This is a genomic window from Acetobacter syzygii (genome assembly GCF_000964225.1).
GTDB classification, from domain to species: Bacteria; Pseudomonadota; Alphaproteobacteria; order Acetobacterales; family Acetobacteraceae; genus Acetobacter; species Acetobacter syzygii.
On record NZ_BAMZ01000027.1, the window covers coordinates 115,343 to 209,805 of the forward strand.

Genomic DNA, 94,463 nt, shown 5'->3' on the forward strand with positions numbered 1-94,463 from the left:
AGTTGCTGCCAGAGCCGCCAAAGTCGCTTTCCACATAGGCTTCAACAGTAACCCCTTTGGCGGGCTTCCCTTCAATAAGCAGGCTAAAACGGCTGAGTTGTGCAGTCGGGCGGTATTCCGAGGCATGCGCATTAGGATTGCCCGAATATGGGAAGGAACCCCATGGGGTTGCGGGGCCTGCTGTTAGGTTTTTGTCACGGTAGATATTGGACATATCCACAAATCCGCCGAGTTTGACGGAGACAGAACCAATTTTAAAAATAGGAGGCAGGCTATCCACTTCCGTCTGGGTGAGTGCCGTGGGGCTGGAAGAAGACAGATTGATACTTTTGACGGTTGATTGCCCCTGTGCCTCGGTAAGGGGGGCAGGATCGGCAGAAAATGGTGCCACAGGTTGATTATTGATGCGAATGGGGCCAGCCAGAGCATCATCTGGCTGACTGCTCAACGGGGGTGGGTTGGTCTGGCCTAGATGTGCGGTCGTGCGGTAAGGAGACCGGTTTGTGCCAGACGGCATTGTATGGGCCTGCGTTGCCCCCGATGGGTGATGTGTGTTGGTGTGACTGCTTTTTTGATTTTTTTGCAGTTCTTTGACCTGAGCTTGAAGTTGAAAAACCATGCTACGCAGCTGGGCGATCTCGGCGCTGCTGTCTGCCTGTGCGCGGTGGAGCGGGTATATGGTGCAGGCGATGGCCAGAGAAAGACCAAAATGCCAGAGTTTTTGATGATGCATGTGCGAATGTTGTTTTTTCACCCTGACCGATCCTTATGTGCCGGTCAGAGGCGACTATCATTTATTACAGTGCCTTACCGATAACGCAGGAGTGATTTAACGGGGATTGGGGTCGTATAGATATGCCAATTTTACCACCCATCCATACAGAGACAGATATGCGGATAAAGCACTGGATAGGCATGAGAGCACACCGTGGGTGACATGAGGCCAGAATATTATGTGGACGGGGGCGTTTATGTCAGTTGTAATTTGTGCATGTTGAGCTGTATCTGCCTGTGATTGAGCTTTTTAATATAACCATTGGTTTCCAGATATTTGAATATTCGACTTGTTGTTTCAAATGTCATTCCCAGGTAGTCGGCAATATCTTTTCTGCTCATGATCAGGGTTAATACTTGTGTAGATGGGTTAAAATAATTGGGGATTTTTTTGTATTCCAACAAAAAACCTATCAGCTTGCTGGTCGCTGTTGGGCAGGACATGAGGGTAATATGGGTTTTGGCAGCCATAAGAGAGGCCATTTTTTGCTGGAGCAAAAGGTTTGTTATGTTGGGGTGTTCTTGAGCAAGAACCTGAACAGAACTGAGCTTAAAACGCTTTAGGTGTACATCCACAAGGGTTGTTGCGGACCATGCGTAAGTCTCATTTTCTGCAATGCCAAAAAATCTGTCTGGCCACAAAAAATCGAGTACCAGATTACGACCATCTTCAAGCTGATAGTCCAGTTTGAGTGCGCCAGACTGAATGAAATAAAGAAAATCTGCATGTTCTCCCTGGCGGAAGATGATGCTTTTGGCGGGTTTTTTAAGGTCTGTACAGATTGTATTGAGTACAGAAAAGGTATTATCCCCCATTATCCGGGATTTTATTGGAAAAATTGCATCAGAATAACATGGAGTATGGTGGGGAATAACGTGCTGCACGTTATGGATTACCACGTAAAAAACCGGAATGCTGGCACAGATTGGTATTTATGGTGCGTGCTCCTCATGCCGGTAGACCCTTTCTTGTGTCGGCTGAGTGGATGATGACACAACAAGTAAACGAAACGGGACCGTTTCGCAATATCGATTGATGGCTATTTAACGGCAGGCTCATTCCTGCGGACATCGATCCTGCAAGAGTTTGGGTTAAAAAGATCTGAGGGCTGGCTTTACACAAAAAAGCCAGCCGACATGTATGGCCCTTATATGCGGAGATGGTTATGGAGTGGAGGAGAGCGCTTTTTCTTCCATAAGAGCGCGCTGAGTGAGGTATTTTTCGTTCTTGCGGAGGAATATACCCGACCCCACCAGGCCGATTACAGTGAGTGTGCCAATAGCAATGCCCGTTGGGCCAGACACCTCGGATATTTTGCGGCCCAACAGATAGGTACCCATTGCATAACCACCAGCCCAACAGGTACCCCCCAGTGCATTAAAGAGCATGAACCGTCTCCAGTGCATATTACAGGCACCAGCAAGCAATGCGACAAAAACACGCAGGACTGAGACAAAGCGGCCAAAAAACACAATGGCGCTACCGTGGTGGCGGAACAGATACTGCCCCAGAACAAGGCGATCGGGGGTTAGGCCGACTTTGGCTCCATGTTTTTGCAGCAGGGGCAATCCAAAATGTCTGCCAATCAGATAACCCAAATTGTCTCCAATAATTGCTCCGGCAATTGCTGCCAGAGCAACGCCCTGAATGGCCAGATGGTGGGTTTTCAGGCAATAAAGCGATGCGGTGATAATACAGGTTTCCGCAGGAACGGGCAGACCCATGCTTTCCATAAGGACAAGCAGGGTCACGATACCGTAACCGTAGTGCTGAAGCAGCGTATCCAGATGGTGTAGCAGAGGGAGCGTCCTTTTTTGATGTTCCGTTGTCTGATGCCGCCAGAGTGTTCACGCTGGGAAGAGTGTGCGTTGCATGGCTGCATTTCCGGATGAATGAAGGCATGAGCATACCTGTGCATCATGTGGTCTGTCTGTTTTTTTATAAGACTGTGCAGGTAGCGAGGACTGCTTGGAATGGCGTATTCTGTTCCGTAATGCGTGATTCTGATTTGAAAAAACATACCTTAGCATTTTATGTTAAAGAATAATTTTATAAAATTTATTAAAAATACATATATTTAAAAACAAAAGTGAAGAATATAATCATTTATTCTCTTATTTTTTATAAATTATTGAAATTTTTTTATGAGATTTTTCTATTTTTATGAGAGTTCTGTTGTCTGTTCAGGGTAGTTATGTTGCTTTGTCAGCCCTGTGTGCTGTCAGTCTGGTTTACAAAAGGAACTGGTTGCCTGTTGGGCAGCCGTGATGATGCTGTGGGTATTCTGTTGCTGACCCGGTTATTTTGGAGTGCGCGTTTGTGACGCAGGAAAGACGTAGTTTATCGGCTGGTTCTAGGGGGGCATCGCCTCATGCACTCAGATTGAGCCAGTCCATGCGGTTGATGCGTCGAGATGTCCTGCTTACCACCGGTATGAGCGCTCTGGCGGTATTGGGTGGAGGACCTGCGGTCTTTGCGCAGGGAGCAACGCCATCACCATCAGTCCCAGCGGTCGATCCGGATTTAATGCGGTTTATGGATATTTCCCATTGCCTTACAGACCGCACTGCACTGAATGCGGCAATTGGCGCGGCTTTGTATGCTGGTATTGTGCAGGCTACGCCACAGCGAAGGGGGCAAATTCAGGCTCTGTATGACCTTAAAGCACGTGAACGGCTGATTACGGCATCTGAACTGGCCAAAGCGGCGGAGAAGGCGGACAAAACCTTAAAAGACGCGGTGCATGATATTATGATTGCTTGGTACCGTGGCGTAGCTGGCGGAAAGGTTGTTGTGTACCGCTCCGCCCTGATGTTCGACATCACCAAGGATGCGATCTACCCCAAGACTTATGCCGCAGGTGGCCCGTTTTACTGGACCACAAAGCCGCCTGAAGTCGCGCGTCCGACTGGTCTGCCAGCACTTTCGCCCTCGCCTTTCGTCGTGGAACCTACCTGAACAACCGAAGCGGTCCAATCATGCCTTCTGACCAAAATCTTTCTGCCGATGTTGTTATTGTCGGCTCCGGTGTTGCCGGGAGTTCCATTGCCAACGAACTGGCCCGTGCTGGTATATCCGTTATTGTGCTGGAAGCTGGCCCCCGTGTGGATCGGCAACATTTTGTGGAGAATTTTCGCAATCTGGAGAACAAGCCTTCTTATCAGGGGCCATTTCCCAGCACACCGTGGGCACCACATCCACCTAATCAGAGATCACCTAATAAGTACCTGCATACCTCTGGCCCGGATGCGGAAGCATACCAGCAGGCTTACCTGCGGGTTATGGGGGGAACAACCTGGCACTGGGCCGGGTGTGCATGGCGCTACCTGCCGTCTGATTTTGAACTGAAAACCCGGTACGGGCAGGGGCGGGACTGGGCATTGAAGTATGATGACCTTGAGCCATTTTACTATCAGGCCGAGGTCATGATGGGCGTTTGTGGTCCTGATCCTGGTGTGGAGGATCTTGGGTCTCCCCGTAAACAGCCTTATCCGATGGAGGCTCTGCCACTCTCCTACGCGGGGCAGGAGTTCCGCAAACTGATTGCCGAAAAAACACCGTGGCGTATTGTGCACGAACCACAGGCACGCAACACCCGACCGTATGATGGCCGCCCAACGTGCGAGGGGCATAATAACTGTATGCCAATATGCCCGATTGGCGCCATGTATAACGGAAGTTACTCCGTTTACCATGCGGAAGCAGCCGGTGCGACGTTTATCCCCAATGCGGTGGTTTATAAAATTGAACGGGACGCAGCGAACAAAAAAGTTGTTGCTGTGCATTATTATGACCCGGATAAAGGATCGCACCGTGTAAGCGGAAAATACTTTGTGATCGCCGCACATTGTATTGAAACCGCCAAGCTTATGCTTCTGTCTGCTGATGAGCAGAGCCCCAATGGCGTGGCTAACAGTTCTGGTCATGTGGGCCGGAATATGATGGACCATACAGGGGTGCAGGTTACATTTATCAGCGGGGACAAGGCACTCTGGCCTGGGCGTGGTCCACTCGAAACCAATGTGATTGATAATTTCCGCGATGGTGACTGGCGGAACGAACGCGGCGCTTACCTTGTGCATATGGTGGACGACAATCAGGTCGATTTTGCTACTCAGCTTGCCATAGCCAAAGGGTTTGTCGGGCGGGAGCTGGAAGAGCAGATCCGTTATCTTGCTTCCCATACGGTAAGGCTGTTCAGCCATAACGAAGCCTTGCCCGACCCCGAAAATCGTTTGACTCTGAGCACAACGGAAAAAGATGCTTTGGGTATTCCCCACCCACAAGTCTATTATAAGCTTCCACAATATACAGTGCGTAGCTGTGACCATACGCGAAGCGTGTTCCGCCAGTTAATCCATTTGATGCACGGTACGGATGAGGAGTGGACGCCGGGTTACTTCCCACAGGATCATCCCGCAGGGAGCACCATAATGGGTGTGGACCCCAAGGATTCCGTGGTGGACGGGCATTGCAGGACCCATGACCATGAAAACCTGTTTATTGCCAGTTCATCCGTTTTTTCCACTGTAGGAACGGGGAATATTACCCTGACTGTGGCAGCCATTGCATTGCGTGTTGCCGATACGTTGAAAAAAGAACTGCTGCATGGCTGATTCCAAATATCTTGTAGGGTCCATTCTGCTCGGGAGTGCCCTGCTGAGCGGATTGTTCACTGAACAGGCCTATGCCGAGGATGCGCAACAGGCCGCCCTTATGGCGCGTGGTGCTTACCTGGCAACAGCAGGCGACTGTGTGGCCTGCCATACCAGACCGGGTGGTAAGCCATTTGCCGGAGGGCTGGAAATTGCAACGCCTAAAGGTGTTGTGGTGTCGACCAATATTACGCCAGACCCACAGAACGGGATTGGTACCTATACGCAGGAAGATTTTGAAAAAGCGCTTCGCAGGGGTCTCCGCAAGGATGGTGCCTATCTGTATCCGGTCATGCCCTATGTGTCTTACGCAGGACTGACAGATCAGGATGTCAAGGCGTTATATACGTGGTTCATGCATGGTGTGCAGCCGGTAGCCGACAAGCCGCCAGAGACACAAATGGCATTCCCGGGGAATATCCGCATGTCCATGATGGCGTGGAACATGCTGGCAGAGAGTGAAAAACCTGAAACGGGGGATTCCGCCACATACGATAAGCTGCGCCGTGGCCGCTACCTGGCAACCGCGCTGGAACATTGTGGAACATGCCACACACCGCGCAACTTTATGCTGGTGGAGCAGCAGGACCAGTATTTGGCTGGCAGTCAGTTGAATGGCTGGTTTGCACCCAATATCACGTCCAGCAGCACAGGAGGCATAGGAGACTGGAGCGAGGATGATCTGGTTGCCTATCTCAAGACCGGTCATGCCAAAGGGCGCAGTCAGGCCGCCGGGCCAATGGGAGAAGCTGTGGAGCACAGCACAAGCCATCTGACGGAGGCGGACCTTCATGCGCTTGCAGCTTTTATAAAGCAGGTGCCTGCCCATGATGATGCGGTGGAGCATCAGGCGCGCGACAGTTTTGGTCAGGCGGCAGTTGAGCCTGACCTGCGCTCGGGTGTTGTCAATCGGGTAGATAATCAGCCTGATTACAGTGGTGCTGAGCTGTACGATGCAAATTGTGCGGCCTGCCATGGTGTCAATGGAGCGGGGACCGCCGACCAGTATGTTCCTTCGCTTTTTGCCAATTCTGTTGTGGGAGCGGGGCGGTCGGATAATCTGATTATGACGATTCTGGAAGGAGTTAACCGTTCCACGCCATCGGGCCACGCCAGTATGCCCGCTTTTGGCGCTCATTCGGATGTGCAGCGACTGAGTGATAGGGATGTCGCGCGGCTGGTTAACTATCTGACCGATCGATTTGGCAGTGGTGATCATCATGTCACTGCGGAACAGGTGGGAGCCGCCCGGCCACGACCATCAACACCGGCTACACCGTCAGATGCCACAAAACCTGTATCGGCTCACGCCCCATAAGGTTGGTTATCATGGATAGCTAACCTTTTGAGGTAAAAGCGCATTTAATTGATGCGGTCAGGCCGGATTATGCCCCCGATCATGCGGATTAAGTTGACCGTATGATCGGGTTTTTGTTGTTCAGGGTCATGGCCCTTTCTGCTTGGTCTTCGTGTTTGCGGGACAGGTTATGAGCACGGTCTGGCTCGGGTGGCCTGATCACACAGATAAACCCCTCTATGCTAAAAGAGTATAAGCAGCTAATTGAGGGGCGCATGGAACGGAATGTGTTCTGTCTGGCGTTCGGTTAAGTGGTTCAAGCGGATGTGCATTCAGAAGGTTACTTGCATGTTTTAGCCTCTCTTGCTGATATGACGTGTGATTGAGGTTGGTTCGGGGGGTTGTGGAGGTGGCGGATTAACAAAGCCATCATCATGGCAGGCTGAAGCTGTTTATTGTGTGGTCAGGTCTTTAGGAGATTTCCCATGTGGGAAAACCCAAAACATATTATTGTTCCGGTGTTCTTCAATTATCGTGGCACAGCGCTTTTTCACGATGATCCGGTTATGGTGAAGGCCAACCCGAATAGCCTGCAGAAGTTTATGGGTCTGTTTAATCAAAAGTACCTGCCTACAGACGAGATTCGTTACCAGAAACATTTTTATTACGGTTTTGAGTTCAACCCGCGTGAAGTCAAAGCAACTCAGTGCCTTATGGGCGGCGTGTTTGATTTTTTTCATGCACGTGGGCTGACATTCAACTATCCGGATATTTCCAACCGCAAGGGAACGGAAATCTGGGTTGGGGAATATAAGTGCCATCTGTTCGATATTATGGCCGATATCAGGAACCAGCATTTGTGTGATTTTGGGTATTTTGATCCCAAAACAGGCAGTGTTGTGTTGGATGATAATATGCGCAGGTCTGACGGCCAGCATAAATCAACCGACATATCCCGTCGGATTGTTCGAGACAGTTTTTTGAATGGGAAAATTCTGAGCAGTTGCATTAAGATCATGGAAATGCCGCAGGAAAAAACACCCAAGCCAGAGTAATGTTTTAATCTGAATGGGAGAATACAGTGCCTGAGCACAAATGTGCTGAAGTATAGGGTCTTGGCGGTTTCTTGGTCGGCAGAATACCGCTGAATTTTCTCCTGTTATCATACTATATGAGGCAGCTTCTATAGGATGGTTGCTGCCATTTGTTATCTAGCAATGAGGTACATAAGACCCTATGCGGGTAATGAGCAATACATTCGTAAATTAAATATATTATATTTATACAATATTTTTATTGTCAGCGAAAATATTTTGAGTTTTGGAGTAGAAAGCTTCGCACATGCTGTTGTGTTGTCGTGGAATCAGATCATGACACAAATCATAAGTCTTATGGAAGGTTTTGGTCTGTTTTATGGGGAATGCAACAAAACTGGATTTATTGCAAAGGCTCTATCGTGCGCTCCTCAACACGGCGGAAGTTGTTTTGCAAGCTTCCACCGAACGCGAAATGTACGAAAAAACATGCACTAATCTGGTCGGCAGTGCGCTCTTTCAGGCTGTCTGGATTGCTCGCAAGGATGAGGCTGACAAACTGCATATTCTTTTCTGCTCAGGGAAAGGCACGCAGGGAGGCGCCAGTCTGGAATTCAGTCCTTACGAGCATAAGTCCCAGTTCCCCGTGGTGGAAGATGCGTGGGATAAGCAAACCCTTGTTTATAGTAATGACGAACTGAACGAGCAGAAAAATACGCCATGGTATGACTTTTTTTCCGGACATCAGTGGCGTTCAGTGCTTGCTGTTCCAATCTGGCGGGGTGGAGAGCGCTGGGCTGTTATGTCCTTTGTGTCCGCACGGGCAAACATGTTCGATGAGCAATGTATTGATCTGTGCCAGAAAGTCGCGGAACTGCTGGGCCATGCACTGGATAAGCTGGACGGACAGACAAGGCTGGAAAAACTCCAGAGTGAGGAGGCACAGAGGGCACGGCATGACCCGTTGACCGGTCTGCCTAATCGTCTGGCGCTTGAGGAGTATATGCCGCAGGCTATGGCGCGTGCGATGCAACAGGGCAGTTCCATTGCTGTTGGAATGCTGGATCTGGATGACTTCAAACAGGTTAATGATGGGTATGGGCATGAGGCGGGAGATCGCCTCCTGCAAGCATTTGGCCGTCGTTTACAGGACCATTTAAGGCACACAGATTACGCCGCCCGTCTGGGTGGGGATGAGTTTGTTATTGTGCTGGAAAATCTCGACCCTCTTTTGCGGGTCACTCAAGCTACAAAAATTCTGGATAATCTGCACAAAGCAGTGGAAGCACCATTTGCCATTACCCCAGATGCTTCTGCCATTGTTGGCATGACATTAGGGTTGGCACTTTACCCAGTAGATGGGGAGGACCCCGATACGTTACTGCGACGGGCAGATGCCGCCATGTATGCGTCCAAGCAGAACAAAAGCCATCGTAGGAACTGGTGGAGTATGGCAGGCAATACCCCATTGGGGTCAGTAGAAGAGGCGGTAGAACAGGTCGCCTTTGACCCATATGGCCCCGAAGCTGCGGAACTCCTAACACGTGCCAAAACATTTTTAACCCGGATACGACAAAACTTTATTGAGTGTTTTTATGCAAATCTGGCCAAAATGTCTGAAGCTAAGGCGGTTTTGTCGGTTTTAACACCAGAGCAGCTTGACCACCTTAAACATAAGCAGGCAGCACATCTGGACTTTTTGTTAGCTCCCCATACCCGGCGGCAGGATATTCTGGAACTGGCCGCTAAATTGGGCACTATTCATACCTTATGTGGTATTTCTCCTGCTCTTTTAGGAGAAGCGTATAGTATTTACAGGCGTTTGCTGATCGACAGTCTGGATAAAGCCCTGCTGCGGGCCTATGACAGGTACCATATTCTCCTCACCACCGAAATGCGTTTGCAGGATGATAAAGGAGCTCAGCTAGAAGCTGGACAGGGCGTCGAGGAAAAATATTTTTCTCTGCTCTCCACCCGTTTACCCGTTGCTGGCTGTGTATGGCCCGATGTAAGCGCGCAGGGTGTGGATGCACTGGGTAGCCTGCCAGGTATTAAGGCTGTGCTTCTGTTTCGTATGAATCCGTCTGGGGAGCTGGTGGTTGAACATAGTGGTGGCCCCATTGGCGCAGGTCTTACCGAGCAGTTAAAAAAAACAGTCAGTCAGCCAGTTGTGAGTGCACAATCGGTTTTTGGGAATTCAGTTACAGGGCTGGCATGGCGTACGAGGCAGAAGCATTCCTGCCCATCTTATTCAACCAATCCGGGTTCGGCTCCATGGCGTGGTATGATGGAAGAGCTGGGCATATGTTCCTCCATCAGTATTCCTGTTTCCATGGAAGAAGAGCAGGTTGCTGTTGTTCTGGCACTTTTTGGAGCGTACCCCAACCAGTTTGAAACGCAGCGGATGCAGCAATTTGCACGCAGCCTGCAACACCGTTGGGAGCAGATGTGGATGCGCTGCTGCTTCCAGCGTGGCTCCGCTGTTACCGAAGAACAGTCCTGCTACCTGAGAGACCGTCTGTTTAGCGATGGATTGCGGATGTATGTGCAGCCTATTGTTAACCTGCGCACGGGGGTATTGCTGGAGGTGGAGGCTCTGGTCCGTATTCAGGATACAAACGGAACGATTATAGAACCGGGAAGCTTTTTATCTCTACTCGGACAGAACGAATTGGATAGGCTGTTCCATATGGGGCTGGAGGAATGCCTGTCTTTGTTGGAGCGTTGGCAAAAAGAGGGGCATGTCGTCAATCTGGCCATTAATATGCCGCCTACCTACCTGCTGAATGAGGATGGCCCTGCATGGGTTGAAAGCGCCTTACACAGACACAACATTCGTCCAGAGCAATTAACGGTTGAATTGCTTGAAACACAGATGATCGACCTGACCATACAGGACATAGCCATTCAGAAATTCAAGGCAATTGGTGTTAAAATTGCTATTGATGATCTGGGGTCGGGTTATAGTAACCTTTTGCGTCTCTCTTCTCTTCCTTTTGATATTATTAAGGTTGATCAGGGGCTTTTGCATAATATTCGTACAGCACCACTTCAGACGTTCAGTATGGTCAAATCCGTTCTGGATATGGGGAGTGATTTCCATGAGTTGGTGATTGTAGAAGGGTTGGAAGATTCAGATATTCTCGAAGCCATTTATCATCTTGGCTGTCGTTATGGTCAGGGGTACGGCATTTCCCCACCCATGCCGTCGGAGTGTTTTACCGATTGGTATGCAGCGTATCGTTTAAAGGCGGACGCGCGCCAATATAACACCGCTTTGGTGAGTGACCTTGGGGTGCTGGCATATCACTGGATGTCCACCCATGGAGGACAAAGTACCAGCAAACATCCTTTGCACACCTGCCTTATAACACATTGGCTGGCAGTGCAGGGGCTGGAGGGGACTGAGGTCGCGCAATGGCATGAGCAATGCCACAATGGGAATGATCCGGCTGCTGCATCCCGTAAATTTGTTGACTGGCTGGTAAAGCGTATTGTTACAGCTAAGGAAGCTTCTGCTTTGGTAGGTCATCATCCTGAAAAAATATAAATTATTCAGTATAAGAATAGAGTTTTTTGAAAAATCTGTTCTTGACGATTTGATGCTATTCCAACCGTCAAGAACAGTATTGTGTTATGGATAACGGATTAACCCATTGCCGGGTCCGTGCGGCTGGGTTCGCCTGTTTCGATATGACCAGCAAAAACATACAGAAACTCTGGGTCTACGGGTGTTGTAATGGTTACATCGTACCATTGATCGGTGTGGGATGTCTCTATTTCCAATCTTCCATGCGTATGGGGTGGAATATGGAGGGTCTTGTTATGTCCGGATGATGCGCAAACAATATCGATTGCCTTGTTGGATGTATTCAGGAATTTTAGAATAATGCCATGGTGCGGCAAAGGTTGATATTCACATGCTACCTGTAATGTGCTGCCGTTAGTATGCCCTTTAAATCGACGGTAAAAGCCATTAGGCGCATGAACAGAGATATCATAAATATTATTATTAAATAAACTAGTTTCAAAATTTGTCTTTAATAAATCTCCTGCTGCAACTGCATAAGTGCCAACCAGCATTCCATCAGTTTGCTGTGTGCCATGGCAATAAATATTAAAGGGAGCACCAGCAGAGCGTGAGCCATGCAAAGCTTTTCCGGCTTTCAATTCAATAACGACTGTTTTGCGGTCGGTTCCCAGACCACCATTGCAATAGAGTTCATATGGAAGTGCGCAGGCCGGTCGGGTTCCGGGTTCCTGTTTGGCATACTGGCGTAACTGTTTAGGGTTGGCCGTCAAATTTTCTATTTCAGAACTGTCTAGAACTTTGAAACCGCCAGGGAATGGACGATTTTTGGCATCTTCAATAGTTTCAAGATGCTTGTTGCGTTCAAGAAAAGGGAGGTGTGGCACACTACCATCATAAGGCCGGAAGCAGGATGACAGGTCACCACTAATGGCCCGACGCCATGGAGATATATTGGTTTCCTTTATGCTTTTACCAAATTTCCCTTCAATGAAGGTTTCAAGGAAGCGTAGTGTGGAGCTATGTTCAAACAGTTGGGAATTCACCCACCCACCGCGGCTCCATGGGGACGCGACAACCATGGGAACCCTAAAACCAAAACCGATAGGACCACTGCGTGCGAGATGATGAGGCACACCGAGTGCTTCTTCATCTTTGGCATATGTATATTCCAGACCATCAGCGCCGATACTGGCAGAAGAACGTCCTGTTTCGGGCCGTAAGGGATCTGGTGCTGCGTAAGAACAGCAGTGATCAAAATATCCGTCATTTTCATCATAGGTAATAATGAAAATGGTTTTTTTCCATACTTCTGGATTTTCGGTCAGAATATCCATGATTTCAGAGACATACCATGCACCATACCATGGTGATGTAGGATGGTCAGAAAAATGTTCTGGTGCTGCAAGCCACGATACTGTGGGAAGCTGACCTTTGTGTACATCCTGCCGGAACTGGTACAGTACATCCCCCTTTGGGGCATACATACTGCGTGTATCAGGATCATCAGAAAAAGAAATTTTTTCCAGACTTCTATAATCTGCATTATCTTTATTTGTTACAAAAGCTTTTTCAAACAAGCTCCGTTCTTCTGCGGAGAGCTGGTTTAAGCTGCGCGTGGCATTGTTCTTCCGGCGTTGTAAAACAGCCAGAAGAGACCGGGCTTCCTTGAGCTGCTCTTCCTTTTTTTCAGAAACCAGCATTTCCTGTTTGGAAAGTCGATCAATATGCTTGGAGCATTCCGTTATGCGTGCATCGATCCAGTCCTGGAATCCCGGATTGGCAGAAACATTATATTGGTCAAAACATTCCAGAACATTACAGCTAAAATTGGCAAGCCAGGAACGTTCAAGGCCGCTCATATTGGCCGTTTGTTCTATTTCATTCTGATAAAATTTCCAGGAAACACCTGCATGTTCAAGGCGTTCTGGAAAAGTTGTCCATGTCATCCCACCTTCAAGAATTTCCGGGTTGCGCATATAAACGGTAGAATCCGGTTTCTGCTTATCTCGCACTGTGCCAGTCCAGAACACCAGTCTGTTTGGGGTCGTGCTGGACATAACGCCGCAGTAGTTTTGGTCGCATACTGTAAAGGCATCAGCCAAGGCGTAATAGAAAGGTAGGTCTTCGCGTGTATAGTATCCCATGGTCATGGGGTATTGGTCATAACCTTTGTGATGTGATTTTTTTACGTCAATCCAGCGGTTATGGTAGCCTCCATTCCACGCATCAACCTGACTGTCGCGGGAGTGTGGGATGGAACCCATCCAGGTAATACGTGTGTCATGGATATTCAGTCGCCACGGCAGATAGGTTTCCCCCTTGCTGTTGGACTGAAGGAAAACAGGTTCTCCATTAGGTTGGCGTATGCCGCGCGGATCATTAAAACCGCGGACACCCTGCAATGAGCCAAACATATGGTCAAACGAGCGGTTTTCCTGCATCAGAATAACCACATGTTCAGCATCTAGATAGGTTGTGCCCGGATCCGGCGCAATGGCTAGGGCGCGGCGTATGGAGGCTGGTACCATACCTGCGGAACCAACAGCACCAGAAAGAAGTGCGTATTTGAGGAAATTCCTGCGCGTAGCCATTTTTATACCTTTGATCTTATCAACTCGTCACATCAAAACGATTCTTGGGCAGCTTCATGTTCAATAGTACAGGTTGCATTGTCCACAGGCATTGCCTTCAGGCGTGCTGCCTGCAATTCCTTGTGGATAGAAACCATTTTCTCTGCAAACCAAGGTTGTTCCTGTAGAGCCGCAAACATGGCACCACCATTCATGTAGCCTGCCTGCACATCGCTTTTCCAATGCACACCACAAACAATGCGGCTTTCGCCAAAAATGCGTCCACGCTGCATGATTTGCGTAGAGCGTTCTGGTAATGCGCTGCTCAGAATGGAAGCGACCAACCAGCCCCATGTGGTATGACCGGAAGGATAGGAAAAACTCGCAGATAGTTTGTCAGCATCTGGTGTGCAGATCGCTTGGTTTTTGCCAACAAAAGGTCTCATCCTTTGCCAGTTCTTTTTTTCCTCTGTGATACGCTGCTCCAGTGGCTTTTCAAGCGTATTTAGAACAGTAATAAGCGTAGGCACTTCGCTTGGTGAGATCTGGAAACCTACGGCGCAGGAAAAATCATGAATGATATGATCTGGCTTGAGGTCTGCATCATTTGTAGCCAGTTTCCAGCGACGACTGTTTTGTAAACTCCTGGAGTTCTCGAAAGCTTGTATATCGGCTTCCTGAGCGTGGGAGTTCGTCGCAGGTGGTGGTGGCAGAAAAGCGCGTCCATCAGGCAGCTGTAGCTGTTCAGCATGGACAATTTGAGGCGGAATAAACACGTCAGCGCAAATGAGTATTGTAAGAAGGGGCAAAGCGCGACGGGGCATTTGGAGGAGCCTCATATACGTTATAACAAGGCGGGTTTAATACGTCAGTCAAACATATTTGAGCGTGACATTTTAATGAAAAATCCTAAGCATTATCCTGTGGGTGCCAGAATAGGGTTATCTGCCGTAGCGTCATCGTGTCAGAATTGCATAATCGTTACAGTAAAAATTTTATTTCATTATTATGCCAATTTATGAGTGAATAAGTTAAAATATAGGGGTGAAAATTCAAGCCTATCTTGTTACTTGAATTGAATTTAATGATCATAATAGTATTCTCATAAAGCACTAATTACTTTTAACCCAGCCAGAATAGCATTGGGAATAACTGATGTTTCTCCAGGACGCATCATATATTCAAATTCAGGAGTAATGACTAATCCGGGTAGGACTGGAATACCATAGTATGCTTCCAGAATGGCCGAATGGGTTTGAGGAGCGTTAACATATGCCCCCATGGACATGCCAGCTAACTGACGTAATCGCTGACCATATGTTGTACGTGGGCTGAGTTGGTAATATGAATACATTACGCCAAAGCGATCAAACGGTCGCCCGGGAATAATGCCCAGTAAAGAAGCACCAACATAAAATTCGTTGGAGAATGTTGAATTGCTGGGGGTGTTATGCACAAATCCAGCCAATACATAGCCACCGGCCATTTGATGCTGACCATGACTGCGATAGACCATCTGATCTGTTTCAATATAAAAACTATCTCTGGGTTTTTCTTTATGTTTGTGTATGGAATCAGAAAAAGCAGGCGGTATGACGCCTATCATATCCGCATAAGGAGACGTGTCATGAGCATACCCTATTTTATAATGACCGGGTAATTTTCTCTCTCCTAAAAATGGTTCCCATGTGAGTTCTATTGGTGTTTGAATGCCCGTGTAAGGCTCGCTCCCCCATGCCCATCCGGTATTGTCAACGGCCTTTGGGCCAATACGGTAGACCCCTGTTCTTAAGATCAAATCGCGTGTTGGTCGTATTCTGAATGTGCCACCCCATGATGTTTTGGGGTAAACGCTCCAGCCTGCCGGTTCGCGGATAGCCATGGGTGCTGAGCACATTGTCATAAATGTACAAAGCAGCACAGAAGTGGAGTAAGTGTGTGTAAGCGCAATGCGACCAAGGTTAATATTGATTCTATTGTTTAAAAATGACTTTTCTATATAAAGATCAGCCAAACGTGCTGCCGCTGGGCCGTGAATACTCCAGACTTCCGTGAGCAGAACATTGCGTTCTCCTACGTGATCCCAACCGACCTGACGCCCTTCACGATTCATAACAATACCATGGAGAAACCATCCGTTCAGTGGTTCCCATTGTGTTAACTTGCCCAGATCAAACAGCATGGCGACACGGATTTCGTGCGTATAATCGACGCCTTTTGAGAGGCCACCGCCAACATTCCCCATAGCTTCACCTTTATAGGTTAATTCAAAGCTAAAACCATGGTTGGCAAGGCGTTCTCGTAAAGGCTTGAGGGAAGGAGCCAGATTACCAAATGCCTGCTCGGCAACATAATATCCAGCACTAACGTCCCCACGCCGTAATGCGTCATCATTATGATTAAGTAGAGAGGAGATGCTTTCCGTATCAAAAAGGGTTTCGAGGCGTTCTTCCGCAATGGGGCGTTTACGTTTTTTTAGCGGTGGAACGGATGCGAAACGGGAGGCACTAATGCTTCTAGATGGAGGAAATGCTCCAGAATTCTCCTTGGTGCTTTGTGCTTGAGCATGATAAGAAAAACAAACAAAGCATAATGCAGTAAATATCTGGATTAGTGATGGTTTTTTTAGTGAATATGCGGAATTACAAGAAAAAATTTTGGGAATGGACATGGATGTTATCCAATAAAAAACATTCTCATCTCAATAAAATTGAGATGAAGTTCCAAAATATCTGATTTTATAGCATCAGAAAGGCGCTAAATTCCGCAATTTACAGAAATAGCGTGTCTGATTTTTCTGGATTTTGGAGACCCAGATAAACTGCTCTGCGGGGATTTTATAAACATTTTTCTTTTTCTTATGTTTGTTTTTTAAAAAGTAAAATGGTTTAAAAATATTTTCAATTCACATTTTTGTCGGCATTTTGTAATAACAGACTGAATGTAGCGATATATAATCATAGTAAATAATTTTGAATTAAATATACAGCCTTTCTAAGATGAAAAATGTTTATTTATTCAAAGTATGGTCGAATCGTTGAGTGGGTTCTCCTCTCTCCCGATAGACTTGAACATCGTTCTAATCAATTTTTTCACGCCTATCGGAAGGCTCTAATGACCGTGGATTGGTCAGGCAAGTCATTGAATTTTACATATAGTATTAATGTGTTGTGACATTTTTATGTTGTTATAATGAATTGTCATAACAAGTCTTGAGTAGGGAAAACTTTTCTAGGATTAGGAAGCCGACTTTCGGTTCATTGGGGTGGGCTACCATGAAAAGATTTTTGTTTATCACGACGTGTTGGTTATGTTTTGAACAGGTTGCAGTTGCAGCAACAGTGCAGAACAATGGAAATAACGATTCTTCGCATAAAAAAATATCTGGTAACCAGAAAAAAAATCTGTTCAGTCCAAAAACAACGGTGAAAACATCGATGTTACTGAGCGTCGTAAAGCCGCTGGTGGCGGTATGATGGTTAGGCAGACTGCTGCCAGAACCATTAGCTCTCTGTCTCATAACTATATCGCAATGCAGTCACCGACATCCACAATAGAGTCTTTGATTTCTACATTGCCCGGTGTTGTGTCTGCGAGTGAAGGGCCCCTGACCACGTCTTTTTCAACCTTGCATATTCGTGGCATGGCGCAGGCTGAAATTGGTGTGACCTTTGAAGGTATGCCGGCCGCAAACCCATTTACATACAGCACTTACACGCCTTCTTTGGTGGATAGCCAAAATATGGGGCAGGTCAATGTTATGCAGGGTGCTGTTGATATTAACTCTACCACGTATAATGCTACGGGGGCTGAAATTTCAGCCAGTATCCGTGGGCCTTCAGAGCATCAGCATTTTCATATTGCCGGGTCTGGTGGTTCTTATGGTACCAATAAAGATTTTATTCGGTATGATACGGGAGAAATTGGTCATACTGGCATTAAAGCCTTTGCCTCCGGTTCGTATTCCCGGGGTGATATGTGGCGTGGTGTTGGTGATATTGAAAGGTGGCATGTTGACGCTGCTCTGACCAAACAATGGAATAAAGGCAGCGATTCAAAAATAATTTTCGGTTGGACCAAGGCTGCGCAAGGAGAATGGTTGTATCCATCACTTGCCAACTGGAATAAATATGGCATGAAATATGGCCTGGATAGCCAGTATAGCCCGGGTGACACGCATTATGTTGGCTTGAATGGTAAAAATACCGGTGCTGTTTATGGCACATTAAAAAACCATTTTAGTTTTGGTCATGGTTTAAGCCTTGATGCGCAAGCTTATTCGGTCGAATTCCATGGTCCTTATTATTATGGAGAAACATTGCCCGTCAAAAATGGATTTGTAGGGGCAGAAAGCTATAGTGCTCTGGATAATTATCAAAATCTTCCCGGGTACGATTCAAAAAATAAAAACCTGACTGCGGCTGAAGTATCAGATTGGTATACTATATCTTCTGGGTTGATGTTGACGGGGCATTGGAAACATAAATTCAATACCTTAAGCCTGACGTATTGGTATTCTTATGCGCAGGAAGCTGCTCAGATGCGGTTCTATCCAGTTAATGGGAAGGGCCAGTGGAATACAAGCACACCATTAACTGCTAATGGCGGTGTTCCGTTGAGTGAAGATAATGAAAATGGATTACAACAGCTAAATAGCTTTGCTGTTGATGATAAAATGTCTTTCCTGCATGATCGTCTGACGATTGATGCCGGTATTAGAATGGCTATGGTAAACCGGCAATACACGCAGGACCTGCCCGGGGTTGTGGGCAGTAATTATAAATCGATCAAAAATGTATTCGTGCCTTCACCACAGGTGCTCATTAATTATAGCTTTAATCCGCACCATCAGATTTATGTTAACGGGACCACCGGATATCATCTTCCTGGCTCATTGAGTTCTCAGTTGGCTTCGTATAGCCGCACGACTGGTAAAGCGCAGTCAGCACCAATGGCAGATTACAAACCTGAGTATATGATTACGGAAGAGGTTGGTTATCGGTATAGTGGCTTTGTAATGGCTAACTTGGCTGGTTTCCATTACAATGTAACAAATCATCAGGTCTCGGCACAAAGCTATGTAGATGGATCTACTTCAACCATTACACAGCTGATTAACGCTGGTGGTATGGAAGCCTATGGTGTTCAGGCAGAAATTGCGACACGTCCTTGGCACCATGTCAGTGCGTACGCCTCTGGTCAGTATATGCATACCAAAAACAGTAGCAATATTGCGTATAGTGGTGATTACTTGCGCACTAAAGGGAAGCAGGAGGTTGGGGCTCCGCAATTCTCAGGTTCTTTGGGGCTGACGTATAACGATGGCACATGGTTTGGTAACTTTACCCTGTCATACACTGGCTCCCAGTATGCAACGCTTGTGAATGACCAGAAAATTCCAGGATACATTACCGCCAATCTTGGTGTTGGTAGGAATTTGCCAAAAATTGGAAGAGTAACACCAAAAATCAAGCTTAATCTCGTTAATTTGGGAGATGAGCATTATTTGTCTTCTATGTATGGTTATACGGCGGCAGCTACAACACAGAAGGGCATATTGGGGACAACAATAAAAGGTTCCAGCCCAACTTATGTTATTGGATCTCCATTTGTTGCAATGGGCACTATCTCAGCTGATTTTTGATAACAAGATGGCCCAAGTTTATGATGCAAGAACTTGGGCCAAATTTATAAAGTTATTTCAATATTCGGTTCAGGATTGGTTTCTTGAGATAGAAAATAAAGACGGCTCATAAAAGTGTAATCGTTGTCTGTCAGATGCAGGCGAATGGAACGACTCTGAGTATCCTGTAAGGTATGGAGCTTTCAGTTCAGACCGCCTTTTATTCGGTTGGATATGGTAGGGAACAACTTTTTTAAGCAGCGGTGGCGTCGTTTTGTTGGTCTCGAGATGCGTCGTATCAATCATCAGGCGTTTTGAACGGACTGCTTGTTCTATCAGTGTGATTAATCTTCGATCAAAGACATTCAGCCGGTACCATGTGTGATAGTGGGAAAACGGTTTAATCCGTTCTATCTGTCACATAGACAGTAAAAATATATCATTCACAGAGGTCTACTCCCTACCTGTAAGTCTGTGAATTACAATAAGTTTCTCAGTTCAATCCCTGCATGGGTTCTGAACCTAGTGCTTGCAGGTAAGAGTGCTTCCCCAAGAAATGTTGATGTCCAATGCAGTTTGGTAATTCGGAAAGCAGCATGAGGGTTGGGGAGGCAAAATACGGGAGGAAGCCAACTGCTGCTCCATTTTTTACAAGGTTGGTAACAAAACCATTTACAGCGGGGAATACGTCATAGGAAATCCAATAATTATAGAGAGTTAAAGGGTATTATTGCTCTTTTCGATCGGTTGCAAATTTCGATATTAATTTTGTTTTTATATCAATAAAATTTTTTCTAAAAGATTTTCGAATAAAAAATTTCTAGCGTCAGGCCAATCCCAACCATAAGCCATTGAGAACTGGGAAGGCATGAATGCTATCGTTATAACCGCATTGAAACGACCCTATACGTTTGTGGTTCTTTCTTTGCTTATTCTCGCGTTTGGTGTGCTGTCCGTCTTGCGTGCGCCAACCGATGTGTTTCCCAATATCAAGCTGCCTGTTGTGTCCGTTGTGTGGACATATGGTGGTATGTTGCCAGAGGAATTTGCAGGACGCATAACCTATAATTATGAACTGGCCGTAACCTCCACTGTGGAGGGTATCGAGCATATGGAAAGCAGCTCGTATTATGGGCGCAGCATCGTCAATATCTACTTCCAGCCTGGAACGGATATTGGTGAGGCAGAAGCCGAAGTTACGGCTATTTCACAGACGGTTATCAAACAACTCCCAGAAAATATTCCAGCGCCTATGGTCATGCGTCTGGATGCATCTTCTGTACCGGTTCTGGCTTTGCAGGTCACCTCGGACAAGCAAACTCCGTCAGATCTGTTCAAAATTGCAATGACACGTATCCGACCTATCCTTGTTACCGTGCCCGGCTCTGTTCTGCCGCAGGCTTACGGTGGCATGGACAGTTTTATTATGGTCGCATTGAACCAGACGCAGCTTCAGGCCCATCATCTTTCTGCCATGGATGTGCAGAACGCTCTGCGCAAGCAGAATATCGTTCTACCTGCAGGAGATCAGAAAATAGACCGTACAGACTGGATGGTTCAGACGAATGCCACTCCACGGTCCATGCAGGAATTAGGTGATATCCCTGTCAAACGCGTGGGTAATTCCGTTATTTATGTGCATGATGTGGCCAACGTTTACCGTGGAGGGCATCCGCAAACCAACCTTGTGCTTGTAAAGGGCAAGCAGGGGGTAGAAGTCATAGTGATGAAAAGCGGGGATGCTTCGACCCTTGAGGTTGTCTCCAGAACCAAGGAACTGCTGCCACGTATTCAGCAGCTTGTGCCACCGGATGTGCATATTGCGATTATGAGCGATGCTTCGGTATTCGTTAAAGACGCCATTCGTGATGTAGTGCGCGAAATGCTGACGGCCGCCGTATTAACGGGTTTGGTGGTGTTGCTGTTCCTTGGTTCATGGCGCTCGACCATTATCATCGCCACTTCTATTCCTCTGTGTATTCTGGCCGCCATTATCTGCCTTTTGTGGTCTGGTCAGACGATCAATGTGATGACACTGGGTGGTTTGGCGCTGGCGGTTGGTATTCTGGTGGATGACGCAACCGTCATGATTGAGAATATCGATACCCACCTTGAGATGGGCAAGGATCTGGAAACGGCTATCATAGATGCGGCCAATCAGATTGTTATTCCCACACTGGTGTCCACCTTGTGTATTTGTATTGTGTGGACCCCTCTGTTCCGTTTGAGTGGTGTGGCTGGCTGGCTGTTCATGCCTATGGCGGAAGCCATTGTTTACGCCATGCTGGCTTCGTTCATCCTATCCCGCACGCTGGTGCCAACCATGGCTAAGTACCTGCTGGCAGGGCAGGTGCACCCCGGTTTGCATGGTGATGAGCATGAGGCCTTGCCCAAAGGATACTTTGGCAGATTTCAAAACAGGTTTGAGCACGCTTTTCATGCCTTTAAGCTCCGGTATGGGCGGGTGCTTGAGCGGGCAGTCAACCAACGGCGCAGGTTTGTTCCGGTGTTCCTTGGACTGTCCGTGCTCTCGCTGATTTTGTTTGTTGTGGTCGGACAGGACTTTTTCCCCGAGGTCAAGTCAGGTGCATTGCAAATGCACATGCGTGTTCCCCTAGGTACCCGTATTGAAACAACGGGTCGCATTGCCAGTCTGGTGGATGACCGCATTGCGCAGATTCTGTCTGATAAAGTGGATGGGATTATCAACAACTGTGGTCTGCCTGAAGGCCCGCATAATCAGGCCTTTATTCCCACACCTACAATTGGTACGCAGGATTGCGACCTGAGCATCACTCTTAAGGATGATGTCTCTCCTGTGTGGGATTATCGTGCCCTGTTGCGTCGTAAACTGTCGGCCAGTTTTCCCGGCACGGTCTTTACATTCCAGCCTGCGGACCTGACGGAGAAGATTCTCAATTTTGGTTCTCCCGCACCGGTTGATATTCAGATATCAGGGCCAGATATTCGCGATAATTACCGTTATGCCCGTTTGTTGGTAAACCGTCTGCGCAGTATCCCTGGGGCGGTGGATACAGTCATCCAGCAGACCATGCGTACTCCAACACTGTTCGTGCAGGGCAATCGTACTTTTGGTCAGGCTACAGGTATGACTGAAGGCGATATTGCCAGTAATGAACTGATGACCCTTTCGGGCAGCCAGACGGTGGACCCCCAATATTGGTTGGACCCCAAGACCGGCATTACTTTCCCGTTGAATGTTTATGTCTCGCAGGATCAGTTGACGCACTATCACAACCTGCTGACCATCCCTGTTGATAAAGGCGATAATGATCCGGAAGGCAAGGACATGCAGCTTCTGGGGAGTATCAGCACCATTACGCCGGTTGGTACACCGGGGCAGGTCTCTCATTATAACTCCATGCCCGATATTGATATTTATGTGTCCACGGAGTTCACGGACCTTGGGTCGGTTCTGGCACAGGTCAAGCGTGACGTGGCTGCAACACAAAGCGATTTGCCGCGGGGTGTTGCGGTGGATATCCGGGGGCAAGCTACCACCATGCACAGTGCTTATGTGGAACTGATTGCTGGTCTCGTGGTGTCGGTTGTGCTGATTTACATGCTGATTGTTGTTAACTTCCAGTCATGGATTGACCCTTTCATTATTATTTCTGCGCTTCCCGGCGCATTGGCGGGTATTGCGTGGAGTCTGTTCCTGACCCAGACACGCCTTTCCGTTCCAGCGTTAACGGGTGCGATCATGTGTATGGGAACAGCTACAGCAAATTCCATTCTGGTCGTGTCCTTTGCCAAGGAACGTTTTGCCATACACCGGAGCGCCGTGGCAGCCGCGGTTGAGGCGGGGGTAGGGCGTATTCGTCCGGTGATCATGACAGCGTCTGCCATGATCATTGGTATGGTGCCCATGGCTATAAGCAATTCTCAGAATGCTCCGCTAGGTAAGGCCGTTATTGGTGGTTTGGTTGTGGCTACCGTTTCCACTCTTCTTTTTGTGCCATGCGTTTATGCAATTTTTCATCATCGACCGGAAAAGTCATCCAGCACGGATATGACCAACCGGCAGGAGACTGTCTGATGTTTGGTTTTAGCAAAGGCAGAATTTTCGTTTTTCTTCTTGCCACTGTTATTATGGCGGACATTACGTACCTTTTGGTGCAGCGTGCCCATAATACCGTGCGTATCCAGCAGGATGCGGCCTATGACCAGGTGCCCGATGTTGCTGTGGTGCAACCTAAGGCCGCCCCACCAACGCTTAGCATGACGTTGCCGGGCACACTGAGCGCATGGTACGAAGCACCAATTTATGCGCAGGTCTCCGGTTATGTAAAAATGTGGTACCATGATTACGGCGCAGTGGTTAAAAAAGGAGACCTGCTGGCCGAAATCAATACACCACGGCTGGATGCGGAATACGCGCAGGCGCAAGCTGATCTGAAGGTGGCGCAGGCCAAGTACGATCTGGCGGCCATAACAGCTACGCGTTGGCGAGCCATGGGGCAATCTCAGGCTGTGTCTGGTCAATCCGTTTCGGTGCAGAACGCAAACGAGCAGTCAGCCAAGGCAGAGCTGGAGGCCGCCGAACATAAGGTCGCACAGTATCAGGCCATGGTTCACTTCAAGAGTATTGAAGCGCCGTTCGATGGCGTGGTTATCGCACGCAATATTAATGTGGGCGATTACGTGGGAGCTGGGAGCGGCAGTATGAACGCGAACGGCACGGCCAGCGAACTGTTTACCGTAGCCGATACCCATGCCATGCGTCTGTTTGTATCCGTGCCGGAAACGTTTTCTTCCATCCTTAAGTCCGGGCTGGTGGCAAAGGTTACGGTGCCACAGTTCCCCAATACCGTGTTCGACGCCAAGTTCCTGACTATCGCCAAAGGTTTTGACCCCAATACGCGTACAGTCATCACCGAATTTTCGATCGACAATATGGGACAGAAGTTGTGGCCCGGGAGTTTTGCTTCTGTCACTTTAACGGCTCCGGCTGAGAAAGGGGTTTATACCATTCCCACTGGAGCACTGGTGTTTCAGGAACATGGGATGCAGGTTGCTACAGTCGATACCCAGCAAATTACGCATTATCGTAACATTACCGTTGGTCGCATGTCGGATGCATACACGGAAGTCAGTGCTGGATTGTCACCCGATGATCGGATCATTAACAACCCGCCTGCTGATCTGATGGAAGGAGGAAAGGTCCGGACTGTGGAGCCTGCAAAAGGTTACCTGAGCACTCCGAATGCAGCCGCAGCAGAAAATGGGGATGATGACGAATGAAAAAGACATTTTCTTATTCCCGTATTCTGTCAGTTCGGTGTTTTACAGCGCGGGCTGGACTACTTCTTTCCCTGACTGCATTGAGTGCGTGTGATCTTGCGCCGCATTATGCTCCACCACATTATGTTGTACCAGTATCTTGGCATGGACAGGTCCCGTTTAAGGAGGCGAGCCCGGGTGCCGTTGCTTTAAAGACCGACTGGTGGACACTGTTTGGAGACCCCATACTGGATGGTCTGGAGCAGAAGGCTCTTGCAAATAATGCGGATCTTCAGGCTGCGGCAGAGAGATTTTTGCAGTCTCGTGCGATTGTTATGGAAGCACGGTCTGATCTGTTACCGCATTTTGGTATGGCATTTGGTGCCAGCGATAACAAAAGTTCGGCTGATCGTCTGTTTCGCTACAAAGGTCCTATCACAGCAACGGACGAGTTCTATTCTGGCCTTGCAAGCTGGGAGCCTGATATCTGGTCAGGTATCCGCAATAGGGTGCGGGTGCAGAAATATTATGCACAGGAGCAGGCGGCAGATTATGCTGCGGCACGGTTGAGCCTGGAGGCAGAACTGGCAACAGACTATTTTGCCTTGCGTGGGCTGGATGCACAACACGCCATCTATGCTCAGTCCATAACCTACTATCAGCAGGCGTTACATGTGACCCAGACACGGCTTGATAACCAGGATGCAACCGGGATTGATGTGGCACGTGCACAAAACCAGCTTTACATGACGCAGGCGCATCTGTTGGATGTACAGGCCCAGCGTGAGGTGCTGGAGCATGGGATTGCCGTGCTGGTCAATGAACAACCTTCTACCTTCCGCATTGAGCCTGTGGATAATCTGACCAATGTGGAACCCATTGTGCCTACTGGCCTGCCGTCCGAATTATTGGAACGCAGGCCCGATATTGCTGCGTCCGAGCGGCGTATGGCGCAAGCCAACCGAGCGATTGGTATTGCCCGGGCAGCGTTTTATCCGCATGTGTTTTTTAGTGCCAATGGTGGGTTTGATTCCAACGGCTTTAATCTGGCCAATTTGGCAAACAGTATGTGGTCTTATGGTGCATCGGTTTCCATGCCTTTGTTTGAGGGTGGCTTACGGCGTGCACAGTTGCAGCATTCGTGGTCTGTTTACCGTGAAACACTAGATCATTATCGTACAACGGTTCTTTCGGCATTTGGCGATGTAGAGAATGGGCTTTCACTATCCAATCGCCTGAGGGCAGAAGCAGAGCGCTTGAACCTGGCGGTTGGAACAGCGCAAAAATCCCAAACATTGACTATGACCTTATATAAAGGTGGGGCTGACAATTATTTGGATGCGTTAATTGCGCAGGTGAATACACTGGATGCACGTATTGATCATGTGCAGGTGCAGGCACGTGCTTTGCAGAGCACCGTTGGGCTAATTCGCGCTTTGGGTGGTGGCTGGCAGAAAAAAGACCTACCTGCACCGGATGCAACTATGACCTTTGGCGTGATGCAATATTCCGGCTTGCAAATACCGCAAGACACCATGCAGCAGTTGAATAAGTAATAAAATTCCTTGCTAATTTTAGATTCTAACCGAAAATATTAAGAATACGCTGCTTTAGCGATGTGTTGGATAGAGTATTTTTTAATTTGGGACGTCTGCTACATTAGGCGGCGTCCCAAGTAAGTAGTTTAGGAAATGTTTGAATTAAGAGATGACAAAAGCACCTCCTGGATTTTTCTTTGGATCTCGCCAGAAAGTGCCACCGGTTAACTTTGCAATAATATCCGGTGGAAGAATGGGTCTTCGATGAGGGACCTCTATTTTATTTTTGACTTTATGCAAGCCGGGAGAATTTAAATTTTCATCAAATTTAATAGGTTCTTCAAAATTGATGTTGTTAAAATCATAATCCCAAAATGGAAGATTGAGTTTTCTTTCCAAAATGTTCATGGTTTTCTGAGGTTGATGAACAAGGGAATCATAATCAACAACAATCAAGTTATGCGCGAAATTACTATAAAATGCTTCATTAAAAGCACGCCAGCAGAATCCTAATGCCCCTTGTGCGGAGAGAAGAGCATCTACCCGACTATGTAAATTTCCCCGTTGCTCAATGGGAATAATTTTTGAGCTTAGGAGAGGATTTTTTTGTATAATATGCTCGAATGAATCAATAATCCAAACCGGATCTCTTACACAGCAAATAATTTTGGATGATGGAAAAAGACTATTGATCAGGCCAAGTCTGGTGCACCACAGACGGCTGTTATCAATAATCATGGATGATGGATTTGTTTTGGGTGAGTCATGCTCACCATAATAATTAAAAAGCACTCCGCGTAGAATACGGCTACTGGATTCATTATTGAATTCTGTTTGATATTCGCCTTCTACCATAACAGAACTCAATTTTAACAGCATGGGTGCAACTGGAGAGATATGACCGGCTTTGAGAACCGCAGGGTTTTGTTGCAGTAATGCTGCCAGCAATGTTGACCCTGAACGCGGTAGCCCGGACATGAAGTGCACACAGGGATGGAGCATATAAATTCTGACCTTAGCAGTTTAACCAAGATCCATAGTGTAGTGCGCTATGCCATGCTAATCTTCCTACCCGAATGGGTAGTGGGTCTATTGCACTTTATTGCAATGACTAAAAGATATTTAAGGATGGATAAGGCCTAGATTGATTGCCTGTACAACGGCTTGCGTGCGATTATGCGACCCTAATTTTTGCATGATATTTTTGAGATGATACTTTACGGTATTTTCACTCATATTAAGAATAGAACCAATTTCAGTGGTATTTTTCCCCTGAGCAATCCAAAGCAGACATTCGCGCTCTTTATCTGATAGTGAAAGTTCTTCTTTGAAACTGTCAGTCGTGTTGAGCTGTAGGTAGCGTGCATGGTATTGATTTATGGATATTTGCAATATTGTTCGATCGTGAAAATTTATTTCTTTTTTGTGCGATGCCATTGCAAATAAAAGCAACATGGAAGGAGATATGTGTAATGGCACTGCATACCCGCTTTTAAAACCTATTTTCTGGAATTCCTGCATCATTTTCATTTGGCTTGCGTTGCGGATCTTTATTTCCGTCCAGTCATACGGCATAAATTTATGCCGGGCAGTGGCAATAACAGGGTCAATGTTCTGGTAGCTATTGGCTATATAGTGGTGCATCCACTGTTCTGGGTATGTCGTATCAATCAGGTAGCATTCCGTGGTGCGTGTTTTATGAATCAATGCAACTGCATGAACCAGTGAATCAAAACGTGCCAAAAAATTGCGAAAATTTTCATTTAAATGATCTGTGTTCGTTGATTTTTGCATATGTTTTGCTGAGTTAAGTACATCCTCAAAATGGCAAAACATACAGATATCTTTCGCATTGATTATTTAATGTGGGGCTATTTGTGATATTCATGTCGGTGAATATTGATGCCTCAATTAGGGTCAAAATAATCGAGATCAATTCTTTTGATTGCGATTGAACGACTTGTGCGTATGCCAACATTATGTTCGATCATAAGATCGGCAAGCATTATGCCGTCAATCAGAATAACCCGTTGGCTTAAATGGTAGATATATTCCCTGGCAGGATTACTGAATGATGAAGTCGTGACAAACACGCCTTTACTGGACCCATGTCCAACCAGACTGCCCACAAAGGACTGAACATCGGGCCGTCCCACATTAACATTTGTGGCGTAACGCTTTGCCTGCACATAAATTCTGTCCAACCCCAGACGATCTTCATTGATAACACCATCAACACCGCCGTCTCCCGTGCCACCAAGGTGCTTTGCGGCATCTTCATGGCTGCCACCGTACCCCATGGCGACCAGCAGATCGACAATCAGTTGTTCAAAGAAGGTGGGACTTTGCTGTAAAATCTGATCCAGCAGATCCGAACGTAAGTCGGACATTAACTCCGTATGGGCAGATTCGATCCGTTCTTCAGGTGTTTGTGTATCCATAGTGGAGGAGGTCATGGTTGCAGATTCTGCTGCCTGCTCTGTAGGGGTGTTTGGTGTGCTGCCAATGAAGTGGAGAAAAGATGGATATTGCTCAAGCATGGTGCGTGTGATGGCATGAGGGGCCGAGGCTAGAAGTTCTCTTCCGGCTGGTGTGATTGTGAATTGTCCACGCGCAGGTGATGTGAGCAACCCTGCCTTTAGCAGATATGTTTTGGCCCAGTGCGTGCGGTTGTGGAGCAACCGTTGTGTACCGCTAGGAAGCATGGCCGCGCGATCTTGCGCTGATAGAGCCAGTTCATCAGCAATTATTTCAGCAACTTCAGGCACACGTCGTACATCTGTTGCTGCTAAACGCAGTACCGGGAGCATGAGCGACTGGTAATTGGGAACGGCCATGGCGCTAGGGTATGCCTCATACAGGTTGGTTTATGCTGAATGGTATTTGCGCGCATTGTAATAGAGAATTCTTGAGTCTGGAAGTTCAGCCGGATAGGCACGGCTAATGCTCACTCTTGATGAGCTGGGTCTGCGGGGGAGGGCGTGTTACATCTGTTTTTATCTCGGTTGACCCTTGAGCGGGATGGGCCAGAAATTGTTCAGAATTACGTTCAGAGATTTTCCCCACGCATTGTTGGTCTGACGGGAAGCGAAGCATAAATTCTGCCGGTTATGAAAGCGTTTCATGTTTCTGCCCGTCATCGTGCCAGTGATGGCGCGGGATAATTCATTGTTCTATCTGATGGACGGTCAAAACCGCCTTGTGGGCTGGTGCCAGTCGATTCCAGCGCCCATCAGATTGCAGCCGATCTTCAACGGCTGTTGTCCTCTCTCTGATTTCAGGCTGGTTGGGTCATGGGGAAGCTGTCTTCCAGAATGAATATTTAAGCTCCCATGACTGGCGATCTCCAGATCTGCGTAAGGAATATTGGGTCATGTGGACCATTTCCTTGGGTAAAGCTGACGTCAGGGATGGTTACCATCATATCTGCAACACTCTGGCCAAAAATCACGCTTGTCTGCGCTACATGTTGTCTGGCCTACAGGGTGTGTCTGTGCGGGTGAGAGATTGGTTCCTGTTACAAGAATCTGTTCATTTTTGACGAGATTTTTGTTGGGAGAACCATTCTTTGTTGCAGCAAAAGGGGTATTGGAACAGCGAACTTTGTGTTCACCAGATGACGATATTGAAATGGTGTGGATTGATATAGGGGAGAGCCCTTTTAAGGGATGAACCACCAAAGAGTGTTCACAATTTGAGTGAAAGAAAATTTTCGGAATTGTCTTACTTAACAAAATAATGATATATGATATATCATTATTGATCGTTTTATTGATGGCATATGGTCAATTGCAATTTATGCCATTGCCATGTGGTCGTAGGGAGAAGCAGATTTTGGAACTCAATAGTTTTGCTCGTATTCCTCTTGGATTTATGCCTACCCCTATAGATGCATTGCCACGCCTGAGTGATGAACTTGGGGTACAGATTCTGGTCAAGCGAGATGATTATACGGGCTTTGGCGGCGGCGGAAACAAGGTCCGCAAGCTGGAGTATCTGATGGCTGAAGCGCTGGCTGCCAAGGCTGAGGTGCTTATTACCACAGGTGGGCATCAATCCAATCACGCCCGTATGGTGGCGGCCTGTGCCGCTAAATTTGGTATGAAAGCCATGCTGGTGCTGCGTGGGAACAAACCAGAGCATTATCAGGGTAATCTGCTCCTTGACCGTATTTTTGGAGCTTCGCTCGAGTTCCTTGACCCAGACGACTATTTCCATCTTATCGATGCACGTTTTGAAGCACTGGCCCAGTCCGTAACAGAGACAGGGGGTGTGCCCTATGTTATTCCTTTGGGTGGAGCAAACGCGACTGGAGCGTTAGGTTACGTCCGGGCGGTAAGAGAAATGGCAGAACAGTGCAAAAGCATGAACATTGCACCGCCTGATACTCTGGTTCTTCCTGTTGGTTCTGGTGGCACTATGGCGGGATTGTTGATTGGTTGCCGGATGTTCTGGCCCCAAACACGGGTGATTGGTGTGAGTGTCTCGCGCGATGCTGTCTGGTTTCAAGAACGTATTGCGCGGATTGCTAACGAATGTGCGGCGTTATTGGAAGTTGATCATACAGTTCAACCAGATGATGTGATTGTCGCAGATAACTATGTAGGTACATCTTATGGCGTGCCTAGTGCGGATGGTAATGCTGCCATAGAACGGGTGGGGAGGAGCGAGGGAATCCTGCTGGATCCAGTTTATACCGGTAAAGCCATGGCTGGCCTGTTCGGATTGGTGGCGGATGGTACGATTGCACCACATAGTCGGGTCATTTTTATTCATTGCGGTGGGTCGCCAGCACTCTTCCCATTTGCAGATAATTTTGTGAGCTAAGGGTATGTGCGGCGCGTGGCAGGATATTATTGAAGTTTCTGCCCTTCGCTCTCGTATGGAGCAAGGTGCGGTACAGGTTGTCGATGCAACATGGGCGCCTCCTTCCGCCATGCGCGATCTGGATGCTGAGTTTCAGGCAGGGCATATTCCCGGAGCTATTCGGTGTGACGTGGATATGCTGTGCCTTCCAGTTGCTACACCACCATCCCGAATGTTGCCAAATGCTCAGGATTTTGCCCGTTTGGTTGCGCAGGCGGGGTTAGATATGGCACGGCCTATCGTCGTTTATGATCGTTCCGGATTATACAGCGCAGCCCGGATCTGGTGGATGTTCAAAATACATGGTCATACTCAGATAGCGGTTTTAAATGGTGGTTACCCCGCATGGACCGCTTCTGGAGCCCCTGTAGAGCAAGGTCAGGTCTTTTTATCACATTCATCTGTTACTTATACTTTGGAACAACAGAAGAACGTAACAAAAACCTGGCAGGATGTTCTGCATAATGTGCAAAGCGGTAAAGCATTGCTTGTTGATGTGCGGCCGCCAGCTTTTTTCTCTGGTCACGCAAGTGGTGTTTATCAAGGTGTCAGGGCAGGGCATATTCCTGGAGCTATTAACGTACCGTATGCCAGTCTTCTGGATTCTAACGGACGATTGAAAAACATTCCTGATCTTGAAGATATCTTTGAAAAATCGGGAATATCTTCTCACAAGCCGATCATTGTGAGTTGTGGTTCCGGGGTTACAGCCTGCATTCTCGCATTGGCATTGAGTGTTGCGGGGTATCCTCTTCCCGCCATATATGATGGATCATGGGAAGAATGGGGAAGTCGGGAGGATTTGCCTGTTGAACGCTCTGCACAGGTTCATGATTAAGGCGATAATCTAAAGATGGTGAATAACAGTAAGATGTTACATTCTTGCTGTTATTCATAAAAATAAAATATTGGTTTTTGTTTAACTCCAGAGAGTAGTGGAACTGCACTTAGAGTTCCGTTAAGTTTGGTGTAAAGGTCTCTTGTGTTGTTCGGATTATGCGGGAGGCTAGGGCAATATCGAAAATATTAAGTCCAAAGCTAGAAAAATAAACACTTTCTCCCATATTTGGCCGCCAGTTATCGAGAATGATTGCACGGAGGTCCGCGGTAATATCCGTGCGTGCTATGTGACCTTCCCGATAGAGGCGAAACAGGCTTTTGACACTGGTTTGAGAAAAATCACCCCATAAATCCAGACATATATGGTCAAACGCTGTTACGGCATCAGAGTGAGCTTCATCATATCCTGCCTGGATCAGGAGCATGTTGGGGTGAATGTGGTGGCGGAGAATAAAAGGGTGTTCTGCGGACGTGCAGGCCAGCACAATATCGGCCTCGTGCATGGCTTCTTGTAAGTCAGGAACAACGCGAACCAATTCCCTTGGGTAGTGCGCAGCCAGTGTGTGAGCAGCTTGTTGCGTACGGTTCCACAGCATAATGGCAGACCCCGCATTGCCAAACAGTTCTACGGCCATTGCAAGATGTCTGGCAGCTATAGTTCCCGCACCCAGAATAGCAATACGTGGAGCATGGTCAAAAGGGATGCTTTGCATAACAATAGCGGATACCGCTGCGGTTCTTACGGCTGTCAGAATTTCACTGGCAACAACCCCGAGCCTGTTGCCGGTGCGCAGGCAGTTGACCAAGGTGGTAGAAACAGCGGCAGCTTCATCAGTAGGGCGGATTTGTCGATGTGCCGTCCATTTGACACCCGCAGTTTGGTAATTCCCACCCAACCATGCCGGTAGAGCATAAATTTTAGCGGAGGGGCCAGCAGTTTCAGCTAAAGGAACAGAAATTTCAGCAGGCATTCCAGCCTGCCCATCTTGCAAAAGAGCAATAGTCCTGGTCACATCCTGCATGGCCAAATGAATATTATCTCCTCCAGCTCTAAGAATGTCCTCACGATCCATTAAAAAGATCGGGGAGTGTGGTCTATCATGGAGCATGTTTTTCTATCCTGCATTTTTGGGCTGTTGCTGGTAACCAGTGCAGCATAAAGGCCAGAAAACGCTGCAACCCGCTCAGGGTCACAAACTCGTTGGCAGCATGGGCATTGCCACCATAACCAAGTCCACCAATAAGTAATCCGGGCCCGTTGGTGCTAAAAAATGCTCCCGGCATGGTGCCAGGTGCCCATGGCCAGATTTGTGCTGTATGGCCAGAATTTGTGTAGCACTCTTCTAATGCACGGGCAGGTGCTGCCTGACCTGAAATACGAAAGCCGGGACAAATTGAGGTGACATTTATATTGGGAGAAAAAATAGAATCATGATTTAGTTTATTATGGAAAATAGATAAAATTTCGTCTGTTTTTATATCTGGTGGAAAACGTAGGTCAAATTTTGCACTCGCATGAGAGGGAATGACAGCAGGTTCATTGCTATGTCCTGCCGTCAAGGAGGACAGATTACATGCGCTGCCTCCGAGCATAATGGCTAAATGATCAGCCGTTGTGCCGCTAACTCCATAACGCTGTGTTGCCCGGAATCTGAGTTCTGCTTCCAGGTCAAATGTGCTGGCTAAAGTCTGGACGAGTGCGTTGGCTTCGTGGTCAAGGGGGCTTAAAGGTAAAATGGTTCCCATGTCATCTTGTGACAACTTATCCAGAGCGTGGAGCAGCCGCCATGCGGGGTTGGCAATCCATGGACTATTAGAGGAGTGAATGGGATGCTCAGGCCCACCCCACGCCCCTCCAGTGATTGTTATTTGTCCCCGGATCATGCCTTTGCAGCCAAGGTACATACGTGGTGGTCCTCCACCATACTCACAAAAAGATGGGAATAATCCCGCATCAGAAGAAAAATGCAGAGGATTACCTGCCATGTAACGCTGTAAACTTTCGCTACCGGTTTCTTCTTCACCATCAAGGATGATTTCTATGTTGGCGTCCAGTTGGTTAGAATTCAGGAGCGTGCTGAGCGCTTCCAGCATACCAACAAGTGGCCCCTTATTGTTTTCGGCGCCGCGTCCAACAAAACACTTCCCTTTATCTGGGAGAGAAATAATATGTCCCTCGAACGGAGGAACCAGCCAGTTGTCAGGTGTGGCAGGCATAACATCATACATATTGTAAAGTAATAATGTAATATCTGATCCACGATCGATAATGGCATGGATTACCCCGCTAGCGTTGCCTGTTCCATCAGCAATGATTTCTGCACCCAGAGTTTTTGTTAAAAACTCTGTTATGGTCATGGCCATCTCATGCATGGCGTGCGTATTTCCCGCATAGGATGGAATGCGGGTCCACTGTTCCAAAGTAGCTAAGGTGTGGGTTAGTAATGGAACAGGCACGGTGTAGATCCTTTAAACTTGCAAAAAATATGCAAGAGCATGATTCGTATGAATTTTAGTATATGATATATCATAATAAGTAGGTGAGGATAAATCGGTCGTGCAGATCAATTTTGATGAAGATGTAAAAAGAGGAAAGCTGGTTGTTTATCAGCGTGTCGGCTATGACGCAGAACAGACATGACGATGTGGCGGATTTATTGCTAAAGAGTTTTTGCAACATATGGATGCCTTGTGGCGGAGCTGGAACGGGTGGTTGTGTCTGGCAGTGTGGATGGTAGAGCATAAAATTTAGAATGAGTGTAACAAGAGATATAAAACGTGTTCGTAACGCTGGGGGTTTGGTACAAAGCGTGATTAAAATTGAACGTCCGCAACGGGTTGCTCTTGCTGATTATGCTGAAAAAAGTATCCGTCGAGAGATTCTGGAGGGGCGGCTGCATCCGGCTGATCGTCTGGTCACGCGGGAACTGGCAGAGTTGCTGGGGACCAGTGTTACCCCGGTGCGTGAAGCTCTTTTGCGGCTGGTGGCGATAGGCGTGCTGGAAGCATCTCCCGCGCAGTCTTTTGCGGTGCCTCTGCTCGAACCCAAACAATACCTGGAACTGGCTGAAATACGTCGGGCGATTGAACCATTGGCTGCAATGCATGCGATGGAAAATCTGACAAAGCAGGATGTTCAAGAACTGGAAAAAATCTTGCTAGATTTTCGGCGCGCTAAACGTAAAGGGGATATTTCGGCTGCGTTGTCTTTCAATCATGCTTTTCGTTTTCGTCTTTATGCAGCTGCAGATAAACCCGTTCTTTTGGAAATTATAGAACAGCTATGGCTGAAAATTGGGCCTATGTTCAATTATTTGTTTCCGCAAGCGGATGTAGAGACGGATATGCCGCATAATTATGATCTGCTTTTATCCGCAGTTAAGTATCGGAATAAAGAAGAGGTTTGTAATATTATAAAAAAATCCATTGATAAGGGAACGGAAATAATTCTCCATAATTTGGAGTCTTATCTTAATCGTTGAAAATTATATTTAGGAATAAATTCATTTTATATATTTATTCCTAAATTTTATGTGTATTATTCAGTTATTATTTAATGATGGTTTTTTGTAGGGAATTGTTAGGAATGCTGCTGCACAGAACATGAGGAGTGCTGTACCGAGTTCAGAGAGTGCAAAGCCACCTGTCTGAGTTGCCAGTTTTCCTACTATAATCGGGCAGACTATTCCCGCAATCATACCGCAAGTGTTGATAGCCGCAAAATCGGTTGAGGATGGTGGATTGATCATAACTGATTTTGGTAAGGTCCAGAATACGACATACGCTCCATAAAGACTGGCAAGACCAATTGTAGAGCATGCTAAAACGCTGATCAGACTTTTGCTGTCATAAGCCAAAAAAATGAGAGCACTTGCAGCAATAAGGCAGAATACAGCGCATAGGTTTTTACGGATTGACAAGGCTGTGTCTGCTAGACGACCAGCTATTAACATAATGCATGTTGCAAATAGATAGGGAATGCTTGATAGGAAGCCAATGTGCATATTCGATTGGATATGGGTCGATTGTATAAAGTGTGGCAGCCAGAAACTGAAAATATCATTGCCACAAACAATAAAAATAAAAGGCACTGCCAGCATAAATAAGCTACGGATATGGATCATGCTAAAGGCGCTTGCGGAGTGTACAGTCTGTTCATTTGATAAGGAAAAACTGTTTTTTAAGAAGATTTTTTCCTCTGTATTTAACCAAGTAGCTTCTTGCGGTCCTGCAGGTAAAAAAAACAGAATCCAAATACCAAGGCAAACAGCGGGGAGGGATTCAATCACAAACATCCAGCGCCAGCCACTGATACCCCATACATCATGCATGGTTGTTATAATAAAGCCGGACAAAATACCAACGAGTACCCCCGAAAGAGGACCTGCTATCTGTTGTATGGAAATGGCACGTCCCATTTTTTCTGGAGGATACCATAAAGACAGTACATATAATGCAAGTGGTGAAAATCCAGCCTCAAAGACGCCAAGCAAAAAGCGAAGGCCATAAAATTGGATTTTATCAGTGCAAAAAAACATAGCCATACCAACCAGCCCCCATAAAATCATAATACGGGAGAATGTTCGGGGAGCGCCAATTTTTTTAAATAACCACGCAGATGGGAGCTCAAATAAAACATATCCTAAATAAAATATACCAACGGCTACACCATAATCTGCTTCAGTCAGATGCAGGTCGGCATTCATGCTAAGGTGGGCAAAGGAAATGTTTGCACGATCAACACAGTTGATAACATATGCGAACGACAGAACTGCAAGCACACGATGATCAATACGCCTGAAAACGCGTTTGGACAGCGTATTATTCTGCCGCATGAGAAGTTATACTCCAATTGAAAAAATAAAAGAGAGCGCCTTGAGCAAGACGCTCCCAGTTGTTTTTATAATCCGAACGAAAATCCACCTTCCAGCATAAGCCGAGGTTGGGGCGCAGTGTAAATAGTACTGCCAGAAATCCAAGCATCTTCAGCAAAACGGTTGGTAGGAAAGACAATCGCTGACATCCATACTCTCATGTTTGACAGTTTTTTGTCATTATACATGACGCGTGCGGAAAGCCTCTGATATTGTGGGGCTGTGTAATTTCTGGCTTTATCCAGTGGCTGAGGCCCCACAAAATTATGGTCGAATGACATAATCAAAGCACGTCGATTGATTTTGTCCACAGGAACGGTGGCATTCAGGCCATAAGAAGCGAGCCAGTCTGCTACGTTCGGAATATAGTTGTTGGTGCTGCTGTCTAAGCGGGCATGTACCCAGTTGTAATTACCATGCAAATCTAGCTTGGCTCCATGATATTTAAAAAGAGTAATAGCAGCATCCGTATCAAAACCCCAACGGTAGGATTTGCCCATATTTTGTGTTTGAAGTGTAGCTTGGTTTACGCCGATTTCGTTCGAATCTATGGTTTTATAAGCACTACCTTGCACATGGGCACCCAACGGCAGGTAATCATAGCGGATACCAGCTTCACCACTGGTGAGTACAGTAGGAGCTAATGATGGATTAACAGTAATATCGCTGTTGGCATCAGGTGATGTTACACTTTGCCCGTAATTGACAAAAATTGTTACGGGCTTGTAGGGGTTAATGGCAATAGCGGCTTTGACTGTTGGTGTTCCAACACTGGTGCTTAATCTCTGGCGACGTAAACCGCTTGTGGCACTGTTATATTTGGTGTCATTAATGGAATAGAAAAAATGATCGTAGCGTGCGCCGCCGGTCATTTTAATCCATGGTAAAGGGCTGATGGATGTGGAGAGGTAGGTTGACAAGTTGTCTTCCATAAACCTGTTCATGTTCAGAAAGCTTGAGAAAAACTGACTGTTTTCTGCCGTGTAGGGTACCCCATCATAGCCGGGAATACGGAAATCTCTCGCCCAGTCGATATGATTGGTCAATCCTGTTTTAATGTCAAACAGGCCACCGTTTGGCAGGTGGAATTTCCAGTAAGGTTCAATGGCCGCTCCAACGGTGTAACGGTCATCCAGATATTCACGCTGTGGTGTAACGGTGCCGGGTAAGCCAAGTGTAATTTGGCGGATTAACCACGTTTTGTTGAAAAATAATGTTGCGTCCAAAGTAAAGTTGTTATGAACATGTTCAAACTGAGCATTGAGGGTATATTGATTGTTGGCTCCTCGATCTTTGTTGTAACGAGGTGAACGCTCTGAAATCAAACCTTGTTGGATGTAGCTTAGAGGAATGGACCCCGGTTGCCCGTAATCCGTCCAGTAGCCCTGTGCACTCATTTTAAAAGTATCTTCAGGGCTGATATTAACGACTACCTTGTTAAAGCTGTTTATGCGGCGGGTTATACCATTCTGGCGGTATCCTGCTTCGTACATCCCTTCCAATGCAGAATAGAACGTAACATTACCCATGTGTTTGCTATACGTCCCGAGTACGCGGGCTTTGCCGTAAGAACCACCAGATGCGGAAATGCCAGTGGCTACATCATCCCTGGTTGTAAACAATGCGCTGCCAGCACTGGCAAAGTTGCCACCATAACGGACATCAAATGGCCCGGAAATAACTGTGACTCCACCAATCAATTCGGGAATAAGAGGGTTAAGGTCGTTGTAACCGTTCAGCACACCCGAATATACGTTGCGGATGGAACCATCAATGTATGTTGCAACATAGTTGCCGTCAGATTCAGTGGACCAACCTCGGGCACCAATCCCCTGAGCAATGCCGCCGTCTTGAAAGTCAGCGACCTGAAAGCCAGGAATGGAACGCAATAAATCGGCGCTGACGTGTACGGGTGTATTACGGATCTGTTCGTTATCAAGATGACTAACTACGGCAATATCGCTCAAAGGCGAGTTGGAGATGAGCATAGGTTTTACCGCAGAGCGAGGACCATTGGCTGTTCTACCGCCAGAAACGAGTACTTCCTCCACTTCGTGCGATGTCAGCTTGTCCCCTGTATGGGCTTTATTAATCTGTTTTTTTGCCATGTTGGCTTTGCCAACTGCAGGTTTGGCCGATGGGTCATGCTGAGTGGTGCTGTTGTTCGTAGTCTGATGCGTGGTTCGGGAAAATGCATCGGGCGACAAACTGAAGGCCGAAACAACAACGCTTAGTTGGAGCAACGACTTCCGTGTAAGCCGGGACGGTAAAGGACGAGACATGAATGGATACTTGTCATGCAGCATATCGGGCATCTCCTGCGGTGTGGCGTCAGTTACTCAAGAACATTAAGTACGAAAAAACTAAGTTGATTATGTTGGATACGATTCCTGTCGTATGATATATGATGTATCATCGTAAAATGCAAAAAAATATGAATGATTGAAATTTCCTTCACAAACAGAAAATTCCAGTTTGTTTTGTGGAAGGAAAATTATGGATATTTTGGAAAATAACAAAAATGTAAAATAAAAAGGAGGAATAATTTAGAGCATGAATTACACTATTTATCATAGTATTTCTCTAATTGTTGATTAAGGGAGGATTCCTCAAGTTCAACAGATAATACGCCACAAAGAGATGTGGGGCTATCTGATATATCATATATCTTTATCTTGAATTGAGTCAATATCGAAATGAAATTCCTAAAAATGCTGATGCATGACGAATGCGAAAGATAAGTAAATATTAAATGAGATATTTATTTAAATTACATAATAAATAATTTTGGGGGAATTAGTCATTTTAATTAAATTTATTGCATATAAGTAATATTATTTATACATAATTGAGATGCATTTAAAGTATCTATGTCGGGAGTAGAGATTGGGCTTATGCTGCTTATATACCACATTGCTGCGAACTTTGTTTTTATTTTTTGGTAAAGATTCTCATCCAAGAGTGTTTTTAGTAGATGGAGTAATCCTGCATCTATATCACTAAATAAAATAGTTATAATTGAGGCGGCCATCAAAAGCTGGTTGACATATGCTGCACAAAACAGTCAAAATATATAGTGAAAAAAGGAAACAACATAATGAATTCGTTAAATATAAACTACGTTCAACATGCCGAACTTCCCGTCGCGGTGGTTACGGGAGGAACAAGTGGGATTGGTCTTGCTATCGTTCATGAATTGGCAGCAGATCATCTTGTTTATGCGATAGGGAGAAATGATAAAAAAATTAAGGACTTGGAAAATAAAACCAATATTATTCCAATAAAACTCGATCTTCTTGATAAAAAAGGAAGAGAAAATTTTTTTAGAAATATAAATAAAATAAATGTTTTGGTGCACTCTGCTGCAAATTTAGAGAAAATATCTATTGAAAATAGTGATTATGATTTGTGGCAGAAGGTTTTTAATATAAATGTGTTTGTACCAGCTGAAGTGACTAGGTTGTCTTTGCATAAACTTAGAGAGCATTTAGGGCGGGTGATCTTTATTAATTCAGGTGCCGGCCAGCGCGGTATTGCTGGGCATACAGTTTATGTTGCTTCCAAATTTGCCTTACGCGGCATTGCAGACTCTTTGCGATTGGAAGAAGCTGCGGCAGGAATAAGAGTGGCAACTATTTATCCTGGACCAACAAAAAATATAAATAAAAAAGAATACAAGGATAAAAAATTAAAATGGCGCGAGAGTGAAGCTAGGGACCATGCAAAAGCTGTAAGAATTATTGTTGATATTGGTGATAATACTCAGATATCGGAAATATCAGTCCGACCGAGAATTGATTATGATGTAGAGTAATTAATGTTATGTGAACATACATTATAGAATTATATACTCTTTATGCAAATTAAACGACGTAAAATAGTTAAATATAAAATTAGCATTGCGAATCGTATAAAAAATAATATACTAAAATTAAAGATTAAAATCATGGGGCTTGGTATGTTAAAATCAGGGTGGATCGAGAGGCGGGCAGTCCTTTTTTCGGGGGAAAAAAGGCGCGCTACCTCATATATCAATACGTTATCATTAGTGGTTTATGGTGTTGCGGGTTTAACCGTTGCGCGCGAAGAAGGCTATGCAAGAAGCAATGCAGCTCAGGTAGGAGCGTGGAGCAATAATGCGGCATCAGTGCATGGTAAGAAGAAATTAAAGAAAATAGAGGTCAAAAATACTGCGTACCAATCTGCGCATAGTGAAGATATAGATGTAAAAAGTCGTCGAGCTGCTTTTAATTTCACGCGAGAACAGCATGAGGCGAATTCTGACACTCATATCAGTGCAGAAAGATTAAAGCAGCAGGGGGTGGTCAGTATTTTCAATCTGCAAAATCTTGCCCCTAACCTGAGTATTCAGCAAAGTAATGGTACTTCTACTGTTGACTTTAATATTCGTGGCATAGGTATGCGCGATATTACAAACAATAATACCCAATCTGTTATGACTTACATAGATGGGGTGGCTTATCCATTTTCATCTATGATAACAGGACAACTATTTGACGTTTCCGCAGTAAGTATCAAACCTGGTCCAGTTGGTTTTGAACATGGTCAGGCAGATACCGGGGGGGAAGTTAATATTGTTACCAATGACCCGACAGATAAATTACATGGTGGATTATCGGAAGATATAGCAAGTTACGCTCGTAGCCGCACAGACGCTTATATTTCTGGACCTATTACTGAAAATCTTGGCTTTCGGATTGCTGCGCAAACCTTGCAGGGCGGCGGATGGCAATACAGTCCATCACACAATACAAACTTGGGTGACGCTGATACGGGAGCTGTTAGAGGTAAACTCAAATGGAATCCGGATTCAAAGACGGAAATCAAGTTGACTGCCCAGTGGGTGCAAGACCGATCGGAAAATATTAATGGTGTAACAACAGTTAACTCTTTGCCATCGCGTCCTGGTAATCTTGTTAGCCTTAACGGGAGTAGCCCCGCAGGGAGTTATGTGCTGCCGTATAGGCAAACAGAATGGAGTATGGATCCAGCATTTGCAAACCTTATAGGCCGCAATGCTAACCTAAAACCGAGTGAACGAAACGTTTTGTGGGGTTTTAACCTGCGTTTTGTAAGAGATTTGAATTTTGCAAAACTTGAAACCATCAGTGCGTACGAAACAGAGCATCGTGGTGAGTTTATAGATGAAGATGCGACCATCTGGCGTACAGGTGATGAATATCGAACTATAAGTACAAATTCGTTTAGTCAGGAAATTAAATTATATGGTAATAGTTTGCATGACCGCCTGAAGTGGATTGTGGGCGCTTATTATAATAGGGTTCAATCAAAACAGAATGAATTTCTGGATTTTACTGATTATACACCAGCACGCGGGTATCTATCACAAACAAAATTTAACGATGATCAACAGACATTTTCGCAATATGCACATCTATCTTATCAGTTGCCGCGTCATGTAACACTATTTGGTGGTATTAGCCACGAGGCTGATGATCGGCAATTGTATAACCTTCATACCATTCATTATGCATCAAGTAATTTATGCTCCGCTACCAAGCTGTGCCAAGCACAAACGCAGGATCTAGGTTTTGCAGCATCTGGTGCGGCATCTAACCAGTTTTCTGGAGAAATTGGTGTTCAATGGCAGCCGGTCCAAAATTTTATGTATTATTTTAAAGTTAGTAAAGGGTTTAAACCTGGTGCTCTTACTGCCAACAATACTGTTGTTCAGGAACAGCTTGTGCCGACTAAGCCAGAAACAGTACTGGCATATGAAACAGGATTTAAGTCTGACATTATAAAAAATAAAGTAAGGTTGAATGCCGCTGCTTTTTACTATGATTACCGGGGGCAGGAACTTGCATCTCCAATTGTTCTTCCTCAGTACGGGACAATTGGAAAATATATTAACATTCCACATTCAGAGATATGGGGAATTGAGGCAACTCTAGAGCTACATCCGTTTAAAAACCTGTTTATTAGTCAAAATATTGGTTATCAGAGAGGTAATTATATCCGGTTTGAAGCAACAGATCTTCCCGCAGTAAATGCACATTATAAAAATACCGGACAATGGGCTCAGATTAATACAAATTACGCTAATGAAGATATGGGAAACCCAAAGTTAACACTGAATGGTTTTGCTAACTATCGTGTTAATGCATTTCGTTATTATCAATGGGAAACAGGTTTGGATTGGCAATATAGAAGCACGCAGGCAACAAGCGTGGGCGGTTTGAACACATATGGTTATCATTTGCCTCCGTATTTTACGCTTGGTGCGCATATGTCCTTCAGGCCTAATAGTGGGAAATGGAATGTAACGGTTTATGGAAGTAACCTTGCTAATAGAAAGTATTATACAGCAGGTGGATCAGTAACTGTTTCACAATATTGGTTGCCAGCCCCACCCAGATTTATAGGTGCTCGTGTTGGTTTTGATTTGTAAGGAATGTGAGTAAAAAATGAATATTATACAAAATATCAGAAAATTTCATGAAGATTTGACAGCATTTCGCCAGGATCTTCACGCTCATCCTGAGTTGGGTTTGGAGGAATACCGTACAGCAGGACTGGTTGCGCAAAAATTGCGGTCTTTCGGTATAGAAGTGCATGAAGGAGTAGGGAAAACTGGAGTTGTTGGTGTTCTGCGTGCGGGTTCAGGGCATAGAAAAATTGGCTTAAGAGCTGACATGGATGCCCTACCTATGCAGGAGGAAAACGACCTTCCGTATAAGAGTACTATTGCTCATAAAATGCATGCCTGTGGCCATGATGGGCATACCACCATGCTACTTGGAGCTGCGCAGTATCTTGCACAAACAAGGAAGTTTAATGGAACTGTGCATTTTATTTTCCAACCTGGCGAGGAAGGAGCCGGGGGTGCGCAGGCAATGTTGCAAGATGATCTTTTTACCCGTTTCCCCTGTGATGCCATTTTTGGGATGCACAACTCACCTGAACTGGAGATAGGTGAGTTTCGGATCAATCATGGACCTATTATGGCCGGTGGTGCTTTTTTTGATATAGCGATAACCGGATTAGGAGCGCATGCTTCTCGTCCTGAAACTGGTATTGATCCTATTGTTGTTGGCGCTCAAGTTGTTTTGGCATTGCAAACTATCCTTTCAAGAAATATTACGGCTTTCGAAAGTGCTTCTCTTAGCGTAACACGAGTGGAGTCATCTAGTTCTGCGTATAATGTTATTCCACATCATGTTGTTTTGGGTGGTACAGTAAGATGCTTTAGTAATGATATAATGGAATTCATAAAAAAGCGTGTGACAGAAATTTCCCAGGGTATTGCAAGCTCCCACGGTGCTGAAGCTAAGGTGGATTTTAAAGTTATTTTTGTTCCAACAGTTAACAATAAAGAAAAATCTGATTTTTTTTCTGAAACAGCAAAGATTTTGTTGGGAGAAAAAAATGTTAAAACAAACGCAAAAAAACTTATGGGATCAGAAGATTTTGGTTTTATGCTTGAGCATATAGAGGGAGCTTATGGCATGATTGGAAATGGCAAAGGATTTTCACCACATCATCCTAATTATAATTTTAATGATGAAGCAATTCCATATGGTGCGGCTCTTTATGCAAAATTAGTAGAAAATTTCCTGACATAAAAGAATTTTTTAAGTTTTTGAGGTTTGTAATGTTTGACAGAGTGAAAAATATTGTTCCCTATCATCAACATCAAGCATTGGGAGCTAGTATTGGGAATTTTCTAGAGTTTTATAATTTTATTATATACGCTTTTTTTGCTCCCATGATTGGAGAAGTTTTTTTTTCTGCGCATAACCCGATGGTATCGCTTATTTGCGCGTTGCTAACATTTTCTGCTGGGTATATTGCCCGCCCTCTTGGTTCTGTTTACTTTGGATTTTATGTTGAGAAACATGGATCAGCTGCCACACTTAGTTTAACATTTATTCTTATGGGAATTTCCTCCCTATTCCTGGTATTAACACCAGGTGTTAATACTATAGGGTATGCAGCACCTATTTTAGTCGTTGTTGCACGGGTTGTGCAAGGTTTTTCGGAAGGTGGAGATGTTGGTCCATCGACAGATCTACTGTTTTCTCAGATAGGGAAACGTTACCGTTCTGCTTATATTATTATGCAGCCTGCGACACAATATATAGCCTCTTTTTGTGGTGTTTTTGTTGGGTTAATTTTATCACTCATACTTTCAAAAGAGAGTTTGTATTCTTGGGGATGGAGGATACCATTTGCAATGGGGATTCTTATTGTACCTGTCGGGTTTTGGATTCGCTCATCTATTCCTCAAGACATTCCTCTCAAAAAAGTAAAAAAATCGCAAAAAAGGAAAGTAGGGAGTTTTTTTGCGATTAACATGTTTATATATGTCGCAAGTGGTTCTGTTCTTACTTATATTAGAACGTTTGGCGTTAGTTATGCGGTTAATGTTCTAGGATTGCCGACAACTGTAGCAATGGCTGCCATGAGTATTGGTCTGTTATTGGGTATTCTGGGAATGCTGATTAGCATGAATCTTCATGCTAAAATTCCTGCAAAGAAAATTCTTCTGTCCTTGAATCTAATTCAGGTCCTCTCTCTCTATCCTGCATATTATTATGCAACACATTTATCAGGTATAATAAGTCAGATTGTTCTAAATACTGTTCTATTCCTTCCTGCTGGCTTGATGGCAACGACAGTTTGGAGTTTAATATTGGAGTCATTGCCAACAGAAAATAGATCTCTGGTTTATGGTATTACATACACGTTAGCTGTTTGCTTGTTTGGTGGTGTAACACAGCCTATTGTAGCATGGTTAATTGCTCATACGGGTAGTGTGATGATACCAGCATATGTTGGTACAGGAGCATCCATTATTGGAAGTTTATCCTTGCTGCATTTGAATTTTAAATATTCAAATGCAAAGAATAGTGTTTTTCCATGATAATATATTATGTCTAGGCAACTGGGCAGACACTCGTGGTTAACAATAGAAAATGATGCATTTTATGGAGTTAACTATGATAAAAAGGTGATTTTAAAAAGAGAGACACGAAATAATGTTTAAAAACATTCCGGTGTAGGCGTGCATGACCTAATATAGTTTGAAATACTTTTTATGGTTCATTATTCCCATTGTAATATTTTCTATCATGCAGTTCATTCTAGGTTTGTATTGAGAAAAACAATGAAAAAACGAATAAGGAATAAGGTCTTTTCTGAATTTATTCTTTTTAAATAAGATGCTGATACCTTAATACATCATAAGTGAGGTATTTTTGCTGTCTGAGCGCCAGATGAAGCGGATTGCGCCATTTTTCCCTCTGGCGCACGGAGTGCCACGCGTGGGTGACCGGCGTGTTCTGAGCGGGATCGTCTATGTAATCCGTAACGGTCTTCAGTGAAAAGACGCTTCGAAAGCGTATGGTCCGCACAAGACTTTATACAACCGCTTTATTCGGTAGAGTCGCCAGGATGTCTTTGACAGGGTATTTGTGATCCTGACAGAACAGGCAGGCTTGTGAAGCGTCTGACTGCGAGGCTGGTCAGTGACATCAGAGGTGCAGACGTGCTTCTGGTAGACCTTCCTGATGAGACAGAAGAAATCATTGGGGACAGAGGCTACGACGGCAACCAGATCAGGTTATCACTTGCAGAACGTAATATCACAGCCTGTATTCCGCCGAAGAAGAACGGGAAATCAAAGCCATCTTACGACTGGCACCTGTATAAAAAGCGCCACCTCATCGAAAACATGTTCGCAAAGCTGAAAAACTGGCGACGTGTTCCAACCAGATACGACGGCTTTGCTCATACATTCATGTCCGCAATCCACATCGTAGCAAGCGTCATCTTCTACCTCAAAGAATAAGTCCTGAGCCTAGCAATCGGATATAGTGGAGACTGAATTGCAGCAGAGGTTCTTCTTGCAAAATGTGATGGCTAGTTTAGCGTTCTTGGTGGTTTTTTGCCATAATTGACCTTTGAGTTGTCTGATGTTTTGCCGCCACGCCCACTTCTGCCACTTGCTTAGGTAGGCCAGGAAAGGGTGGCCAACGTAATCGCATTAATTCAAGTTCTATAATCTTATTCTGTGGGGGTGGGGTTGCATCCGACGTGGGAGACGGCTGGTTTGTGGAGTGAATGGTGTTTCAGGAGGTATGAAGGAACGTCAATTTCTGATTCTGTCCTCACGATCTCCCTGTTTTCGGCCACTGTAGAACGCCTGTAAGGGGAAATTGCCCCTGCTTGCGTGTACGATGCGGCCACTGTTACACTCACTGTGCCGTCAGGTCAGCTTTTGCGGGTGTGGTTTGCGGGTGGACGCTGCCGGTAGCGGTCTGTAAGAATTTGCAGAATAGACGCTTGTTCATACCGTATTTCGGGAGCAGTCAATGCCCACTATTAGCCCATTTGCAGGCAAACCAGTCGACCCAGATCGCCTTGTCAATATCGACGTCCTGCTCGATGCTTATTATACTCATAAGCCTGATCCAGCTTTGGCAACGCAGTGTGTAGCGTTTGGCACATCGGGTCATCGAGGATCTTCTTTAACGACCAGTTTTAATGAAAATCATATTCTATCGATCAGTCAGGCGATTGCTGATTACCGCAAAGGAGCTGGTATTACCGGGCCGCTGTTTATAGGCATTGATACCCATGCTCTGTCACGACCGGCGCTGAACTCTGCGTTGGAAGTATTCGCGGCAAATGGGGTTGAAGTCCGCATTGATGCTCAGGATGGTTATACTCCTACGCCTGTTATTTCCCACGCAATCCTGACTTATAACAGCAATCGCACGAATGATCTGGCTGATGGTGTGGTTATTACACCATCGCATAATCCTCCGGAAGATGGCGGATACAAGTATAATCCTCCTCATGGTGGCCCGGCGGATACTGATATTACTAAAGTCGTGGAAAGTGCAGCTAACACTTACATGGTCCGGAGCATGGAAGGTGTAAAGCGTATCAGCCTTGCAGAGGCATTGAAGGCACCTACCACCAAACGCTATGATTACATTACCCCATATGTGAATGATTTGGCTGCCGTGGTGGATATGGATGTTATCCGTGAATCCGGTATTTCCATTGGTATCGACCCCCTTGGTGGTGCCGCAGTGGATTACTGGCAGCCTATTATCGACAAATATGGCATTAATGCCACGATTGTCAGCAAGGAAGTGGATCCGACTTTTCGCTTTATGACGGCTGATTGGGACGGAAAGATCCGTATGGATTGTTCATCTCCGTATGCGATGGCCCGTTTGGTCAAGATGAAAGACAAGTTCGACATTGCCTTTGCGAATGATACGGATGCCGACCGCCATGGTATTGTGTCAGGCCAGTATGGGCTTATGAACCCCAATCATTATCTAGCTGTTGCCATTGAATATCTGTTCAATAACCGTGAACATTGGAGCGTTGGTGCGTCCGTTGGCAAAACGGTGGTCAGTAGCAGTATGATCGATCGCGTAGCTGAGGAAATTGGTCGTAAGTTGGTGGAAGTGCCTGTCGGCTTCAAATGGTTCGTTGAAGGTTTGTACAACGGCACATTGGGGTTTGGTGGAGAAGAAAGCGCAGGTGCATCTTTCCTGCGCCGTGCGGGCACGGTGTGGAGCACGGACAAGGACGGTATTATCCTTGGTTTGTTAGCTGCGGAGATGACGGCTCGTACCAAGCGTACCCCTGGAGCCGCGTATGAAGATATGACCAGACGCCTTGGTACGCCATATTACGCACGGATTGATGCTCCGGCCGACCCGGAGCAGAAAGCTATTCTGAAAAACCTATCTCCTGAACAGATTGGTATGTCTGAACTGGCTGGTGAGCCGATTATTGACACTTTAACCAATGCGCCGGGCAATGGTGCGGCCATTGGTGGGTTGAAAGTTTCAGCCAGAAATGGCTGGTTTGCTGCGCGCCCTTCTGGCACGGAAAATGTCTATAAAATCTATGCTGAAAGCTTCAAGAGCGAAGCTCATCTCAAGGTGATTCAAACTGAAGCGCAAGATGCGATTTCCGCCTTGTTTGCCAAGATGGTAAAGCAGAAGACAGGCTGATTTTGATTTAACTTTCCTTGCTCTATCATGCCAGCAGGGATTGGCTTCACGCTTCCATTTTTCAGATTATGAAAAATGGAAGCATAAAATTAATATTTATTGGGAATGACTACGCTCTTTTCTGAAATATTTTGAGGCGTGTGAGTAAAGCGTAGTGATCAATTAAAGAAGCTTTTCCACACGATCCTGTAAGCGGCCAAGCCAGATACGTCCTGCCACGCCGATTTTCCAAAATGCATGGGCAGGAATGGGCTGCACAGGTGTAATGGGAAAAAGCGGCTCTGCTTTATTTTGTAACCACAAGGCAATTTCCCGCCCCATTACGGTTGCCAAAGCAACGCCCCGGCCATTGTAGCCCAACACAGACAGAAAACCGGGTGCTGGTTCATGCCAGTGCGGGTAGTGGTCAAGTGTTATGGCGAGTTGGCCATTCCATCCATGGGTCCATTGTACGCTTTTAAGTTCTGGCCACATTGCGCAGGCTCGGTCAACGAGGTGTGGAAAACTGGCAGCGTTGTGCGCTGGATGAGAATAGGAACGCCCTCCCATAAGAAAACGACCGGATGTATCAACCCGGTAATATGTAGTAATCTGCCCAAGTTCGTATAGAACTTCGTGTTGTGCAAGAATACGTTGGCGCAAGGACTGAGGGAGAGGTTCTGTTGCGACAATGCTGCTATAGACGGGCACAATGGAACGGCGCAGTTTGTTCCACAATGTTCCAGTATATCCGTTGGTGGCCATAACGACTTTTTTGGCGATAACACTGCCATGTCGGGTATTAATAAGCCATTTTCCGTTTGATTGACTGACGGATATAACATGGCTGTTTGCGTAAATACGCGCTCCTTCATTTATGGCGGCAGTTGCTAACCCTTGTGTGTAAGCTAATGGGTCCAGTTGCCCTCCACGCATGTCCAGCATCCCGCCGGGATATAGGGAGGTGCCTGTGCGTTCGTGCATGGCATTGGCATCCAGCCACTGGACGGAACCACCACGCAGGCTACATTGTTCCATCAAGCTTTTCAAAGATGCTAATTGCGAGGTGGCTGTTGCTGCCCGAATGGTGCCGCCGCGTTTGGCGTTGCACTTCAAACTATAATGAGTGATCAAATCAAACACGAGATCTGGTGCATTCCAGGCCAGGTTGACCAATCTGGTTCCACGTTCAGGGCCAAAATCGGCTTCAACCTCGTCAGGTGTCGGTTTGAGGCCAGGGTTAACCTGCCCGCCATTGCGGCCAGAAGCACCATAGCCGGGCGTATGGCTTTCTAATACAACGGTGGAAACACCCTCGCGTGCCAGATGGAGGGCTGTGGAAATACCGGTAAGCCCTCCTCCTATAATGGCAACATCGGCATATGTCTGTTTGCAGAGATAAGGCCATGTTGGTGTGGGAGTATCATCTGTCTCGTAAAGACTTCCAATATCGGACATCCATTACTCCTCGGCTGGCAAGCCATATGGGTTCAATGTCGGTTTAGAAAGCGCCACAATTACCGACAAAAGGTTTGTGTGCGAATCTATCTTTTATCCAGTTGATCTGATCCTGAACGGACTGGGTCATTGTAGGGTCATGATCAAGGCCTGGGTAGAGGTGGAAAAAAAGCGAAACTCCATTTTTGCAGCTTTTAACAGCAGTCTTGCGCACACCCTCTGGCGGGACGGAAGTATCTCCACCACCGGTCAGGACCATCATTGGTCCTTGTACAGGGCTGGTGCCAATTTCATTTTCTGCCAGCATTCTGCGGACAACGGGAAGATTGGTCCAGCCTGGTTGCATGATCTGGGATGATGTTTGGCTGGAGTAAGCTGCATATCCCGCGTACCAGCAGCCAGAAGAGGCTATAAGTGGGTAATGTTCGTATCCTGCAGGGGTAAGGGCCGTATGTACATCAAAAGTCGGATAACGTGCCTGTAAGCCAAAGGCCACCATAGGGAAATAAAAAGGTGCTCCTTTTTCTTTGGGAAGAGGATCTATGAAATCCAGCATATTGATTGTGCCGGAAACAGAAACTGTTCCAAGATAATGCTTGTTTTTTGCCTCTTTTTCCAATTCCGCCACACTCCAGGAGGCCATGCCTCCTTGTGAGTGACCATCAGATACCCAGTCTTTGGCAAGCTGCGGGAATGCTGATTGTGCTGCGGCTACCGCGTAAATAACATCATACGCTTGGGCTAGCTTGTTCATATACTGGTGTGCGCCTGATGTGCCTAAGCCGTGGTAGTCTGTTGCAACAACTGCAAGACCAGATTTTGGAAATTCAAAAAGTCCTTCATTACCATAATATAGATTTTTCATGCGTGATGGTGCACAGGATTGAGCTACGCCGCTTGTACCATGTGCCCATGCGACAAGCGGCCATCCACCAGATGGTTGTGTTCCTGTAGGCAGCAAAACAACGGCTGAAGATATAACGTCCTGCTTTTCAGCATCAAGAGAGTGATAAAGTATGCGCCATGCGATAATTCCATCTGGAAGAGTATAGTTATTTGCCCGTTCTATACGAATTACGGCTCCCGGCCATGTTTGATTGTTTTGTACAGAGAGCGGTGATGTGTAAAAAGGTGAATCAGGCAAAGTCGTCTGATGCTCGTAAGCAAGAGCATCCGAAATATTTGTGAAAAGATGACTTTGTGCCATGCTTGGTATATAAATGGCGAGAGATGTGGTAAGACTGACTGTTGTGTACAGGGAAAGTTTTTTGAATATATCAATTGTTTTTATAAATGAAAAATTCATTTTTCAGGCTCCAGGTTGATATGTTTTTTGGAGAATATTATTAAATAACTGCAGTTTATTTTTATATGTTTTTAGTAATTATTTTTCAAATAAAGTAATTTTCTTATTTTAAAAATATCTTCAAGTATCATTGGATGAGAAAAATTTTTCACAGATAAATGGTTCTGTCAACGATATTTTTCATATTTATGAAATAAATTCCTCACATTGGGGAGGTATGCCGAGTAATGACGTATCTCCCGGTTGTTCACAGGAATTGAGATGCAAAAAGAAAAGATGTGCTCCATGAATCTGGACAAAATTTCATATTTATGAAATGTATATTATCTGAATCAAGGAATGTACAAGATCATGAATTTACTGAGCCTGAGTATGGGTGCGCGTTTGCGTGCGCGTAGAAAGAGCATGGGGTTGTCACTTAAAGATGTGGCAGAACGTGCCGGGGTTTCGGTTGGTTATCTTAGCCAGATCGAGAGAGATATATCCTCGCCATCAGTGAAGGATCTAATGGAGATTTCACGCAGTCTGGGAGCTTCAGCAAGCAGTTTTTTTGAGGCTGCTACGCAAGATGCCGTGGATTCGTTTGTGGTTCGGCAAGCACAGAGAAAAATAACTTTTTTTGAAAATGGTCTTACAAAACAAAAACTCTCTCCTTCTGCCCATGATGGTATGACCATGTCTATGGTCGTGATTGAACCTGGAGGAGGTTCAGGGGAGGTGCTTTATACGCATGACGGTATGGAAGCTGGTCTGGTCATCAACGGCCAGTTAACATTAGTAATGGAAGATGAGGTTTCTGTACTGAATGAGGGTGATAGCTTCCAGTTTTCTAGCCAGAGACCTCACCGATTTTACAATAGTTTTGCTGATGTGACCCGGGTTATCTGGGTCAATGTAGGGGCAAAAAACAAAGCCGACAAAGGCGTCTTCTAATGTTGGGTGATAGATGCAGCAGAATGCGATTCAAGGCTTAAGCTTCTATAAGCTGCTCCACGGTGAGGTATCATGGCAAAAGACGTTGTTTTGCTGTTGGACGGCGCATAGCTCGAGCCGTTGTGGGAGCGTAGTTCGGAGCAAGCGCTCGTTCCCATAATCAGCAACATGGCGAGTAATCTCATGAAATGGCGATCCTAGATCGGAAGAACGCAGAAGATACCCAACATATAACATTACGAAATCAGAACAACAATGTGTTTGAACTGATATGCAAGGTTATGATGAATTAAATTTTTAGGAGTTGCCTTAATTTTAGGTCTGAGATTGTACCCGTAAAAAACTTTGCAGGCAGAAATGTTATTTGCGATACGCATTATACGCAGGCGTGCAGTGGGGGGGAGGCAGCCACTGCACTGGATGTCAGTTTAGAATATCTCTGTCATGAATATTCAGGATAATGTTTTCCTAGACTTTTCCATAACCAATAATCGCTTTGATCTCGAGATATTCAGCAATACCAAAGTCGCTGCATTCACGCCCATTGCCTGATTGCCCGTACCCGCCAAAAGGAGCTTTGACGGTCCACGCCGCTCCATTGATGTTGACGTTACCAGCACGCAGGCGACGTGCTACCGAACGTGCGTGTTCAAGATCGTTAGATTGGACGTAGGCAGCCAAACCATATTCCGTGTTGTTGGCAAGCTGGATTGCGTGTTCTTCGTCATCATAACCGATGATGGAAAGAACAGGGCCAAAAATTTCCTCCTGAGCAATGGTCATATCTGGTGTTACATGTCCAAAGACTGTGGGTTTAACGTAATAACCACATTCCAGGCCGGTTGGTTTGCCTTCTCCTCCCGCTGCAAGTACAGCGCCTTCTGCTATGCCGATATTAATGAGTTTTTGAATACGTTCAAACTGTTTGGCGCTGACAACTGGTCCCAGCTCCGTCATTTCGTCTGCGGGGTTGCCGAGCCTGAAGCCTGCTGCGGTGCGGGCTGCAATATCCATGGCTTCTGCCATACGTGCGTGGGGTACCAACATGCGGGTAGGAGCATCACATGATTGTCCCGAGTTGCTGAAGCAACCTTTGACACCGCGTTGCACGGCATCTTCAAAGTTGGCATCAACTAAGATAATATTGGCGGATTTTCCGCCAAGTTCCTGCTGCACACGTTTGATGGTGCTGGCTGCGGCACGTGCAACTGCTGCGCCTGCTCGCGTAGAACCGGTAATAGAGACCATGTCCACATCTGGGTGTGCGGCTAGCACTTCGCCAACGTTTGGGCCGTTGCCGTTGATCATGTTGTAAACACCAGCGGGTACACCGGCTTCATGTAGAATTTGGGTGAATACAAGAGCGCTGAGCGGTGCTTCTTCACTGGGTTTGAGAATGGTTGTGCACCCTGCCGCCAAGGCTGGAATTACCTTGCAGGCAATCTGGTTCATAGGCCAGTTCCATGGTGTAATCAGCGCGGCCACGCCTATTGGCTCACGTGTGATCAAAAGGTCATCTCGGGGTTCGTCAAAAACAAAAGTGCGTAATGCCTCAATGGTCTCTGCTGTATGCGCCATGCCAGCCCATGTCTGACTGTCACGCGCCCGGCTGATAGGAGACCCCATTTCCGTGGAAATGGCCTGAGCCATATCCTCTGCTCTCAGGCGGTAGATATCCAGAATACGTTCAAGTAGCGCGAGACGTTCTTCTCTGCTGGTCTTGGACCATGTGGAAAAAGCAGATCGTGCAGCCGAGACTGCATGGTCTACATCCTGCGAGGTTCCCATAGCAATCTGTGCACAAGAGGCTTCAGTCGCGGGATTGATGACATCAATGAGACAGGGCTCCGCAGGAGCGATCCATGCGCCATTAATATAGAATTTTTGAGAGTGTGCGGAAAACGACATTGTCATCATTGTCTCCTGAAGTGTCTCTAAGCAGGTCAGTCTGGCTGTTGATCACGTAGTATGTGCGATAGGCGGGGGCGCTTCCCGGGAATGACGACAAAAGCTGCTATGCTGATTATAGCCAGACCAGCCGCACCCAAAAGCAGTTCTTTTCGTGTGTCAGGTAAGGCAAGCATGGAAAGAATGACCAGAGTTAGCAACACAAGTGCAAGCCATGGCCGCCATAATGCAATGCGGCATACACGCATACGAGAGAAAACCATAAGTCCGTTATTGAACATGATAATCGCCCCCGTGGTTGATACCAGGAAGGCAAACACGGATCCGGGCGAAACAACAGCGCAGATTGACACTACAAGCGCAGCCAGAGAGCAGGCGAGAACCGAGATAACCGGCAGACGGGTTTTGGGTTGTGTGCGCAGGAAGTAGCGTGGCGCATCTCTTCTGCCAGCCATTTCGAACAGTACGCGGGAGGTTGTGTATAATCCAGAGTTGAGTGTTGAGAGTGTGGCAACCAGAATGACCAGTGTCATGGCTGATGTGGCAAAGGGAATATGGAATGTCTGCAAGACATAAAGGAAAGGGGATTCCCCCTGCCTGATATGAGTCCATGGTACCAGGCACAGGATAAGAGCTATAGAGAGTAGATAAAAAACGACCAATCGGAATGCCACAGTGCGCGTTGTGCGTATGACATTGGCGTCCGGTGCACCAGATTCCAGTGCTGCAATGGTTGCGATTTCCGTTCCGGACATGGAGAACAGCGCGGTTGGTACTGCTGCCAGAACGCCGGTAAGACCGTGTGGGAGTAGACTGCCGCTGGCCATCAGGTTTGCCTGAACAGGAACATTATAATGGTAGAGCAACACAAAGCTGACACCGATAAACACGGTCAGGGCAAGGATTTTGATACAGGAAAATCCATATTCAAATTCGCCGTAATTTCGGACCGGGAGCAGGTTGAGTGCTGTCATGCTGCCCAAAACCAGAATTTCGCGCACAGCATATGGTAGCGGCACCCATGGTTCCAGTAGTGTTGCTGCGGCCATGACCTCAATAGCTAACGTGACGACCCAGAGTAACCAGTAAGACCACCCGGCAACAAAACCTAGCCGGAGCCCAAGATTGGTTCGAATCTGGTTAAGAAACGAACCAGATCCGGGGGCATGCAACGCGACATCGCGGAGGAGTAGATTGATGAGCAACACCAGTATAGCGGACAAGGCATAGGAAAACAGGACAGCCGGGCCAGCCGTGACAATTGCGCCAGAGGCTCCAACAAAAAGACCGGCGCCCATGACTCCTCCAAGAGAAATCATTGCGATATGTCGCCCCGCCAGACTTGTAGCGAGGGGGGGATGAGGATTTTGCCGACTCTCATTGTGTTGAGAGGTTTTGGGTGCAGACGTGGGGGAAGTGTGAGGAGGAGATGTCATGCTGCTGTTCCATTTGGAGCAGAGGCGTGATGGATGAGTGAGCCCGAAGTGTAACAGACTTCTGTAAGAGACAAAAACTTGCTGTAAGCACAAAGCAGAAGCACGCGGGTTTTCCTTCTCTACCTCAGGTTTTGCCTCGTCCGCAGAGGGAGGCTGTCAGGGTATTTCATGAGTATGAATAACTGCTGTTTTTGCTATATTGTCCGGTGCACCATCATACGGTTTAAAAGAGTGTTTGGGATATAAATATGCAAAGAGGAATATTCTAAGACTCTTTATTCTATCTTCAATGAATTTGAATCATTCAGAAAAATGATTCTTATCATGAAAGGCCTCCAGAATATTTTCAGGTCGTGTGCAAAGCGTGCCTGTGGCGGTGTCAAACAGTGTATTGAAGCAACCCTCTTATTGTCCATTCAAGAGGAAACGTAGGGCATATTTAGAAATCGCTGATGTGAAGAGTCATATTTCATCACATGATGTTTGTAAGATTCTAATGATTGTTGAGGTCTGTGAAGGTGCTGGAGGGTACGGTGACAGCATGACTGTGTTGGGAATGATATTTTCACATATATGAATTTATGTCCACAACAATTCATTGATAAAATGCAATGATATAAGCTGCATGGCATCCAAGGATTTGATGTAAGTTATTGTTTTCATGTAATAAATATTAAATCACCTTGTTATTACATCATTGGGTGTTCTATTTTTTATGAGTGCGAAGAGGGTGAAATCTTATCTGGCTGTATCTTATACGCCACAGCTTTGATGGGTATAGGCATTAAGATTGCGGGTTTTTATGCCGGTACCATGGATCTGTCAGCGCTGATCTGAGGGGATGTTGGTTGTTGCTTATTGGCAACAAGTTGAGGGGAATTGAATGCCGTAAGTTCTTTTTTGAATGGCTTATGAAAGGTAGTTTTTCATTTTTCATTGAAAATAAAATGTATTTTTAAAAATATGTATGAGATTTATGCTTGATTTATATGTGTTTGTTGCGGGATGAGAATGAGATAGGGTTGTCTCAACATTCATCAGAATCAAACAAAGGGGCACCGTATGCTGCCAGTCTGCGTCAATCGTTTTCTGTTCCTATTGGCGTCTTCTTCTGCGCTGCTCTCTGTTCAGTGGGCAGTGCATGCCAATGCTGCGGAAACCGATATGGGGGGTGTGTCTCCTCATCATACGTCAGCCACAGCCAAACATTCTGGTAAAGCTACGGCCGTTGGTGCGCACGCAGCAAAACCGCGCAAGGTTTCGACTAAGGCGCTGCAGGGTAAAGGGGAAGAAGTTCTGGTTTCCCACACCCGTCGTGCGATTTCGCATAACAGTGAAAACGTTATCGGGCGGAAGGAACTGGATCAGCAGGTGCCCGGTCAGAACATCCTCAAAGCGGTTGGGCAGTTGCCGGGCGTAAGCTATAGCTCCACAGATCCGCTGGGGATCGATACGTGGGGTGCGAGTGTTTATGTCCGTGGGTTCTTTCAGAACCAGCTTGGTGTTACGCTCGACGGCGTGCCGCTCAATGACCAGACGTACACCACCACGAACGGTTTGAATATTGCGAACGCCTGGATCTCTGATGATATTTCCAGAGTCAGTGTGTCGCAGGGGGGGGGATCGTTGGATGTGGCTTCCAATACCAACCTTGGCGGCGCCATGCAGTTCTATACGTCAGACCCCAAGGAGAAGGCCGGTGCAACGGTTTCTCAGGGGTTTGGCAGCTATGCCATGAAGCGTACGTACGTGCGTGTGGATAGCGGTAAGCTGAACAGCAGTGGCACGCGTTTTTATGTTGCGTATTCGCGGGACTTTGAAAAGAAATACGATGGTCCGTCCCCGAGCTTCATGCAGCAGGTAAACGCCAAGCTGGTGCAGCCGATAGGCGATAAAAGCAAGATCAGCGCGTTTTTTAACTGGAATAACGCTGAAGTTTACGGATATCTGGATAAGTCTCTGGGGTCATTGGCTAAATATGGCTGGCGTCAGGAGTTGATGTACCCGAACTACGCGAAAGCCTTCAATTATGCTGCCGGGAATTACCCGTCTGGCTGGGATGATCTGGTCAGTGGTAATTATACGCAGCTGTATGATGCTGGTCAGTCCACTCAGGATTATATCGGAGGAATCAACTTCGATATGGCTCTGAACGACAATCTGCGCTGGCAGTCTGTTCTGTATGCACATCGCGATATTTCTAACGCAACCTACAGTGCGCCTGGGGTCTGTTCGCCCGGGACCAGTTTGCCTGGAACCTGTGCAGCCGATGGTTCGGACAACGGCAGCTATGTTGAGGGGCAGGTTCCTCTTTCCGAGCAGGTATGGATGAACCGTGAAATGCGCGAAGGCTTCACGTCTGCGCTGGATTACAAGATTGGCCGCCACAATATTAATGTTGGTATTTGGTACGAACATAATAATTCGACTGCCAGCACGGGCTACTTTAACGAACCACAGCTAGGGCAGGGGTCTCCGCTGGTCACAACTGGTCCGTACGATGTGTATGGTGCAGAGTTTGCAAAAGGCTGGGCCTATCGCTGGCACACTAATACATTCCAGTTTCATGCCATGGATCGGTGGCGTATTCTGGATAACCTGACTGCAACATACGGTTTCAAATCCACGGTGCAGCAGACAGGTGGTGGCAATATAGCATGGGACCCCACGGGTAATTATTCCGGCCTGAACGCGCAGGGGCCAAAAGGTTCCATTACATCCGCTGCGGGGTTCCTGCCATCAGTCAACCTCGACTGGCGTTTTCTGCCGGGGCATGAACTATATTTTGACTTTGCGGAAAATATGCGGCCCTTCAACGCATCTTCCTATGCCAGTGCAACGTCTCCTGGTCCATGGATGTTGCAGGATCAGGCCGCTTTCCGTGCTGCAAAAAAGGGTCTGACTCCCGAGCGTGACTTTACGTATGTTCTTGGTTACCGTTATTCTTCACGGTTTATCACGGCTGGTGTGGATGGTTACCACTCTGATAACCATAACCGTCTGATTTCTGGTGCAACTGGTATTGGGGGTGCGGATCAGGGGGCATCACTGCTCAATACCCGACGAGCCTCCCAGTGGGGTGTGGATGGTGTTGTTACGCTTGTTCCAATTCATGGTCTCGCGATTACCAACTCGGTCAGCTATAACCACTTTACTTATGGGCACAACCTTCCGATCTGCAACGCAACGGATGATGATGGTAACTGCACGGGCTATGGTAACCTGAAGGGTAAAAAAATGGCTGGCTATCCGTCGGTCATGTATAAAGCCAACATCAGCTACACGTGGCATGGGGCTTCTACCTGGATGGATGTAAACTACTACTCCAAGCGCCAGTATTCGCTCCTGAACGACACACATGTTCCAGCTTACTGGCTTGCCAACCTTGGCGCCAGCTATGACTTTGGGGATGTGGGGCCGCTGAAGGGCGTCAAAGCATCCTTCATGGTTTACAACCTCTTTAACGCCAAGTACATCGCCATGATGGGCGAAAACGGCTTCCCTGCTACGGGTGACATGCAGTCCCTCGAACGTGGTGCTGTTCGCGAATACTTCGGCACCATCAAGGCATCTTACTAATAGAAAAAAGCGCTGGCCAGCTTGTTCTGGCCAGCGCGCAGGGTGTGGTGGAAAGGAATGAAAAATATGCGCCGCTTTGGCCATAGATGCCAGAACAAGGCATTTGCCTTCTTTACTTTTTTGCTCTGCTCAGGAGGCGCCGCTCTGGCCGCTCCTGCTACACCACCACTGACTGCCGAAACGAGTGATGTTGCTACACTCCCTCATTTTTCTGATCATTGGGCATTGATCGCGACCAATAACGTTGCTTTCACATTGTACGATGGTGATAAAGGGACAATCCTTGGCACCGTTCCCGCAAAAATGATTGATAATATTAACATTTCTTCTGACAGAGCGAAAATTTATGCTGCGGTCAGCATGTGGTCACGGGAAGATCATGGTACGCGGGAGGATTTTTTACAGGAGTATGATGCACAACATCTTTCTCTGGAACATGAGATTGATTTACCTCCCCGTGCTCTTGCTGTTTTCAAGCAGCAGAATTTGGAATTAAGTGCGGATGGTCAGTGGGCGTATATTTTTAATATGAGCCCAGCAACCGGGGTTTCCATTGTAGATCTACATGACCGGAAAGTTGTCCGCACGGTGGATACGCCGGGTTGTGCGCTTATTTTTCCATGGGCACATGGTGGGTTTTCTTCCCTGTGCGGTAATGGATCGCTGACCAATGTGGCTTTTGACGGAAAAAAGGCGCAGGTTACCCAAACAAAATCGTTTTTTGATGCCGATACAGATCCTGTTTTTGAGCAAAGTCAGGTGGACCGGCATACGGGGCAGGCTCTGTTTGTGACATACACAGGTATGGTCTATCCAGCGACCCTGTCGGCACAACCGGTGCTTGGTCAACCGTGGTCTTTGCAAGAGGCCGCATCCCAACCCAAGGCTGGTACTGGTGTGCAGGAACTGGCCTGGCGGCCTGGCGGTAAACAGCCGTTTTTCTGGCATAAGGCTGATAATCGCCTGTATGTGTTGATGCATACGGGAACGTACTGGACCCATAAACAGGATGGGACGGAAGTCTGGGTTTATGATGTTGTGCAGCATCGGTTGCTGCAGCGGATTGCTTTGCCAGGCCCGACAGCCAGTATTGCGGTTAGCCCTGATACCAAGCATCCATTGCTGTTTGCTGTGCAGCCATCTGGCAAGCTGTTTATTCTTTCTGCTGAAAGTGGAGAGGTGACAAAAACGATTGAGGCAAGGGTGGCTGGTTTTCTTGTGGTTCCCACTCCGTAATTCTGTGAAGAAAATATAGTTTTGAAAATGTGCCCTCTGGCAAAGATGAAAGGCAGCTTCGGTCATGCGTGTTCCTCTTTTTGACCGTGTAACAGAAACTTTTACACGCCATCTGGCCTCGCATTCTCCGCGCCGTCAGTTTCTGGCTCGGTTTTCAACCCTTGTTGCTGGTTCGGGGGCCTTTCCACTTTTGCCAGTACAGCGTGCACAAGCGGAAAGCCGGACCGTTCCGCCTGTTCAACCCAACATAGCTTCCGACTTTGATCGCCTTGCACAGTCAACCGATCCAACAAAGTGCAATTATTGGCGCCATTGTGCTATTGATGGAGTCTTGTGTGGCTGCTGCGGTGGTGGTGTGCATACATGTCCGCCGGGAACTCAGCCGTCTCCCGTTTCATGGATTGGCACCTGTCGTAATCCATCGGATGGACGACAATATGTTATTGCCTACAGGGATTGTTGTGGCAGAACAACGTGTGCGTCCACGCCTGATTGTCATTGCAATACTGCTGATCGGGAAATGCCGATATATCGACCTCAGGCTAGCAATGATATTATCTGGTGTTTTGGTACAACATCGACTGCTTACCATTGTTCTACAGCAGCTATTGTTGGTCAGGCCTGAAGATGTTCAGGCAGGCGGTCTATAACCGTTCGAAGCGGAGAGCCGTGCAGATTCTTGCTTGTGCAGTCTTCACGATGATATTTGCAAATATGCTGTTGCCGCTGCAGAACGTGCGTGCCGAGAGTGGAAGGGATGAAGGAGCTTTTTCTCCCCCCCGTTTGCATTATCTACTGAATTGCGCTGGTTGCCATGGTTTGGAAGGTCATTCGAGCAAAACACTGGTGCCTGATCTTTTAGATCAAGCTGGATTTTTTTTATGTTCTCCAGATGGACGGGACTACATCATACGTTTACCTAATGTGGCATTTGTCAAATTACCATCCCTGCAGTTGGCTGATCTTATGAACTATGTGGTTTTTACGCTGGGTAAAAAGAGCGTACCGCCTGGTGCTAAGCCTTATACGGCTGCGGAAGTGGACAATTTACGCAAACGTTCATTCCATGATTACAGCTTGCAGGCCTACAGAAAGGCAGTCGTAGAGTCAGTGTTACGTGCCTGTCCCGCAGCGGTTGGCAAGCTTCAGGTTTACGGTGTCGCGCTGGATCAAAAGGAAGTGGCCAATATGGGTGGCGGTTCTCCTTCATATTGAAGGAGAATATGTAGATGAGAAACTGAATGTTTTTTAAAAAAATAATTCTGAATATTGGTATTTGCACAGGTTTTCTGGCTGGTGAAGTCTCTTTGAGTGTCGTGTCTGCTGGCGCACATGAATGGGATATGCCTGCCCATTTTCATGTTGTTAACAACGGGTTTGATTACACACGACGAGATATCATGATCCCCATGCGAGATGGGGTAAAGCTGCATACAGTTATTTTGCTTCCTAAAAATGTGCGTAGTGCTCCTATTTTGCTGACACGTACTCCATATGATGCCGATCAGATGGCGCATAACCAGCATAGTAGCCATATGGATGTGGCACTTTATGGTTATGACAACATGTCTGATGTGGTTACGGAAGGTGGCTACATTAGAGTTTTGCAGGATGTGCGGGGCAAGTATGGCTCTGGAGGTGACTATGTCATGCAAAAGCCACTTGCCGCACCTAAGCCTGGTGGAACAGATGAATCAACAGATGCTTACGATACAATAGACTGGCTGGTTAAAAACCTCCCTCAATCCAATGGTCGTGTGGGTCTTCTCGGTATTTCCTACGATGGCTTTCTGGTGCTTATGGGGCTTGTGAATCCGCATCCCGCCCTGAAGGTTGCTGTGCCTATGAATGCTATGGTGGATGGTTGGCGTGGGGATGACTGGTTTCACAATGGGGCATTCCGTGAGCAGATGCTTCCTTACCTGTATGAGCAGGGGGCGACGCACGCTAATTCGGAAATATGGTGGTCCGCGCATTACGATGATTATGATACCTATATGAACGCTGGATCCGCAGGGGGTGTGGGTAATGCGCGGGGTATGCAGCAGATCGGTTTTTATAGGAATCTTCTGGCTCATCCTGCTTATGATAACTTCTGGCAGGCTCAGGCGGTGGATAAAATTATGGCCCGCCAATCCGTGCACGTTCCAACAATGCTAGTACATAGTTTGTGGGATCAGGAAGACATTTACGGTACCATGGCAACATATTACGCCATGAAACCACATGACAGCCAAGGAGACATGCTGCATCTGGTCATAGGGCCATGGTTCCATGGGGGAGAAATCAGGAAGGGTGCGCAACTAGGCACAATAGAATTCGGGAGTGATACCGGAGTTTATTTTCGGCAGCAGATTCTGGCTCCTTTTCTGGCCTCTGCTCTTTGGGGGAAGTCCGCTCAGACACCGCCTGTTGTCGCTTTTGTAACGGGAGAAAACCGTTGGGAGAGTTTACCAGCGTGGCCTCTGGTTAATCTGGATAGTCCCCCGAAAACTGCAGATATGACTGCGGCGGCTTTAAGGCCTGATCACAAGCTGATCTTCACAAAACAGGTTGGTCCGCTCAATGCTTCAGTTGCATATGTGTCTGATCCTGCCAGACCGGTGCCGTATCGGCACAGACCCATTCTGGCCATGGATGGTGCAGGGTCAACGTGGCACAACTGGCTGGTGGATGACCAGCGCGAAGCATCGGGTAGAACAGACGTAGCGGCTTTTGTCTCAGATGTGTTGCAAGCACCTCTGACGGTGCGTGGACAACCTTATGTGCATCTCAAAGCTGCAATATCGGGAACAGATGTCGATTTTGTGGTGAAGGTGATAGACGTTTACCCGGATGAGGTTGCTGACCAGCCAGAACTGGGAGGGTATCAGCTTATGGTCAGTGCGGATATTTTCCGTGGACGATACAGGAATGGTCTGGCCAAGCCAGAAGCAGTGCCTGCCAATATACCGCAGATGTATAGTTTCTATCTTCCTTTGGCCAATCATACTTTTCTGGAAGGCCACCGCGTTATGGTGCAGGTCCAGTCAAGCTGGTTTCCACTTTACGATCGGAATCCGCAGACTTTTGTGGATAATATTTTTCTGGCTCAACCAGAAGCCTATAAAGCGATGACTGTGCAGCTTTATGAAGATGAAAGTCGGGTGGACCTTCCTGTGGTGAACCGTATGGGCGCAACCCCGTAAAGATTTGAATACATCATGCTTTTCCGGGGTTTCAATTTTTAAAGTCTGGATGGGTATGGGGCTCTGTGTGTTCATAAAATTTCTGTGCAGATAGTGTGTTGTGCCGTTTTGTCTTTCCAGAAAAGTTATAATGCACATTATTGCTCTTGCCAGTCTGGAAGTGTCTGCATAATGTAAGAAAACCGTTTCGAATCCGAAAGAAACAGGCAGCATGTTTTTTCATAATTCTTGTAGAAGTTTTGCGCTTTCCCTTCTAGGGGGCGTTGCAATGGTTTCATTGGGTGGAAGTGCCTTGGCAGCAGACCCCGTTCTGCAGACTGAGCAGAGCGATGTTGTTACGCTTAAGCCCTATACGCCTCATACTATTCTGGTCATGGACTCTGCTGGTACTCATGCCAAAGACGGCCGTGTTTATGTGGTCGATGCTGACCGGGGTGCTCTGTTGGGTATGGTTCAGGCCGCATACAATCCCAATGTAACCATGGTCCCGGATGCCAGCCGCTTTTATGTGGGTGAAACCACATGGGCACATGGTAACCGTGGTGCACGGTATGACCTGCTTGCTGAATATGATGCCCGCACACTCAAGCTGACATCAGACGAAGAGTTACCTGCCCGTGCGCTGATCACACCCAAGCGGAATAGCTTGACTTTGAATGTGGGAGCCACCCGCGCGTATGTTTACCAGATGAGCCCCAGCAATGGGGTAGAAGTGGTGGATACACATGCCCACAAGGTCACCCAGTCGGTGGACCTTCCGGGTTGTGCCTTGACTTATCCTTGGGGCACCAGTGGTTTTTCATCCCTCTGTGCGGATGGAACACTGGCCAATGTGTCCTTGAGTGAGGATGGTAAGGCCAGCATGACACATTCTGCAGTGTTTTTTGCCCCTGACAAAGATGCTGTTTTTGAAAATAGTCCATCTGTTGCCAAAACGGGCGAAGCCTATTTTCTGTCCTACACCGGAAACATCTATCCAGCTCATTTGGGAGCAAATGCCACGGTGGAAGCACCTTGGTCGTTGCAGGTTGGTGCCGGTATGAAGCCCGCGTCCGATGCCTCCGCCCCATTCGAGGTCACATGGCGACCAGGTGGCATTCAGTTGATTGCTCTGCATCAATCGGATCATGAATTATATGTGCTCATGCATCGCGGCACATTCTGGACACATAAGGAAGATGGAACCGAAGTCTGGGTTTATGATGCACAGACACATAAGAGGCTGCGTCGTATTCCGCTCAAAAAGACCAGTAACATGGTGGGGGTAACGCAGGACGATCATCCGCTTATGTTTACAACGGATACAGATGGTGACCTCTTTATCTATGATGCGCAGACAGGACACCTGTTGAGAACTGTTAAAAAGCTCGGTACATCGGTAACCTTTACGATTGCACCTGGAGAAGAATGAGCATGGTTGTGGCCATGCCGTTTATGGAGACCAGCGTGGTATCTTCATTTTTTCTTGGTCTGGCACCAGTCAGTGCCGGCGGGATGGGAAGCCTGTTTGTATTGGCAGGTTTTGCAAAGCTGAAGAATCACGACACGTTTCTGACTTTGTTGGCGGGGTATCGCTTACTGCCAGCTTTTATGCTTGAGCCTATGGCATGGGGCTTGGGTATTGTCGAACTGCTGGCTGGTTTGGCCATAATGTCTGGTCGTTATGTTACGGGCGGGGTTGTGGCCATTGTCGCTATGCTGGTGGTGTTTGCTCTGGCCATGAGTGTTAATATTCTGCGGGGGCGTACCAGCCTTTCATGTGGCTGTACACCGGGAATTACGTCAGAATCTCTTTCGTGGAAGGGAATAGGGCGCACGCTTGCTTATATCCCGCTGGCAATCATGCCTCTTTATGGGCAGCCGATGGCTATGCCATTTATTTGGTGTGCAGGTGTGGTGGCTGGTTTGTGCATCTATCTGTTGTGGTTTGCAGCATACACTTTGCCTAAAGCACAGCCTGCCCTGGGAGGGCGATAACGGATGATGTTAGCGCTTTTTCTCTGGCTTATTGTGTTGAGCGTGTTGGCTATTGGGTTGGTCGTGGTTTTGCTGGCGCTGGCCCGACAAATCGGAGTGCTCCATGAACGGTTAGCTCCACTTGGAGAGCAGCAGAATACCCATACCGGTTTGGAAGTCGGGCAGTTGGTGCCGCGTCTGGTTTTGCATACGCTGGATGGCCTGCCCGTAACAGTAGGCGACACTCTGCCTGTAGGGCGTTTTCAGTTGCTGGTCTTTGTTGCGCCAGAGTGCCCGGTCTGCAAAAGAGTCGTGCCTTTGGCCAAACAGGCGGCGACAGAACGAGGTATGGATCTGCTGTTGGTTGGCGATGGCCCTTTGCCTGAATTAAAAGCAATGGTTGCGGAACGACCAGAAATGCTCGGCTTGCCTCTGTTGACCGGGGTTGAGCTTGGTTTGGTGCTCCAGATCAACAGATTGCCAGCCATGGTTGTACTGGATGACCGCGGAACTATCCGCGCTAAGGATATTGTGAATACACGCCGTCAGATTGAGGGGTTGCTTGATGCCGCAACGGCCAATACCGCTCAGGAGCTGGCGCATACAGGAGTGACTTCTCATGTTGCCGTCTGATAATAAAAATATGAATATGGACAAGACTCTTTTTGATCAGGCGACAGAAGCTGTGCTGCGGCGTTTTGCCGGCCGTTCTTCTCGTCGTGGCATTCTTGCCAGACTGGGTGGATTGGCGGCAGCTGTGCCTCTTTTTCCTCTTTTACCAGTCAGCAGAGCCAGTGCTGCCAGTACGAGTGCCAAGGTTAAAGCACCCACTCCGTTTGCTGCAAAAGCACAAACCAAGGATGAGACAGCCTGCGATTACTGGCGTTATTGCGCTATTGATGGCAATTTGTGCTCCACGTGTGGAGGAGGGATCCATAGTTGTCCGCCAGGAACGGCTCCTTCTCCCACTTCGTGGATTGGTAGCTGCTATAATCCTCAGGATGGCAATTCCTATATGATTGCCTATCGTGATTGCTGTGGTCAGGATTCCTGTAACGAAGTGACATGCTTGAATACAGATGCAGAGCAGCCAGCCTACCGGCCAATGGCTAATAATGACATTATCTGGTGTTTTGGTACGGGAACGTCAGAAATGTATAACTGCTCGACAGCTGCGGTTATTGGCAAGGCAGCATAATTTTTCAGTAAGCTTTTCCTGAAGCCTAATTGCGGGTCATATGTGTCGGGTTATACGGCCCCTGTTTTTGCGCTTCAGGTTTTTTGCTGATGGAAAAACAGGAATAAAGAGATGTTTCTCTATGTCCTGAAATTTGTTTTGAAAGAGCAGAATGCGTTGCATGGTATTCATTCCGTTTCTTGGTAAAGTTAAAAGACAGATTTTTTCTTTGTGGCGCAATACTGGGTTGGTCGTTCTGGTTTGTATGATCTGCGTCAGCTTTGCGGGAACAAAGGCTGCATGGGCAGAGGATGCTGTTAAAGGGGCTACAACTCTGAACCGCACGCAATCCAACTATCTGTCTCATTGTGGCGGATGCCACGGGATCGAAGGTATTTCTGGGCCAACGTTTGTGCCTCCTTTGCGTGATGTCGTGGGCAGTTTTGGTTGCACTGATGAAGGGCGGGAATATTTGGTGCGGGTTCCCGGTGTATCCATGTCTTTGATTCGGGATGATCAGGAACTGGCAGATGTCATGAATTTTGTCTTGTTCACCCTTGGTGGCCATAGCACAAAAACGGGTTTTAAACCGTACACGGCAGCAGAAATCCACGAATGGCGGCAGAAGCCGATGTCGATGCCAGATTTTATGAAGCACCGCTCAGAGGTGTTACAACGTTCATTGGTGGCCTGCCAAAAGTCTGCCATAACCACGCCGTAATAGACGAGAGACAGTACCGGATGTCCTCCTTGATGACAGACATGATTTACGCCAACACTTTCCTAAGTGCTGTGCTTTTACTAACTGCCATAGTAGCATTTATGCTTATGCAACGTGTGCGCAGTCTTTTTAAGGAAATTGCTCCCGTTGGTGCCTTAACAAGTGTGCGCGGTCCTCAGCCGGGAACATTGGCTCCTGATGGAAAGTTTGCAACTTTGTCAGGGCAAACCATAACGCTGGGTTCCAGTGCTCTTCCGCAGCTGGTTTTGTTTGTGTCTGGTTCATGCCCGATTTCTCGAAAAATGATTCCCATAGCACAGGATTTTTGTTTTCGTGAACAACTTTCCCTAATTCTGGCTGGAGACGATGCACCAGATGTGCAACAGGAATTTGCCCGTTGTTCTGGTTTTTCTCCTTCAATCCTTATCAATGATCAGTCATTGGGGCGTTTACTGGAAGTGGATAAGCTGCCCTCTGCTTTTTTGTATGATATTGATGGAAAACTGGTCGCCCGGGGATTGGTGAACAATCGTGAGCATCTGGAAAGCCTGTTGAATGCATGGGAAAGTGGTTACGGTACCGTGCAGACATACTTGGCCAACCATAAAAAGTCTCTAGCAGCTTGATTTGTAGGTAAATTAATTAATATTATTCATTCTTACGTGTATTTATTAAATAATTCCTGACCTTAAAAGTAATTTTTCTATTTTCTTTCTAAATTTCTAATCTGACCAGAAGGGTGTTGACTACTCTTTGGATGGTTACCAACTGATAAAATCAGGTCTATTATCTGACGCGGCAATGGTGAGCATATGCGCTGGGGGTATATCCTGTGCTTTTTTGGAAGGCTGTCGCAAATGCCCCCAGACTGTTGTAGCCGACTGATGCTGCAACATCGGTGACACGCTCGCCGCGTGCTAGCCGTTCCTGAGCATTCAAAAGACGTAGGCGTTGCCGCCAGACAGAAAACTGCAGCCCGGTGTCAGCTGTAAAATGCCGAATGAACGAGCGTAGAGACATGCCTGCCATATCGGCCCATGCCTGTTGTGTTCTGGGGTCTGCTGGTGTGGAGTTCAACGCTTTCGCCACTCGTTTGAGGCGTTCATCTTTCGGAAAAGGCAATGAAACGGACTGGCGGGGGATGGAAAGAAGCTCATCCCAGAAACAGTCAGCCAACCGTCTCATGGCTGCGTTCCATGGTGTTTTTTCAATATGGTGCGAAAGGCGCTCTACTTGTGCTGTTAAAAGGCGAGTGCTGTCTGCCAGAAACGGTGTCTGGTCAAGACCGGCGCTCTTGTCTTTAGCGATGTAGAGGCTCCAGCCCGTAATAGCGCCGTGGGAGCGGGCTTCATGAACCAGTCCGCAGGGTAACCAGAGCACCTGACCCGGCGCGACCAGCCAGTATGCACTTTGGGTCATGACCGCCATAACGCCACTTTCTACGATAAAAATCTGTCCGTTTTCATGCACATGACGTTCGGTCACGCGACGCTTTATCTGCCTGATAATGTGCTCCCAAAGCCATGGGATATCGCACGGTGGCGATGAGGAGGTGTCTGGCGCTGGAATTGTAAATTTGGCATCCATGAGTCGTATTATGGCGTATACGCGCAAGAATGCCAAAGATTTCTCTAGTATATTCTTCTGGTTCAGAACTCAGGAGATGTTATGTCGGTTCATCATAATGAGCGTGTCCTTCGCGAAATGTTCGCGATCTTTACGGATTTTACGGCTCCTATCGAGAAGGTGCTTGCGTTCATGACCCCAGATTATCGACAATGCGTTGATGGGCGGGAGATGGCGCTAATCGACTTTCAGACCCATACATTGGCCTTACGTAACGCCTTATGGAGCTTAAGCATCGATATTCAGCAGATTGTTTGTGAGGGTAATAAAGCCGCGACCGTGCATGTGGCCCATGCCACACGACGTTCTGGCGCTGAAAGTCTGCTTAAGGTCGTGGCCTTCTATTACTTTCGGGAAGGGCGGATCTGCATGGTCGATGAACTCACGCATGTTCTGCAAGGTCATGGCAGTGATCAGGGCCTTGGAGGCCTTCAGTAAGTCAAATGGTGTGGAATGATCTTCCATAATGGATTGTCCGGGTTGGCCAGCAGTTTGATGGTCAGGGCAAGCGACATAACGACCAGTAAGGGGCGGATGCCTTTGCCCCCAAAACGCATAGCAAGCCACGCTCCTACCTGATTACCCAGAACATTGGCTCCGGCCATGCCAAAGCCAAGAAGCCATAAAACCTTGCCCCCGGCAATCATGGCGGTCAGCCCGGCAAGGTTGGTCAAAAGGTTGAGGAATTTGGTATTGGCAATAGCGCGCACCAGACCAAGGCCAGCAAAGGCAACCAGAACGGTTGTCAGGAATGAGCCAGTGCCGGGTCCAAAAAAGCCGTCGTAAAAGCCTACGGCTGTGATGCAGGCCGTAATACCCCAGCGGCTCAGCCGGGCCTGACGGTCTACTGCACTCATGGGTGGTGCCAGCAGAAAATAAACAGCCATGCCTATAAGAAGCAGCGGCACAATGGCGGACAAAAACACAGGGTTGATGAACTGAACGGCTGTAGCACCCGCCAGAGAGCCGAGAAAAGCGCCTACTGCCGGCAGGGCAAACTGAGAGATATCGACATGACCTGCTTTGAGAAAGGTCAGGAACGCCGAGAATGTTCCGATACTGCTCTGAAGCTTGTTGGTCGCCAGTGCCGAGACGGGCGGAATACCGGCTGCCATTAGGGCGGGAATGGTGAGCAGCCCCCCACCGCCTGCCAGAGCATCAATGCAACCTGCGACAAAAGCGGTCGCGATCAGGAAGAAAATAGTTTCCAGAGTAAAGTGCATAAGAGACAAAAACCTGATCTGAAGTGTCGTAGGGAAGCTGGTTTTATTTTTATGATAGCCCTTGGTCTTTTAGGACCGGTTTGTGGTTTTGCCCAGTCATCGGGAGACTGGCTGCCGCAACTGGGTGTGAAATGACCTTATAGCCCTTTGGTGGTGGAAATATGCGACTTGTAGCCAAAGAACAGGATGGCGAGATCGGTGGGCGGCATGGTTCCATCTTTCTACCGTTTTGCTTTCGTGAACTTTAGCGTCCAGCGCTCATGGTAATCTTCGTGAGAAAATTTTGCGGGCTTGTCCTGTCAGTCCTGCGGGATACGTCCTTATCGAAGATCGGTTTTCTTTCCGTTGGTGTTGCGCTGTTTTGGAGCCGTCACGAACGTGGCGTTCTAACATCGGCAGCCCTGACGCTGGATGTGGTGCTCTGTGCTCCGATTACCTCAGCCAATCCGGCTGTCTCTGCTTTGATGGATATTGCGGCGCAGACATCATGCTGACTCAGGAGAGGATCCAGTCACTCTGCAAGGGTCAGGGCCGTACCTTTGTGAAACGCGATATGGCTGCTTTTAAGGCTTTCTATTTCATATTGAGGGTCTTCTGCCGTCGCGTGATGCTGATAGCCGTTGACCAGAAAGGGCTCCGTATGAATGGCTCTGATCCGTCCACTGACGTATCCCGCTTCCGAGTTCCAGGATACGATATCTCCGATCTGGAAAGTTTGTGACGGCATGGAACACTCCGTATTCAATGTGAACCTCGCAGGGGAGGCAAGATCATCTTCTGGCCATCCATTCTACACCATTGGGTATTCTACGCTTGCGCTATCTGACTTTATCGCGCTTTTGCGCCATTATGACGTGACACTGATCGCGGATGTGAGGGCTTTTCCGTATTCCCGGCGTAATCGGGATTGTGATGGTACCAGTTTCCAGAGCTTGGTGGACGAAGACCACGGTCAAAGACGGTGCCAGCGGAGGCTAACGCATTCTGGTGTGTCCAGAGTTTTCATAATTATGCGGATTATGCGCTTGGAGAAGATTTTCACCGAGGTCTCGTCCGGCTTATCGAGGCGTGACAGCAGGCGACTGTTGCGATCATGTGCGCGGAGATGCTCTGGTGGCGTTGCCACAGGTGCATCATTACTGACTATCTTCTGGCCCATGGGGTGACAGTCTTTCATATCCTGTCCCTGACGGATCTCGTTCCCGCGCGCTTCAATGAGTCCGCAAGTATTAATGGCTGGCAATACATTACTTATGGGAGTAATCCAGAAACACACATTTTCGTGATCAATGCGCAGCTCATATCGTCCGTGTGAAAAGAATGGTCTAGGTTTGGTTAATATGTCTATATTCATTTGGATATAGATAATTTATCTTAACCTATCATCCTAAGGCATTCATCCATGAGTCCATATCGCACACTCAATCCGACTACAGGTCAGACAGAAAAAGTTTTTGACCTACATACCACTCCTGACATGATAAATAAGCTGGAACATGCACATCATTTTTGGCAGCATGACTGGCGCCGTCGTTCCATAACGGAACGCAGCATCCTGCTTAACAAAGCGGCAGATATTCTGCGCGCCAACAAGGAATACCATGCTCGCCTCATTTCCATAGAGATGGGCAAGGTTTTACCTGAAGCAATATGGGAGATTGAACTCTCGGCGGATATCCTTACCTACTACGCCAACATGGCAGAAACGTTCCTAAAACCACGAGAGTTGCCTGTTACTCAGGGCAAAGCATTGATTCTGAGCGAACCCCTGGGCGTAATTTACTGTGTTGAACCATGGAACTTCCCATATTATCAGCTCGCACGTGTTGCCGCCCCCAATCTTATGGCTGGCAATGTTGTCATGATTAAACATGCGCCTGGAGTACCGCAGTGCGCCCTGGCTTTTGAAGCCCTCTTTCAGGATGCTGGATTGCCTTCAGGTGCTTACACTAATCTGTTTATCACCAATGATCAGTCAGAAATTTTAATTGGCCGACCTGAGGTACGTGGCGTAGCTCTTACCGGTAGTGAACGCGCTGGCAGTGCTGTGGCAGGGCAGGCGGGGCATAATCTCAAGAAAAGCACAATGGAACTAGGTGGTTCCGATGCATTTATTGTGCTCGATGACGCCGATTTGGATGTAGTAGTCCCTCGTGCAGCTGCAGCAAGAATGGGCAATAATGGTCAGGTCTGCACCGCTGCGAAGCGCATGATTGTACACCATTCGTTGGTAGAGGATTTTACATCCAGACTGAAGGCCATTACAGAAACCTTTCAATATGGCGATCCACTGGAGCAAGGTGTGACACATGGTCCCATGAGCAGTGAAATCGCCATGGGACATGCCATATCTCAGGTTGAAAAAGCCGTAGTCAACGGAGCACATCTTGTATGCGGCGGCAAGCAGCTTGATCGCTCAGGTTTCTTCATGCAAGCCGCGATCCTTACTAATGTAAAAAAAGATAATCCAATTTATTATGAGGAGATTTTCGGTCCTGTTGCGATTATTCATTCAGTCAATGATGATGAAGAAGCTGTCGCACTTGCTAATGACTCTCCTTACGGACTTGGAGGTTCCATCCATACACGTGACGAACAGCGTGGTTATCAGTTGGCCTTGAAGATTGATACGGGCATGGTGTTTATTAATGACATTACAGGCACCGCACCAGACCTTCCATTTGGTGGCACCAAGAATTCCGGTTTTGGCCGTGAACTTTCAGAATTTGGTATTGAAGAATTCCTCAACCGAAAGCTGATTCATAGGCCTTGATCTATATTTATCCGAAGGTTGTTTTGCGCTTGCTGATACCTGAACATAATGGGTGTCAGCGAGACCTTTGCGCCATATCAGATCAGAATGCCTGCTATTTTCAGCCAGAATCGTATGAATCGATTCACGGACCCTGTGCAAGAATTCAATGACAGGTAACTGACGACATGCCCTAAGATACCGCTCAACCGTTAATTCTCTGTCGTCTACAGCGTAGCAGCCGTCATGTCTTGGCTATGCGAATTGAACCTCAGGCAGTATTCTGATCTCCTGACGTTCTTCTGGAGTTTCCATGAGCTTTCTTTCCGCCAACGAGACACGACAGATTCTCCCTTTCCAACCGCTGATTGCAGAACTCAGGACGGCCATTGAGGAGTACCGCGACAAAGTTATCATCTGTCCGGAACGTCTTGTGGTGCCGTCTACCGATCGCACCGGAACAGTGCTGTCGATGGTGGCTTGTGGGCCGGACCTTATCACCCATAAGCTATTGAGCATTTTCCCTGAGAATACAGCTTTACCGACGCTTCAGGGGCAGGTTACGTGTCTCGATGCTAGGGATGGACGTTTTCTATTCGCTATGGACGGTATTACCGCAACCGAGCGGCGTACGGCCGCGATTTCAATGCTCGGCCTGTCATGTTTTCGTCCAACGCGCCTTGAGCATGTTCTGCTTATTGGGACTGGCGCGCAGGCGCGTGTTCATCTTGAAGCGCTGAATGAGCTTTATCCGGGCCTTTCCGTCACAATACGAGGCAGGAATGCAGGGCGTGTCCAGTCACTAATTGACAACCGCTATCATGCCCTTTGCGTCAGAGCCGAGAGTAATTCGGCAGACCACTATGATGCCGTTATTTCTGTTACCAGCAGCCGAGAAATCCTGTTTAATCAAGAAGCTTCGCCAAACACACTGGTCATTGGCGTTGGGGCATACCGCCCGGATATGATTGAGATAGGCCCCAAGATTGTCCTGAATAGTCTCTGTGTTGTCGATGATCCCATTGGTGCTCCCCATGAGGCAGGGGACATTCTGCAGGCTGGAAAAAAATGGTCAGACATCGGTGCTCTTGCCGATTTTTTTCTGAAAAGACCCGCTCAAAACCAGCCAGTCTTTTTCAAAAGTGTCGGCTGTGCCGCATGGGATTTAGCCGCATGCAGACTTGCGATGCAATCTCTACAATAATTCGTGGAGCAGGTCTTTATCCAACGCGCAATCGGACAGGATAGCGTCTGCGACATTACGGTTGGTCATGGTGAGATGATATCCACGTATCCACTAATTTCCTCAAAAACCGGATTTGAAACACAGGAAAAAACAAACTGACACGATTTTTTGTCAATAGAATTCGATTCTGCGATGAGGCCAAAGTGTCTTGTGCAAGTGTCGTTGATAGTGTTCTCCTGCAACCATACAGCGCTCTGAGAACCCCACGGGACCAATAAATTCGTGGAGTTTCCTTTATTCGCATGTCAGATTGAATGCGATAATTATAAATTATGCCAGTTCATGTCCTGTTACGAATGCGCCAAAACCATCCTGGTTTTTTTGGAGGGGGTGGATAAACCTGTGTGCCAGCAAGAGATTCAATGCGTGCGCAATTCCAGACACCATCGTCTATTGCTTGTTGGAGCATGGCTAATGTGACTGGCGCTGTTGTCAGGCTGACTGCTTTGCCCAGAAAAAGTTGCCAGATCAGAAATCGAAAAAAAAGAAAGAGGATAGCAGGGATAATTAATAAAACTGGTGTTTCATCATTAAAATATCGATAAAAATCAAAATCCCCAACCTCGATTGAGAACGTTTCTGCATAGGCCTCTATGAAGTAATGAGCATCAATTCCATCCAGACCAAGATCTTCTACAATTCTTGTTGACAGTTGAATTTCATTTTCAGAAATTTTTTCTTCGGATATTAAGAAATTCTTGAATTTTTCTGAGATAATATGCATTTAAAAAATCCTGTCTTCAGGTTTAACCAGGCGATTATACTGCTGAACAGTATTATAAACAATTTTCGATACGTCTTAAAAGGTAATAGCAGTACCTACATAAGGTACAGATCGTCCAATAAAAACACCAATTTTTTTGGTAAGCATGCACTTGCAGTTTATCAATGGAACCCCAGTAAATGCAGGAAGAATTCTATATTTTATTTCATAGGGGAAAGCGCTTCATGCTATAATCGATGCAACGGAAGTCCCTTTTGTAGCTCCCTTAAATTTACCTCGAACTGCTATGTTGTTTTGACCGAGAAAGATAGCAGTTATTGCGTCGACATCATGAATTCCAAGGCCTTTCCCTATTTCATCGATTGCGATATAAACAAATAGCTCTACTGGTGTAAGATTTTTATGTATCCCATATGTATAGATGTTTCCGATTATTTTTATTCTTGATGGTGTATTTGTGATGAATTAATGTTTGTTACTAAAAAATCATTGATTCTGCATGATTGTGTTCTGTTAACAAAAAGTCTTATCAGTTTATTTCTCCCGTGTTTCGAAATCGGTTTTTGGGGAGATTGGTGGGTGCGTGGCTGCTGGGCCTGTCCCACCAGAGATCCGTTTGTTGCTCAACGGTATGGTGGCGGTGTTGCCCATAGCTAATGGCTTTATCCCGATTGTGAGTTGATGTCGTGGGTTCGCGCCAGCTGTTCCAGAGCCGGCCCTTCTACTCTCCCCCTAAGCTGCTTGTCTGCTTAATGATAAGAGAGCAGACAGGCGGTAGTCGCCCTCATCCGAGACGCCGGAGTGCAACCTCGTGTTTCCTCGAAGCGGACGTGGCTCATGGTGTGTGGGGACTAGTCTCCGTCAATCCCGGAGTGGCTCATCAAAGTCATCTCGCTCCTCTTCCACGACGATTCCACTTCGGCTTGATGGCCTGAATCAGCCCTTCTTCTAAACCGGCCACGGGATCAACGGGCAATATGCCATGCAGCGTGAGGGGTTTTTCAAGCACAATCACATAAATATCGATGTTCGTGACGCTAGAAAGAGTTTCCAGAACCTTCTCTCGGATGCGACTGGCTGTTGGCAGGTTTTTTGAACTTGCATAGTGTCGAATTCGCCTGCGCAGACCACGCTGCGCCGAACCGACATAAAGAACTTCCTGTCCGACAGCATACGCGTAAACGCCCGGCTCATCTGGTACAGGATTAGCCCCTTGGAATGCCATTTGCCCACCCTCATCGGACAGCCACACCCCGATATGCACAAAGCCGCCAGCGAGAAGCTGATCGGCATGTCCTGATAAGCAAGACGACAAAGCCTGATTCATCCAGCAACCTTAGAGGCCTTTATACCCTCGATAAAGGACATTATCGGTGTGCGGCAGATCGTCCGGGCCACAAACTATTAGGTTTTATCCCCGACAGAAAGCGTTGCTTCATAGCCCTGAATGCGATGGCTCTCTGTGTCAGCGACCTAAACATTGATTGACCGGCATAAAAGGTAGAAAAAGACGGGCAGTTTTCGCCCTCATAAGCGACATGGAGTGAGTAATGACGTCTTGCTGATAGCGGACAGTTCACGATGAGCACATTCATACCGCTTTAATAATGCCGATCGCAATTACTGCAGCGCGGATATCAGATTGGAAAGAAATCTCATGGAGCAGGATTTCGATATCGGCTATCATGTTTGATGTTCCGTCTTCCATTTACAGCACTATTGGAAAAAATGTGATCTATTTTAAACAAAAGACATTTCTCCTGCCTCTGTGTGCCTTGTTCCTGTATATGCCTGATCTGGCATCCGCCTCACCCAGACAGGAGAATGATGGATGGGAAATTTACGCCAATGTCCGTTTCCAATATCAGATTTGCTACCCTTCCCGACTGTTAAAGCCACAAGGCGAATCTGATAATAGTGACGGACAAAGATTTCTCGCCTCCGATGGTGGTGAATTGGCGGTCTTTGGATGGAATAATATTTCAGGATTTGCTCATGGAAAAGACGAGTTAGAGGCTTCTCTTTCTGAGGCAGTGGAGCAAGCAATTTCCGCCCTAAAAGGCTCGGAAGGGGAAGTAACTTACAAAGTAATCAAAAAAAAATGGGCCGTGTTTTCGGGAGATGATGGTCAAAAAAAAGAATTTTATGCGAAAATAATACAAAGAGATGATCAATTTATTTCTTTTGAAATAACATATCCGAGTTCGAGGCACGTAGAATATCAGAAAGTCGTTGAGAGTATTGCAAAATGTTTTTTAAACGACAAGGGTAAATAAAAATATTGTTCATTTGTTATATTTATAAAGATCATATTTTTTCATATATGAGATAAGAAGTGTTCCATAGCCAGATTTTGTAGCATAATGGTAAGTCAAAGCATTTGCGTAAGCATCAGGGTCACCCGTATGCTGCCGTGCCAGTTTATAGGCCGGGTGTGTCGCCAGTAAACGGCCATGCTGATCGAAGGCTTCATTCATGGAGGAAAAAACCCGGAATGGTGCCATGATCGCAACCAGCTTATGATCTTTGGTTTCTTCATGTGTTCCGGCCATGACAAAACTCTGGCCACGTCCCGCCTTTATCCCAAAGGGATTATGGGAATGGGAAGGCATCCTTTTCCCAGAACCACTTTCCAGCATCCACTGGGCTATCGTGACGGATGCAGGTACCTTCCATTTTCTTTGTGCTGCTTGAGCTGCCTGAATAACAGTGGTTGGAATCGATGAATTGGCAATAGAGGATTTGGCGTTTACCCCTGATAATGTTGTAACTCTGTTCACACTGCTCGATAATTTCGACTCATTAAGCAGGCGCCAGGTCGGGCCGCGCGGATCAATTCGGCCATCAGGTGAAGACATGCCAACAAGATTTTGTTGAATTTTACGGATAGCCTCAAAAGTACGAAATCCACAAAGACCATCGACACGCAGACGAGGGGTATATTTCGGAAGGTTGCTGTTAAGCAGTTCCTGAATGGCACGAACATCATCTCGCCGATTTGTGCCACCTTTACCAACAGAGGCAGTAATTCTAACGGGTCTGGATAAAGACATGATAGCTCCATCCCTATGCCATGCAGACATAGAGGCTCAAAGGTTTAAAAAACATGGAATGATCCGCCAAAATCTAAAAAACACCCTCAAATTACTTAAAAGGATGAATGTCATATTTTCTTATTATGGCAGATGAACAAAAATAGATCTGTTATAAAGCAGCCTGTTAGTGGAATTTGTGTCACTATTCTTGTAATGGCTGTAACAAACCCATTGTTCTCTTTTTGTATCAACATTTGCGCGCAATATCAATATTATGTTTTAAGGGTTTCTCCTGTAACCCCCTTCGCAAACACTTGTTTAGGATAATCTCTTCATTTTTTGTACTACGCTAGGCGACATAAGAAAGAGTTTTTTGAAGCGAACTGTGACCTGTATTCCAAAGCGACAGCTTTGTAGGCTCAGGACCTATTAAATTATTGAACTGAGCGAGAGGTTGTGATTCACAGGCTTACCGATGGAGGGTGGATTTGTGAGTGATGTGTTTATGCTGTCTGAGAGGCAGATGAAGCGAATTGAGCCGTTTTTTTCTCTGGTGCACGGAGTGCCACGCGTGGATGACCGGCGTGTTCTGAGCGGGATCGTTTATGTGATCCGTAACGGTCTTCAGTGGAAAGACGCTCCGAAAGCGTATGGTCCGCACAAGACTTTATACAACCGCTTTATTCGGTGGAGCCGCCTGGGTGTTTTTGACAGGATCTTTGTCGCCCTGACAGAACAGGCTGGCCATTCGAAGCGTCTGATGATTGATGCAACACACCTCAAGGCACACCGGACATCGGCGTCCCTGCTCAAAAAGGGGCTTTTCTCCGCCATATCGGACGGACAAAAGGAGGCCTGAATTCAAAACTTCATGCCGTGTGCGATGATCAGGGCCGACCTGTCCGCCTTCATCTGACTGCTGGACAGGTCAGTGATTTCAAAGGTGCTGATGTGCTGCTGGCCGACCTACCGGATGAGACAGAGGAAGTCATCGGTGATCGGGGATACGACAGCAATAAAATCAGACAGTCTCTCGCAGGCCGGAACATCATCACCTGTATTCCGCCAAAGAAAAACAGGAAATCAAAGCCATCTTACGACTGGCATCTGTATAAGAAGCGCCACCTCATCGAAAACATGTTCGCAAAGCTGAAGGACTGGCGACGTGTTGCAACCCGATATGACCGGTGCGCTCATACCTTCATGTCCGCAATCCATATTGCCGCAAGCGTCATCTTCTACCTCAAAGAATGAGTCCTAAGCCTAGCCTGTTTATGCCGGTGAATCCAGTTCTCTTTCCCCGAATGGTCTGTTGATGATCGCCATGACTTCGGGTGCAGAAAATATCCGGTTTCTGGCATATCCAGTGCGTTCTACCAGAATGCCAGCGGCCTGTAACTGTTCTAGCGCACTCTTGGTTGCAGGAGCAGAAATGTTTAGAGTTTTCCCTAGTCGTGTCGCTGTAATAACCGGACTATCAATTAGAACATCCAGTGCTCTTAGGGCTGCGGAGTTCTTTCTGTAGGAGCGTCTGCCCAGCCATTCCGCCTTCAGCGTTTCGGTCGCCTTCCTGACAGCTTTGAATTCTTGCACAGTCCCAATAATGGCCTGTGACATGAAGGCAATCAGGGGGAGCCAGTTCAGTTTCTGCTGCGCCTGTTTCAACGCGTCGTAATAGTCCTGTTTGTACGCTTCAATGTAGGAAGAGAGATAGAGAGGTGGCTCTTTTTCCGCTGCCAGCATCATCGGGATTAAAAGTCTGCCGACCCGTCCATTGCCGTCCCTGAATGGGTGGACAGCTTCGAAATGGGCATGGGCGATAGCAACTCGCGTGATGAGTGACTGCGTCATCATCTGCATGCCATCCCCCGTCATATAGTCCAGTGTGTTTTGCAGACACTGGGGCACAAGATCAGGTGGCGGCGGGTTGTAGGTGGAATAGGCGATGTTATGTCTGCTGCCACCAATCCAGACAACGGTCGTCCGTAATGCGCCGGGAGTGCCGATATAGGATGTATCGTGCTTCATGACTTCCCGATGCAGCGCCAGCACGGTGTCGAGTGTGAAAACGGTTCTACCGGATGCAGCGGCCAGAGGCAGGAATTTTTCAAGGGCCAACGCATAATCCCTGACCTGACGCGTTTCCTGCGTGGCCTGTTCGTCATCTTCGTCAACGATCAGGAGTTCATCCAGGGTGCTGTGGGTGCCTTCCATTGCAGAACTGCTGACGGCCTCCCTGCTGCGGAGGGTTCTGCTAATGAGATAGGGATCAGTTGACGCCCGTGCCCATTCTGCAATTTGCCCCAGAGCAACCATCGCCTGGGAGTGCAGGGCTGTGATGTCGTCCAGATACACTCCGCTTTCAGGTGGAGCAGGTGGGACGACGCCATAATGGCTCTCGTAAGGGGGAGGCAGACGGGTCAGACACTCTCTGATGCCCCCCATTAAATCCTGACGGTTCACGGTGAAAACCTTAAACATGGGAGGGTAGTATGATCCCATATTTAAGGTTTTTATCGCAAGCCTAATTTTATGCCTATCGCCACGTACTTTATTTAAGCTTTCTGTCAAAGGTGAAGGCAGGATGATGCCGTGCATTATATTGGTTGGGCATGTGGAATAAGCAGAGAATGAACTATATGGTCACTGGAAAGCGCCGGGGCTGAGTTCGTGCCGAAGCTCAGGGGCATGCTGTTCCATATCTGACATCAGCGCTGGGTGTTCATTGCTGTTGAGCCTGACGCCCGGCCCCAGATTGCCTTCCTCACCAATAAAGAGGATGCCTGCTGTCTCCAGTGTATGCCGGATTGCTTTGAGTGTTCTGTGATGGGGCGAGCGTGTGCCGGTCTCAAAGTCAGCCAGTGTTCTGGAACCCACTTCAGCGAGCTGCGCCAGGTCTTTCTGGGAAAGGCCAAGCATGGCACGGGCAGCACGACACTGCGAAGCCAGCAGAATGGACATGAAAACGAACCTTCGGAAAATACGGTGGTGCCTTCGTATTTACTACCATGCTGCGCAAAAATGGCAATTTGAGTGAGAAACCTCCGGCAAGTTCTGTTCCGGATTTTAAGGAATACACCTCAATAATATACATAAATAATATCGTATGGAACCAAATATGTTTACACGAAACGATGATAATGATAGATGACGCTCTCAGGCATACCGTTCAGGTGTGCCTGTTGGGTCATTGTCGAAAGCAGCCATATGGCACGTTATGGATATGCAAGGGTTTCAACTGACGCACAGGTGAATGATCCCCAGATTTTCGCGCTTCAGAGTGAAGGGGTGGAAACAATTGTCACAGAGGTGATTTCAGGCTCCGTCCCGGCCCGTGTTCGTCCTCAGCTTTCGGAACTTCTGGGCAAACTGAAACGGGGTGATAGCCTTGTGATTGCACGGCTTGACCGCCTTGGGCGGGATACTGTGGATGTCCTGAATCTGCTGCGGATATTGGATGAAGAGGGTATTAGGGTGCGAATACTGAATATTGGCGCAGAAACCGGTACTCCCAATGGCCGCATGTTCTTAACAATTCTCATGGCGATTGCAGAATTTGAACGTGAATTGATCCGGGAGCGAACACGCGCCGGGCTGGCTGCAATCCGGGCGTCAGGAAAAAAACTCGGCCGTCCAGACTGCCTGACAAAGCGACAGCAAAGCCATATTCGTGATTTATCGGAAAATGGTATGTCTTTGCGAGAGATTGCCGCAATTTTTAAAGTCAGTAAATCAACAGTCCATCGTGTTGTCAGGGGACAGTGTTTTCAAAATATGATCTGAATAGTTTATTATTTTATTAAGTGTCATATTGTGGGTTATGTCTGTTTCAGGTCATGAATATTTGTTTGTAACAGGTTATTGGCAAGCTATGACAGATGACAAGGAAATCGCCCTGCCTGCTGATCCCAACGATCCAGAAGACAGACCCGTATCCAAAGCGGGGCTTATGATGGCGCATAAAGGGCGAAAGCTACGGATGGCCAGGGCAGGGTTAGGTCTTTCTCAGGAAGCCTTTGCTGGTCTTTTAGGAGTATCTTCTGTGGAATTGCAGGCGTGGGAACAGGTTCGCCAGAAGATACCGGAAGACGTTTTTGCCAAATTATTGGACATTAAAGCAAGCCAGTAAGACGGATTATGGATCATGTGACGGATGGAACTGGCTTCCTGCTGGGAGATAGTTCTGGCTCCTAGAATGCTGCCCAGCGGTAATGGAAGGCATGATAACCGTGCGTTGCTGGCTATCATATTCTTTTATCTCCTTTTTCCATTTGTGGCGTTGCCATGCGCCATAGGCACAGCCTGCCATTGCCCCCATGACTGCGTGACCAGAACGCATGAAGTGACCTGCCACGGCTCCCGCAGCGCCATCAGCAATACATCCGTGAGGGCGGGCATAGGGTGTGACTTGTCCGCTGGTCTGCGCCAAGGATTGCAGAGGGTCTAATGATATGATTAGAAAAAACAATGAAAAAAAGCGCTTTTCCATAACTGCAATTCCCTACAAGACTTGTTTTATTGTCATGATATGGAGGAAATGAAATCAGGATTTTTAAGAAGTTCCTGCGTGAACAGTCTGTATTTCTGAGTGATCGGAGCAAGTCGTCTTGCCATTTTAATGATTAACGGTATGAAAAACAGGAGGCTTATGCCAAGAGTGGGAATGGCTAATGTCCATATGATTATACTCATATGTGACTCTGATGCTGATGCATTCAGGTCTTTAAAGCTACTTTTCCCATTAAATGCATCATCATAAAATGTGAGACTGTCCGTATTATGATTATAGAAAAGAAGATATTTCCCGTCTTCCACGCCTTCTGATGCACCCCAGATCAGGGTGACTCGTTGTCCTTCACGACATCGGATGTTCGCATCGCTCATTTCCCGCTCATGACCGCTCGGTGATACAATCCAGAAATTCTGATGTTGTTCTGTAGACGATCTGATCTGCGGGGCATTAATTTGTCCGCCATAGACAGGATGGATATAACCACCGCCACCATCGGATTTTAAGCTGGTGGATGTCCATTTCTGGAGGCTGTAAACATCGCCGCTAATTCCATGAAACCATACTGGAGAACCATCAATGGTGAATTTCATGATATTCCTCACTAAGGATCAAATGTTTATTTGATGGAACCCTGTGGATTAAAATAAGAATTTCTATTCTGGAACTCTAATCCATTTACCGTTGTTTTTTGCAAATCTTAACTCAGCATTATCTACAAAATTACCTTGTTGAATTTTCAAATGGCAGATGTAAGCGACATTGCCTTTTCTGCATTTTCTTTCGAGAACACTGATTTTATTGGGTGGCTGTTCGTTTGTTCCCTGTTGAGCGTCATTTTGAAATTCCTGACTAAGAACTGTTTCAATTTCTTTTATTGAAGGTTCTTCGTCTCCACAGGCGGACAGGAAAAGGAAAGGTATCAATATAAATAAAGAAGACTTTGGTTTTGATGGATAATATAGCGACATCACATGATCTCTGAGCCGTGGAATTTAAAATCAGGATTATCGTTCGGGAGTTTAAAGAGACGGTGCAGGCTGCTCATGTGCGAGGCTCCACTTGCCATCCTCATGATGTATGACCCGTAGGGTATTTTCATGAGGCTCATCATTAAGAGTGAAGCTGACGGTGCAATCGAAAGCTGAATCGAAATTTTTCAGAGCTTCACAGCTTTGCTTAACAATTTTAATGGCTTCGACATCTACTCTGGCCTGTCGACGATTGCCGCCAAATAACATGTTGAAGCCACTGGGCTGGCTGAGTAGATCGGCTTCGAGTTGAGCCATTTCGCCCTGACTGGGCGCTCCACCGGAACAGGCGGAGAGCATAAGAGGTAAAGCCAGAAGAGTTATGTGTAAGAGACGAGAAGGAGAACTTTCGAGCATTTTTCTGAACCAAGAAGTTACATGATATCGGTGTCAAAATCCGTCGTTTTTGGGACAGAATACTTCCGAAGCACGAATGGATTGAAATGGCGTCTCAAAAACGTGTCCCGTTTACATAAGGAGGCACAAACGATGGCGCGTTATGGTTACGCTCGTATTTCAACGGATGAACAGAGCCATGATCCTCAGCTTCTTGAGTTGAGGCGAGAGGGACTTGAGGAGATCATCACCGATACTGTTTCAGGTCGGATACCTGCGGTAGAGCGTCCTGGACTTTCTGGTCTACTGAACAGGCTGGGGCAGGGGGATAGTATGGTAGTGGCACGTCTGGATCGGCTTGGACGTGATACCGTCGATGTCATGGGGCTGGTCAGGAGCCTTACAGAGAACGGTGTTCGTGTGCGAATACTGAATATTGGGATTGAGACGGGCACGCCCAATGGTCAGCTCTTTTTGACCATCCTTGCAGGCTTTGCCCAGTTTGAGCGGGAGATTATCCGGGAGCGGACGCGAGCAGGCTTGGAAGCCGCGCGTCAGGCCGGAAAACGACTGGGGAGATGCCCTATCCTGACGTCCCGTCAAAAAAAGCATGTCTGTGAGTTGAAGGAAGCCGGGAGGTCACTGGCAGAAATTGCAAAAATTTTTCGGGTCAGTCGGAGCACGGTCTGGCGCACGGTCCAGTGCAGGGTATAGCGTGCCAAAAAGCAGGTTTTCGGGACAGTAGCGACGTCGTCTGTTCGAGGCAGCTTGACAAGCTTCCAGAAACGACCGTTTTTCGGACACTAAACGTTGTTGAGAGCATGTCGGTTGCGTTGGGGGTGATTGTTTAATGTCGGCTCACGCCTACTTCTCGGACGTCAATGTGCAGCCGCGGGCTTCTCCGAAGCGGACATGGCTCAAAGCTTGCACGAATTGGTAACCGACAATCCCGGGGTGGTTCAGTCCTTTGAGCCTAAAATGACGGGGGGCCTGTGCCGCAAGTGGCCTAAAGGCACAGAGCCAGACGTGCTTGTCATTCGATCAATCTGCCGACCAACAATATCAAACTGGCAGACCCTAATTATGATCGAGGGACAATCAGTGGAGGAGGTCAATTCGAGTTCATTGGACGAATTCATCGTCGCCGAAGTCTGGGCAGGTACGCTTCAGTCCATTGTCAGCGCAGGCTCTTTGTCAGCGCCTCCTTGACGCTTAGGTATAGTGCAGATCTGAACGCCTCGTCCTGGTTGTGAAGCTTGTAGAGTTCCAACTCCTCTTTCCGGCGTTTTAGCATGACTTCTTTCATAATTTTTTCAAATGCCAAGTTACGGCTGTAGGGATCAGAATTTTCATCAAATTTCTTCTCAAAATCGGGGTGGGCCTGAACACTTTCAACAATGTTCAGAAACTTGATCCGTTGTTCTTCCGGGGTGGCGCTCCAGCCTTGGAACCAACGTTCGTTGAAGCTGCGGATGATCTCTTCCAACGGGTCTTCCTGCACCTCTCCTTCGCGATAGCCGCGGGGGGTAGGGTTCTGTGGATCTAGCTCTGCTTCTGAAGTGTCCAGGTCGATGGTCTGGTTTAGTTTTGTCCGCTCTAACCCATATGACGAAAGGTCAACGGCCTCGAGAAGTTCATCCAACGCATCCTGATTCGGGTCTTTGATGTTTAGCTTCGGGACCAGAAACTTCAGGAACCAGAAGAGCTTCTCCCAAGCCTCCACCTCGAACGGCATGATTGCAGCCATCTGGCCGTAGATCTTCACGAACTGCTTCGCTTTGATCTTGAAGTCGATCTTCTCCGGGTCTTCCAGTTCCAGGCCGGTGTTGAAACGTTCGGCAGCCACGTCAATCGAGGGGCTGAGTTTCTCGGAATCTTCGCCGTCAAAGAACCTTTTGCAAAATTCCTCTACCTCTGACCATTCGTAGACGCCGACATCATCCAAGGCTGCTTTCAACTCGTGTAAGACGTTCACGTCCGTCGCCTCGGATAGGGTCGTCACCGTGAAGAACGGGTCGAAGGCAGCCTTGATGTCCTCGATTGAGTTGAAGAAGTCGAGAACGAACAAATCCTCGGTCCGTTTGCCTAGCTTGGGGGAGGACCGGTTCAAACGGGACAGGGCCTGGACTGCCAGAACCGACTGTAGCTTTTTGTCGACGTACATCGCACAGAGCTTCGGCTGATCGAAACCGGTGAGATACTTGTTTGCAACGATCAGCAGGCGGAATTCATCCTTGTCAAACTCGCTGCGGGTCTTGTCCTCAGGTACGCCATTCATCTCGCTCTCGGTGTACTTGACCCCATCGACCTCCTTCTCGCCCGAGAAGGCGATTAGCGCCTTGAACGGGTTACCGCGTTTGGCAAGCTCTGCCTGTACGGCCTTGTAGTAGCGGATCGCCACCTCGATATTTTGGGTTACGATCATCCCTTTGCCTTTGCCGCGCAATTTCTTGGGGTTGACCACCTTGTCGATGAAATTCTCGACCATGATCTCGGCCTTGGTGTTGATCGTCTGCTGGCTCCGCTCAACATAGGCGCGTAGCTTCTTCTGCGCCTTGGATGTGTCGAACAGGGGATTGTCCTCAATGGACTTCTGGATCTCGTAATAGCCCTTGTAGGTCGTGTAATTCGCCAACACGTCGAGGATGAAGCCCTCCTCGATCGCCTGCTTCATGCTGTACAGGTGGAACGGGCGGAAGCGGCCGTCCGGCTGCTGCTCACCGAACTTCTCTAGGGTGATCGGCTTCGGCGTTGCGGTGAAGGCAAAGTAGGACGCATTGCCGCGCATCTTGCGGGCCTGCATGGCCGCCACGATCTTGTCCTGCGCGTTATCTTCGTCTGGGTCGCCGCCCATTGCCTGATTCATCTTGTCACTGGCGATGCCGCTCTGGCCGCTGTGCGCCTCATCGATGATCACTGCGAAACGCTTGTCGCCCAAATCCTCTATACCGTCGATGATGAAGGGGAACTTCTGGATGGTTGTGATGATGATCTTCTTGCCGTTCTCCAGCGCTGTCTTCAGGTCCGAGGACTTCAACGCCGGGGCCACGATATTCTTGACCTCGGAGAAATCCTTGATGTTGTCGCGCAACTGCTTGTCCAGCAGGCGACGGTCGGTCACGACGATCACGCTGTCGAACAGCGGGGCGTCCAGCGCCTTGGTGCCGGACAGATCTAGCTTCGCCGGATAGGTCTCGATCAGCTGGTAGGCGGCCCAGGTGATGCTGTGGGATTTTCCCGAGCCGGCAGAGTGCTGGATCAGGTATTTATGCCCTACGCCCGTCTGAGCGGCGTGGGACAGCAGCTTTCGGACCACATTCAGCTGGTGATATCGCGGGAAGATCAGCGTCTTCTTCGCCAGCGGGTCGGTCTTCTTGCCCTCCAGCAGGACAAAATGCTGGATGATCCCGGCAAGGCTCTCCGGTTGCAGAACCTCTTCCCACAGGTAGGACGTTTTGTGACCATTCGGGTTCGGCGGGTTGCCCGCGCCCTCGTTGTGCCCCTTGTTGAACGGCAGGAAGAAGGTCGAGGTGCCCGCCAGCTTCGTCGCCATCCACACCTCGTCGGTGTCGGCGGTCATGTGGACCAGCACCCGGCCAAAGCGCAGCAGGGTCTGGTTTGCATCACGCTCACGGTACTGCTTCTGGCCGTGGTAGCGGGCGTTCTGGTGGGTCCAAGCGTTCTTCAGCTCCAGCGTCACCAGCGGCAGCCCGTTAAGGAACAGCACCATGTCCACCGATTCATTCGGGTTGGCGGTGCTGTGATGGACCTGCCGCGTCACGCTCCAGATATTGGCGGCGAAGTTGTCGTGGACCTTTTGCGCCGAACTGGCCAGCGGAGCGGGATACATCAGGTGGAAATGCGCGTTGTCGACGGGCAGGCCCTTTTTCAGGACATGCAGCAGGCCCTTGGACTTGATCAGCTTGTCGAGCTGGCCGGTGATCTTGGCCTGCCAGTCGGCGGGGTTGTGCTGCTTGAGCTTGTCGAGGTCTTTGGATTGGGTGGCTTCGAGGAACTCCCAGAACTTCGCACGGTCGAGCGCGAGGGCCGCGTCGAAATCAGCGGGCTGGCCGATACGGAAAGGGCCAGAGGCGGTGGCCCCGACGGCCAGCTCTTCGGAGCTCGCGCCGCAAAGCCGTCTCTCGATGGCCTGTTCGAGGGCGATTTCCTTGGTGTTGCTGACCGCAATATTCATGGCGTTGCTTTCAAATGAGGTTCTGTCCCGCCCCGTTGAGGGCCGGGCGCTTACAATACCTTGATCTTTCCAGTCACCGCCGCGTTGATCAAGCTTGTCTTATATTCCCGCAATGCGGTGATCTGGGATTGCTTGATTGCAATTGCGGCGTCGATCTTTTGACTCTGGTCGTCGATATGATCCACGATCGCATCTTGCTCGTCACGGGGCGGCAATGGCGTCTTGAACGATGCGAAGCTATCTTTGGGAATAGTGTTGCGTAAGCCTTTATACATTCCACGCATTTTCTTGCCGGTATCGGCGAAGATATAGAAATGCATGAGGAAGCGCGGGTTCACATCCTCTGTCGGCCTGTAAACGGTGTAGGCGCCGGTAATCATCCCGAAGAATGGCGACAGCCCTACAGACCTCGGTGTTTCTTCGACGTCAAAGTGACAGAACACGAAATCTCCAGGGGCGACTTCTTGGTATGTGTCGAATTCGGCGGGGAACTTGCCCTCGGGGTTCTCCATGTCGCGCTTGATGACCCCGCGGAGAGTGAGTGAGAGAAGATCGTACTCAGGCGCGTGTTTGCCCACAAGTTTCTTCGTGAGGCCGAAGATGAATTTGTTATGGCGCTGCTCCCAATGCGCGGGGATCTGGCCGATCCAGTCTATGCCGCTGTCCTTCATGGGGGCGTCGGGGTTCAGGCCGCGGGTGACGGCCTCTTGGATCAGGATCTGCCTGCGCTCGGCCAAGAGCCTGATCTGCTCCTCCTTGATCCGCACCGCCTCGTCAATCGTCGCGCATTTCCCATCCAGAAACGCCGCGATGGCGCGTTGTTCAGGGAGTGGGGGGAGCAGTATGGGAATTTGCCGCATTCGCGATTGGTTCAAGTCCCATTGGCCAACTCGGACGCCATCCGAGGCCGAAGCGAAGTAGGAAACGTACAACTTGCTGCGAATAGCGATATTGAAGAAGTGCGGGTCAACTTCGCGGGCGAAGTCAAAGATGAAGTACGCCGGGCTGACGATCCCAGTATACGCCGAGACGCCATAGGAGCCCTGCCACGCCTTCATCTTGTTCATGCCAAATTGTCCCTCGCGCAGCACCTTGTAGCCACTCAGGTCATCCGGGATGAAGTTGTGGTTGCTGTCCTGATCCTCGACGTCCCGCTCGATAACGCCTTGTTCGCGCGTGATTGACAGGAGTGGCAGGTCTGGGCGGTTCTTCTCTGAAACCGCCGTCAACATGGAACCCAGCTTCTCGATCTCCCAATGCTCTGGGACATCGCCGACCCAATCGAAGCCGGATGGTTTGAAGCTATGATGTTTTGGGTATGCCGCGATGGTCATTCAGCCGGCTCCAGCGTGGTCGCGACCTCAACACCAAGAATGTCGGCAATCAGCCCGTCAGCCTTTTCTTCCAAGGCCAGGATGTCCTGCGTCACCTCTTCAAGGTTGCGCAGCGGCTTGTGGCGGTAGAAATACTTGTTGAAGCTGATCTCGTAACCGATCTTCACGCTGTCTAGGTTGATCCAGGCTTCTTCCACATGCGGCTTCACCTCTGCCAGGAAGTAGCGATGGATGTCATCCTTTAGGGCCACGCTTTCCGCATCGCGCAGCTCTGCGGTAGTCTCATAGGTCAGGTAGCTGCCATCCTTCTGCCGGTACCAGCCGAAATCGGCCAGATCCTCCGTCGCACAGCCCAGATGCGTGGTCAGCGCCTCAACCTCTGCGCCGGTCAACTTGTGCTTCTTGTCGATCACCTTTTGCGCGGTCTCGTCGTACCAGCTGACGGCGTTCAGGATGGCGTTCTTCTCGGTCACGCCCAGCTTGATCTTGCGCGCCTTGATCGCGGCGTTGACCGTCTTGCGGAAGGCGTTGAAGTCGTCGATCTCCTCAAGGCCCACATCGCCCATGATCTGGGTCGCCGTGGCCAGCAGGTCGCGCAGCTTGACCCAGTACTTGGTGTCGAGCAGCTTGGCCTTTGCCTTGGCGTTCAGGGTTAGCCCGGCTTCCTCACACCACGCGGCAATCTGCTTGGCCTGCTCCTTTAGAAAGCCCGGCTGATAGACCTGATCCCCGTGTTCGTCATAGAGCCATTCCATGGGCTCGCGCAGGGACTTGTCAAAGCGCAGGGGCGCGAGGCGTTCGGCGCTGAAACCCGCGCGGCGGCGGTCCGGGCGTTCGATGGTGACTTTGTGGTAGCCGAAATCCGCGTTGTCGAAGATTTGCACGGCGATGCCCTCCGGATCGCCCGCCGCGTTGATCTGGCGCTCGACAGGGGCGAAGTTCAGGAAGGCCTCGGTGATCTGCTGGATATGTTCGTCCGAGAACTCGCAGTTCTTGTCGCCAAGGTTCTTGCGCAGCTTGCGGAACATGAGGTTGGCGTCAATCAGTTGGACCCGCCCGCGCCGTGCCTCGGGCTTGGCATTGGACAGGAGCCAGATATAGGTGGTGATGCCGGTGTTGTAGAACAGGTTGTTGGGCAGCTGGATGATGGTATCCAGCATATCATTTTCGATGATAAAGCGGCGGATGTTGGATTCCCCGCTGCCCGCATCCCCAGTGAACAGGCTGGAGCCGTTGTGGATCGACGCGATGCGCGAGCCCAGCAGGCTGGCGCTGGTGGGTTTCATCTTGCTGATCATTTCCATCAGGAACAGCAGCTGGCCATCCGATGAGCGCGGGGTGGCATCCATCGTTTCGACATTGCCCCAGTAGTCGGCCAGCTTGACCTGAAAACGGGGATCAATGACGTCCTTGCCGTCTTTGATGTACTTCACCTCGCTGTTCCAGCTTTTGCCATAGGGTGGGTTGGATAGCATGAAGTCGAAGCGGTTGGCGAAGAATTCATCGGTGGAGAGGGTGGAGCCCACGCGGATGTTTTCAGGGTTATTACCCTTGATCATCATGTCGGATTTGCAGATCGCGTAGGTTTCGTCGTTGATCTCTTTGCCATAGAGGTAAACGTCCCCGTGGGCATGGATGGGGCCATCTGCGTCCGTGATGTAGTTCTGAGCCTCGGTCAGCATGCCGCCCGACCCGCAAGCCGGATCGTAAATCGTCAGGATCCGGGGCAGACGATCCTTTATCGGGTCGAAAACCAGGTGCGTCATGAGGTGGATCACCTCGCGCGGGGTGAAATGTTCCCCTGCCTCTTCGTTGTTCTCTTCGTTGAACTTACGGATCAGTTCCTCAAAGACGTATCCCATACCCAGATTAGAGAGGCCCGGAAGCGTGTTGCCTTCCGGATCCTCAATCTCATTCGGGGTCAGGTTGATCCAGGGGGAGACGAATTTCTCAATGACGTCCAGAAGCACCTGCTTATCCGCCATATGGCGCATCTGTTCGAACAGTTTGAAGCGACCGATGATCTCTTTAACGTTGTCACTGAAGCCGTCGAGGTAATCCTCAATATTGGCTAGGAGGATCTGCTGGTTGTTGGTGGCGGTGCTGTACAGCTTCTTTAAGGTCCAGTGGCTGGTGTTGAAGAAGACGTAACCAGAGGCATCCTTGAGCGGCTCATCGTCCCACTCCGTCGCGCCAGTGTCTTCTTTTTGGTACCGGACCTCTTCAAGAACGGCGTCCTTGGTCGGCTCGAGCAGGGTGTCAAGGCGGCGCAGCACAACCATCGGTAGGATCACATCGCGATACTTGCCCCGTACGTACACATCGCGGAGGCAATCGTCGGCAATGCGCCAGATGAAGGAAACAAGGCTGCTGTGGGACGTCTGGTTCAATGTGGGCCTCAAAAGTTGATGCGAGAGCAATAGCCCTTCGACGACTACTCTTAAGGGCTTGGTTATGCAATCAGCCTTGGGACAGGCTCTGTTGTCAGCTGCTCCGCCTGTTGGGCGTAAAAGAAAACCCACTTAACTTCACGTCGCCCGGGGACGAAGTGGAGGACTGAACTGCACCGAGATCGGCGGTCATGTCTGCTTCCAAGCGCTCGCGACGCGAAGCGGACAGACCGGTTTCCACCCCTTAGCTGCCTGTCTGTTCGATGACCGTGAAGCAGACAGGCGGGTCAATCCTCTTAAAAGTGGCTTGATAATTGCCGTAAGATGATTATTCATAAAAATTTTGCTTTGGAGGAGACGGTTATTAAACGATTTTAGAATTGATTTTTCTCAAAAGATATGTCATATAAAGAAGATATTGAGAGTTTAATTTTTGTTTTTTGATGCCGTTATTATCTCAGTCCGCGTGAACAAGATCACGCAAGCCTTCGGATAAGACGCTCCTGCGGGAACGTTTGGGCAATTTATCTGAAAGGTGCCAGTATGTCTGATAACCACTCAACAAGGGATAAACTTAGCCCCACACTGACCGAAGTTCTTCGTCGTCGCACGGCTCTTATGCGGGCAGCGAGGGAAAAACGCTACGAAAACGAAAGCCTGCGGTCAGCCGAAGGTGTCCCGGATGGCGGGTATGTTCGTCTGCTGGAGAAGGGATATAGCTTTCCTGCGGTCAGTGCGGATCGTCATGGGGGAGCCGATCCCTACGAACAGGCCCGTAAGCTGGCTTTTCCGGTCAGGATACACCAGCCAGCAACAGTGCGGTCTGATTTGGCAGCTCTTCAAGCGCGTTTTCCCCACGCGTTGGCGGCAGTCCATGCTTTGGCAATGGCTGATTTGACACGCATGACGCTGGGGGTCTCTGGCGTGTTCCGTCCCATACTGCTGGTCGGGCCTCCGGGATGTGGCAAATCAACGCTGGCGCGTGTCTGGCATAAAATGCTGGGTTATCCCTGCATGACCATGAATGTCGCGGCTCTGTCCGATGTAATGGCGTTCACGGGTACGCATCCGACCTATTCGAACCCGAAGCCCTCGGTCATTGTGGATTATATGGCCAGACATGAGATTGCCAATCCCTGCATCATTCTCGATGAGATCGACAAATCACCAGAAGGGGGACGAAATGGTAGCATCAAGAATGTACTGCTCCAGTTTCTTGAGCCCGGTGAAGCCAGAACTTTTCGTGATATCTGTCTGAATGCCGAGGTCGATCTGTCCCGTGTGCGTTGGGTCATGACTGCCAATGTGCTGGAGAGGGTACCGCTTCCTCTTCGCTCCAGGTGTCAGATTGTGCATGTGCCGTCGCCAGACAGAAAACATGCTATTGGATTGTCTCGTCAGATGGCGGAAGCAATTCTGACAGAGATGGGGCTGGATCGCAGGTGGATCACTTTTGATGGTGTCGAGGAAGTCTTGTTGCAGGAGCACTTTCGAGGTGACCTGCGCCATCTGCGGATGATGGTTGATCTTTTCATCAGGGAAAGACTGACCTCTCTGACCATGTGCTGAGACAGGCTTGTTCGCACGTGAGGCTGTAAAAAACTGGCTGCGCGTTAATGTTCGATAACCGGTTGGGACGAAGGAGCAGGCATATTTCTCGTCACTTCTTTTAGAATGACAAGTTTTGAACGAAGGCGGGAGATTTCCTGCTTTGCCTGTTCTTTTTCAGGTCGGTGGGCCTTGTCCCATTGCTGGATGCGCTCCTGTCTGGCCTGCACAAGCCTGTCAAAGCGGTATGAGAGCCAGACCTCAAGTTTTTCCTGATCAGCCATGGCGGTAAATTCGGCATCATGCCGTTTGTGGAAATCTTCAAGGGCTGGTCTGTCGTTCTCCGTCAGAACAGGCCGGACGGGTTCTGGCGGTGTGGAGCGCAGTCCGACAACATGCAGCAATGCCTGCACGACAAAGCGTAGGACTTCCAGAAATGCGAGCAAAAGCCGCTGGTAGATTTTTTCCAGTTTTCCTGCCCGTCCGGTCATCCGCTGCCATTGGCTTTCTGTGGCCTGTTTCCATTCCTTTTTGGCATGATTGTAACGTGTAAAGCTGCTGTGAAGTTGTTTCTGATAGGGTGTGAGACTTTCCCGCCATTTTGCAACGGTTGTTTCCCGGTCCAGAGGTGCCCACCCCGTTTCCGGGGCTTTCTGGTCAAGAATGGCTTGCTGGTTCAGAATAGCCCGCCTGATCCGGTGGCAGATACGGGCTTCTTCAGCGCTGAGAATCAGCGGATACAATGGTTTCGGCGGGGGGGGG

72 protein-coding genes and 3 pseudogenes (1 of these 75 cut by a window edge) are annotated in these 94,463 nt (G+C 47.8%); 41 read left to right on the forward strand and 34 right to left on the reverse strand.

Features of this window, described 5'->3' with window-relative positions; genetic code table 11:
* From Absy_RS10290 to Absy_RS10300, 3 genes are all read right to left on the reverse strand, one after another.
* Positions 1–754 carry the beginning of a hypothetical protein gene (locus tag Absy_RS10290; RefSeq protein WP_245614802.1) on the reverse strand. 1,112 nt of this gene lie to the left of the window's left edge, so only the first 754 of its 1,866 coding nucleotides appear in the window; the start codon lies at positions 752–754; the stop codon falls past the left edge of the window.
* Between the two features lie 215 nt (positions 755–969).
* A complete protein-coding gene (locus Absy_RS10295) occupies positions 970–1,659 on the reverse strand; it encodes a Crp/Fnr family transcriptional regulator (RefSeq protein ID WP_143221433.1) in 690 nt (229 codons plus the stop codon).
* 279 nt (positions 1,660–1,938) lie between these two features.
* The gene (locus Absy_RS10300) at positions 1,939–2,526 is read right to left on the reverse strand and encodes a DedA family protein (protein WP_245614803.1); all 588 of its coding nucleotides are present in this window, start codon (positions 2,524–2,526) and stop codon (positions 1,939–1,941) included.
* A gap of 568 nt (positions 2,527–3,094) precedes the next feature.
* Here Absy_RS10300 and Absy_RS10305 point away from each other — a divergent pair.
* The 5 genes from Absy_RS10305 to Absy_RS10325 all read left to right on the forward strand — a co-directional run bounded on the left by Absy_RS10305 (position 3,095) and on the right by Absy_RS10325 (position 11,311).
* Entirely contained in the window at positions 3,095–3,733 is a 639-nt protein-coding gene (locus Absy_RS10305) for a sorbitol dehydrogenase family protein (protein WP_048854729.1), read from the forward strand.
* A gap of 20 nt (positions 3,734–3,753) precedes the next feature.
* Positions 3,754–5,391 carry a GMC family oxidoreductase gene (locus Absy_RS10310; RefSeq protein ID WP_048854665.1) on the forward strand — a complete coding sequence of 546 codons (1,638 nt, stop codon included), beginning with the start codon at positions 3,754–3,756 and terminating at the stop codon, positions 5,389–5,391.
* Positions 5,384–6,748 (forward strand): c-type cytochrome, encoded by a 1,365-nt coding sequence (locus Absy_RS10315; RefSeq protein ID WP_048854666.1) that lies wholly within the window; start codon positions 5,384–5,386, stop codon positions 6,746–6,748. The genes Absy_RS10310 and Absy_RS10315 overlap by 8 nt, the downstream gene beginning before the upstream one ends.
* Positions 6,749–7,212: 464 nt before the next feature.
* Positions 7,213–7,782 carry a hypothetical protein gene (locus Absy_RS10320; RefSeq protein WP_048854667.1) on the forward strand — a complete coding sequence of 190 codons (570 nt, stop codon included), beginning with the start codon at positions 7,213–7,215 and terminating at the stop codon, positions 7,780–7,782.
* 358 nt (positions 7,783–8,140) lie between these two features.
* Positions 8,141–11,311 (forward strand): EAL domain-containing protein, encoded by a 3,171-nt coding sequence (locus tag Absy_RS10325; protein ID WP_048854668.1) that lies wholly within the window; start codon positions 8,141–8,143, stop codon positions 11,309–11,311.
* 98 nt (positions 11,312–11,409) lie between these two features.
* Here the strand turns inward: Absy_RS10325 and Absy_RS10330 are convergent, their stop codons facing one another.
* From Absy_RS10330 to Absy_RS10340, 3 genes are all read right to left on the reverse strand, one after another.
* Positions 11,410–13,884, reverse strand: a complete 2,475-nt coding sequence (locus Absy_RS10330) for a phosphocholine-specific phospholipase C (protein WP_048854669.1) — start codon at positions 13,882–13,884, stop codon at positions 11,410–11,412.
* A gap of 32 nt (positions 13,885–13,916) precedes the next feature.
* Positions 13,917–14,687, reverse strand: a complete 771-nt coding sequence (locus Absy_RS10335) for an acid phosphatase (protein WP_052945746.1) — start codon at positions 14,685–14,687, stop codon at positions 13,917–13,919.
* Positions 14,688–14,965: 278 nt separating this feature from the next.
* Positions 14,966–16,534: a carbohydrate porin gene (locus tag Absy_RS10340; RefSeq protein ID WP_084597108.1), complete on the reverse strand. Its 1,569-nt coding sequence runs from the start codon at positions 16,532–16,534 to the stop codon at positions 14,966–14,968.
* Positions 16,535–17,335: 801 nt separating this feature from the next.
* Here Absy_RS10340 and Absy_RS10345 point away from each other — a divergent pair.
* The 4 genes from Absy_RS10345 (at position 17,336) to Absy_RS10360 (ending at position 26,286) form a co-directional block, all read left to right on the forward strand.
* Positions 17,336–19,507, forward strand: coding sequence for a TonB-dependent receptor (locus tag Absy_RS10345; protein WP_245614804.1), 2,172 nt, complete (start codon positions 17,336–17,338; stop codon positions 19,505–19,507).
* An 847-nt stretch (positions 19,508–20,354) separates the two neighbouring features.
* Positions 20,355–23,546 carry an efflux RND transporter permease subunit gene (locus tag Absy_RS10350; RefSeq protein WP_048854670.1) on the forward strand — a complete coding sequence of 1,064 codons (3,192 nt, stop codon included), beginning with the start codon at positions 20,355–20,357 and terminating at the stop codon, positions 23,544–23,546.
* Positions 23,546–24,751, forward strand: a complete 1,206-nt coding sequence (locus tag Absy_RS10355; protein WP_048854671.1) for an efflux RND transporter periplasmic adaptor subunit — start codon at positions 23,546–23,548, stop codon at positions 24,749–24,751. The genes Absy_RS10350 and Absy_RS10355 overlap by 1 nt, the downstream gene beginning before the upstream one ends.
* Positions 24,748–26,286 carry an efflux transporter outer membrane subunit gene (locus Absy_RS10360; RefSeq protein WP_084597110.1) on the forward strand — a complete coding sequence of 513 codons (1,539 nt, stop codon included), beginning with the start codon at positions 24,748–24,750 and terminating at the stop codon, positions 26,284–26,286. The genes Absy_RS10355 and Absy_RS10360 overlap by 4 nt, the downstream gene beginning before the upstream one ends.
* 144 nt (positions 26,287–26,430) lie before the next feature.
* Here Absy_RS10360 and Absy_RS10365 read toward each other — a convergent pair whose 3' ends face one another.
* The 3 genes from Absy_RS10365 to Absy_RS10375 form a co-directional block, all read right to left on the reverse strand.
* Positions 26,431–27,246, reverse strand: a complete 816-nt coding sequence (locus Absy_RS10365; protein WP_245614805.1) for a sulfotransferase family protein — start codon at positions 27,244–27,246, stop codon at positions 26,431–26,433.
* A gap of 144 nt (positions 27,247–27,390) precedes the next feature.
* Positions 27,391–28,104, reverse strand: a complete 714-nt coding sequence (locus Absy_RS10370) for a helix-turn-helix transcriptional regulator (protein ID WP_048854673.1) — start codon at positions 28,102–28,104, stop codon at positions 27,391–27,393.
* Between the two features lie 71 nt (positions 28,105–28,175).
* Positions 28,176–29,105, reverse strand: coding sequence for a restriction endonuclease (locus Absy_RS10375; protein WP_048854674.1), 930 nt, complete (start codon positions 29,103–29,105; stop codon positions 28,176–28,178).
* 144 nt (positions 29,106–29,249) lie between these two features.
* Here Absy_RS10375 and Absy_RS13030 point away from each other — a divergent pair, with 144 nt between their 5' ends.
* From Absy_RS13030 to Absy_RS10390, 3 genes are all read left to right on the forward strand, one after another.
* The gene (locus Absy_RS13030) at positions 29,250–29,366 is read left to right on the forward strand and encodes an SCO family protein (protein WP_158319852.1); all 117 of its coding nucleotides are present in this window, start codon (positions 29,250–29,252) and stop codon (positions 29,364–29,366) included.
* 736 nt (positions 29,367–30,102) lie between these two features.
* A complete protein-coding gene (locus tag Absy_RS10385; RefSeq protein ID WP_218831170.1) occupies positions 30,103–31,095 on the forward strand; it encodes a 1-aminocyclopropane-1-carboxylate deaminase/D-cysteine desulfhydrase in 993 nt (330 codons plus the stop codon).
* A 4-nt stretch (positions 31,096–31,099) separates the two neighbouring features.
* The gene (locus Absy_RS10390; protein WP_048854675.1) at positions 31,100–31,972 is read left to right on the forward strand and encodes a sulfurtransferase; all 873 of its coding nucleotides are present in this window, start codon (positions 31,100–31,102) and stop codon (positions 31,970–31,972) included.
* A gap of 109 nt (positions 31,973–32,081) precedes the next feature.
* Here the strand turns inward: Absy_RS10390 and Absy_RS10395 are convergent, their stop codons facing one another.
* Both Absy_RS10395 and Absy_RS10400 read right to left on the reverse strand, forming a co-directional pair.
* Positions 32,082–33,083, reverse strand: a complete 1,002-nt coding sequence (locus Absy_RS10395) for an NAD(P)-binding domain-containing protein (protein WP_048854676.1) — start codon at positions 33,081–33,083, stop codon at positions 32,082–32,084.
* Positions 33,073–34,431: a M20 family metallopeptidase gene (locus tag Absy_RS10400; protein WP_084597111.1), complete on the reverse strand. Its 1,359-nt coding sequence runs from the start codon at positions 34,429–34,431 to the stop codon at positions 33,073–33,075. Before Absy_RS10400 ends, Absy_RS10395 begins: the two co-directional genes overlap by 11 nt.
* Before the next feature lie 296 nt (positions 34,432–34,727).
* Here Absy_RS10400 and Absy_RS10405 point away from each other — a divergent pair, with 296 nt between their 5' ends.
* Positions 34,728–35,456, forward strand: a complete 729-nt coding sequence (locus Absy_RS10405) for an FCD domain-containing protein (protein ID WP_084597113.1) — start codon at positions 34,728–34,730, stop codon at positions 35,454–35,456.
* A gap of 60 nt (positions 35,457–35,516) precedes the next feature.
* Here the strand turns inward: Absy_RS10405 and Absy_RS10410 are convergent, their stop codons facing one another.
* Both Absy_RS10410 and Absy_RS10415 read right to left on the reverse strand, forming a co-directional pair.
* On the reverse strand, positions 35,517–36,809 hold the full coding sequence (locus Absy_RS10410) for an MFS transporter (protein WP_048854679.1): 1,293 nt from the start codon (positions 36,807–36,809) through the stop codon (positions 35,517–35,519).
* Positions 36,810–36,874: 65 nt separating this feature from the next.
* Positions 36,875–39,154: a TonB-dependent receptor gene (locus Absy_RS10415; RefSeq protein WP_158319853.1), complete on the reverse strand. Its 2,280-nt coding sequence runs from the start codon at positions 39,152–39,154 to the stop codon at positions 36,875–36,877.
* A gap of 791 nt (positions 39,155–39,945) precedes the next feature.
* Between Absy_RS10415 and Absy_RS10420 the strand changes: the two genes are divergently transcribed.
* From Absy_RS10420 to pgm, 6 genes and pseudogenes are all read left to right on the forward strand, one after another.
* A complete protein-coding gene (locus Absy_RS10420; protein WP_048854681.1) occupies positions 39,946–40,662 on the forward strand; it encodes an SDR family NAD(P)-dependent oxidoreductase in 717 nt (238 codons plus the stop codon).
* A 132-nt stretch (positions 40,663–40,794) separates the two neighbouring features.
* Positions 40,795–43,281 carry a TonB-dependent receptor gene (locus Absy_RS10425; protein ID WP_158319854.1) on the forward strand — a complete coding sequence of 829 codons (2,487 nt, stop codon included), beginning with the start codon at positions 40,795–40,797 and terminating at the stop codon, positions 43,279–43,281.
* A 16-nt stretch (positions 43,282–43,297) separates the two neighbouring features.
* Positions 43,298–44,455 carry a M20 aminoacylase family protein gene (locus Absy_RS10430; RefSeq protein ID WP_048854683.1) on the forward strand — a complete coding sequence of 386 codons (1,158 nt, stop codon included), beginning with the start codon at positions 43,298–43,300 and terminating at the stop codon, positions 44,453–44,455.
* Positions 44,456–44,496: 41 nt separating this feature from the next.
* On the forward strand, positions 44,497–45,756 hold the full coding sequence (locus tag Absy_RS10435; protein WP_158319855.1) for an MFS transporter: 1,260 nt from the start codon (positions 44,497–44,499) through the stop codon (positions 45,754–45,756).
* 319 nt (positions 45,757–46,075) lie between these two features.
* Positions 46,076–46,683: pseudogene (locus Absy_RS10440) on the forward strand (transposase).
* A gap of 523 nt (positions 46,684–47,206) precedes the next feature.
* Positions 47,207–48,874, forward strand: coding sequence for a phosphoglucomutase (alpha-D-glucose-1,6-bisphosphate-dependent) (pgm, locus tag Absy_RS10445; protein WP_048854685.1), 1,668 nt, complete (start codon positions 47,207–47,209; stop codon positions 48,872–48,874).
* A 162-nt stretch (positions 48,875–49,036) separates the two neighbouring features.
* Here pgm and Absy_RS10450 read toward each other — a convergent pair whose 3' ends face one another.
* A complete protein-coding gene (locus tag Absy_RS10450) occupies positions 49,037–50,311 on the reverse strand; it encodes an NAD(P)/FAD-dependent oxidoreductase (RefSeq protein WP_048854686.1) in 1,275 nt (424 codons plus the stop codon).
* Positions 50,312–50,354: 43 nt separating this feature from the next.
* Positions 50,355–51,617, reverse strand: a complete 1,263-nt coding sequence (locus Absy_RS10455; protein WP_245614806.1) for a lipase family protein — start codon at positions 51,615–51,617, stop codon at positions 50,355–50,357.
* 351 nt (positions 51,618–51,968) lie between these two features.
* Here Absy_RS10455 and Absy_RS10460 point away from each other — a divergent pair, with 351 nt between their 5' ends.
* On the forward strand, positions 51,969–52,550 hold the full coding sequence (locus Absy_RS10460) for a helix-turn-helix domain-containing protein (RefSeq protein ID WP_048854687.1): 582 nt from the start codon (positions 51,969–51,971) through the stop codon (positions 52,548–52,550).
* A gap of 468 nt (positions 52,551–53,018) precedes the next feature.
* Here the strand turns inward: Absy_RS10460 and Absy_RS10465 are convergent, their stop codons facing one another.
* Both Absy_RS10465 and Absy_RS10470 read right to left on the reverse strand, forming a co-directional pair.
* Positions 53,019–54,458, reverse strand: coding sequence for an aldehyde dehydrogenase family protein (locus Absy_RS10465; RefSeq protein WP_048854736.1), 1,440 nt, complete (start codon positions 54,456–54,458; stop codon positions 53,019–53,021).
* Between the two features lie 35 nt (positions 54,459–54,493).
* Positions 54,494–55,894 (reverse strand): amino acid permease, encoded by a 1,401-nt coding sequence (locus Absy_RS10470; RefSeq protein WP_373852773.1) that lies wholly within the window; start codon positions 55,892–55,894, stop codon positions 54,494–54,496.
* A gap of 1,062 nt (positions 55,895–56,956) precedes the next feature.
* Between Absy_RS10470 and Absy_RS10475 the strand changes: the two genes are divergently transcribed.
* The 11 genes from Absy_RS10475 (at position 56,957) to Absy_RS10525 (ending at position 68,377) form a co-directional block, all read left to right on the forward strand.
* Positions 56,957–59,473, forward strand: coding sequence for a TonB-dependent receptor (locus tag Absy_RS10475; RefSeq protein WP_245614808.1), 2,517 nt, complete (start codon positions 56,957–56,959; stop codon positions 59,471–59,473).
* Between the two features lie 66 nt (positions 59,474–59,539).
* On the forward strand, positions 59,540–60,709 hold the full coding sequence (locus tag Absy_RS10480; RefSeq protein WP_048854738.1) for an amine dehydrogenase large subunit: 1,170 nt from the start codon (positions 59,540–59,542) through the stop codon (positions 60,707–60,709).
* A gap of 64 nt (positions 60,710–60,773) precedes the next feature.
* A complete protein-coding gene (locus tag Absy_RS10485) occupies positions 60,774–61,334 on the forward strand; it encodes a methylamine dehydrogenase light chain (protein WP_084597117.1) in 561 nt (186 codons plus the stop codon).
* Between the two features lie 44 nt (positions 61,335–61,378).
* Positions 61,379–61,924, forward strand: coding sequence for a hypothetical protein (locus Absy_RS10490; RefSeq protein WP_245614809.1), 546 nt, complete (start codon positions 61,379–61,381; stop codon positions 61,922–61,924).
* A gap of 128 nt (positions 61,925–62,052) precedes the next feature.
* Complete coding sequence (locus Absy_RS10495; RefSeq protein ID WP_245614810.1) at positions 62,053–63,897, forward strand: CocE/NonD family hydrolase; 1,845 nt, start codon at positions 62,053–62,055, stop codon at positions 63,895–63,897.
* Between the two features lie 211 nt (positions 63,898–64,108).
* Positions 64,109–65,308 (forward strand): amine dehydrogenase large subunit, encoded by a 1,200-nt coding sequence (locus Absy_RS10500; RefSeq protein ID WP_048854691.1) that lies wholly within the window; start codon positions 64,109–64,111, stop codon positions 65,306–65,308.
* On the forward strand, positions 65,305–65,874 hold the full coding sequence (locus Absy_RS10505) for a MauE/DoxX family redox-associated membrane protein (protein WP_245614812.1): 570 nt from the start codon (positions 65,305–65,307) through the stop codon (positions 65,872–65,874). Before Absy_RS10500 ends, Absy_RS10505 begins: the two co-directional genes overlap by 4 nt.
* 3 nt (positions 65,875–65,877) lie before the next feature.
* Positions 65,878–66,486 (forward strand): thioredoxin domain-containing protein, encoded by a 609-nt coding sequence (locus tag Absy_RS10510; RefSeq protein WP_048854692.1) that lies wholly within the window; start codon positions 65,878–65,880, stop codon positions 66,484–66,486.
* Positions 66,473–67,051 (forward strand): methylamine dehydrogenase (amicyanin) small subunit, encoded by a 579-nt coding sequence (gene mauA, locus Absy_RS10515; protein WP_048854693.1) that lies wholly within the window; start codon positions 66,473–66,475, stop codon positions 67,049–67,051. Before Absy_RS10510 ends, mauA begins: the two co-directional genes overlap by 14 nt.
* A 244-nt stretch (positions 67,052–67,295) precedes the next feature.
* On the forward strand, positions 67,296–67,751 hold the full coding sequence (locus Absy_RS10520) for a cystathionine beta-lyase (RefSeq protein ID WP_052945754.1): 456 nt from the start codon (positions 67,296–67,298) through the stop codon (positions 67,749–67,751).
* A gap of 32 nt (positions 67,752–67,783) precedes the next feature.
* On the forward strand, positions 67,784–68,377 hold the full coding sequence (locus Absy_RS10525) for a thioredoxin domain-containing protein (RefSeq protein WP_048854694.1): 594 nt from the start codon (positions 67,784–67,786) through the stop codon (positions 68,375–68,377).
* Between the two features lie 160 nt (positions 68,378–68,537).
* On the opposite strand, the gene Absy_RS10530 is transcribed toward Absy_RS10525, so the two are convergent.
* Positions 68,538–69,236, reverse strand: a complete 699-nt coding sequence (locus Absy_RS10530; RefSeq protein ID WP_245614814.1) for an AraC family transcriptional regulator — start codon at positions 69,234–69,236, stop codon at positions 68,538–68,540.
* A 183-nt stretch (positions 69,237–69,419) separates the two neighbouring features.
* Here Absy_RS10530 and Absy_RS10535 point away from each other — a divergent pair, with 183 nt between their 5' ends.
* Positions 69,420–69,815, forward strand: a complete 396-nt coding sequence (locus Absy_RS10535; RefSeq protein WP_048854696.1) for a nuclear transport factor 2 family protein — start codon at positions 69,420–69,422, stop codon at positions 69,813–69,815.
* Here Absy_RS10535 and Absy_RS10540 read toward each other — a convergent pair.
* From Absy_RS10540 to Absy_RS10550, 3 genes and pseudogenes are all read right to left on the reverse strand, one after another.
* On the reverse strand, positions 69,809–70,600 hold the full coding sequence (locus Absy_RS10540) for a TSUP family transporter (protein WP_048854697.1): 792 nt from the start codon (positions 70,598–70,600) through the stop codon (positions 69,809–69,811). The two genes, Absy_RS10535 and Absy_RS10540, sit on opposite strands and share 7 nt — an antisense overlap.
* A 155-nt stretch (positions 70,601–70,755) precedes the next feature.
* Positions 70,756–70,986, reverse strand: a pseudogene (locus tag Absy_RS10545) (IS5/IS1182 family transposase); the annotation flags it as partial.
* A gap of 125 nt (positions 70,987–71,111) precedes the next feature.
* On the reverse strand, positions 71,112–71,327 hold the full coding sequence (locus tag Absy_RS10550; protein WP_084597120.1) for a hypervirulence associated TUDOR domain-containing protein: 216 nt from the start codon (positions 71,325–71,327) through the stop codon (positions 71,112–71,114).
* 378 nt (positions 71,328–71,705) lie between these two features.
* On the opposite strand from Absy_RS10550, the gene Absy_RS12760 reads away from it, so the two are divergent.
* The 3 genes from Absy_RS12760 (at position 71,706) to Absy_RS10565 (ending at position 74,556) form a co-directional block, all read left to right on the forward strand.
* A complete protein-coding gene (locus Absy_RS12760) occupies positions 71,706–71,915 on the forward strand; it encodes a hypothetical protein (protein ID WP_245614820.1) in 210 nt (69 codons plus the stop codon).
* 87 nt (positions 71,916–72,002) lie between these two features.
* Positions 72,003–73,373, forward strand: a complete 1,371-nt coding sequence (locus tag Absy_RS10560; RefSeq protein ID WP_048854700.1) for an NAD-dependent succinate-semialdehyde dehydrogenase — start codon at positions 72,003–72,005, stop codon at positions 73,371–73,373.
* A 292-nt stretch (positions 73,374–73,665) separates the two neighbouring features.
* Positions 73,666–74,556, forward strand: a complete 891-nt coding sequence (locus Absy_RS10565) for a delta(1)-pyrroline-2-carboxylate reductase family protein (protein ID WP_048854701.1) — start codon at positions 73,666–73,668, stop codon at positions 74,554–74,556.
* Between the two features lie 322 nt (positions 74,557–74,878).
* Here the strand turns inward: Absy_RS10565 and Absy_RS10570 are convergent, their stop codons facing one another.
* Positions 74,879–75,322 (reverse strand): DUF1493 family protein, encoded by a 444-nt coding sequence (locus tag Absy_RS10570; protein ID WP_048854702.1) that lies wholly within the window; start codon positions 75,320–75,322, stop codon positions 74,879–74,881.
* Positions 75,323–76,208: 886 nt separating this feature from the next.
* A complete protein-coding gene (locus Absy_RS10575) occupies positions 76,209–76,649 on the reverse strand; it encodes a GIY-YIG nuclease family protein (RefSeq protein WP_179287807.1) in 441 nt (146 codons plus the stop codon).
* 280 nt (positions 76,650–76,929) lie between these two features.
* On the opposite strand from Absy_RS10575, the gene Absy_RS10580 reads away from it, so the two are divergent.
* Positions 76,930–77,598 (forward strand): hypothetical protein, encoded by a 669-nt coding sequence (locus Absy_RS10580; protein ID WP_146802527.1) that lies wholly within the window; start codon positions 76,930–76,932, stop codon positions 77,596–77,598.
* Positions 77,599–77,607: 9 nt separating this feature from the next.
* Here Absy_RS10580 and Absy_RS10585 read toward each other — a convergent pair whose 3' ends face one another.
* The gene (locus Absy_RS10585; RefSeq protein ID WP_158319856.1) at positions 77,608–78,375 is read right to left on the reverse strand and encodes a glucosaminidase domain-containing protein; all 768 of its coding nucleotides are present in this window, start codon (positions 78,373–78,375) and stop codon (positions 77,608–77,610) included.
* Positions 78,376–78,847: 472 nt separating this feature from the next.
* Between Absy_RS10585 and Absy_RS10590 the strand changes: the two genes are divergently transcribed.
* Positions 78,848–79,611 (forward strand): IS5 family transposase gene (locus tag Absy_RS10590; protein WP_095351161.1). Its coding sequence is split into 2 segments (ribosomal slippage): positions 78,848–79,181 and positions 79,181–79,611, totalling 765 coding nucleotides; the frame shifts between segments, so codons are not numbered across the junction.
* A gap of 18 nt (positions 79,612–79,629) precedes the next feature.
* On the opposite strand, the gene Absy_RS10595 is transcribed toward Absy_RS10590, so the two are convergent.
* Both Absy_RS10595 and Absy_RS10600 read right to left on the reverse strand, forming a co-directional pair.
* The gene (locus Absy_RS10595; protein WP_245614815.1) at positions 79,630–80,955 is read right to left on the reverse strand and encodes a Fic family protein; all 1,326 of its coding nucleotides are present in this window, start codon (positions 80,953–80,955) and stop codon (positions 79,630–79,632) included.
* A 45-nt stretch (positions 80,956–81,000) separates the two neighbouring features.
* Entirely contained in the window at positions 81,001–81,318 is a 318-nt protein-coding gene (locus Absy_RS10600; RefSeq protein WP_084597123.1) for a helix-turn-helix transcriptional regulator, read from the reverse strand.
* Positions 81,319–81,564: 246 nt separating this feature from the next.
* On the opposite strand from Absy_RS10600, the gene Absy_RS10605 reads away from it, so the two are divergent.
* The gene (locus Absy_RS10605; protein ID WP_048854707.1) at positions 81,565–82,140 is read left to right on the forward strand and encodes a recombinase family protein; all 576 of its coding nucleotides are present in this window, start codon (positions 81,565–81,567) and stop codon (positions 82,138–82,140) included.
* Positions 82,141–82,228: 88 nt separating this feature from the next.
* A complete protein-coding gene (locus Absy_RS10610) occupies positions 82,229–82,486 on the forward strand; it encodes a helix-turn-helix domain-containing protein (protein ID WP_048854708.1) in 258 nt (85 codons plus the stop codon).
* A 6-nt stretch (positions 82,487–82,492) separates the two neighbouring features.
* Here the strand turns inward: Absy_RS10610 and Absy_RS10615 are convergent, their stop codons facing one another.
* The 4 genes from Absy_RS10615 to Absy_RS10630 all read right to left on the reverse strand — a co-directional run bounded on the left by Absy_RS10615 (position 82,493) and on the right by Absy_RS10630 (position 84,255).
* Entirely contained in the window at positions 82,493–82,846 is a 354-nt protein-coding gene (locus tag Absy_RS10615; RefSeq protein ID WP_052945748.1) for a hypothetical protein, read from the reverse strand.
* Between the two features lie 32 nt (positions 82,847–82,878).
* Positions 82,879–83,460: a hypothetical protein gene (locus tag Absy_RS10620; RefSeq protein WP_048854709.1), complete on the reverse strand. Its 582-nt coding sequence runs from the start codon at positions 83,458–83,460 to the stop codon at positions 82,879–82,881.
* Between the two features lie 63 nt (positions 83,461–83,523).
* The gene (locus Absy_RS10625) at positions 83,524–83,838 is read right to left on the reverse strand and encodes a hypothetical protein (RefSeq protein WP_146802525.1); all 315 of its coding nucleotides are present in this window, start codon (positions 83,836–83,838) and stop codon (positions 83,524–83,526) included.
* A gap of 51 nt (positions 83,839–83,889) precedes the next feature.
* Complete coding sequence (locus Absy_RS10630; RefSeq protein WP_143221431.1) at positions 83,890–84,255, reverse strand: hypothetical protein; 366 nt, start codon at positions 84,253–84,255, stop codon at positions 83,890–83,892.
* A gap of 132 nt (positions 84,256–84,387) precedes the next feature.
* On the opposite strand from Absy_RS10630, the gene Absy_RS10635 reads away from it, so the two are divergent.
* On the forward strand, positions 84,388–84,948 hold the full coding sequence (locus Absy_RS10635; RefSeq protein ID WP_245614816.1) for a recombinase family protein: 561 nt from the start codon (positions 84,388–84,390) through the stop codon (positions 84,946–84,948).
* A gap of 463 nt (positions 84,949–85,411) precedes the next feature.
* Here Absy_RS10635 and Absy_RS10640 read toward each other — a convergent pair whose 3' ends face one another.
* Genes Absy_RS10640 through Absy_RS10650 form a run of 3 tightly spaced genes read right to left on the reverse strand, consistent with a single transcriptional unit; the run spans position 85,412 to position 92,153 of the window.
* Entirely contained in the window at positions 85,412–88,429 is a 3,018-nt protein-coding gene (locus tag Absy_RS10640; protein ID WP_048854712.1) for a type I restriction endonuclease subunit R, read from the reverse strand.
* Positions 88,430–88,479: 50 nt separating this feature from the next.
* Positions 88,480–89,763, reverse strand: coding sequence for a restriction endonuclease subunit S (locus tag Absy_RS10645; protein WP_048854713.1), 1,284 nt, complete (start codon positions 89,761–89,763; stop codon positions 88,480–88,482).
* On the reverse strand, positions 89,760–92,153 hold the full coding sequence (locus Absy_RS10650; RefSeq protein ID WP_048854714.1) for a type I restriction-modification system subunit M: 2,394 nt from the start codon (positions 92,151–92,153) through the stop codon (positions 89,760–89,762). Before Absy_RS10650 ends, Absy_RS10645 begins: the two co-directional genes overlap by 4 nt.
* A gap of 543 nt (positions 92,154–92,696) precedes the next feature.
* Here Absy_RS10650 and Absy_RS10655 point away from each other — a divergent pair.
* Positions 92,697–93,722 (forward strand): AAA family ATPase, encoded by a 1,026-nt coding sequence (locus tag Absy_RS10655; RefSeq protein WP_084597127.1) that lies wholly within the window; start codon positions 92,697–92,699, stop codon positions 93,720–93,722.
* A gap of 44 nt (positions 93,723–93,766) precedes the next feature.
* Here Absy_RS10655 and Absy_RS10660 read toward each other — a convergent pair.
* A pseudogene (locus Absy_RS10660) lies at positions 93,767–94,463 on the reverse strand (hypothetical protein); the annotation flags it as partial.

Coding starts and splice junctions, on each gene's coding strand:
- Absy_RS10310 (WP_048854665.1), top strand. CDS start 3,754: ATGCCTTCTGACCAAAATCTTTCTGCCGATGTTGTTATTGTCGGCTCC.
- Absy_RS10315 (WP_048854666.1), top strand. CDS start 5,384: ATGGCTGATTCCAAATATCTTGTAGGGTCCATTCTGCTCGGGAGTGCC.
- Absy_RS10320 (WP_048854667.1), top strand. CDS start 7,213: ATGTGGGAAAACCCAAAACATATTATTGTTCCGGTGTTCTTCAATTAT.
- Absy_RS10325 (WP_048854668.1), top strand. CDS start 8,141: ATGGGGAATGCAACAAAACTGGATTTATTGCAAAGGCTCTATCGTGCG.
- Absy_RS10330 (WP_048854669.1), bottom strand. CDS start 13,884: ATGGCTACGCGCAGGAATTTCCTCAAATACGCACTTCTTTCTGGTGCT.
- Absy_RS10335 (WP_052945746.1), bottom strand. CDS start 14,687: ATGCCCCGTCGCGCTTTGCCCCTTCTTACAATACTCATTTGCGCTGAC.
- Absy_RS10340 (WP_084597108.1), bottom strand. CDS start 16,534: ATGTCCATTCCCAAAATTTTTTCTTGTAATTCCGCATATTCACTAAAA.
- Absy_RS10345 (WP_245614804.1), top strand. CDS start 17,336: ATGATGGTTAGGCAGACTGCTGCCAGAACCATTAGCTCTCTGTCTCAT.
- Absy_RS10350 (WP_048854670.1), top strand. CDS start 20,355: ATGAATGCTATCGTTATAACCGCATTGAAACGACCCTATACGTTTGTG.
- Absy_RS10355 (WP_048854671.1), top strand. CDS start 23,546: ATGTTTGGTTTTAGCAAAGGCAGAATTTTCGTTTTTCTTCTTGCCACT.
- Absy_RS10360 (WP_084597110.1), top strand. CDS start 24,748: ATGAAAAAGACATTTTCTTATTCCCGTATTCTGTCAGTTCGGTGTTTT.
- Absy_RS10365 (WP_245614805.1), bottom strand. CDS start 27,246: ATGTCCGGGCTACCGCGTTCAGGGTCAACATTGCTGGCAGCATTACTG.
- Absy_RS10370 (WP_048854673.1), bottom strand. CDS start 28,104: ATGTTTTGCCATTTTGAGGATGTACTTAACTCAGCAAAACATATGCAA.
- Absy_RS10375 (WP_048854674.1), bottom strand. CDS start 29,105: ATGGCCGTTCCCAATTACCAGTCGCTCATGCTCCCGGTACTGCGTTTA.
- Absy_RS10390 (WP_048854675.1), top strand. CDS start 31,100: ATGTGCGGCGCGTGGCAGGATATTATTGAAGTTTCTGCCCTTCGCTCT.
- Absy_RS10395 (WP_048854676.1), bottom strand. CDS start 33,083: ATGCTCCATGATAGACCACACTCCCCGATCTTTTTAATGGATCGTGAG.
- Absy_RS10405 (WP_084597113.1), top strand. CDS start 34,728: ATGAGTGTAACAAGAGATATAAAACGTGTTCGTAACGCTGGGGGTTTG.
- Absy_RS10410 (WP_048854679.1), bottom strand. CDS start 36,809: ATGCGGCAGAATAATACGCTGTCCAAACGCGTTTTCAGGCGTATTGAT.
- Absy_RS10415 (WP_158319853.1), bottom strand. CDS start 39,154: ATGCTGCATGACAAGTATCCATTCATGTCTCGTCCTTTACCGTCCCGG.
- Absy_RS10420 (WP_048854681.1), top strand. CDS start 39,946: ATGAATTCGTTAAATATAAACTACGTTCAACATGCCGAACTTCCCGTC.
- Absy_RS10425 (WP_158319854.1), top strand. CDS start 40,795: ATGGGGCTTGGTATGTTAAAATCAGGGTGGATCGAGAGGCGGGCAGTC.
- Absy_RS10430 (WP_048854683.1), top strand. CDS start 43,298: ATGAATATTATACAAAATATCAGAAAATTTCATGAAGATTTGACAGCA.
- pgm (WP_048854685.1), top strand. CDS start 47,207: ATGCCCACTATTAGCCCATTTGCAGGCAAACCAGTCGACCCAGATCGC.
- Absy_RS10450 (WP_048854686.1), bottom strand. CDS start 50,311: ATGTCCGATATTGGAAGTCTTTACGAGACAGATGATACTCCCACACCA.
- Absy_RS10455 (WP_245614806.1), bottom strand. CDS start 51,617: ATGAATTTTTCATTTATAAAAACAATTGATATATTCAAAAAACTTTCC.
- Absy_RS10460 (WP_048854687.1), top strand. CDS start 51,969: ATGAATTTACTGAGCCTGAGTATGGGTGCGCGTTTGCGTGCGCGTAGA.
- Absy_RS10465 (WP_048854736.1), bottom strand. CDS start 54,458: ATGTCGTTTTCCGCACACTCTCAAAAATTCTATATTAATGGCGCATGG.
- Absy_RS10470 (WP_373852773.1), bottom strand. CDS start 55,894: ATGACATCTCCTCCTCACACTTCCCCCACGTCTGCACCCAAAACCTCT.
- Absy_RS10475 (WP_245614808.1), top strand. CDS start 56,957: ATGCTGCCAGTCTGCGTCAATCGTTTTCTGTTCCTATTGGCGTCTTCT.
- Absy_RS10480 (WP_048854738.1), top strand. CDS start 59,540: ATGCGCCGCTTTGGCCATAGATGCCAGAACAAGGCATTTGCCTTCTTT.
- Absy_RS10485 (WP_084597117.1), top strand. CDS start 60,774: ATGCGTGTTCCTCTTTTTGACCGTGTAACAGAAACTTTTACACGCCAT.
- Absy_RS10495 (WP_245614810.1), top strand. CDS start 62,053: ATGCCTGCCCATTTTCATGTTGTTAACAACGGGTTTGATTACACACGA.
- Absy_RS10500 (WP_048854691.1), top strand. CDS start 64,109: ATGTTTTTTCATAATTCTTGTAGAAGTTTTGCGCTTTCCCTTCTAGGG.
- Absy_RS10505 (WP_245614812.1), top strand. CDS start 65,305: ATGAGCATGGTTGTGGCCATGCCGTTTATGGAGACCAGCGTGGTATCT.
- Absy_RS10510 (WP_048854692.1), top strand. CDS start 65,878: ATGATGTTAGCGCTTTTTCTCTGGCTTATTGTGTTGAGCGTGTTGGCT.
- mauA (WP_048854693.1), top strand. CDS start 66,473: ATGTTGCCGTCTGATAATAAAAATATGAATATGGACAAGACTCTTTTT.
- Absy_RS10520 (WP_052945754.1), top strand. CDS start 67,296: ATGATCTGCGTCAGCTTTGCGGGAACAAAGGCTGCATGGGCAGAGGAT.
- Absy_RS10525 (WP_048854694.1), top strand. CDS start 67,784: ATGACAGACATGATTTACGCCAACACTTTCCTAAGTGCTGTGCTTTTA.
- Absy_RS10535 (WP_048854696.1), top strand. CDS start 69,420: ATGTCGGTTCATCATAATGAGCGTGTCCTTCGCGAAATGTTCGCGATC.
- Absy_RS10540 (WP_048854697.1), bottom strand. CDS start 70,600: ATGCACTTTACTCTGGAAACTATTTTCTTCCTGATCGCGACCGCTTTT.
- Absy_RS10550 (WP_084597120.1), bottom strand. CDS start 71,327: ATGCCGTCACAAACTTTCCAGATCGGAGATATCGTATCCTGGAACTCG.
- Absy_RS12760 (WP_245614820.1), top strand. CDS start 71,706: ATGCTCTGGTGGCGTTGCCACAGGTGCATCATTACTGACTATCTTCTG.
- Absy_RS10560 (WP_048854700.1), top strand. CDS start 72,003: ATGAGTCCATATCGCACACTCAATCCGACTACAGGTCAGACAGAAAAA.
- Absy_RS10565 (WP_048854701.1), top strand. CDS start 73,666: ATGAGCTTTCTTTCCGCCAACGAGACACGACAGATTCTCCCTTTCCAA.
- Absy_RS10570 (WP_048854702.1), bottom strand. CDS start 75,322: ATGCATATTATCTCAGAAAAATTCAAGAATTTCTTAATATCCGAAGAA.
- Absy_RS10575 (WP_179287807.1), bottom strand. CDS start 76,649: ATGAATCAGGCTTTGTCGTCTTGCTTATCAGGACATGCCGATCAGCTT.
- Absy_RS10580 (WP_146802527.1), top strand. CDS start 76,930: ATGCCGATCGCAATTACTGCAGCGCGGATATCAGATTGGAAAGAAATC.
- Absy_RS10585 (WP_158319856.1), bottom strand. CDS start 78,375: ATGTCTTTATCCAGACCCGTTAGAATTACTGCCTCTGTTGGTAAAGGT.
- Absy_RS10595 (WP_245614815.1), bottom strand. CDS start 80,955: ATGCACGGCATCATCCTGCCTTCACCTTTGACAGAAAGCTTAAATAAA.
- Absy_RS10600 (WP_084597123.1), bottom strand. CDS start 81,318: ATGTCCATTCTGCTGGCTTCGCAGTGTCGTGCTGCCCGTGCCATGCTT.
- Absy_RS10605 (WP_048854707.1), top strand. CDS start 81,565: ATGGCACGTTATGGATATGCAAGGGTTTCAACTGACGCACAGGTGAAT.
- Absy_RS10610 (WP_048854708.1), top strand. CDS start 82,229: ATGACAGATGACAAGGAAATCGCCCTGCCTGCTGATCCCAACGATCCA.
- Absy_RS10615 (WP_052945748.1), bottom strand. CDS start 82,846: ATGGAAAAGCGCTTTTTTTCATTGTTTTTTCTAATCATATCATTAGAC.
- Absy_RS10620 (WP_048854709.1), bottom strand. CDS start 83,460: ATGAAATTCACCATTGATGGTTCTCCAGTATGGTTTCATGGAATTAGC.
- Absy_RS10625 (WP_146802525.1), bottom strand. CDS start 83,838: ATGTCGCTATATTATCCATCAAAACCAAAGTCTTCTTTATTTATATTG.
- Absy_RS10630 (WP_143221431.1), bottom strand. CDS start 84,255: ATGCTCGAAAGTTCTCCTTCTCGTCTCTTACACATAACTCTTCTGGCT.
- Absy_RS10635 (WP_245614816.1), top strand. CDS start 84,388: ATGGCGCGTTATGGTTACGCTCGTATTTCAACGGATGAACAGAGCCAT.
- Absy_RS10640 (WP_048854712.1), bottom strand. CDS start 88,429: ATGAATATTGCGGTCAGCAACACCAAGGAAATCGCCCTCGAACAGGCC.
- Absy_RS10645 (WP_048854713.1), bottom strand. CDS start 89,763: ATGACCATCGCGGCATACCCAAAACATCATAGCTTCAAACCATCCGGC.
- Absy_RS10655 (WP_084597127.1), top strand. CDS start 92,697: ATGTCTGATAACCACTCAACAAGGGATAAACTTAGCCCCACACTGACC.